We start from the raw sequence: 108,405 nt of genomic DNA on the forward strand, positions 1-108,405 counted from the left end.
GGAGCTGGATGCCGAGCAGCGTCGGCGCGAAGGCTGAGGCATAGAATTCCCCCGCCAACGGGGACGCGCATGAAATATCTCCTATGGCTGCTCAAGGCAGCCATTTTTTTTACCCTCTTCGCTTTCGCGCTGAACAATCAGCACGACGCCACCGTCTACTTCTTCTTCGGCACTTCATGGCGGGCTCCGCTGGTGCTGGTAGTGCTCGCCGCCTTTGCCGGCGGGCTGGTGGTCGGCGCACTCGGCATGCTGCCGGGGTGGTGGAAGCACCGCAGCGCGGCCGCCCAGCTGCCTGGCCCCGCCGCACCTGCCGCCGCCACAGGCGCCGCGTCTGCCCTCCCGACTTCCACCGCCGATCTGCCCGCCGTACGCCAACATGGACTTTGATTTCAGCTGGCTGCTGCTTGGCCTGCCGCTCGCCTTCATCCTGGGTTGGCTTGCTTCCCGTTTCGACCTTCGTCAGCTGCGCATCGAGAACCTCCAGGCGCCCAAGGCCTACTTTCGGGGTCTCAACTTCCTCCTGAACGAGCAGCAGGACCAAGCCATCGACGCCTTCATCGAGGCCGTGCAGAACGACCCCGACACGCAGGAACTGCATTTCGCGCTCGGAAACCTGTTTCGCCGCCGCGGCGAATACCAGCGTGCCGTGCGCGTGCACGAGCACTTGCTCGGCCGGGGCGACCTGACCCGCGCCGACCGCGACCGGGCGCAGCACGCGCTGGCGCAGGACTTCCTGCGCGCCGGCCTGCTCGACCGCGCCGAGGCCGCCCTCCAGAAACTCGAAGGCACTCGCTATGAAAACGAGGCCCGGCTGGCGCTGCTTGCCATCTACGAGCGCTCGCGCGAGTGGACACAGGCCGCTGCCGTCGCGCACAAGCTCGACGAGGCCGAGCAGGCCAGCTACCGCGTGCGCCGTGCGCACCACCTGTGCGAACAGGCCGCCGAGCAGGTGGCTGCCGGGGATACCCAGGCGGCGGCCCAGCTGCTGGAGCAGGCAGTGGCGCTGGCGCCGCAAGCGCCGCGGCCGGCCATCGACACCGCCGCACTGCAGCTGCGCAACGGCGATTCGGCCGGGGCCTACAACACGCTTGCCGCCCTGTGCGAGACCGCGCCGCTGGCGCTGCCGCTCTACGCCACGATGCTTCAGCAGGCGGCAGTCGCGTCGCAGCGTGGTGGCGAGGCACTGCTCATCCTGCAGCGCCGCTATGCAGAGTCGCCTTCCATCGACGTCCTCGAAGCCATCATGGGGCTGGGCGGCACCCCGGTGCTGCCGGACCAAACGGCGGCAGAGTTCCCGCTCCTCCCGGAGCCGCGCGACGGCTACATCGTCCACCTGAACCACCAACCCTCACTGGTTGCGGCCGCGCGCTGGCTGGCAGGTGAGCGCTTCGCAAACGAGCAGTACCACCCGCCCGTGCAGCGGGCGCTCGACCAAGCTACGCGGCCGCTGATGCGCTATCGCTGCGCCGCCTGCGGCTTCGAGGCGCACCAGCATTTTTGGCATTGCCCCGGCTGCCAGGCCTGGGACAGCTACCCACCGCGGCGCGTGGAAGAGCTCTGAAAATCCCTCAAATTGTCGCAACGTCAACACCGTTCGCGATCTTCTCGTTCAAATCCACGCCGCATGCATTCCGCATGCGGCGAGACGCGAAGGTGCGTCTCTTTCACAATTGACAGGGAAATTTCAAGAATGCTGAAGAAGATTCTGGCCATCATGGCCATGCTGTTTGCCGCTGCCTCGTGGGCGGCCGTCGATGCCAACAAAGCCAGCGATGCCGAGCTCGATGCCATCCGGGGCGTCGGTCCTTCGCTCTCAAAGCGCATCATCGACGAGCGAAAGAAGGGTGGTGACTTTAAGGACTGGCCCGACCTCATGAGCCGGGTCAAGGGCGTCAAGGAAAAGGCTGCCTCCAAGCTATCGGCAGAGGGCCTGACGGTGAACGGCAAAGGCTTCGGCGGCACGGCGCCGGCAGCCAAGGTCGCGAAGGCCGAGTCCAAGAGGGAAAAGGCTGAACCGAAGCCCTGATCGCTCTTTCATGCGGCCAGACCGCATCGACCTTGGTAAAGCCGCCGCCCCTGGGCGGCTTTTTTGCGAGGCATTCAAATACGGGTCACAAGGCGCCGTCAGGGGAAAGCCCCCAAGCGGTGGCCTGATATTTGCACGTATGCTCCCGACGCCATTTCCCTATCTGCACGTTCTGGAGAGCCCATGATTCACAAGTTCGGCATCGCCCTCGCCGGCCTCGCTCTTGGCGCGGCGACCTTCGCACAAACCAAGTGGGACCTGCCCACCGCCTACCCTGCGACCAACTTCCACACCGAAAACATCACGCAGTTCGTGAGCGACGTCGACAAGGCGACCGGCGGCAAGCTCAAGATCACCGTTCATGCGAACGCGGCGCTGTTCAAGGCGCCCGAGATCAAGCGTGCGGTGCAGGGCGGGCAAGCACAAATGGGCGAGATCCTGCTGGTCAACTATCAAAATGAATGGCAGATCTTCGGCACCGACGGCATCCCTTTCCTCGCCGACAGCTATGACGCCGCGTGGAAGCTTTACCAAGCCCAGAAGCCGGCGCTGGAGAAAAAGCTGGGCGAGCAGGGGATCATGCTGCTCTATGCCGTGGCCTGGCCGCCGCAGGGCATCTACGTCAAGAAGGAGATCGCGTCGGCCGCCGACCTCAAGGGCGTGAAGTGGCGCGCGTACAGCCCGGCCACCGCACGCATCGGCGAGCTGGTCGGCGCGCAGCCGGTCACGGTGCAACAGGCCGAGCTGTCGCAAGCCATGGCCACCGGCGTGATCGAGTCCTATATGTCCTCCGGCTCGACCGGTTACGACACCAAGACCTACGAGTACATCAAGAACTTCTACGACACCCAGGCCTGGTTGCCCAAGAATGCGGTCCTGGTGAACAAGAAGGCCTTCGACGCGCTCGACAAGGCCACCCAGGACGGACTGTTGAAGGCCGGCGCCGAGGCCGAGAAGCGCGGCTGGGAAGTGTCGAAGAAGAAGAACGTCGAGTACCTGGAGCTGCTCAAGAAGAACGGCATGACGATCCATCCGCCCTCGGCGCAACTCAAGACCGACATGAAAAAGGTGGGCGACACCATGACCAAGGAATGGCTGGAGAAGGCCGGCCCCGAAGGCCAAGCCGTGGTCGACGCCTACAGGAAGATGTAGTCGCGCGTGATCCGGATGCGCAAGACGCTCGATTTCCTCTACGACAGCGCCGCCGCCCTGGCGGCGCTTTTCATGATCGGGCTCCTGGTCGCGGTGCTGCTGTCCATCGTCGGGCGGCAATTGCACTTCAACATCCCGGGACTCGACGCCTACGCCGGCTACCTGATGGCAGGTGCCGGTTTCCTGGCGCTGGCCCACACGCTCAGGCGCGGCGAGCACATCCGGGTCACGCTCGTGCTCGGCAGGCTGCGCGATGGACCGCGCCGCTGGCTGGAGCGCTGGGCAACGGGCGTGGCAGCGTTGCTGGCCGCGCTTTTCGCCTTCTACAGCGTACGTCTCGCGTGGCAATCGCACACCTACAACGACATCTCCACGGGCAATGACGCAACACCGCTGTGGCTTCCGCAGCTGAGCATGGCCGTCGGCGCGCTGGTGTTCGCGATTGCTGCAGTCGACGAGTTCCTGATCGAATGGCGCGGCCGGCCGATCAAACCTGCCACTGCCGAGGCGCTTCGCCATGAATGACATCGCCGTCGCCGGGCTGCTGATCGCCACGCTCTTCCTCATTCTCGGAAGCGGCGTGTGGATCGGGCTGACGCTCTCGGGCGTCGCATGGATCGGCATGCAGCTCTTCTCTGCCCGTCCCGCAGGCGACGCCATGGCCGTGACCATCTGGGGTTCGGCCTCGGGCTGGACGCTCACCGCACTGCCGCTCTTCCTCTGGATGGGCGAGGTGCTCTTTCGCACCCGTTTGTCGCAGGACATGTTCAAGGGCCTGGCTCCGTGGATGCAACGCCTGCCGGGCCGGCTGCTGCACACCAACGTGGCGGGCTGCGCCGTGTTCGCCGCAGTCTCCGGTTCGAGCGCCGCCACCTGTGCAACCATCGGCAAGATGACACTGCCGGAACTCAAGCGGCGCGGCTACCCGGACGACATGGTGATCGGCACCCTGGCAGGCGCCGGGACGCTGGGCCTGCTCATCCCGCCCTCCATCATCATGATCGTCTACGGCGTGAGCGCAGACGTGTCGATCGCCAAGCTCTTCATCGCTGGCGTGGTGCCCGGGATCCTGCTGGCGGTGCTGTTCTCGGGCTACATCGCCGTGTGGGCGCTGATGAATCCGCAGCGCGTGCCGCCACCTGATCCGCCGATGTCCTTTGCACAGAAGCTGCGCGCGTCGCTGAGTCTGATCCCGGTCGCGCTGCTGATCCTCGCGGTGCTGGGCTCGATTTATGCAGGCATTGCCACTGCCACGGAGGCGGCCGCCGTCGGCGTCGTCGGGGCCTTGGTGATATCGGCGGTGCAGGGCTCGCTCAATTGGCAGACTTTCAGGGACTCGCTGCTGGGCGCTACGCGCCTGTACTGCATGATGGCGCTGATCCTCGCCGGCGCTGCCTTCCTCACGCTCGCCATGGGGTACATCGGCCTGCCGCGCCATCTCGCCGAATGGATCGGCTCGCTCGGGCTGTCGAAGTTTCAGCTCGTGATGATGCTGGCAGTGTTCTACATCGTGCTCGGCTGCTTTCTCGACGGCATCTCGATGGTCGTGCTGACCATGGGCGTTGTCATGCCGACGGTGCTTGCTGCAGGCATCGATCCGCTCTGGTTCGGAATCTTCATCGTGCTGGTGGTCGAGCTGGCGCAGATCACTCCGCCGGTGGGCTTCAACCTCTTCGTGTTGCAGGGGATGACGGGCAAGGACCTGCTCTACATCGCACGCGTGACCCTGCCGATGTTCGTGCTGATGGTGGTCGCGGTGCTGATCGTTTATTTCGCTCCCGACCTGGTCACCTGGCTGCCGCGGCAGATGGCGCCCTGAATGCATCGATAGCGACCCGCATGCTGCTGCACGTCATCGCCATCTGCGCAGGCGCCTCAGTCGGTGCGCTTTGCCGTTGGGGGCTCAACGTCGGGCTCGGCGCAGGCTCGCTGCCCTGGGGCACGCTCGCATCCAACCTGATCGGCGGCTACCTGATCGGCATCGCGGTCGCGCTGTTCCAGGCACTGCCGCAGCTCGATCCCGCCTGGCGCCTGCTGCTCATCACTGGCTTCCTCGGCGGCCTCACCACCTTCTCCAGCTTCTCTGCCGAAGTCGTCGCGATGCTGATGAACGAGCGCGTTGGGCTCGCGCTGGGCACCGCGGCGCTGCACGTCGGCGGTTCGCTCCTTCTTACCTGGCTCGGCATCCGCACGGTGCAGCAATTCAGCGCCTGATCGAAGGGGCTTGCGCAAGGGGCGGTCGATAGAATCGAACGCGATGCCCCTTGTCCTCCTCGTCGCACTTCCCTTCATCGCCAGTGTGATCGCGGCCCTGCTGCCTTCGAACGCACGCAACAGGGAATCGACGCTCGCAGGACTGGTGGCGCTGGGCTGCGCGGTGCAAGTGGCGTGGTTCTTTCCCCGTCTCGCTGCCGGCGACGTGATCCGCGAGGAGATCCGCTGGATTCCCGCGCTGGGCCTCGACCTCGTGTTCCGCATGGATGGCTTCGCCTGGCTGTTCTGCATGCTCGTGCTCGGGATCGGCGCGCTGGTGGTGCTGTACGCGCGCTACTACATGTCGCCTTCCGACCCGGTGCCGCGCTTCTTCTCCTTCTTTCTCGCCTTCATGGGCTCGATGGTCGGCGTGGTGCTCTCGGGCAACCTGATCCAGATGGTGCTGTTCTGGGAGCTCACCAGCCTGTTCTCCTTCCTGCTGATCGGCTACTGGCACCATCGTCGCGACGCACGGCGCGGTGCCCGAATGGCGCTCACGGTCACCGGTGCAGGCGGCCTGTGCCTGCTGGCCGGCGTGCTGGTGCTCGGCCGGATCGCCGGCAGTTACGAGCTCGATGCAGTGCTGGCCTCGGGCGAGCAGATCCGCGCCAGCAGGCTCTACCCCCTGGTGCTGGTGCTGGTCCTGCTCGGTGCCTTCACCAAGAGTGCGCAATTCCCTTTCCACTTCTGGCTGCCGCGCGCAATGGCGGCACCCACCCCGGTGTCGGCGTACCTGCACTCGGCCACCATGGTGAAGCTCGGCGTGTTCCTGATGGCGCGCCTGTGGCCGGTCCTCTCCGGCACCGAAATCTGGTTCTGGCTGGTGGGCGGCGCCGGCGCCGCCACCCTCCTGCTCGGCGGCTACGTGGCCATGTTCCAGCGCGACCTGAAGGCGCTGCTCGCCTACTCGACCATCTCGCACCTCGGGCTCATCACACTGCTGCTCGGGCTCAACAGCCCGCTCGCCGCGGTCGCTGCCGTCTTCCACGTGATGAACCATGCGACCTTCAAGGCCTCGCTCTTCATGGCGGCGGGCATCATCGATCACGAGAGCGGCACACGCGACATCCGCAAACTCAGCGGCCTTCTGAAGCTCATGCCCATGACCGGCACCCTGGCCATCATTGCCAGCGCTTCGATGGCGGGCGTGCCCCTGCTCAACGGCTTCCTTTCGAAGGAAATGTTCTTCGCCGAGACCGTCTTCATTCAGGCGACGCCATGGATCAACCGGAGCCTGCCGGTGATCGCCACGCTGGCCGGCGTCTTCAGCGTGGCCTATTCGGCCCGCTTCGTGTTCGACGTTTTCTTCGGCCCGCTTCCCGGACCCGAGGTGCCGAAGCAGCCGCACGAGCCGCCGCACTGGATGCGCGTGCCGACCGAGTTGCTGGTGCTGATCTGCCTGGTGGTGGGCGTGGCGCCGGCCTGGTCGGTGGGGGCGTTCCTGGCGACCGCCGCGGCGCCGGTGGTCGGCGGCACGTTGCCCGAATACAGCCTGGCGGTGTGGCACGGCTTCAACCTGCCGCTCGCGATGAGTTTCGTCGCACTGGTCGGCGGCGCCGGGCTCTACCTGCTGCAGCGGCGTGGCCGCGCGCGCGGGGCGCTCGAACGCACTCCGCTGCTGCACCACCTCGACGGCCAGCGCATCTTCGTGAACCTGATGGCCCGCCTGAGCGAAGCGGGCCGGCGCAGCCGCCGCGTGCTGGGCACGCGGCGCATGCAGATGCAATTGCTGCTGCTGGTCGTGGTGGCGGTGGCCGGAGCCGGTGCCTCGCTGTGGCTCGCGCCTGCAACCCGCGGGACACGCGAGCTGCTGCCCTTCTCGCCGATGTTCGCCATGACCTGGGTGATCGGCTGCACCTGTGCGGTGGCAGCTGCTTGGCAGGCCAAATTTCATCGCCTGGCCTCGTTGATGCTGGCCTCGGGTGCAGGGCTGGTGTGCTGCACCACTTACATCTGGTTCTCGGCGCCCGACCTTGCGCTGACGCAGTTGGTGGTCGAGACCGTGACGATGGTGCTGATCCTGCTCGGCCTGCGTTGGCTGCCAATGCGAACCGCCCAGCCGCAGCCGATGCGCGCGCGCCTCAGGCCGTGGGGCCGGCGCGGGCGCGACCTGCTGGTGGCTGCGGCCGCCGGTGCCGGCATGGCGGTGCTCGCGTGGACCATGATGACCCGCCGCTTCCCGCAGAGCATCTCGCCCTTCTTCCTGGATCACGCGCTGTCCCAGGGCGGCGGCACCAACGTGGTCAACGTGATGCTGGTCGACTTCCGCGGCTTCGACACGTTCGGCGAGATCACGGTGCTCGGCATCGTGGCGCTGACGGTGTATGCGCTGCTGCGGCGCTTCCGCCCCGCGCCAGAATCCATGGCCCTGCCCGCACAGCAGCGGGCCCAGCCCGACGACGGAAGCAGCGACCTGCTGAACCCGCGCCGCGCGCCTGACGCGGCCATCGGCTACCTGATGGTTCCGGCTGTGCTGGTGCGCTTCCTGCTGCCGCTCGCGGCGCTGGTGTCGGTCTACTTCTTCATGCGCGGGCACAACCAGCCCGGCGGCGGATTCGTCGCCGGACTGGTGATGTCGGTGGCGCTCCTGCTCCAGTTCATCGTCTCGGGCGCTGAATGGGTGGAGGAGCACCTGCGCATTTATCCGCGGCGCTGGATCGCCCTCGGCTTGCTGCTGGCACTGGCCACCGGCTCGGGCGCGCTGCTTTTCGGCTATCCCTTTCTCACCACGCATACCGCGCACCTTCACCTGCCCTTGCTGGGCGAGGTGCACGTGCCGAGTGCCCTGTTCTTCGACATCGGCGTGTTCGCGCTTGTGCTCGGCGCGACGATGCTGATCCTCACGGCGCTTGCCCACCAATCCATCCGGAGCCATCGCTGGGCCGAGGAACAAGGCGAGAAGGAAGCCGAGCGTGCCGCCCTCCAGGCGAAAGGCGCTGCATCCTGATGGAAGCCGTGCTCGCCATCGCCATCGGCGTCCTCACCGGATCGGGTGTGTACCTGCTGCTGCGGCCACGCACCTTCCAGGTGATCATGGGCCTGACGCTGATCTCCTACGCGGTCAACCTCTTCATCTTCAGCATGGGCCGCGTCAAGGTCGACAGCGAGCCGGTGCTGATCCCCGGGGTCGCCGCTACCTTGGCCAACACCGCCGATCCGATGCCGCAAGCCCTGGTGCTGACCGCCATCGTGATCGGCTTTGCGATGACAGCACTGTTCCTGGTCGTGCTGCTGGCTTCGCGCGGGCTCAGTGGCACCGACCACGTGGACGGTGAGGAAAGGAAGGAGCTGGCGGAATGACGGGCCTCGTCTCCTTTCTCGACCGCCTGCTCGAGTTCAGCATGCCGCACCTCGTCGCGGCGCCGATCCTCCTGCCACTCCTCACGGCCGCGCTGATGCTCCTGATGGGCGAGGAGCGCCGCCGCATCAAGTCCTTCCTGAGCGTGGTCTCGGGCCTGCTGGGCCTTTTGGCCGCGCTGGCGCTGCTGCGCTGGGTCAACGCCGCCGACACCGGTGACGGCCCCGGCTCGATTGGTGTGTACCTGCCCGGCAACTGGCGTGCGCCCTTCGGCATCGTGCTGGTGGCCGACCGGCTCTCGACCATGATGGTCGCGCTCACTGGCGTGATCGCCTTCTGCGCCTCGATCTATTCCACCTCGCGCTGGGACCGCGCGGGCGTGCATTTCCATCCGTTGCTGCAGCTGCAGCTCATGGGCCTCAACGGCGCCTTCCTCACCGGCGACCTGTTCAACCTCTTCGTCTTCTTCGAAGTCATGCTGGCCGCCTCCTACGGCCTGCTGCTGCACGGCTCGGGGCGGCTGCGCGTGCAGGCCGGCCTGCACTACGTTGCCATCAACCTCGCGGCATCGTCGCTGTTCCTGGTCGGCGCCGCTCTGCTCTACGGAGTGACAGGTACCCTCAACATGGCGGACCTGGGCCTGCGCATCGCGCAGCTGGCACCGGCCGATCGCGGGCTGGTGCACGCGGCCGCGGCCATCCTGGCGACCGCCTTCTTCGCCAAGGCCGGCGCCTGGCCGCTCAACTTCTGGCTGGTGCCGGCCTACAGCGCCGCGGTGTCGCCGGTAGGCGCGGTGTTCGCGCTCCTCACCAAGCTGGGCATCTACACCTTGCTGCGGCTGTGGAGCTTGCTCTTCGCGCCCGACGCCGGCAGCTCGGCGCTGTTCGGCCAGGGAGCGCTGGTCGCGATCGGGCTGGCCACGCTGTTCTGTGGCGCGCTCGGGATCGTCGGCACACAGCGCCTTTCCAACCTCGCGGGCTTCAGCGTGCTCGTCTCCGCGGGTACGCTGCTGGCCGCCGTCGGGCTGGGCCAACAGTCCGTGTGGGCCGGCGCGCTCTACTACCTGCTGAGTTCCACGCTTGCGGTCAGCGCCTTCTTTCTCCTGATCGACATGATCGAGCGCTGGCGCAACGCCGGCCTGAGCATCGCACCGCACGAGGCGCCCGGCGGCGCTCCCTTTCTTGCGGAAGACCTGCGCCACATGGAAGACGTCAACCTCGACGACGAGGCGCAGGCGCTCTACGGCAGAGCCTTCCCCGCCGGCATCGCTTTCCTCGGACTCAGCTTCCTCGCCTGTACGCTGCTGCTGGCCGGTCTGCCGCCGCTGTCCGGCTTCGTCGGCAAGTTCGCGATGCTCTCGGGCCTGCTGAGCGAGGCGCGCGACCTCACGCCGGCCGACTCGGCCTTCACCGCGCTGCTGCTCGCCTCCGGTTTTCTGACGCTGATCGCGCTGAGCCGCACCGGCATCCGTCATTTCTGGACCCAGCCGCACCAGACCCTGCCCGCGCTGCGCGCGCTCGAGGTGCTCCCGGTGGCGGCGCTGCTGGCCGCGTGCCTGGCCCTTACGCTGATGGCCGAGCCCGTGATCCAGCACGCCAGCGCCACGGCCCAGGGCCTGCGCCACCCCGACGCCTATCGGGAAGCCGTGTTCGGCGCGCGCCAACGGCCTGGGCCGACCACCTCCAAGGAAGGCACCGCACCATGATCAAGCGATGGCTGCCCTCGCCGCTGCTGTCGCTGGCGCTCTTCGTCGTCTGGCTGTTGCTGAACCAGTCGCTGCATGCGGCGACCTTGCTGCTCGCGGCCCTGCTCGCGATCGTGGTCCCGCTGCTGACGCAGAGCCTGCGGCCGGCCCGCGTGAAGATGCGCAAGCCCTTGCTCGCGCTGAGGCTGGGCGGCGTGGTGGCCTACGACCTGGTGCTTTCAGCGTTCACGGTCGCCCGCCTGCTCCTCACCCGCCGCGGCAGCGAGATGTCTCCGCGCTTCGTGCGCGTACCACTCGCCATGCGAGATGCCAACGCGCTCGCCACCCTGGCCATGATCCTCTGCCTCACGCCCGGCACCGCCTGGGGTGAGATCGCGCTGGACCGTTCGACCCTGCTGATCCACGTCTTCGACGAGGACGACGCCGCAGCGTTCATCGACATGATCAAGACCCGCTACGAGCGTCCACTGATGGAGATCTTCGAATCGTGACTCCGGTACTTTTCTGGGCCCTCAAGCTGGCGCTTCTGCTGCTCGCCGTGGCCATGCTCTGCGCGGTGGCGCGACTGCTCATCGGCCCTACTGCGCAGGACCGCGTCATGGCGCTGGATTGCCTCTATATCAACGGCATGCTGATGATGCTGGTGCTGGGCATCGTCTACGCCAGCAATGTGTACTTCGAGGCCGCGATGCTCATCGCGCTCTTCGGCTTTGTCGGTTCCACAGCGCTGGCCAAGTTCCTGCTGCGCGGCGAGGTGATCGAATGAGCGATCTTGTTGCGGGGCCGCTCCCGCTGTGGGCCGAGATCTTGACCGCGGTGTTTGCCGTCGCCGGCGCAGCTTTCGCAGCCATCGGCTCATTCGGTCTGGTGCGGCTGCCCACCTTCTTCAGGCGCATCCACGCGCCCACGCTGGGCTCGACGCTGGGCACCTGGTGCATCACGCTGGCCACCACCGTCTACTTTTCGGTGCAAGGGGCACAGCTCTTCCTGCATGCTGCGCTCATCGCTTTCTTCGTCGCGCTGAGCGCCCCGGTCACGACCATCTTCCTGATGCGCGCTGCGTTGTTCCGCGAGCGCCAGAAGAGAGGCGACGTGCCGCCCGGGCAAGGTTGAGGCTGATGTTCAAAGCCCTGCAAACCACTTGAAGGCGGCAACCAGAATTCCTCCGATCAGCGCAAAGACGATCAGTCGCCCCCAACCGACGGCTTCGGGGTCCAACTCCTCGTAAGGCGGCGTGACCTTGTCGAGGCTGGTGTCGGTTTTTTCGCGGGCCCAATCGTGGAAGTTGTCGCGGTCCGTATTCATGTAATACATTTTAACTACATGTAAACAAATAATGCGGACGTCGGCGTTTATTTTGCAGCGGCGTTGTCTTAAGCGACACACGGCTATACAAGATTTCGCTTTCGACTTACCGCTGCTTCACAGAGGCGGCGCACGATCAAGGCACTTTGTTCCACCACAAGGAGCTCGCATGAAGAAGATCACTTTCGCACTTGGCGCCGCCGCGTTGCTCTCGCTCGGCGCCCTGGCCACCGCACCGGCCCAGGCGCATGACGGCCGATACGGTTACGACAACCGGGTGATGGTCGTGCCGGCGCCGCCTCCGCCGCCACGGGTGTACTACGCGCCCCCGCCGCGCCACTACGGCTACGACGAGCGCCGCTATCACCGCGAACGCGGATGGGGTGACCGCGACCGCGACGGCGTACCGAACCGCTACGACCGCGATCGGGATGGCGACGGCGTGCCCAACTACTACGACCGCCGGCCGAACAACCCCTACCGGTACTGAGCGCCACGGGAGGCCCTTGCCTGCGCGAGCCCTCCCGCCTGGCAGCAGCGGGCGACGGCCGCCATGGCTGCGGATCTCGGCAGGAGATGTGGACAGCGTCCATTCTCTTTGCTAAGGTTTGTTTGTGTACGCCATCCACAAACCGGAGATGCCATTGCTGCCCATCCACCAGATCGCCGTGATCCGCGGCAACAAACCATGAGCCGCACGACCGCGCCGGAGGCGAACGGCAGCGTCGCGCTAGGCGAAGCGGGTCCAGTGGGCCAGAAGCACATCGAAGGACGTCGCCGCTGGCTGGCGCTGATGGTCCTCTGCCTGGGCGTCCTCATGATCGTGCTCGACACCACCATCGTGAACGTCGCCCTGCCCTCGATCCGCACCGACCTCGGCTTCAACGAGACCTCGCTGGTCTGGGTCGTCAACGCGTACATGCTGACCTTCGGTGGCTTCCTGCTGCTGGGTGGCCGGCTGGGCGACCTGTTCGGGCACCGGCGGCTGTTCCTCGCCGGCATCACTTTGTTCACGCTGGCTTCATTGGCCTGCGGCCTGTCGAACTCGCAGGCCCTGCTGATCGCGTCGCGCGCCGTCCAGGGCCTGGGCGGTGCCGTCGTCTCGGCCGTGGCGCTCTCGCTGATCATGAACCTGTTCACCGAGCCGGCCGAACGCGCCAAGGCGATGGGCGTCTACGGGTTTGTGTGCGCGGGTGGCGGCAGCATCGGCGTGCTCCTCGGCGGCTTGCTGACGCACGCGCTGAGCTGGCACTGGATCTTCCTGGTCAACCTGCCGATCGGCGTCGCCGTCTACGCGCTGTGCCTGGCGCTGCTCCCGCACCTGCCAGGCCATGCGGCTGGCGAGCGGCTCGACGTCGGCGGCGCGCTGACGGTCACCCTTTCGCTGATGCTGGCGGTCTACGCGATCGTCAACGGCAACGAGGCCGGCTGGACTTCCAGGCAGACGCTCGGCCTGCTCGGTCTCGCGGCGCTGCTGCTGGCTGCCTTCATCGCCACCGAGGCGCGCGTGCGCCACCCCCTGATGCCGCTGCGCCTGTTCGGGCTGCGCAACGTCGCAGTCGCCAACGTGATGGGCGTGCTCTGGGCCGCCGCGATGTTCGCCTGGTTCTTCATCTCGGCGCTCTACCTGCAACTCCTGCTGGGCTACAGCCCGATGCAGGTGGGCCTCGCCTTCCTGCCGGCCAACCTGATCATGGCCGCCTTCTCGCTCGGCCTGTCGGCCAAACTGGTGATGCGCTTCGGCAACCGAGGGCCGCTGGCTTTCGGGCTGCTGCTGGCAGCGGCGGGACTGCTGCTCTTTGCCGGCGCGCCGGTAGAAGGCAGTTTTCTGCTGCACGTGATGCCCGGCATGACATTGCTCGGCCTGGGCGCCGGGATCGCGCTCAATCCCATGCTGCTGGTCGCGATGAGCGACGTTGCGCCCAGCGAATCGGGCCTGGCGTCCGGCATCGTCAACACCGCGTTCATGATGGGCGGCGCCCTGGGCCTGGCCGTGCTGGCGAGCCTCGCGTCGGCGCGCACCGAGGCCATGGCGGCCACGGGCGCGGGAGCGCTGCCTGCCCTGGTGGGCGGCTACCAAACGGCCTTCGTGGTCGGCGCCGCGTTCGCCGTTTTAGCGGCGTTGCTGGGTGCGCTGCTGCTGCGCGCCGGCTCGCAGGCCACGGGAAACGCAGGCGATCGGCCGGCGGAAGCGGGGCGCATGAGCTGAGCGCAGGCGACGGATCATGTAACCGCCGCGACGCTGGAACTTCGCCTACAGAATTCGACGACTGCGCCGCCCACCATGAATGAGCCATGAAACATCCTCCGCTCAAACTCACCATCGACGAGGTGGCACCGGGCTCCTTCGTCTGGACACTGCTGCAGACCGACGACGGCGGCACGCCGCAGAAGGTCCTGAAAGCCGCCGAAGACGCTTACGACACCTACGAAGCGGCGCTCGCCGCCGGCACGCGCGCCATGGACACGGAACTGCGCCGCAATGCTGCCGCCGAAGAGCGCAGCAGCAAACGCACTGCGGCAGCCAGCAGCTAGACGTTTCTGCCCTAGGCCAGGTGCGTCTTCAAGGGCACGGCGGGGTCCGAGGCCACCGCCGGGTCCGGGCTGCGTCCGGCTTCCAGCAGCTTGCGGCTCATCATGTGGTCGACCGGCGCGTTGACCGATTCCACGCATCGCAACACGCCATCCACGTAGTGCAGCAGCGAGAAGGCCGCCGCGTTCGCGCCCGGACGGCGCACCATGCTTGCACCGGTCGTGCCCTCGGCCGGCACCAGCCCGGCCATCTGCAGGCGCAGGCTCCCCTGGTCGGACCAGAACCACGGCACGGCGTCATGGGGGCGCGCCGCGCCAGTCAGCGTCGCCACCGCTGTGCGCGCCTGGTCGTTGGCGTTCTGCACCGACTCGAGCCGCAATGCCTGGCCGGCGCGCCGGTCCGGGAAGCGCGTGCAGTCACCCACCGCCAGCACGGCCTCGTCGCTGGTCTGCATGTACGCATCGACCACGATGCCGTCGGCGCATTCCAGGCCCGCGGCCTGTGCCAGCGCGGTCTCGGGCACGGCACCGATGCCCACCATCAGCAGGTCCACCGGGAGCGACTCGCCGTCGGCCTCGATGGCCGCGAGGCGCTGCCCGTCGGTGTGCCAGGCACCGGTCTTCGCGCCGATGCGTATGTCCATACCGGCGGCACGTTGCGTCGCCAGCACATGCTCGGACAGCGCAGGCGAAACCGCCCGGCTCAGCAGGCGCGGCGCGCTTTCCAGCACGGTCACGTGCTTGCCCAGGGCCAGCGCCGTGGCGGCGACCTCCAGTCCGATGAAGCCGCCGCCGAGCACCATCACCCGCTGCGCTGTCCCGAGCATCGAGCGTAGCTGCGCTGCCTCGTCAGCCGCGCGCAGCAGCGCCACGTTCGACAGCCCCGCCAGCGCCGGCAGCCGGCGCGCGCGCGTGCCGGTGGCGAGCACCAGCCGCTCCCAGCCCAGCACCGCGCCGGAGCGCAAGGTGACGGTGTGCGCCGCACGGTCGATCGCCAGCGCCGGATCGCCCAGGTGAAGGGTGATGCCCGCTTCGGCATACCAGGCTTCGGCACGGTGCAGCTGCGGCACCTCCTCGGAGCTCTTGAGGAAGGTCTTGGACAGCGGGGGGCGGTGGTAGGGAATGCAGTCCTCCTCGCACACCAGGTGCACGCGGGCGCCCTGCCCGGCCTCGGCGAGGCCGGCGCACAGCTGCGCGGCGGCATGGCCGCCGCCGATGATCACGATGTCTTGGCTTGAACTCATGGATGGTCTCTCGTTGCTGAGGGCCGCTCGCCCTGATTTCAGCCCGCGCACCGGCAGGGCACGGATGCGGCATCGGGCCGGCATGCGGATTGTCCTTCACCGCCCTCACCCTCTCGTCTCCGGACGAACGCAAGCTACCGCAGGTGCCCGAGGACTACACCGGCTGTTCCTCGCAAGACTGCGCGGCATCGACACGGTGCAGCGCTGGCCCAAGGCGTGTCCCCCCAGGACGTCAGCATTGACTGATGCGACGCCGCGGCTCATAACCTCACGATGGACCTGCACCACCCCCTGTTCCAGAGCCTGCTGCTGCCGCTGCTGGTCGCGTTCACGGTGACCGGCATGCTGCGCGGCGCGCTGGGCGGCGTGCAGGGTCGGCGCTGGGCTGTGGCGGGCGTGGCCGTGGCGATCGTCGGCGCGGCCGTGTGGCTGCTCGGCTGGCGGTTGCCGCCCGGCGCGCTCACCGAACGGCTTCCCTGGATCTACGCCGCCGCGGCACTGGTGGGGCTGGTGCTCGAGGCCTTGCATGCCAGCCGGCGCACCGAATGGCTGGCCGCCGGCATCCTGTGGGCGCTGGCCCTCGCGACCCTGGCCGCCAAGCCGCTGCCGCTCATGATCGGCCTCTGGCTGCTCGGCCTGGCCGTGATCCGCGCTGTGCTGCGCGAGCATGCGGCCCGCGCCGACGCGGCCGCAGTGCTGGTAGTCGCCAGCCTCGGCCTGGCTGCCGTTGCCATGCGCTCGGGCTCGGCCCTGCTCTTCGAGTCGAGCTTGGCCTTGGCCGCTGCAGTGGCGGGCGGCGCCCTGTGGCTCTGGCCCTTCGTGCGGCTTGCCTTCGGCGCGAGCGGCGCCATCGTCGCGGTGCTGGCCTGGCTGGCGCTGTGGGTGGCCACCGCGCTGCTGACCGACGCCAGGCCGCTGCCGCTCGGGTTGCTGGCCGGCGCCTTCACGTCCGGCCCGATGGTGCGGTGGACGCGCCGGCACCTGCGACGCACGGCCCTACCGGCCACCGCAACGGCCACAGCAAGTGCCAGGAGCGCCGGCCCAAGCGCCACGGCGCGGACCTGGGTCGAACCGCTGATCGTGGCTGCCGTCGCGCTCATCTGGGTGGCGGCCGCGCTCGCGCTGACGTACGCGGAAGCCGCTGGCGCCCCAGCCGGTACCATGGACGACCCCTACTACAAGCCCAGGTGGTGAATGCCCGTACCCTGCGCCCGTTCCTGATGCGAGCCCCGCCAACGCTGCCCGGCATCGATAGGCTGTGGCCTCTGTGCCTCGACATCGTGCGTCATCGCCGCGGCGTGGGTCCCCCGCCGCCACCTGATCCGCAGCAATCCTTCACCTGGCATCCGTCGCGCGGCTTCGCGCTTCGAGAAGATGCGTGGGACGCGGAAGCCATCGAGCTCTTCGCGCTGCTCAAGCCGGTGCTCGATCGGCCGTCCAACGGCCCTGCATGGGTGATCGGCCAACTGGGCCAGAGCCTTGACGGCTGCATCGCCACGCACGAAGGCGATTCCAACTTCGTCAACGGCCCCGAGGTGCTGGTCCATCTCCACCGGCTGCGGGCGCTTTGCGACGCCGTGATCGTCGGAGCGGGCACGGCAACCATCGACAACCCTCAACTGACCACGCGCCGCGTGGCGGGCGAACACCCGGTGCGTGTGCTGATCGACCCTTCGCTGCAACTGCCGCCGACGCTGCGCGTGCTCTCGGAACGGCAGGCGCCGACGCTGCTGGTCTGCGATGCACAACGAGCCGCGGAGGCGGCGCGGCGCGTGGGGGCCGAGCAGGTGCTGGGGGTGCCCGGCCTGATGAAGAACCCTGGCGGCCCGCCCGACCTGCGCGCGCTGCTGGGCGCGTTGCAGCAGCGCGGCCTGCACGTGCTCTTCGTCGAAGGCGGCGGCGTCACCGTCTCGCGCTTCATCGCGCAGGGATGCATGGACCGGCTGCACCTCAGCGTCGCGCCGGTGCTGATCGGCGGTGGGCGGCCGGGGCTTTCGCTGCCGGGCATTGCGGCGATGCGCGATTGCCCGCGGCCTGCAGCCCGCGTGTTCCGCATGGGGGCGGACGTGTTGTGGGATCTGGATTTGCGGGGCGCCCCCTGACAGCGAAGAGCGCGGCTATCGGATCGCCAGGCTCCCTTCGTGGCTCAGAACGGTGAACAGGCCTCCGCCCACGTACTGCAGCTCGATGGCGTCGGGCGCAGCGCCGCTGATGGAGCCGCCCGTGCCCAGAAGGGTCGAGGTGGTGGAGGTGTAGAGCCGCCCGCCCATCACAGTCACCACCAGCTTGCTGCCATCCTTGGTTTGTCCCGAGGCTGGCCTCGTCGGCCGACGGCAGCAGGCTGGTGGCGGCAGACAGCTATGGCCTGATTTACACCTCGAGCGACAGCGGCGAGAACTGGACAGGGCACGCCTCCGATCAAGATTGGCTGTCGTTGGCTTCATCAGCGGACGGCAGCAAGCTGGTGGCCGTGGCCTCCAACGCTGTCTATGCCTCGATCGACGGCGGTGCGAACTGGACCGCGCGCGAACTCGTTCGAGGTTCGTTTGCGGCGGTCCGAAGTGAAATGGTGGGTGCTTCTCATAACGGACCGTTGACGGCCGCTGGGCCGGCCGCAACAGCGCGGCGCAGCCTGCGGTGCGCCGAAGTGTTCATTGGAAGGTTGGGCTGCCCTCGTGCGTCAGCACGGTGAAGATGCCCTCGCCGACGTACTGCAACTCGATGGCGTCGGACGCAGTGCCGCTGATCGAACCCTCGGCTCCTGGCGAGGTGGTGGCGATGGAGGTGTAGATCCGGCCGCCGTACACCACGGCGACCATCTTGCCCCCGTCGTTCGACGAGGCCGCGCCATACCAATCGCGGGTGGCTTCCTGCGGCGTCCAGTTCACGCCGCTATCGGACGAGGTATAGACCTGGCCCGCATTGGCGACCGCCACGAGCTTGCTGCCATCGGCAGAGGAGGCGACCGACGCCCAATCTCGACTGGGTCTGTGCGGTGACCAACTCATGCCGCTGTCCGTCGATGTGTAGAGCTGGCCGGTCCATTGCAGCGCCACGAGCTTGCTCCCGTCCGCCGACGAGGCCGCCGCCCACCAAGGTCCGACGGGCCCCCCGCGCGGAATCCAGCTCTCGCCGCTGTCTGTCGACGTATAGACCTGGCCGCCGCGCTCCAGGGCAACAAGCTTGCTGCCATCCGACGAGGAAGCGACAAAGTACCAGTTCCGCTTGGAGTCGCGGGGCGTCCAGTTCACGCCGCTGTCCGTCGATGTGTAGATCTGGCCTCCGGCCACCGCAGCCACCAGCCTGCTGCCGTCGGCCGACGAAGCCACCCAAAACCAATTGCGGGCGGATTCGCGCGCGGTCCAGTGCTCTCCGCTGTCGGCGGAGGTATAGATCTGATAGTTGTATGCCACCGCAACCAGCTTGCTGCCATCGGCCGACGAGGCGATACCGATCCAGTTTCGATCCATGTCGGCAGCGCGCTCGGTCCAATTCACTCCGGCGTCGCTCGAGGTGTAGATGTGGCCGTTGTCTGCCGTCGCAACCAGCTTGCTGCCGTCGTCCGAAGAGGCCACCGCGCTCCAATTTCGGTCGGACTCGCGCGGCGTCCAACGCGCACCGGCCATTCCGCCGAGCGTCTTCGTTTCGATCGCCTGCCCCGCGTTCTGCGCAATCGCCCAGCCGCCGGCACCCGCTCCGCGAACTTTCACCACGTCGCCGATGGCAGGGTTGGCCGGCAAGGTGACGACGACCGGAGCCGCTTCGTTGCGTGCGACGTAGCCGGTATTGGCCTCGGCCTGCACCGTCGCACCGGTGACATCGACCCAGGGAAAGGTACCCGCGGGCACGCCGTTGCAGACGTATTCCGTCACGCTGACTTCGCCCGCATCGAGCACGTTGTTGGCGTTGCTGTCCAGCCCCCGGTCGACCCTGCTGCCGCCGTAGGCGCAGTTCGCACCCGCGGCTTCGCTGACGGTGCTTACCAGCGTGGTCGATGGATTCGCCACGGGGGTGCCGGACGTGTTGGGTGGTTCGGTGTACGTGCCACTACCGGGCGGCTCGGCGTTCGTCCCCCCGCCGGTATTTGTGGCCGCAGCCCCAAGGGCGGCCAAGGCAGCGGCTCCGCTCGCATCGCCCCCGCCGCCTCCCCCGCAGGCGCTCAGTGCCAGGGACAGCAGCAGGGTCGAAATGAAAGGACGAAGGGTTCGCATGATTTGATCCTGAGGAGAAAATGGAGGCTGCGGCCGCGCGGCTTATTGCGTCGTCAGGCTGCCTTGGTGGCTCAGCACGGCAAACACACCGTCGCCGGCATATCGCAGGTCGATGGAATCGGACGAGGTGCCACTGATCGAGCCTCCGGTGCCCAGGGTGGTCGATGCTTCGGACATGTAGATCTGCAAGCCGTCCGCAATGGCCACCATCCTGCTGGCGTCGGCCGAGGCAGCCACCCCATACCAATTTCGGGCGGCGTCGCGCGCTGTCCAGGTCACGCCGCTGTCGATCGAGGTGTAGATCTGGTCGCCGTACGCCACCGCAGCCAGCTTGCTGCCATCTCCGGAGGAGGCCACCGACATCCAGTTTCGGTCGGACTCGCGCACGGCCCAACTCACGCCGCTGTCGGTGGACGTGTAGATCTGGCCGCCATTGACGGCCGCGACCAGCTTGCTGCCGTCCACCGAAGAAGACACCGATATCCAGAGCTGGTCGGACTGACGCGCCGTCCAACTGAAACCGCTGTCGATGGATGTGTAGATTCGGCCATACTGCACCGCCGCGATCAGCTTGCTACCGTTTGCGGACGAGGCCACGGAAACCCATCGCCGACTGGACTCCCGCGCCGTCCAGCTGACCCCGCTGTCGGACGAGGTGTAGAGCTGCCCGCTCTGCACTGCCGCGACCAGCTTGCTGCCGTCGGCGGACGAGGCCACGGAAACCATCGCCGATCGGACTCCCGCGCTGTCCAGCTGACGCCGCTGTCCGTCGAGGTGTAGATCCGACCGGAATTGCTGTCCAGTGCAACAAGCTTGGTGCCGTCGGCCGAGGAGGCGATGGACTCCCATCCTCGACTGGACTCATGCGCCGTCCAGCTGGCGCCATTGTTGGTCGATGTATAGATCTCACCGTCGTACACCGACGCAGCCAGCTTGCTGCCGTCGGCCGAGAAGACCACGCGACGCCGGTCGTAAGGGGCTCCGCCCTGCGGATCGCCCGTTGTCCAGGGCAGATTGGAGTCGCGCAGGGTCCAGTTGACCCCGGCCGTCCAACCCAGGCTCTTCGTGTCCACCGCCTGCGCGGGGTTCTGCGCGAGCTTCCAGCCGCCCAAGCCGGCACCGCGGACGCGCACCACGACGCCGATGGCCGGATTGGCGGGCAGTGTCAGCACGACCTGCGCCGTTGCGTTCCGGGCGATGTAGCACGTATTGGGCTGTGCCTGCACCGCCGCGCCGGTGACCTCGACCTGGGGGCCTCCGGCGCAGTTGCAGATGTAGCTCGTGGCGCTGACTTCGCCCGCGTCCAGCACGCCGTTGCCGTTGCCGTCCCACCCTGACATCACCTTGCTGCCGCCAGCGCAGTTCGCACCTGCGGCGTCGCTGACAACGCTCGCCAGCGAGTTCGATTCGCTCGCGACCTTGCGGCCATCCGTGCTGTTGCACACATAGCCCGTGCTGCTGATCTCGGCCGCTTCGAGCATCCGGTTGCCATTGCCGTCCATGCCCACGTGGATCGCCTTGCCGGCGGCCGCGCAGTTCTCACCGCGGGGTTCGTCGAGCATTTGCACCAGCGTGCCGGAGAGGCCGGCAGCGCCCTGGCACAGGTACTGGGTGCTGCCGACCTCACTCGCCGAAAGCTGGCCATTGCCATCGCTGTCCAGCCCCGCGTCGATCCGTACACCGCCGCCGCCGCAGTGAACGCCGGACTCCTCGGCGCTCACCGTCACCAGCGTCTTGAGGCTGACAGTGGCCGGTCCGCTGGAGTCCGCGATTGGTTCGACGATGCCCGGCTCGGAGACGCTTGGTTCGGCGATGAGCGGTTCGGCGGTGATTGGGCCAGCGGTACCTGCCCCCGTGCCCGTGTGTGCACCCGCAGCCGTGATCGCGGCCAGGGCGGCCCATTCGCTTCCATGGCTACCACCGCCACCGCAGGCGCTCAGCAGCAAGGACAGCATCAGGCTCTGGATAAGGGGGTAAGAAGTTCGCATGACTCGATCCTGAAAATGGCGCGCGGCACCTCGGCCTGGCTACCCACCACTTCCAGGCCCTCTCCCTTGCAGGGAAGTCCAGTCGAGGCAACGGCGATTCTTGTGACTCCGAGTCGCTTTGCTTTAATTTCGACAGAAAAAGCGAGAATCCCGGGACCGAAGACTCGGGCAAACGGCAAGGTTTCGCACCGGCCCAAGCTACGGGCGGGAGATGAGCCGGTGTTGCCTTGGCGCGTTGAGGCGCGCGCTCAGGCCGGCAGCATCAGCAGGTCCACATGCCCCACGCGAAGGCAACTGCGTGGGGATGACGCGCGGCGTTGCATCTGCCATGCCTGAACAAGCGCGTGCGCACTCGGCCCCTGTTCCAGCGCAGCGCTGCCCACGCCGTCGATCATGGCCTCCAGCATGGGCAATCCCTCGATGCGCCAATCGCTACACGCCTGCGTCACACCGTAGCCCATCGCAGCCATGCGAGCTGCCGCCAGTGCCGGGGCTTCGCCGCCGAGCGCCGGGCCGAAGCCTTTGTCACGCCGCTGGTGCGCCGCAAACAGCTGGTGGACGGCTTCGTCCTCCTCGATCACAGGCTCCCAGCGCACGCGCCCATCGACACTGAGCGCAAAGAACGCCGCCGCGTTCGCCTTTCGAACGCGCTCGAACAGCGCGTCGAGCCAGGATGCGGATACCAAGTCCAGCAGCGCAGCGGCAGTGACGAGCTGCGCCTGCGCGAAGGGCACGGCGTCCAGCGCGCTTGCGAGATCGGCGCGGCGCCATCGCACCTCTGCATTCCAATCCGGCCCCTCGACGTGAAGGGACTGGTCATCGCTGCGCAAGTGCAGGCTCTGCGCGCGCGACCACGCCGCGAAGACGCCAGGCAGTGCTGCCAGGAGCCGCGGATCGTGGTCGACCAGCAGCCAGCGCTGCGCACCGCCCAGGCTCGGCGCCAGCGCACGCAGATTGGCGCCGGTGCCGCAGGCGAGGTCCAGAACGTCCAACACCTGGCCATTGCCGCGCATCCGGGTCGCCATGCCGCGCAGGTCCAGCGCCGCAGCCGATTCGGCGCGCGCCGCAAGATCGAAGGGCTCGCGCAGCGCCAGCCAGTCGGCGCTGAAGCCTGTCATGGCCGAGCCGCCGACCGCCTGAACCCCGCCAGCGCAGAGGCGAAGCGTGCGCTACTTTGCGCCCAGTTCGGCAAGTGGCCGCGAGCGGCGCGAGCACCGGCGCCAAGCTGCGCACGCCAGGCCGCATCGTCCATCAGCCTCTGCAGCGCGGCGCGCAATTCGACGACATTGCCGGGCGCCACGAGCAGGCCCGCCGCCTCCGGCACGGTATCGGGGATGGCTCCCGCGCGCGTGCTGATCACCGGCAGCCCATGCGCCAGCGCCTCGGCCAGCGCCATGCCGTAGCCCTCGTGGAATGAAGACAGCACGAAGGCATCCGCCTTGTCGTAGAGCGTGCGCAGGCCCGCCTCGTCCTGCTCGCCATGCAGCAGCACGCGTTCGCGCAGGCCGCGCGCGTCGATCGCTTGTGTGAGCGCGGAAGCGCAGGCGGGGTCCATCGCGAGACTGCCGGCGCAATGCAGCACCCAGGCACGGTCTTTTAATCCCGCCAATGCTTCGATCAGCAGCGCGTGGCCTTTGCGTGGCGTCACCGTTGCGACGCACAGCAGCGACAAGGCGTCGCCTCCCGAACCCGTGGCCAGCGGCGCCGGTTCGGTGCCCGGCTCGACGACGATGATGCGCGTCGTCTCGACATCGAAGTCCGCCAGCGCCCGTGCGGTGGACCGGCTGGTCACGATCACGCCGCGCGCATGGGCGAGCGCACGCCGCTCGCTGTCGAAAAGCGCCTGCCGCCGGGAGGCATCCAGCCCCGTTTCGAGCGCCAGAGGATGGTGAACCAGCGCAATCCAATCCAGCCGCTGCGCATGCGCCTGCGCAAGCTCGGGCAGGACCCCATAGGCCAGACCGTCGACGATCACGAGCGCACCGTCCGCCAGACCCTCGACGACGCCTGCGGCCCGCGCCAGCGCGGCTGCAGCCGGCGCCGGATAGCCTTCGCCCAGCGACAGCACTTCGACGGCCCAATACCGCGCACGCAAGCCTTCGACGATGTGCCGGTCGTAGGTGTAGCCACCGGTTCGGGTGCCGAGTTCGCCAGGCACCAGGAAGCTGCAACGGCTTTCACCCGTCAAAGCGCCGCCTCGTAGGCCGCCCAGGCCACATGCGATTCGTTGAGACGCACGCGCATGCCTGCCAATCCGCTCGCATGCGGGCCGAGCTCGCCGGCCGCGATGCGAGCGGCCACGCGATCGAATATCACGCGGGCCATGAACTCGGTGGTCGTGTTGCGCCCCTCGAAGGCCGGGTCCTCGTCGAGGTTGCGCAGGTTGAGTTCCGCCAGCACGCTTCGCAGCACCTCGGTGGCTCGCGCAATGTCGACCACCATGCCGTCGGCATCGAGTTCGGCGCGGCGCAATTCCACATCCACCACGTAGGTCGCGCCGTGCAGGCGCTGTGCCGGCCCGAACGCCGCACCGCGAAAGCTGTGGGCAATCATGAAATGGTCGCGGACGTTGACGCTGTACATGGCTTCCTTGCGATGGAGTGAAGGGGTTCAGGAATAGTCGATGCGATGGCACAAGGTCTGTGGCGCCCCGGCGGCCAGGCGCTGCAGCACCGCCGGCAGTTCCTCGAAAGGCGCCGCATCGGTCAATAGCGCATCGAGCGCCGGATCGCGCAGCAGCGCCAGCGCCAGCGCCAGTCGGCGGCCATGGCTCCAGCGCGCCCGCTGCGGCAGCGAAACATGGCCGACCTGCGAGCTCCGGAGCGTCAGCCGCCGCGAGTGAAAGGCCTCGCCCAGCGGCAGCGTGACGGCCTGCCGGCCGTACCAGCTCATCTCGAGCACCGTGGCTTCGAAGGCGGCGAGCCGCAGCGCAGTGGCGAGCCCCTCGGCGTTGCCGCTGGCATGGATGACGAGGTCCGCATCGGGACGGGCGTGCTGCGGGCTGGCGAAGTCGACGCCCAGCCGCTCGGCCACCGCACGGCGCTCGGGGTTGGTGTCGACGACCTCGACCTCGCAACCGGGCATGCGGCCGGCCAGCCATGCCGCGAGCAGCCCCACCACGCCCGCGCCCACGACCGAGATGCGATCCCCGACGCGTGGCGCCGCATCCCACAGCGCGTTGACGGCCGTCTCCATGTTGGCCGCCAGCACGGCGCGCGCAGGCGGCAGGCCTTCGGGCAGCGGGTGCACTGCCTCGGCCGGCACCACGTAGCGGGTCTGGTGCGGATAGAGGCAGAAGACCGTGCGCCCGAGCAGCGCCTGCGGCCCCTGCTCGACCACGCCCACGCTGGCATACCCGTACTTGAGCGGCGCGGGGAAACTGCCCTCCTGGAAAGGCGCGCGCATTCGCTCGTGCTCGCTCTCGGGCACCTCGCCGCGAAACACCAGCAGCTCGGTCCCGCGGCTGATGCCGCTGTGCAACGCGCGCACCAGCACGTCGCCCGGCCCGGGCGTGGCCAGCGTGGCCTGCCGCAAGCCGGCACGGCCCGGCGCCTCGACCCAGCAGGCCCAGGACTCGCCAGGGGCGACGCGAGAGTGAATTGCTGGCATGCTCCTTCGATGACCGCTTGTGGTGTCCGGAACCGATCTTAAGACCATGCTCGCGCGATCCCCCGATGCAACTGCGCCCCGCGCGGCACGGCTTGCAGCACTGCGCCGCGACGCCTGGCGCGAAGCCCTGCCCTGCTTCCTGCTGCTGGCGGCGCTGGCGGGCTGGCTGGGGCGCCTTGGCGAGTTCGGGATCTGGTTCCAGCTCAGATCGCTGGCCGTGTTCGCCGCAGCCTTCGCGCTGGTGCTCGCAAGCCTTGCCACGCACGCGCCGAACACGCGCTTCGGGGCCGCCAACCGGGTGACGCTGGCGCGCCTGGCGATGGTCGCGCTGCTCGCCGCGGTGATCGGCGAGCCGGCCGACGATGCCGTGGCCTGGTGCAGCATCGGGGTCGCCGCCAGCGCGGCGCTGCTCGACGCGCTCGACGGCCCGCTGGCGCGCCACGGCGGCCTGGCCAGCGACTTCGGCGCCCGCTTCGACATGGAAACCGACGCGCTGCTGGTACTGGTGCTTTCGCTGCTGGTCGTGCTTTTCGGCAAGGCCGGCCCCTGGATCGTGGCGGCCGGACTGATGCGCTATTTCTTCGTCATGGCCGCGCGGCCCTGGCCCTGGCTGGCACGCGCCCTGCCATCGAGCGGGCGCCGCAAGACCGTGTGCGTGGTGCAGATCACCAGCCTCATCGTGTGCCTCGGCCCCGTCGTCGCGCCGCCCTGGAGCAACGCCCTCGCAGCCGCGAGCCTCGTCCTGCTGGCGGCCTCTTTCGCGATCGACATCGCCTGGCTGCTGCGGCATCGAGACATTCCACCGGAGACTGCGACATGAAAGCTCCCGCTGTCCGCCCGTTGTGCGCAGCCTTCCTGCTGACACTTGCCGCGGCATCCGCCAACGCGGAGCCGGCGCGCTACGAACTCGACCCCGAGCACCTCACGGTTGGTTTTCTGGTCGACCACATCGGCTACGCCAAGGTGCTGGGCATGTTCCGGGCCGCGCGCGGCAGCTACAGCTTCGACGAAGCCACCGCTGCCCTCAGCCAGGTGCGCATCGAGATCGACACCCAAAGCGTGTTCAGCAACTACGCCAAGCGGGACCAGCATCTGAAAAGCGCCGACTTCCTCAACAGCGCCGAGTTTCCGCGCATGGTGTTCACCGCGGCCAATGCCAGGCGCACCGGCGAGCGCAGCTTCGAGATCGCAGGCCAGCTCGAGCTGCTGGGCCGCACACAGCCGCTCACGCTCAGCGCCACCTGGAACAAGAGCGGCCCCTCGCCGATCGACAAGAACTACATCATGGGAGTCTCGGCGCGCGGCAGCTTCAAGCGAAGCGCCCATGGGATGCGCTACGGTGTCGACAACGGCTGGGTCGGCGACGAGGTGGCGCTGATCATCGAGTTCGAGGCCAGGCGCAAATGACTGCCATGCGCCGGTCCCCGACGCGGCCTGCGGGCCCTGTGGGCTGGCTGGCACGTTTCGGCTTTCCGCTGCTGCTGCTGAATGTGCTGCTGACACTGGAAAACCACGGCCCCGGCCTGTGGCCGCGCCCCGCGCTGCGGCTGTCCTTCGAGCTGGTGGTGGCGCTGCTGGCGCTCGTAGCGTGGGTCGCCTGGCGCGGCCGGTCGGGTGCCGGCGCGCTGCGCTTACTGGCGGCCGCGAGCAGCTTCTGGATCGTTGCGCGCTACCTCGATGTCACCGTATCGGCCGTGTTCGGCCGACAGCTCAACCTCTATTGGGACGGCCGCCATGCGCTGGAGGTGCTGCGCATGGGCGAATTCTCGGCGTGGCAGATCGGCCTGGGCGCGCTGGGCGTGCTGGCCGTGCCGCTGCTGCTGTATGCGCTGGCGCTGTACTGCTGGCGCAGCATCGCGCAGGCCCTCGCCTCGCCAGGATCGCGACCGGCGATCGGGCTGGCGGGCCTGGTGCTTTGCGCCTGCTTCGCGGCGCAAGGCGTCGGCGGGCGCAACACCCGCTGGTTCTTCTCCATGCCGGTCGCGCCGATCCTCGCCCACCAAGCCGGGGTGCTCGCGGGCCAGCTGCTGCCAGGGCAGGCGAGCGCGCGGCTCTTGGCGAGCCCCGACTTCGAGCACAGCGGCCTTGGTGGCCTGCACGGCGCGGACGTGCTGCTGCTCTTCGCAGAGTCCCACGGCGTTGCCACGCTGGACGATCCGCGGCAGGCCGCCGCCCTCGCGCCGCAACGCGCGGCCTTCGCGCAGGCGCTCGCCGCAGGGGGACTGCAGGTGGTGTCGGCGCGTGTGCGGTCGCCCACCTACGGCGGCGCTTCGTGGCTGGCCCATGCCGAGCTGCTGAGCGGCGTCGATATGCAGGACCCCGGCGCCTACGAGCTGCTGCTGGCCACGCAACGCCCGACGCTGGTGCGCCACTTCCAGGCCCACGGCTGGCGCACCGTGAACTGGATGCCCGGCCTGCAGCGGCCCTGGCCCGAGGGCCGCTTCTACGGCTTCGATCGCTATGGCGATGCCGAGCGCATCGGCTACCGCGGGCCCGCCTTTGGCTATTGGCGCATTCCCGATCAAGCCTCGATGGCGCTGTTGCATGCGCAGGAGCTTGCCGCCCCGGTCGAGCACCGCGGCCCGCGCTTCATCGTCTTTCCCACGCTTGCGAGCCATGCGCCCTTCGGGCCGCTGGCGCCCTATGTGACGGACTGGGACAAGCTCACGGGCCATGAGGCGTACACGCCGGCCGACGTCGCGCAATCATTGGCCGCACCGATCTCGTGGCAAGCACCCGTGCCGGCATATCTCGCATCGCTGGCCTACACCTTCCAGTGGCTGGGCGACTATCTCGAACACCGCGCACCGCGGCGGCTGCTCACCATCGTCATCGGCGACCATCAGCCGCTGGCCAGCGTGAGCGGTACGGGTGCCTCATGGGACGTGCCGGTCCACATCATCAGCGCCGATGCAGGGTTGCTCAGGAGCTTCGAGGCCCACGGCTTCAGGCCGGGCCTGCTGCCGGCCCCGGGGCCGGCGCCCATTCGCATGCATGCGCTGACGCCGATGCTGCTCTCGATCTTCGACGGCAGCCAAACCGGCGCGCCGGGCGCGGCCGAATGAAGCCGATCGTGCCGGGCTGTTCCGCGCAATAGTTCACATCCGCATGGCGCGTGCTCTGATACCTTTTCGGCCATGCGCATCCTCCTCCTTCTTGTCAGCATCGCCGTCCCTGCCACAGCCTGGTGGCTGGGCTCCTTCACCGGGCTCCTGATCGCGATCGGCGCCTGCTTCGTGCTCGCCGCCGCCAGCTTCGCTTTCTCCAGGGCTGCCAAGGAGGCCCGCGAGTCGAAGCAGATGCAGCGCGCCTTCGGGCGCAGCACCACCTTCCTCGCCGGCCTGCGCAAGCGCTGAGATCAGCCGGCGGCTGCCGCCTTGGCCACGGCGACCTCGGTCTCGCGCGGGAGCGTCACGTTGTTCTTCACCGCCAGGATCTCCGCCATCACGCTGACCGCGATCTCCGGCGGCGTCTTGCTGCCGATGTAGATGCCGATCGGGCCGCGCAGGCGCGCAAGCGAAGCCTCGGTCTGGTCGAAGTGCTCCATCATGCGTTCGCGCCGCGCCTGCGCATTGCGTCGCGAGCCGATCGCGCCCACGTAGAAGGCCTCGGTCTGCAACGCTTCGAGCAAGGCGAGATCGTCGAGCTTGGGGTCGTGCGTGAGCGCCACCACGCAGCTGCGGCGGTCGGGCTTGAAGGCGAGCACGGCGTCGTCGGGCATCTCGGTGCTGATGGCGACGCCGGGCGTGGACCACGCCGTGCGGTACTCGGCGCGCGGGTCGCACAGCGTCACCGCGAAGCCGCTGAACTTCGCCATGGTCGACAGGTACTCGGCCAGCTGGCCGGCGCCGATCAGCAGCATGCGGTACTCGGGCCCGAAGGTGTTGACCAGTTCCCTGTCGTTGACCACGAGCTCGGCGGGCGCGCTCGCCTCGGCGAGCCGCACGGCGCCGTCGGCCAGCGAAACGCTTCGCTGCATCAGCCGGCCCTGCTCCAGTTGCTCCACCAGCGCGGCCAGCGAGGCGGCGTCGGGGTCGTACTCGAGCAGCAGCTCCAGCGTGCCGCCGCAGGGCAGGCCGAAGCGGTGCGCCTCGTCGGCCGTGATGCCGTACTTGACGAGCGCCGGCGGGCCCGAAGGCATTTCGCCCGAAGGACCATGGGCGCGGCTGTAGCGCGCGATCAGGTCGTCCTCGATACAGCCGCCCGAGACCGAACCGACCACCGCGCCGTCCTCCGCCAGCGCCATGATCGAGCCGATCGGCCGCGGTGAGGAACCCCAGGTGCGCACCACGGTCGTGAGCAGCGCACGGCGGCCCGCGAGCCGCCAGTCGCGCAGCGTGCGCAGAACCATCACGTCGAGGTTTTCCATGTTTGCGTTCCGCTGCGTTACTCGCCCGGCGTCTCGCCGGCGTTCCCGCCGGGCGTGCCGTCCTTCTTGCCGAAGCCCATCTTGCGCATCAGGCCTGCCATCGCGCCGGTCTTCTCGGATGGTTCTCCCGCCTGCGCCTCGGTGTTCTCGACAGCGGGCGGCGGCCCGTAGCGCGCCTGCATCTCGGCCTCGAATCGCTTGAAGAAGTCGTCGGCCGTCGACTTGGCAGCGCCATCGATCAGGCGCTGGCCCAGTTGCGCAATCTTGCCGCCCACCTGCGCCTGCACCGTGTAATCGAGCTCGCAGGCCGGCGCCTGCGCATCGGCCGCCGGCTTGAGCGAGACAGTGGAAGATCCCTTGGCGAAGCCCGCCACGCCGCCCTGCCCCTCGAAGGAGAGCTTGTAGCTGTCGGGCGGCGTGATGTCGGCCAGCCTGACCTTGCCGTTGAACTTGGCCGACACGGGGCCGATCTTGACCGCGAGCGCGACCGTGTATTCGTTGTCGCCCGCAGGCTCGAACTTGTCGCAGCCGGGAATGCACTTCTTCAGCGTCTCGGGATCGTTGAGCGCCTCCCAGGCTTGCTGCTGCGTGATCGGGAGCCGGCGGTTGCCGAGCATTTCCATGGTGGATTTCCTTGTCTTGCGTTAACGGCCGCAGCGCATCAGCGCTGCGAGGCTGGAGGCCAATTGCTCCAATGCGTTGAGATTGTGGACCGCGAGCATCGCGTCCGCATGGCGGTGCAGTACCGCGGCCCCGCGCGCCAGCGGAGCATAGCCTTCGTAGCGCAGCAACGGGTTGAGCCACAGCACACGCCGCGAATGGCGCTTGAGCCACAGCAGCTCACGTTCCAGCATCTCGGGCTCGCCGGTGTCCAGGCCGTCGCTGATCACCAGCACGAGGGTGCGGCGGCCGGTCAACCGGCGCGCGTGGTACCGGTGCAGCTCTGCCAGCGACGAGCCCAGGCGGGTGCCGCCGGCGAAATCGGCGATGGCAGCGCCGGCGGCGCCCAGCATGGCGTCGGTGTCGGCGATGCGGAAGGCGGGCGTCAGGTCGGTCAGCTGGGTGCCGAAGGCGAACACGTCGCGGCGGCCGGCGCGGCGCGTCGCCGCATGCAGGAAGGCCAGCAGCAGGCGCGCATAGCGCTCCATCGAGCCAGAGACGTCGATCAGCACCAGCAAAGGCAGCGGCTGCGTGCGCCGCGCGAGCCGCGGCAGGCGAAGCATCTCGCCGCCGGTGCGGCCGGCTTCATGCCAGACGCCCGGCCAGTTCATGCGCGAATGGGCACCGGCGTTGGCGGCCGCATGCAGGCGGCGCGCGGCAATGGTGGGCACCGGCAGCGCGACATCGCGCGCCAAACGTTCGACCAGCCGGTACTCGGCGGCACCCAACGCGTTGAAGTCGGCGTGGTGCATGCGCTGGCGGTCGCTGGCGGTCATGGCCGCATCGAAATCCACCTCGCGCTCGGTCTGCGCGGGCTGCACCTTTTCGCGCGGCGCGGCAAGCGCCTCGCGCACCCGCGGCCGGCGCTTGGAGGGCTCGGCTTTTCCTTCGGCGCTCGGCAGCATTTGTGCGAGCAGCTTGGCGGCGAGCTCGGGGTCGCGGAACCACGCATCGAAGAGCTCGCGGAAGACCTCGCGGTCCTGCTCGCGGCTGATCATCACGGCCTCCATTGCGGCGGCGAGGTCGGGCCGGCTCTGCACGCCGACGAGCATCGCGGCCTCGGCCGCAAGCGCGATGCGGGCCGAATCGGTTCGTACGCCGGCACGCCGCAATGCACGGCCGAAGCCGGCCATGTTGTCGGCCAGCTTGCCTCGGCGGGCGTCACCGAGTTGCTGCATTCATGTACCCGCCCCAGGCGCTTTCAACAAATCCGTGGCGAGCTCGTGCGTCAACGCCGCCACGTCATCCCGTTGCTTGAAGAGGATGCCGGCGGTGTCGACCACGACCTCGGGGTCGAGGGCCAGCGTGTCGAGCGCGACCAGGGCCCGCGCCCATTCCACGCTTTCGGCGATACCGGGCGCGCGCTGGAACGCATTCGCGAAGGGCGCGCTGCGCAGCCCCGCGACGAAGGCCGCGACCTGCTCCGACAAGCGCTCGCTGGCGTCGGGCACCTGCGCGCGCACGATCGAGAGCTCGCGCTCGCGATCGGGGTAGTCCAGCCAGTGGTAGAGGCAACGGCGCTTGACCGCGTCGTTGAGCTCGCGTGTGCGGTTGCTGGTGAGCAGCGTGACCGGCGGCACCAGCGCGCGCACCGTGCCCAGTTCGGGAATGCTGACCTGGTATTCGCCGAGGTATTCGAGGAGGAAGGCCTCGAAGGGTTCGTCGGCGCGATCGACCTCGTCGATCAGCAGCACGGCGCCCGGCGCCGGCGCTTGCAGGGCCTGCAGGAGCGGCCGGCGGATCAGGTAGTGCGGCTGGTAGACCTCGGCCTCGACATCACGCGCCGCGCCGTGCGCCTCGGCCGCGCGCATGTGGAGCAGCTGCGCCGCGTAGTTCCACTCGTAGAGGGCCTCGCGCTGCTCCAGCCCGTCGTAGCACTGCAAGCGCAGCAGCTCGCGCTGCAGCGCGCTCGACAGCGCCTTGGCCAGCTCGGTCTTGCCCACCCCGGGCTCGCCCTCCAGCAGCAGCGGGCGCTGCAGCTTGAGCGCTAGAAACACTGCCGTCGCCAGCCGCCGGTCGGCGTAGTAGCCCGCCCGTTCCAGGCCGGCGATGACGGAGTCGATGGTCGGGAAAGTCATTCTTGAACGCAGAGGACGCGGAAGTTCCGCAGAAGCCGCAAAAGATACACGCCCAGCGCTGGTGTCTCTTTCGTGCCCTTCGCAAACCCTTCGCGTCCGTCGCGCCGGGTTCCCGAATTCAGCCCAGCGCCTTGCGCACCGCCCGCTGCGTCAACACGCTGATCAGGTTGGCACGGTAGGCGGCCGTCGCATGCAGGTCGCTGTTGAGCTCGCTCGCATCGATCTTCACGCCGGCCGCGGCCTCGGGCGTGAAGCTCTTGCTCAGTGCCTCTTCGAGCCCCTTGTGCCGGAACACGCCATTGCCCGCACCGGTGACGGCCACGCGCACGCCACCATCGCCCTGCGTCACGAAGATGCCGACCAGCGGGAAGTTGGAGGCCTTCTGGCGCAGCTTCTCGTAGGCGGCGCGCTTCGGGATCGGGAAGCGGACTGCGGTGATGAGCTCGCCCTCTTCCAGCGCGGTCGCGAACAGGCCCTGGAAGAAGTCGTCGGCCGCGACCTCGCGCTTGGTGGTGATGACGGTGGCGCCCGAGCCCAGCACCGCGCTCGGGTAGCAGGCCGAGGGATCGTTGTTGGCCAGCGAGCCGCCGATGGTGCCCATGGCGCGGACCTGGCGGTCGCCGATGTGGTCGGCCAGCCAGGCCAGGGCCGGGAAGGCGGCCTTGATCTCGGCGTTGGCGCCGACGTCGAGGTGGCGCGTCATGGCGCCGATCACGAAGGCATTGCCTTCCTTCTTGACGCCGGCCAGTTCCTTAATGCCGCCGAGGTCGACCAGCTGCTCGGGCGCCGCGAGGCGCAGCTTCATCGAGGCCAGGAGGGTCTGGCCGCCGGCCAGCAGCTTGCCGCCGGCTGCGGCCAGCCTGGCCGCATCCGCCACGGTGGCGGGACGTTCTAGGGTAAAGGCATACATGTTCGGTTTCCTCCTGTTCAGGGCGCCGGGCGCCCCTGGGTGCTGGCGGTCAAGGGCGCTTGCTGCGGTTCCTGTGTCGGGCTCACGCTGCCCTTCTGGATGGCCTCCCACACGCGGTGCGGCGACGCGGGCATGTCGAAGTCCTTCACGCCGAGCGGCGCCAGCGCGTCGAGCACCGCGTTGATCAGCGCCGGCGGCGATCCGATGGCGCCGGCCTCGCCGCAGCCCTTGGTGCCCAGCGGGTTGTGCGTGCAGGGCGTGCAGGTGGTGTCGAGCTTGAACATCGGGAAATCGTGGGCACGCGGCATCGCGTAGTCCATGAAGCTGCCGGTCAGCAGCTGGCCGCTCTCCTTGTCGTAGACGCAGTTCTCCATCAGCGCCTGGCCCAGCCCCTGCACGATGCCGCCGTGCACCTGGCCCTCGACGATCAACGGGTTGATGATGGTGCCGAAGTCGTCTACCGCCGTGAAGCGGTCGACCTTCACCTCGCCCGTCTCCTTGTCCACCTCCACTTCGCAGACGTAGGTGCCGCCTGGGAAGGTGAAGTTGGTGGGGTCGTAGAAGGCGGTCTCGTCCAGCCCCGGCTCCAGCTTGTCGAGCGGGTAGTTGTGCGGCACGTAGGCCGTGAGCGCCACCTGGCCGAACGGGATCTTCTTGTCGGTGCCCTTGATGGTGAACTCGCCGTTGGCGAACTCCACGTCGGCATCGCTGGCCTCCATCAGGTGGGCGGCGATCTTCTTGGCCTTGGTCTCGATCTTGTCGAGCGCCTTCATGATCGCCGCGCCACCGACCGAGATCGAGCGCGAGCCGTAGGTGCCCATGCCGAAGGGCACGCGCCCCGTGTCGCCATGCACCACGTCCACGTTCTCGACCGGAATGCCCAGGCGCGCCGCAACCACTTGCGCAAAGGTCGTCTCGTGGCCCTGGCCATGGCTGTGCGAGCCGGTGAAGACGGTCACGCTGCCGGTGGGGTGCACGCGGATCTCGCCGCACTCGAACAGGCCGGCGCGCGCGCCCAGCGCACCCGCGATGTTGGATGGCGCGATGCCGCAAGCCTCGATGTAGCTCGAGTAGCCGATGCCGCGCAGCTTGCCCCTGGCCTCGCTCGCCTTCTTGCGCTCCGCGAAGCCAGCCACCTCGGCCAGTTCCTTCGCCTTGTCCATCGAGGCGTGGAAGTCGCCCGTGTCGTATTGCAATGCGACGGGCGTCTGGTAGGGGAACTCGGTGATGAAGTTGCGCTTGCGGATCTCATCCTGCCCCAGCTTCATTTCCCAGGCGCAGCGCGACACCAGGCGCTCCAGCAGGTAGGTCGCCTCGGGCCGGCCGGCGCCGCGGTAGGCATCGACCGGCGCGGTGTTGGTGAACCAGGCATCGACCTCCACGTAGATCTGCGGCGTGGTGTACTGGCCCGCCAGCAGCGTGGCATAGAGGATGGTCGGCACGGCGGTCGAGAAGGTCGACAGGTACGCGCCCAGGTTGGCGTCGGTGTGCACGCGCAGGGCGAGGAACTTGCCGTCCTTGTCCATGGCCATTTCGGCATGGCTCACGTGGTCGCGGCCATGGGCGTCCGACAGGAAGCACTCGGAGCGCTCGGCGTTCCATTTGATGCTGCGGTTGAGTTGCTTCGCGGCCCAGGTCAGCGCCACGTCCTCGGCGTAGAGGAAGATCTTGGAGCCGAAGCCACCGCCCACATCGGGCGCGATCACCCTCACCTTGTGCTCGGGCAGACCGAGCACGAAGGCGGTCATCAACAGCCGCTCGACGTGCGGGTTCTGGTTGGCCACGTAGAGCGTGTACTCGTCGTTGGCGCGGTTGTAGCTGCCGATGGCGACCCGCGGCTCGATCGGGTTGGGCACCAGCCGGTTGTTGACGAGGTCCAGCTTGGTCACGTGCGCCGCATTGGCGAAGGCCTCGTCGACCTTCTCCTTGTCGCCCAGCGTCCACTTGTAGCACTGGTTGTCGGGCGCTGCGTCATGAAGGCTGACGCCACCGGCCTTCTTCGCGGCGTCGGCCACGCTCACCAGCGCGGGCAGCACCTCGTAGTCGACCTCGATGGCCTCGGCGGCGTTCTTCGCCTGCTCCACCGTGTCGGCCACCACCATGGCCACGTGATCGCCTACGTAGCGCACCTTGCCGATGGCGAGGATGGGATGCGGCGGCTCCTTCATGGGCGTGCCGTCGGGGTTGTTGATGAGCCAGCCGCAGGGCAGCCCGCCCATCTTGCCGTCGATGTCCTTGCCGCTGAAGATCCCGACCACGCCGGGCATCTTCGAGGCCGCCGTGGTGTCGATGGACTTGATTGCCGCATGCGCATGCGGCGAGCGCAGGAACACGGCGTGGGACTGGTTGGCCAGGTTCACGTCGTCGGTGTACTGGCCGGCACCGGTGAGGAAGCGGTAGTCTTCCTTGCGCCTGAGTGCCTCGCCGATGTGCGGCAGCTTTGCGAAGTCGGGTGCGCCCATGATGGTGCTCCTTACGCCGTGGCCGAGGTCCGGGCCGGCGCCGCCGCCATGGCCTCCCCGCCCATCTGCACGGCCTTGACGATGTTCTGGTAGCCGGTACAGCGGCACAGGTTGCCGTCCAGCAGTTCGCGGATCTCGCTCTCGCTGGACTTGGGGTGGTGGGTGCACAGGTCGATGGCGCTCATCACCATGCCCGGGGTGCAGAAGCCGCACTGCAGGCCGTGGCACTCCTTGAAGGCCGCCTGCATCGGATGCAGCGTGCCGTCGGGCTGCGCAATGCCCTCGATGGTGGTGATCTCGGTACCGGCCACCTGTGCCACCAGCACGTTGCATGACTTGACCGCCCGGCCATCGACCAGGATCGTGCAGGCGCCGCACTGCGCGGTGTCGCAGCCGACGTGGGTGCCCGTGAGGTTGAGGCGCTCGCGGATCGCTTGCACGAGGAACGTGTTGGGGGGTGCATCGACCGTGACCGCGCGGCCGTTGACCGTGAATGAAACCTGCATGTGGCTCTCTCCGTTTTTGGTGATGGCTGGGGCAAACAGGATGTTGGACGCGGGGCAGGTCCACCACCCTAGGCAAAACCCTAGGCGCTTGCGGCTTGCCCTTGAAATTCTCAAAATGAAACAACCCACCTTTCAAAAGTCCCTTGGCAGCCCTTCACCATGCGTCGCCGGCGACGCCTCCTGACACGATGAGTACCCCTTTCATCCCGCTGCCTGAGCGCTCGCTGACCATTGCGCAGGCGCGGCGCGAATGGATCGAAGGTGAAGCGACAGGCCCAGCCGGCGCCCGCATCGAGCCCTGGCTGCTGCGCTCCTGGCAGCGGTGCCTTGCGGCAGGCCATCGGCCTCAGCATCGGGTGAGCTTCGATCCGGTCACGCGACAGTCGATCCGCGGGGTGGCGGAGCGCAACGGAGCCCTGCTCGCCGCCGCACGGCCGGTGATGGCGCGGCTCTCGCGCGCCATCGCCGACACGCGCTACTTCGCCATCCTGACCGACGCCGACGGCATCGTGGTCGAGGTCGGCCCCCTGCCCGGCGGCAGCGACGCCGCCGCTCGCCATGCACGCGACATCGCGCGGGTGGGCGTCGACCTGTCGGAGCGCGCGGTCGGCACCACCGCCATCGGCGCGGCGCTGGCCGAGCGCGAGTCCGTGTGGCTGCATCGCGGCGAGCACTTCTTCGAGGACACCGGTGTCTACAGCTGCGCGGGTGCGCCGCTGTTCGGCCCCCAAGGGGAGTGCATCGGCATGCTGGACCTGACCGGGGTGCAGGTGGCCGAGCGGCCCGAGCTGCGGCATCTGGCGGTCCAGTCGGCGCACAGCATCGAGAACGCGATGGTGCACAACCATCCGTGCGCACTGAGGCTTCGTCTGGACTGGCCGGGCTATGGCGCCGGGCCGGGCAGCGAAGGCCTTCTCTGCATCGACGAGGACGGCCGCGTCACGGCCAGCAATACGGCGGCGCGCCAGATGCTGCACCGGCCGCCGGGCGCGCAGCCCGCGCCGCACTGCAGCGAGCTGTTTGCGCTGCCGCCGCAGATGCTGTTCGACGCGGCACGCCGCGGCGATGCAGTGCTGGAGGTGCCGCTGTGGTCCGGCCTGCGGGTGCAGGCAAGGCCGCAGCTTGCCGATGGCGCTCAGCCACCGCCAGTGACCGGCGCCGAGCGCCCGCGACGCCTGCGTGATGTGGAGACGGCGCTGATCCGCCGCGCCGTCGACGACGCACGGGGCAACGTGGCAGAGGCAGCGCAGGCGCTGGGCATCAGCCGGGCCACCGTTTACCGCAAGCTGGGCCGCACGAAGGGCCCCGTCGGCCGAGACTGACTCCGTCGACCGAAATCCCCGCGCAAGCAAGGCCACGCCGGCCCTTCCAGAATCAAGCCATGAACACAAGCTACGCAAGCGTCGAGCCCTCGCGCGACGAGGTCGACGGTCTCTCCGGTTCCACGCTCGTCGAGTTCGGCGCGCCGTGGTGCGGGATCTGCAAGGCCGCACAGCCCTTGATCGCCGAGGCGCTGGCCGGCGCGCAGCCGCTGCGCCACTTGAAGATCGAGGACGGCAGCGGCCGGCCGCTGGGCCGTTCCTTCGGCATCAAGCTCTGGCCTACGCTGATCTTTTTGCGCGATGGGCGGGAAGTGGGGCGGCTGGTGCGGCCTACCCGTGTGGATGCGATCTCGGACGAGCTCGCCCGCCTCGCGCAGCCTGCCTAGGGTGCGGCTTTCCCTCCGTTCGAGCGGGCGGAGGTGAGGTGTCGGAGTGTCGGCGGTTCAGCCCGCCTTCCTCGCCTTCTCGTACACCCGCGGCTGCGTCAGCACCTCGTGGCGCAGCGCGTCCTCCAGCTCTGACTCGGTCATGAGCTTGCGCCTCAGCACCACCTCGCGCACATTGGTCCCGTTCGCGTAAGCCTCGGCCGCGACCTCGGTCGCCTCCTTGTAGCCGATGATGGGGTTGAGCGCGGTGACCAGCGCGATCGAGCGCTCGATGCTCTCGCGCAGCCGGTCCGGGTTGGCGGTGATGCCCGCCACGCACAGGTCGGCCAGCGTCGTGCAGCCGTTGGTCAGGTGCTTGAAGCTGCGGAACAACGCGCTGGCGATGATCGGCTCGAAGGCGTTGAGCTGCAGCTGTCCGCCCTCGGCCGCGAAGGTCACGGTGAGGTCGTTGCCGAATACTTCGAAGCAGATCTGGTTCACCACTTCCGGGATCACCGGATTGACCTTGCCCGGCATGATCGACGAGCCGGCCTGCATCGGCGGCAGGTTGATCTCGCCGAAGCCCGAGCGCGGCCCGCTCGAGAGCAGCCGCAGGTCGTTGCAGGTCTTCGACAGCTTGACGGCAATGCGCTTCAGCACGCCCGACAGCTGCACGAAGGCACCGCAGTCCTGCGTCGCCTCGATCAGGTTGGGCGCGGTGGAAAGGTCCAGCCCCGTGATCGTGCGCAGCGCCGCCAGGGCCTTGCCCGCGTACTCCGGATGGGCGGTGATGCCGGTGCCGATCGCGGTGGCCCCGAGGTTGATTTCGCGGATCAGCGCCGAGGCCTCGGTCAGGCGCGCGATGTCCTCCTCCAGCATCACCGCATAGGTCGAGAACTCCTGGCCCAGGGTCATCGGCACCGCGTCCTGCAGCTGGGTGCGGCCGATCTTGAGCAGGTGCGCGAACTCCGTGGCCTTGGCGGCGAAGGCGTCCCGCAAATGCGCCATCGCCGCGAGCAGACGCTCGATCGCGAAGCAGGTCGCAACGCGGATCGCCGTCGGGTACACGTCGTTGGTGCTCTGCGCCATGTTCACGTGCTCGTTGGGGTGCAGGTACTGGTACTCGCCGCGCTGGTGCCCGAGGATTTCCAGTGCCCGGTTGCACACCACCTCGTTGGCGTTCATGTTGGTGGAGGTGCCTGCGCCGCCCTGGATCACGTCGACCACGAACTGGTCGTGCAGCGCGCCGTGGCGGATCTCCTCGCAGGCCGCCACGATCGCGTCGCGCAGCTCGGGAGGCAGCAGGCCCAGCCCGGCGTTGGCCTGCGCCGCCGCTTCCTTGACGGAGGCCAGCGCGATCACCAGTTCGGGGAAGGCCGAGATGGTCGTGCCCGAGATCCGGAAGTTCTCCTTGGCACGCAGCGTGTGCACGCCGTAATAGGCGTCGGCGGGTACCTCGCGGTCACCCAGCAGATCGTGTTCGATGCGGGACTTGCTCATGCTTGCTTTCCTCGTTGGTGCGGCTCGGTCGATCGCGAGCCTGACATGAGTGTGCGCCCAAGGCGCTTCGCCGCAAAGCCTGGCACGAAGCCAGCCCGTTTCGGCCGCGCCCTGTCACAAACGGGTGCCGCCGTGCGTCTTAAGTGCATGGAGGGCCGCATGGGGTGGCGCTCCGTATCTGTTTCCAAGGAACATCTCATGGCACACGCCGCACGCATTCCCTTCTTCCAGCTCGCCCCCAAGGCTTTCCAGTCGCTGCTCACCCTCTCCGGCGCAGTCCGGAAGGATCTGCTGGGCCATCGCTTGTACGACCTCGTGCTGCTGCGCGTGTCGCAGATCAACGGCTGCGCCTATTGCATGGACATGCACTGGCGCGACCTGGTCAAGCAGGACGTCGACGTACGCCACCTCAACGCACTGGCCGGCTGGCGCGAGGCGCCCTTCTTCACCGAGCGCGAGCGCGCGGCGCTGGCCTGGGCCGAGATCGTCACCGCCATCCCGAATCGCGAACCGAGCGACGAGGAGTTCGCCAAGCTGAAGGTGCAGTTCTCGGACGAGGAGATCGCGGAGCTCGGGTTCACTATCGCGGTGATCAATGCGTGGAACCTGCTCAACGTGAGCTTCCGCAACCCAGTCCCCGAAAAGGCCTGACGAGTTCGTCGCGCCCGGTATGGTCTGCCTGTCCGCCGAGCAGCGCAGCGGCAGGCGGATCAGGGCCGCGCGTGTTTGAGGTTCTTTGTTTTTCATCCGAGGCTCCTACCCCGGCAACGCCACGACTACAGCCGCCTCATCGACCGTGGCCAGCACGCGCTGCCGCGCACGCAGGCCCGATCCGCCCGGCGCAAAGCCGACGAGTTGCAGCCCGCCCTCCAGCGCCATCGCGATCTCGTCGCCGTCCTCGCCGCGCGCCACGCTCTGCACCGTACCGCCGAGCAGGTTGCCCTTCGTCTTGTGTGGCATGGCGGCGCGGTCGATGCGCACCGCCGTCGCCTTGCACAGCGCGATCGCTTCCATGCCCTCGGCCAAGCCCAAAAGCTCCGCGCTTTCCTGCGTGATCCGCGCGGCCATGCGCTGCACGCCGCCGAGCAACAGCGCCACGCGGACGATGCGACCGGTGGATTCGATCGACTGCACGGTCGCCGGCAGCTGGTTGCGCATGCTGGTGCGAATGGCCAGCCGCGCAACGGCCGATCCCGCGCCGGCCGCCCCGGCACGCGATTGCACGTCGCGACGCGCCCGCGCCAGCGCGTCGGCCAGCTCGAGCAATTGCCTGCCATGCGCCGTGAGCGAGGCTCCCCCGCCGCCCGTGCCGCCCACCGCCCGCTCCACCAGCGGCACGCCGGCCAGGTTGGTGAGCGTCGCGACCGCCTGCCACGCGGCCTTGTAGCTCACCGCCGCCTCGCGCGCTGCCTGCGAGATGCTGCCGGTGCGGCCGATGCCGCGCAGGATGTCGATGCGCTTGTCGCTCATGCCGTGGCCGAGCGCGTCGCCGAAGCGGGGAGATGCCATGCGCGGCATTGTGCCGCCGGCCCTTACACTAGCGCTATTCCTCGGATGAATAGCGAAGATGAAATTCACCCCCCTGCTTTCGCGTTCCCTCCCCGCCCTGCTCGCACTGGCCGCATCGCTGGCGGTCCACGCGGCCGAGGTCCAGGTGGCCGTGGCCGCCAACTTTGCCGGCCCCATGAAGGTGCTGGCCGTCGATTTCGAGAAGGCGACCGGCCACGTAGCCGTGCTCTCTTCGGGCTCGACGGGCAAGTTCCACGCACAGATCCGGAGCGGCGCGCCCTTCGATGTCTTCCTGGCAGCCGACGACGAGACGCCGGCCAGGCTCGACCAGGAAGGCGCCACGGTGCCGGGCAGCCGCTTCACCTACGCGACAGGCCAGCTGGTGCTGTGGTCCGCTCGGCCCGATCTGGTGGACGCCAAGGGGGAGGTGCTCAAGCGCGGGCAGTTCGCGCACCTTGCGCTCGCCGCGCCCAAGCTCGCGCCCTATGGCGCAGCTGCTGTCGAGACGATGAAGCGCCTGGACGTGCTTGCCCAGTTGGAGCCGAAGTTCGTGCAGGGCGAGAGCATCGGCCAGACCTTCGGCTTCGTTTCCAGCGGCAACGCGGAGCTCGGCTTCGTCGCGCTGTCGCAGGTGTGGGAGAACGGCAAGCTCAAGCGCGGCTCCGCCTGGGTGGTGCCGGCCGAGCTGCACAACCCGATCCGGCAAGACGCAGTGCTGCTCACGCGCGGCAAGGACAACGCAGCCGCTGCCGCGCTCATGGCCTTTCTCAAGTCCGACGCGGCCAAGGCGGTGATCCGATCCTTCGGCTACGACGTCTAGAACGCCTTTCGCACATGCCCACCGCTGCCGACCTGGGCGCCATCGTCCTCACGCTCGAGCTGGCGGCGCTCACCACGATGATCCTGCTGTTGCTGGGCACGCCGCTGGCCTGGTGGCTGGCGCGCACGCGCTCGGCCTGGAAAGGCCCGGTCGGGGCGCTGGTGGCCCTGCCGCTGGTGCTGCCACCCACCGTGCTGGGTTTCTACTTCCTGGTGACGATGGGGCCGAACGGGCCGATCGGTGCCTTCACCCAATGGCTGGGAATCGGCCTGCTCCCCTTCAGCTTCGCCGGGCTGGTGATCGGCTCGGTGCTGTATTCGATGCCCTTCGTGGTGCAGCCGATCCAGAACGCCTTCGAGGCCATGGGCAGCGAGCCGCTGGAGGCGGCGGCGACACTGCGGGCGTCGCCGCTCGACCGCTTCTTCAGCATCGCCCTGCCGCTGGCGCGGCCCGGCTATCTCACGGCCGTGGTCATGGGCTTCGCCCACACGGTGGGCGAGTTCGGCGTGGTGCTGATGATCGGCGGCAACATCCCCGAAAAGACGCGCGTGGTGTCGGTGCAGATCTACGACCACGTCGAAGCGCTGGAGTACGCGCAGGCGCACTGGCTGTCCGGCGGCCTGGTGCTGTTCTCCTTCGTCGTGCTGCTGGCGCTCTACGCGCTCAATCCCACGGGGCGGCGGCGATGAGCGGCGCGGCGGCGGGCATCGGCGTGCAGGCGCGCCTGAAGGTCGACCACGCAAACTTCTCGCTCGAGGTCGCGCTGGCGCTGCCGGGCCGCGGCGTGAGCGCGCTCTTCGGCCCCTCGGGCTGCGGCAAGACCACTTGCCTGCGCGCCATCGCAGGACTGCAGCCGACAGCCCCCGGCTCGCTCGTGAAGATCAATGGCGAGGTCTGGCAGGACGACACGGCATTCGTGCCGACGCATCGGCGCGCGCTGGGCTACGTGTTCCAGGAGACACGCCTCTTCGCGCACCTCGACGTGCGGCGCAATCTCGAATACGGCATGAAGCGGGTCGCCGCAGCGCAGCGCCGGGTTCCGCTCGCGCAGGCCGTGGAGCTGCTGGGCATCGGCCCTCTGCTGGCGCGCCGGCCCGACACGCTCTCCGGAGGCGAGCGCCAGCGCGTGGGCATCGCGCGCGCGCTGGCCACCAGCCCGCGGCTGCTGCTCATGGACGAGCCCCTGGCCTCGCTCGACTTGCAGCGCAGGCGCGAGATCCTGCCCTACCTCGAGCGGCTGCATGCCGAGCTCGACATCCCCGTCATCTACGTGAGCCACGCACCGGACGAGGTTGCGCGGTTGGCCGATCACCTGGTCCTGATGGAAGCCGGGCGCGTGGTCGCCAGCGGCCCGGCACAGGCGCTGATGACGCGGCTCGATCTGCCGCTCGCCCATGGCGACGCCGCGGCGGCGCTGGTCGAGGCCAGCGTCACGGGTTTCGATGCGGCCTTCGGCCTGACGCAGCTCGCGTTCGCCGGCGGCACGCTTTGGCTGCCGCACGGCGGCGCACGCCTCGGCCAGGCCGTGCGGGTGCGCATCCAGGCGCGCGACGTGAGCCTCACGCTCACGCCCCAAGCCGACACCAGCGTGCTCAACATCCTGCCTGCGACGGTGACCGATCTCGTGGAGGACGGCCCCGCGCAGGTCATGGTGGGGCTGGATGCGGGCGGCGCTCGTCTGCTGGCGCGCATTACCCGCAAGTCGGCCGTGCTGCTGCGCCTGTGCGCGGGCACGGCCGTGCATGCGCAAGTCAAGGGCGTCGCGATCGTGGAGTAACGGCGCCGTCGATCAGGCGCCGACCGGCACCTTGTCCAGGAACCCGGTCACGGAGCGCAGCTTGCCGGATTCGAGCTGGACGAAGTCCGTGCCCTCGACCAGATCCTCGGCCCCACTCGGGCCCAGCGTCCACGAAAAGCGCAGGTGCTCGCCGTGCGCATCCGCCTGTCCCTTGAGCTTGAAGCGGAAACCCGGGTAGCGCTGGTGCACGCCGCCCACCAACGCGCTGATCTGCGCGTGGCCGCTGCCCTGCATCAGCGGGTCGACGTAGCGCGCGTCGGGGCTCCAGTAAGATTCGAGCAGCTTCAGGCGGCGCTCGGCATCGGTCTCGTTCCAGACGGCGATGTAGTGTTCGGCGATGCGCGCGGCATCGGGTGCGGCGGTGTTCATGGTGCGATCCTTTCGTCTTCAGGGCCCGCAACGGCGCGGGGTGAACGAATGGTCGCCGCAGGGGCGCCGCCGGTCGATGACGTGGGAGGTCATGGGCGACTGCCGCCGCCCCTGCTGTGCCTTACTGCGGCACCGGCGCCTTCGAGCGCGGCAATGACCAGCCGAGGTTCATTCCCGCCGCGGCAATCAGGATGGCGGCCGCGCCGACGAACTGCATCGGATGCAGCCGATGGCCGAAGACCAGGAAATCGACGCCGATCGCGACGATGGGAAAGATGAAGGACAGCGCGGCCGTCAGGTGCGTCGGCAGCTTCTGTATCGCCCCGTAGAGCAGCACGTACACCAGGCCGGTGTACACCACGCCCATCGCCACCAGCGCGGTCCAGCTTCCCGCGTCGGAGGGCAGGTCGGAGAGCTTGGCGAACGGCATGAACACCAGGATGCCGACGCACAGCTGGATCAGCGCGATCAGGTGCGGCGGAGCGGCCCTGAGCTTCTTGGTGATGATCGCCGCGATCGCATAGAGGAAGGCGGCGCCGAGTGCCATCAGCACGCCCGCCACATAGCCGGTGCCGCCGTAAGGCGCGTCGGTGCGGGCCTGCGCGATCAACAGCACGCCACCGAAGGCGATGCTCAGCCACGTCACCTTGGTCGCGGTCAGCCGCTCGGAGCAGAACACGGCCCCCAGCGCCACCAGCATGAAGGGCTGGGTGTTGTAGACCGCGGTGGCGATGGAGATCGATGCGCGGGAGAAGGCAGCGAAGATCAGCACCCAGTTGAGCACCAGGGCGACACCCCCCAGCGCCGCGATCCCGATCAGGCGCAGGCTGAGCGTGCCGCGCAGCATGCCCAGTGCCGCGCAGACGACCAGCAGCGTGGCCGCGCCGAAGACGCAACGCCAGAAGAGGAGATCGACGATGGCCTGCCCCGATTGCACGACGGCCCAGCCGATCGTGCCCGAGATGACCATGGCCGCGCTCATCTCGAGCGTGCCGCGCGTATTGCTGTTCATGAGGCAGCGAGCGTGCCACGGGATGGCGCCGCTGACCATGTGCCACGAAAGTTCCTGTGCGAGGTCGAAGAGGAGCTCCGTCCGCGTATACCTCTGCCCGTCCCTGCCCGGCGAGGCTGCGCACGGCGCACTACCATGCAGGGCAGTTCTTGAACGGAGCAGGTCATGAGGATCGCGGTGATGGGTGCGGGCGCGGTGGGTTGCTATTACGGCGGCATGCTGGCGCGCGCTGGGCACTCCGTGGTGCTGATCGGGCGGGCGCAGCATGTGGAGGCGATCCGCCGCGACGGGCTGCTGCTGGACACGCAGTCCTTCCAGGCGCGCGTGCCGCTGGAAGCCAGCACCGAGGTCGACGCAGTGCGCGATGCCGGGCTCGTCCTCTTCTGCGTGAAGTCCACCGACACCGAGAGCGCCGCCGCGGCGATGCGGCCGCACCTGGCGCCCGATGCGCTGGTGCTCACGCTCCAGAACGGCGTCGACAACGCGACCCGCCTGCAGGCCGCGCTGGCGCAGGAGGTCGCGGCCACGGTGGTCTACGTGGCCACCGAGATGGCCGGGCCGGGCCACGTCAAGCACCATGGGCGTGGCGAGCTGGTCATTGCGCCCTCCGCCAGGAGCGCCGAAATCGCCCGGCTGCTGATCGCCGCCGGCGTGCCCACGCAGGTTTCCGACAACGTGACCGGCGCCCTGTGGGCCAAGCTGATCCTCAACTGCGCCTACAACGCCGTCTCGGCGATCACGCAATTGCCCTACGGCCGCGTCTCGAAAGGCGAAGGCGTGCAGGGGGTGATGGCCGACGTGGTGCGCGAGTGCCTGGCGGTGGCCGAAGCCGGCGGCGTGACGGTCCCCGGCGACACCTGGGCCGCGGTGCAGCGCATCGCCGAGACCATGCCCTCGCAGTTCTCCTCCACCGCGCAGGACCTGGCGCGCGGCAAGCGCAGCGAGATCGACCACCTCAACGGCTACGTGCTGCGCCAGGGCGAGGCACTGGGCGTTGCGACGCCTGTCAATCGCGTGCTGCACACGCTGGTCAAGCTGCTCGAAACGCGCGCGGCGGCGTCGAGCTGACGGCGCCCGCGCCGCCGGGCTCGGATTTTTCCTTCATCGAGGCGGGCCCTCGTCCGCCTGGAACGCGAAGGCTGCGCGCGCAGCGTCGAGGCGCCGAGGAGCACCCTACATGAGCGCCATGCCGACACCGCCACCCCTGCACCGCCTCGCGCTGCGCGACCCCGACGGCGCATTCCGGGTCGTGATCGAGGCCAACCAAGGATCGCGCAACAAGCTCAAGTACGACACGGAACACGCGATGATGGAGCTTCACCTCGTGCTGCCGCTCGGCGTGTCCTTTCCGTACGATTTCGGCTTTCTCCCCAGCACGCTCGGCGCCGACGGCGACCCCCTCGACGCACTGGTGCTGATGGACGAATCAGTGCCGCCCGGCACGGTCGTGCCCTGCCGCCTGGTGGGCGTGATCGAGGCCGAGCAGACGAAGAAGGGAAAGACCGAGCGCAACGACCGCTTCCTCCTGGTCGCGACCTCCTCGCACCGCTTCCGGCACTGCAAGGACCTGCCCGACGTCGCGACCGATGTGCTGGACGAGGTCGAGCACTTCTTCGAGTTCTACAACAAGCAGAAAGGCGTGGAGTTCCGGCCGGTCGGCCGCCACGGCAGGCGAAAGGCCGAGGCGCTGCTCAAGGCGGGCGAGCGCGAGGCCGAGTGACCGAAGCCGCTCAGGCCGGCGCACCGCTCGGCGTCGGCGCCGTCGTGCGTCGCGGCTCTTTCGCGCGGTAGCGCTCCATCGCCAGTCCGTCGGTGCGGATGTCCGGCCGGCGCCCCATCAGCTGGTCGGCGACCAGCTTGCCGGAGCCGCAGGCCATGGTCCAGCCCAGCGTGCCGTGGCCCGTGTTGAGGAACAGATTGGCGAACGGCGTGGGCCCCACGATCGGGGTGCTGTCGGGCGTCATCGGCCGCAGCCCGGTCCAGAAGCTGGCGCGCGGCAGGTCGCCGCCGGGGAACAGCTCGCCGACCACCCGCTCCAGCGTCGCGCGGCGTTGCGGGTTCAGGCGCAGGTCGAAGCCGGCCAGCTCGGCCATGCCGCCGACGCGGATGCGATCGTCGAAGCGCGTGATCGCGATCTTGAAGGTTTCGTCGAGCACGGTGGACTGCGGTGCCAGCGCCGGGTCGACCAGCGGCACCGTCAGCGAATAGCCCTTGACCGGGTAGACCGGGATGTCCAGCCCCAGCGGCGCGATCAGGTCGCGCGAATAACTGCCGAAGGCGAGCACATAGCGGTCAGCCTTCAGCACCTCGGCCTTCGGCCCGGCCAGCCGCACGCCGGCAATGCGCCCGCCTTCGGTGAGCAGGCTTTCGACGGCCTCGTTGAAGCGGAAGGCGACGCCCAGCCCGCGCGCCACCTCGGCCAGGCCGCGGGTGAACAGGTGGCAGTCGCCGGTCTCGTCGTTCGGCAGGCGCAGGCCGCCGGCCAGTTGTTGCGCGCTGCGCGCCAGCGCGGGCTCGACCGCGGCAAGCTGGTGGCGGTCGAGCAGCTCGAAGGGCACGCCGCATTCCCGCAGCACCGCGACGTCGCGCTGCACCGCGTCGAGCTGCGCCTGCGTGCGAAAGAGCTGCAGCGTGCCTTGCGTGCGGTGCTCGTAGTGCACGCCGGTCTGCGCGCGCAGCTCGCGGAGGCAGTCGCGGCTGTACTCGGCCACGCGCATCATGCGTTCCTTGTTGGTCGCGTAGCGCTCGGGCGAGCAGTTCTTGAGCATGGCGGCCATCCAGCGCAGCTGGAACAGGCTGCCGTCGGGCCGGATCGACAGCGGCGCGTGCTTCTGGAACATCCACTTGAGCGCCTTCAAGGGAATGCCCGGCGCCGCCCAGGGCGTGGAGTAGCCGGGCGAGACCTGGCCGGCATTGGCGAAGCTGGTTTCCTCCGCGGGGCCGCGCTGGCGATCGACCAGCGTCACCTCGGCACCGGCGCGCGCCAGGTAGTAGGCCGTCGTGACACCGATCACCCCGCCGCCCAGAACAATCACTTTCATGGCAAGCCCCCAGATCTGAAGAGAGAAGCAGAGGTTATTCATCCTCCTGCCATAAACTTCACTCAAATTCCGCTGCTGGCCAGTGCTTCTTGCTGTGGAGACAGGTCCCGGTGGCTTCCAGGAGTGAAATGACCGAGCTCGACCGCATCGACCGCAGGATCCTCGAGATCCTGCAACGCCAGGGCCGCATCCCGATGACCGAGCTCGCGCAGCAGATCGGGCTGTCGACCTCGCCCTGTACCGAGCGTGTGCGGCGCATGGAACGTGAAGGCGTGATCACCGGCTACTACGCGCGCATCGACCCGCAGGCGGTCGGCAAGACGCTGCTGGTGTTCGTCGAGATCACCCTCTCCTCCAAGTCGGCCGACGTCTTCGACAAGGTGCGTACCGAGCTGCTGCACGTGCCCGAGGTGATGGAATGCCACCTGGTCTCGGGGGGCTTCGACTACCTGGTGAAGGCGCGCCTGCGCGCGATGAGCGACTACCGGCGGCTGCTGGGCGACCTGCTGAAGAAGCTGCCGGTCACAGCCGAATCGAACAGCTATGTGGTGATGGAAGAGGTGAAGGAGAGCTTGTATCTGCCGCTGGACCGTTGAGGCAGCCTTTCAGCTCGGCAGTTCGTCCAGCACGTCGATGACCTGCCCGCGAGCATTGGCTACGGACTGCCCGCATTCGGAAAGAACAGCTGCTCGCCGCCGATCTTGTAGCTCGCGATGGTCGATTGCCCTGCCGGCGAGATCACCCAGTCGACGAACTTCTGCGCGCCGGCACTGTCGAGCTGCGGAAACTTCGAGGGGCTCACCACCATCACGCCGTACTGGTTGAAGAGCCGCTTGTCGCCTTCTACCAGCACCGCGAGCTCGGCACGGTTCTTGAAGCTGAGCCACGTGCCGCGGTCAGCCAGCACATAGGCGCCAGCGGCGGCCGCCATGTTGAGCGCCGGGCCCATGCCGCAACCGCATTCCTTGTAGCCCGCACCCTTTCGTTCGTTGGGCAAGGGCTGGCCCGCGGCGCCCAGCCCGGTCTGCATCCACAGGCGGCGCTCGGCGGCATCGGTGCCGCTCTTGTCGCCACGGGACACGAAGGCAGCGTTGGCCGCGGCCACCTTCTTCAGCGCCGCGGCGATGTCCTTGCCCTTCGCGGCGGCCGGGTCGCTCTTCGGCCCGACGAGCACGAAGTCGTTGTACATGACGGCGTAGCGCTTCTCGGCGAAGCCTTCAGCCACGAACTTCTCCTCGGCTGCGGTGTCGTGCACGAAGAGCACGTCGGCATCGCCGCGCTTGGCCATGTCGATGGCCTGGCCGGTGCCCACCGCCACCACCTTCACGTCGACGCCGCTGGCCTGCTTGAACGCCGGCAGCAGGTGCGCGAACAAGCCCGACTGCTCGGTCGAGGTGGTGGATGCCATAGTGATCGTCTCGGCCTGCGCCGCGAAGCTGCCCCCCGCAAGGGCGAGGGCCACGGCCAGGGACTTGAATGTTTTCATACCAGTTCTCCTTTTACGAACAAGCGTGCTGCCTCGGGCAGCGGCCCATGGAAGAAATCGTCGACCGGCAGGTCGGCCAGCACCCGCCCCTGCTCCAGGTAGATCACCCGGCTCGCCAGCCGCTTGACCTGGCCCAGGTTGTGGCTTGCGAATACCAGGGTGCGGCCCTGCGCGGCTTCGGCGATCAGGGTCTCGACCTCGCGCTTGGCCGTCGGGTCCAGGCTCGCGGTCGGCTCGTCGAGCAGCAGCACCGACGGCTTCAACGCCCACGCGCGCGCGAGCGCCAGGCGCTGCTGCTGCCCGCCTGACAGCGTGCGCGCGTTGCGCCCGGCGACGCTTGCCAGGCCGACCCGCTCCAACGCCACCCTGGTCTCGGCCTGCGCGCTGCGCCACGGTACGCCACGAAGCCAGAGCGCCAGGGCGACGTTGTTGTGGACGCTCATGCGCAGCATGTGCGGCCGCTGGAACAGCATGGCCTGCGCGCGCAGCGGCACACCGCTGACGAAGGTGCCGGACGCGTGCGGCACCAGGCCGTGCAGCACGCGCAGCAGCGTGCTCTTTCCGCTGCCGTTGGCGCCGATCAGGGCGACGCGCTCGCCCGCCTGGATAGACAGCGTGACGCCGGCCAATGCCGGCACGCGGCCGTAGCGCACGTCGATGGTGTGCAGGGTGAAAAATGGAATGGCCGCCGGCACAGGCGCGTGCGGCTCCGCGTCATCGCGCGCGGCCACCACGCGCAGGCGAGGGCGAACGCTCATGCCGCGACCTCCACCCGCCGCGGCCCTGCCGCATCGGCTGCGCCGCCATCGACACGCTCGCGCCAGCCGCGCAGCGCGCTGATGGCGAGGTTGAGCAACAGCACCACGCCCAGCAGCACCAGGCCCAAGGCCAGCGCGAGCGGCAGGTCGCCCTTGCTGGTCTCGAGCGCGATGGCGGTGGTCATGACGCGCGTGAAGCCGTCGATGTTGCCCCCGACGATCATCACCGCGCCAACCTCCGACACGGCGCGGCCGAAGGCGGCGATCAGCACGGTGACCAGCGCGTAGCGCTCGTCCCACACCAGCAACAGCGCCCGCACCAGGCCACGCGCACCGAGCGAGCGCAACTGCTCGCCGTGCGCGCGGTCCGCGTCCTCGATGGATTGGCGCGTGAGGGCCGTGACCACCGGCAGTACCAGCAGCGCCTGCGCCAGCACCATGGCCTGGAACGAGAACAGCCAGCCCAGGAAACCCAGCGGCCCCGAGCGCGACAGCAACAAATAGATCACCAGCCCGACCACCACCGACGGCAGCGCCAGCAGCGTGTTGAGCAACGTGAGCAGCAGCCCGCGCCCCGCGAATCGTGCAACGGCGAGCCAGGCACCGAGCAGCAGGCCGAACCCGCACGCCAGGGCGCAGGCCGTGGCGCTGACCGCCAATGAACGCCCGACGATGGCGAGCAGCACGGGATCGCCGGCAACCAGCAGGTGCCAGGCGGCGATGGCGCTGTCGGTGAAGGTGTTCATCGGGGCGGGTGGCGCAATCCAGGAAGTATCGGCAAGGTCGGCGCCCAACATATGCAAGCACGTGCATAGGTGGCCAGCCCACTCTGCATAATCCTCCGCGGCATCCCCCTTGTCCTCCAACTGTCGTGCAGCAGATCGAACTCTTCTACGCCATTGCCCCGCGCCGCAGCGGACGCACGCTGATCCGCAATCCGCTGATGGAGCTGCTGCACGCGGTCCGCGAACACGGCTCCATCTCGGCAGCGGCGCGGGCGCTGGGCCTGTCGTACCGGCATGTCTGGGGCGAACTCAAGCGCTGGGAGCAGGCCCTGGGCCATCCGCTGGTCAGCGGCGAGCAGGGCCGCTCGGCGCAGCTCTCGGAGTTCGGCGACAAGCTGCTGTGGGCCGAGCGTCAGGCGCAGGCGCGGCTGGCGCCTCAGATCGAGGCCCTGCATGCCGATCTCGAGCGCGCGTTCGCCATGGCCTTCGACGATGGCTTGCACGTGCTCAGGCTGCATGCGAGCCACGACGATGCGCTGGTGCTGCTGCGTGCGCACGCGGCGGAGCGCGCACGGCTGCAGCTGGACATTCGCTTCACCGGCAGCGTGGATGCGATCAGCGCCCTCAACCAGGGGCGTTGCGTGATGGCGGGCTTCCACACGCTCGAGCGGCCGCCGGCCGGCTCGCTCGCGCAGCGCACCTACAAGCCGCTCCTCAAGCCCGGGCTGCACAAGCTGATCGGCTTCGCGCGCCGTACGCAGGGACTGATCGTCGCACCCGGCAACCCATTGGACCTGCGCAATATCGGCGACGTTGCGCGGCGGCGTGCGCGCTATGTCAACCGCGCCCTCGGCACCGGCACACGGGTGCTGTTGGACGAGTTGCTCGCGCAGGAAGGGCTCGGCGCGGACGCCATCGAGGGTTATGCGCGCGACGAGCCCTCGCACATGGCCGTCGCTCATGCCGTGGCATCAGGGCAGGCCGACGCGGGTCTGGGCATCGAATCGGCCGCGCGGGGAGCGAAGCTCGGCTTCGTGCCGCTGGTGCACGAGCGCTACCACCTGGCCTGCCTCAAGTCGGCACTCGATCAGCCGGCCATCGAGGCCTTGCTCGTGCTGCTGCGCAGCGCCGCCTGGCAGCACCAGCTCGGCACGTTGGCGGGCTACGAGAGCGCCGGCAGCGGCGAGGTGCAGTCACTGAGCGCGCTGCTGCCGTGGTGGCGCTTCAAGGGGCCGAAACGGTAATGCGCGCCGCCGCTGGGGAACGCGAATTCGTCACTCGAGCTTGCGGTCCTCGCGCTTGGCGTCGGCCATCGCCTCGGGCTCCAGTTCCTCGGCCGAGCGGTTGAGGTGGATGAACACGCCCCACCCCGCCAGCAGCAGCGCGACGGAGCACACCATGCCTGCCGCATAGAGCAACTGCGCCGGATCGCCATGGGCCCTGAAGGTCGCCACCAGCCCTTCCACCGCCAGCGCGACCACGATGACCACCATGAAGCGCGACAGGAAACGGCGCACGCGGGTGGGCGCGCTGATGTGCGCGTCCCGCACCACTTCCTCCTCCATGATGGTCTGCGCCACCTGCAGAGCGACCACCGCCGCAGCCAGCAGCCCCACCGCCTCGATGATCGACTCCGCGGCCGCGCGGTCGAAACCCTCCGCCAGCGCTGACCAGCCAATGCGCGCCGACACCGCGATCAGCATCAGCGCTGCGCAGGCGAAGAGCAGGGCCATGAAGGCATGAATGCCGGAGAACAGACGCAGCAGCCATCTCATTCGCAGTCTCCGATCGTGGTGGGATGCAGCAGTGTCGCGTTCTTCGCATCGGGCGAATGTCAGCGGGCGCCCTTTGGTTGAGCGCAGGAACTAGTTTCGAAGACGCGCCGCCAGGCGCTGCACCCCCGCCGCCCACCGGTTCGGCTTCTCGTCCATCCACTGCTGGGCGAGCTCGGAGGATGCAGGGTCTGTCACGCGGGTCACCGCCTGCTGCGCGCGTGGCGCGAGGGCGCGAAGCTGCTCGCGCGGCACCCCGGCCAGGCAGGGCACCACCCGTGTCCTCGGCGCTGCGCCGTTGCTGCCCAGCGCATCGGCAAGGACTTCGGCGGCAGCGACGGCGGCTGCTCCGTCGTCGGCATCGACAAAGCTCGCGACCAGCGCCATGTCGATGGCCTGGGCGACCACGGTGGCATCGGCAGAGCGCGCGCATTCCGCCAGGAAGTCCTGCGCGGCATCGTTGTCGAGTGCACCTTCGTCCCAGGCGCCCGACAGGGCCGGCAAGGCCAGCATCCACGCGAGGCCGGCGACGCAGGCGCGATACGACATGTTCATGCGGCGAATTCTCCGTCAGGGCCGAGGCCGGTCGCCACGCCGAGCCGCCGTGCCAGGTTCGCCGCGTCGTAGGGCGCATGCACCTTGACGTCGTTGTCGAAGTAGCAGTACACATCGCGCCGGGCGCGGCGCGGCGCGGCGCGGGTCGAAGCCCTGCGTGCGTCCTTCACCTGGCGGCCGTGGCGCCATGCATCGATGCGCGCGGCCCACTGGTCCAGCGCGGCATCGTCGTAGCCGCTGGCATAGAGCTCCTTGTCGCCATGCAGCCGCAGGTAGACGAAATCGGCCGTCAGGTCCTCGATCAGCGGCCAGCGGCCGGCCGTGTCCGCGACCACGAGTGCGATGCCGTGCTGGCGCAATTGGGCAATGAAGGCCGCGTCGACGAAGCTCGGATGACGCACTTCCACCGCATGCCGCAGCGGCCGCTTCGCGGAACGCTCGAGCCAGCTCCGGCCCTCGAGCCGCTCGTCATGCTCGCGCGCGAGGGCCAGGGCCGCACGCGTGTCGCGCGGCAGCAGCGTGAAGAAGTCTTCGATCCGCTCCGGGTCGTAAGCCATCGAAGGCGGCAGCTGCCACAGGAACGGTCCCAGCTTCGCGCGCAGTGCCAGCACCCCCGATGCCAGGAAGTTGGCGAGCGCGGGGCGCACGTCCTTCAGCCGCAGCATGTGCGTGATGTAGCGCGAGCCCTTGACCGCGAAGACGAAGCCATCGGGCGTTTCGTCGTGCCAGGCGAGGTAAGACTCGGGCCGTTGCAGCGAATAGAAGGAACCGTTCAGCTCGATGGTCGGCAGCATGCGCGAGGCGAAGGCCAGTTCCCGGCGCTGTGGCAAGCCCTTCGGATAGAACTTGCCGCGCCAGGGCGCGTAGCGCCAGCCTGAGATGCCGACGCGGGTGTCGCCGGGTGTTCCAGCCATGGTTCGTCGCCCCGAAAGAGGCCTTCGCTCGCGGGCCGTGCGGAATGCCGTGCCTCGGCGCGCGATTCTCTGCGGTGGCACGGCCCCGCCGTGAAGGACAAGGCCGCGCCGCCGCGCACGCTAAGCCGGCTTGTCGGCGCGCGCGCCCAGCCCCAGGTAGGTGTCGATGATGCGGCGGTCGTGCAAGAGCTCCGAGGCCGCGCCCTGCAGCGCGACCGCGCCCATTTCCAGCACATAGGCGCGGTCCGCGACCTGCAGCGCGGCGCGCGCGTTCTGCTCGACCAGCAGCACCGAGACCCCGTGCTTGCGCAGCGAGGACACCACCTGCAGCACTTCGCGCACGATGAGCGGGGCCAGCCCCAGCGACGGTTCGTCGAGCATCAGCAGGCGTGGGCGCGCCATCAGCGCGCGACCGATCGCCAGCATCTGCCGCTCGCCGCCGGAGAGCGTGGAGGCCAGCTGCGCGCGGCGCTCGGCCAGGCGCGGGAAGATGGCGAAGACCTCGTCCATCCGCTGGCGCTGGTCGCGCTCGCCGCGCCACCAGCGCGAGAAGCCTCCCAGCAGCAGGTTGTCCTCGACCGGCATCTCGCCGAACAGCTCGCGCTTCTCGGGCACGAGCCCGACGCCGCGCGCCACCATGGCCTCGACGCTGACCCGAGCCATGGGCTCGCCGCCGAGCAGCACCCGTCCGCGCGAAGGCAGCAGACCCATGGCTGCGCACAGCAGCGTGGTCTTTCCGGCGCCGTTGGGGCCGATCACGGTGACGATCTCGCCGGCGTCCACGCGCAGGTCGATGTGGTGGACCGCCTCGACGGGGCCGTAGGAGACGCAGAAGTCTTCGAGTTGAAGCAGGGGCGAGGCGCTCGCTGACGCACTCACGCCTCGGACCGGCACGCCGGCCTTTTCTGGAACGGGCGGGTGCGTCATGCCACTTGCTCCGCGCGACCTTCGCTCGGGGGCTCTTCCACGCCGCCAAGATACGCATCCAGCACCTTCGGATCGCCCTGCACCTCCGCCGGCGTTCCACGCGCAATGACGGCGCCGAACTCCAGCACCGTGACGCGGTCGGCCAGGTTCATCACGAACTCCATGTCATGTTCCACCACCAGGATGCCGAGGCCCTCGGTGCGCAGCTGGTCGAGCAGCGTCGCGAGTGCGCGCTTTTCCAGGTGGCGCAATCCGGCTGCCGGCTCGTCCAGCAGCAGCACCGCGGGATGGCCTGCCAGGGCGCGCGCGATCTCGACCACGCGCTGCTGGCCGAGCGCGAGCGAGCCCGCCGGCACCTCTGCGAACTCGCCAAGGCCGCAGCGCTCGATCTGCTGGCGTGCCTGCGCGAGCAGCGCCGCCTCCTCGGCCCGATCGAGCCGCAGCATCGAGGCGATCCAGCCGCGCTTGCCGCGGCGGTGCGCTCCCAGCGCGACGTTCTCGATCACGCGGCGCTGGCCCAGCAGCCGCACATGCTGGAAGGTGCGGCCCAGGCCCAGCGCCGCGAAGGCGCGCGAAGGCTGGCCCGTCATGGGGCGGTCCATCAGCCGCACCTCGCCTTCGGTGGGGTCGTCCACGCCCGAGATCATGTTGAAGAAGGTGCTCTTGCCGGCGCCGTTGGGCCCGATCAGCGCATGGATCTCGCCGGCCTTCACGTCGAGACTGACGGTGTCGTTGGCCACCAGGCCGCCGAAGCGCTTGGTGACGGCCTTGGCCTCGAGCACGACCTGGCCGCGCGGCGGCAATGCGGCCCCGGGCAGCGTCATCGCCCGGCGCGGCGGACGCACTGCCGCCGGTTTGAGGAAGCGCCCTGCGAAACGCGCCAGCGTCGGCCACAGCCCGTCGGCGAAGCGTTGCAGCACCACCAGCATCAACAGGCCGAACACGATCACTTCGAAGTTTCCGCTCGATCCGAGCAGCTGCGGCAGGATGTCCTGCAGCTGCTCCTTCAGCAGCGTGATCAGCGCCGCACCGAGCACCGCGCCCCACAGGTGGCCGGCACCGCCCACGACCGCCATGAACAGGTACTCGATGCCGATGTTCAGGTTGAATGGCGTCGGGTTGATGAAGCGCTGCAGGTGCGCATAGAGCCAGCCCGACACCGCTGCGAGCAGCGCCGCCAGCACGAAGACCTTGATGCGGTAGCGGCCCGTGTCCACGCCCATCGACTCGGCCATTACGCGCCCGCCCTTGAGCGCGCGGATGGCACGCCCCTCGCGCGAATCCAGCAGGTTGTGCAGCGCCCACAGCGCCAGCAGCAGCACGCCCCAGATGACGAGGCCCAGCGAGCGCGGCGAGGCGAAGGAGACGCCCCCGACCTCGATCGCCGGAACGCCCGCCACGCCCGTGTGGCCGCCGAGGAACTCGAGATTGCCGAACAGGAAATAGAAGCTCAGACCCCACGCGATGGTGCACAGCGGCAAGTAGTGGCCCGACAGGCGCAGCGTGATCGCGCCCAGGCCCCAGGCGATGACGAAGGTCACCACGATGCCGAACAGCAGCCCGATCCAAGGGAGCAGCGCCGGGCTGATGCCGCCCATTGCCGAGGCGGCCATCGGCGAGGTGCAGATCCATGCGGTCGCGTAGGCGCCGGTGCCGACGAACGCGGCCTGCCCGAAGGAGGTCATGCCGCCAACGCCGGTCAGCATGACCAGGCCGGCCGCCACGAGTGCGTAGAGACCGATGTAGCTGAGGACCGTGACCGAGAAGTCGGGCAGGAAGCGCCAGGCGGCTGCCAGCGCGATGATGAAGGCCAGTGTCAGGTGGCGGCGGGTCATGGGGAAGCCTTCCGGGGGCTGGTCTGTCTTGCTCCTGTTTGTCTTGCGGGGGTGAGGTGGGGGCAACGGGTTTTCTGTTTGTACGTTGCTGTTGTTTTGGGGCGGGAGCCGGCCTCACACCAACTGCAACGCCAGAACAAAGGCCCGGAGCCCCCACCCCAGCCCTCCCCCAAGGCGGGAGGGAGCAAATCGGAAACCAGCACGCTCATTCCTCATCCTCCACATGCCGACTGCTAAGCGAACGCCACCAAAGCACCGGAATGATCAGCGTAAAAACGAACACCTCCTTGAACGCACTGGCCCAGAACGAAGAGAAGGTCTCGAGCTGCCCCACGATCAGCGCGCCCACCAGGGCCAGCGGGTAGCTGGCCAGCCCGCCGACGATTGCCGCCACGAAGCCTTTCAGGCCGATCAGGAAGCCGGTGTCGTAATAGATGGTGGTGATCGGCGCAATCAGCAGCCCCGAGACCGCGCCGATCGCCGCCGCCAGGGCGAAGCTCAGGTCCCCTGAAAGCCCCGTCGGAATGCCCATCAGCCGCGCGCCGACGCGGTTGATCGCGGTCGCCCGCAGCGCCTTGCCGACGATCGAGCGCTCGAAGAACAGGAACATCAGCACCACCAGCGCCGCTGTGACCGCCACGACCACCAGGGACTGGCCGGTGACGGCGACGCCGCCCAGGTCCAGCCGCATTTCGGAAAAAGCAGGCGTGCGTGAGCCCTCGGCACCGAAGAAGAGCAGCCCCAGGCCGACCAGCACGCCGTGCAGCGCCACCGACACGATCAGCAGCGTGAGCACGGTCGCATCGGCCAGCGGCCGGTAGGCCAGTCGGTACAGCAGTGGGCCGAGCGGCACGATCACGGCGAGCGCCGCAAGTGTCTGCATGACCAGCGACTCGGGGCGCAGCAGCAGCACCAGCGCGCAGGCCACGAGCGGCAGCGCCACGCACCAGGCGAGCGTCGAGGCCCAGTCGACCACCGCGCCGCGCTTCCAGCGCCACAGCTCCACCACGAGTGCCGCCGCCGCCAGCACGAGCAGCAGCCACAGCGTGGCCGGCACCCGGCCGGCCTGCAGCGCCACCACCGACAGCGCACTGAAGGCCACGAATTCCCCTTGCGGGATGAAGATGACGCGGGTCACGGAGAACACCAGCACCAGCGCCAGCGCCATGAGCCCGTAGATCGCCCCGTTCACGATACCGTCCTGCCCCAGGATCAGGGCGATTTGCAAATCCATGCAGCTTCTCCGGCGCGGGCCGCTTTCAGTTAGGAATACTCAACTCGATGCCTCACTGCGCTCGCGTCCCACCACCCCGCGGCCGGCGAAGCCAGGCCCGTTGGTGAAACACCGCGGAACCGGCTTTGCCGGGCCGCTGGTGTTGCCCCCGGTAGGGGGTGGGCGGCTACACGAAGTGAGCCAACCTGGGGGCGAGCCTTATTCTTGCGGTTGGTACTTCCAGGCGCCGTTCTCGATCTTGACCATCACGCGCGCGCGCTGGTCCAGGCCCAAATGGTCGGTGGGCGACATGGTGAAGATGCCATGCGCGCCGGGGACGTTCTTCACCTCTTCGAGCGCATCGCGCAGCGCGGCGCGGAACGCCGGCGTGCCGGGCTGGGCCTTCTTCAGCGCGACCGGAATGGCGGCATTCATGATCAGGCCGGCATCCCAGGCGTGGCCACCGAAGGTCGACACGCTGCCCTTGCCATTGGCGGCCTCGTAGGCGTTGACGTAGGCCAGCGCCGATTTCTTGAGCGGATGCGAATCGGGCAGCTGCGACGCCACCAGCATCGGGCCCGAGGGCAGCAGCGTGCCCTCGACATCCTTGCCGCCGACGCGCAGGAAGTCGGAATTGGCGACGCCGTGGGTCTGGTAGACCTTGCCGGCGTAGCCGCGCTCCTTCAGCGACTTCTGCGGCAGCGCGGCCGGGGTGCCGGAGCCGGCGATCAGCACGGCGTCGGGCTTGGCGGAGATGAGCTTGAGCGTCTGGCCGGTGACCGAGGTGTCGCTTCGGGCATAACGCTCATTGGCCACGACCTTGAGCTTCTTCAGCTCGGCAGCCTTGGTGAATTCCTGGAACCAGCCTTCGCCATAGGCGTCGGAGAAGCCGATGAAGCCGACCGTCTTCACGCCGTTGGCGGCCATGTGCTCGGCGATCGCCAGCGACATCATGATGTCGTTCTGCGGCGTCTTGAAGACCCACTTGCGCTTGGCGTCCATGGGCTCGACGATGCGCGCCGAGGCCGCCATCGAGATCATCGGTACCTTCTCTTCGGCCACCACGTCGATCATGGCCAGCGAATTGGGCGTCACGGTCGAGCCGAGCACGATGTCGACCTTGTTCTCGCTGATCAGCTTGCGCGTGTTCGACACCGCAGCCGTGGTGTCGGAAGCGTCGTCGAGCACGATGTAGTTGATCTTCTGCCCGCCGATGGTCTTGGGCATCAGCGCAATGGTGTTCTTTTCGGGAATGCCGAGGGAAGCGGCCGGCCCGGTCGCCGACAGGGTCACTCCGACGTTGATGTCGGCGTGCGCGGCGAAGGCCATGGCGCACAGCAGTGCCACGCCGAGGCGGGTGAAAGAACTCATGAACGGTCTCCGGTAGTTGAAAAATCGCGCGCGCTCAGCGTTCGTCGAAGGACAGCCGCACGCGCTCGGTCAGGGGGTGTGCCTGGCAGGTGAGGATAAAGCCACCCGCCACCTCATTCTTGTCGAGCGCGAAGTTGCGCTCCATCCGCACTTCCCCTTCCAGGAGCTTGGCGCGGCAGGTGCCGCAGACGCCCGAAGTGCAGGAGTACGGCACTTCCAGGCCGGCGGAGGACGCCGCGTCGAGGATGCTGGGCTGGCCGAGGGTGTACGGGATCTCGCGGGCGATCCCGTCGCGCACGATGGTGATGCGCGCAGTCTCGGCATCGCCCGGCTGCGGTGTGTGCACCACGGCGCCCACCGCACCCGTTGGCGACTGCGCGAGGCCGAAGCGCTCGATGTGGATGCGCTCCTCGGGCACGCCCGCCTCCAGCAGCGCGGCCTCGGCCTCGTCGTTCATCTGGAAGGGACCGCAGACGTAGACGTGGTCGATGCTGCCGGGCGGCACCAGGCCCTGCAGGAACTCGGCGATCTTCTCGCGATTCATCAGGCCCGCATTGATGGGCACGTCGGTATGCTCGTCGGAAAACACGAGCTGCAGCGACAGGCGCGTCATGTAGCGGTTCTTCAGGTCCTCGATTTCTTCCTTGAACATCGTGGACCGCAGCTGCCGGTTGCCGTAGATGAGCGTGAAGCGCGAATGCGGCTCGCGCGCCAGCACCGTCTTCATGATCGAGAGGATGGGCGTGATGCCGCTGCCGCCGGCGATGCCCACGTGGTGGCGCTGCGCCCCGGGCTCGATCGGCACGAAGAAGCGGCCCTGCGGCGCCATCACCTGCAGCGTGTCGCCGGGCTTGAGGCTGCTGTTGATCCAGTTCGAGAACTGGCCCTGCTGCACCTTGCGCACGCCCACGCGCAGCTCGCCGTCGTCGACACCGGCGCAAATCGAATAGGAGCGGCGCAGGTCCTGGCCGTCGATCTCCTTGCGCAGCGTGAGGTACTGGCCCTGGGTGAAGCCGAACACGCCGCGCAGTTCCTCGGGTACGTCGAAGGAAACGATCACCGCCTCGGCGGTGTCGGGCTCGATGCTGCGCACGCGCAGCGGGTGGAAGATGACGCTCATGGTTCAGAGGGGTTTGAAGTGCTCGAACGGTTCGCGGCAATCGAGGCAGCGGTAGAGCGACTTGCAGGCCGTGGAGCCGAAGGCCGACAGCCGCTCGGTGTGGGCACTGCCGCATCGGGGGCAGGCGACCGGCGCGGCCGGCGGACGGCGCACCAGGCGGATCGGCACCGCGCCACCATGCAAGCCCGCCGCGCCCGGTGGCGCGATGCCGTACTCGCGCAGCTTGCGCTTGCCTTCGGCGCTGATCCAGTCGGTGGTCCATGCCGGGGCGCGGCGCAGCGTCACGCGGGCGGGGCCCAGCCCGGCGGCGTCGATGGCATCGAGCACGCTGCGCTCGATCACCTCGGTGGCGGGGCAGCCGGAATAGGTGGGCGTCAGCACGATCTCCAACCCCTCCCCGTGCGGCAGGACCTCGCGCACGATGCCCAGGTCGCAAACCGACAGTGCCGGCACCTCGGGGTCGAGCACGGTGCCCAGCACCTCCCAGGCGCGCGCCACGCGGGTCTCGTTCGCTGCGGGAAGGCGCAACGCATCCATCACCACACCCCGCCCGGATAGGCGCGCTGCAGATGCTGCATCTCGGCCAGGATGTAGCCCATGTGTTCGCTGTGCACGCCGCGCTTGCCGGTGCTCAGGAAGGCCGACTCGGCCGGGATCGACAGCGTGGCCTCCTCGAGCACCGGACCCATCTCTGCGAACCACGCCTCGCGCAGCTCGGACCAGGCCGGCCCGAGGCCGCTGGCACGCGCCTCTTCGTCGATGGCGTCGGACGCGAAGAGCTCGGGCACATAGCGCCACAGGTGGGCCAGCGCGGCCTCCATGCGCGCATGCGATTCGCCGGTACCGTCGCCCAGGCGCACGACCCAGTCGGCCGAATGCTGCTGGTGGTAGCGCGCCTCCTTGACGGCCTTGCAGGCGATGGCGGCCACCTCGGCATCGCTCGACGCCTCGAGTTTTTCCCACAGCAGCTTGAGCAGCGTGGCGACCATCGCGTTGCGCAGCACGCTGAAGGCGAAGTCGCCGCGCGGCAGCTCGACCAGCGTGGCGTTGAAATAGTCGCGCTCGTCGCGCAGGAAGGCGAGCTGGTCCTCGTCGTGCGCGCGGCCCTCGATCTCGCCGGCGCGCGTGAGGAGTGCGCGCGCCTGGCCGACGAGGTCGAGCGCCATGTTGGTGATGGCGATGTCCTCTTCGAGGATCGGCGCGTGGCCGCACCATTCACCCAGGCGCTGCGCCAGGATCAGGCAGGTATCGCCGATGCGCAGCAGGTATTGCACGGCGGGGCTGCGGTCGAGTTCGATGGATGCTTGCATGGCTCGCTTCCGCTCACATGTGGTCGACCGACTTCGGCAAGGCGTAGAAGGTCGGGTGGCGGTAGACCTTGTCTTCCGCCGGGTCGAAGAACATGTCCTTGTCGCCGGGATCGCTCGCCACGATCTGGTCGGAGCGCACCACCCAGACGCTGACGCCTTCCTGCCGCCGCGTATAGACGTCGCGGGCCATCTGCAGCGCCATCTTCGGGTCGGGCGCGTGCAGGCTGCCGCAGTGCTTGTGATCCAGCCCGGCCTTGCTGCGCACGAACACTTCCCACAGCGGCCATTCATGTTCGATGCTCGTGTCGCTCATGCTGCTTCCTTCAGATGATGTTGCTTGCGCGCATGGGCCAGCGCGGCATCGCGCACCCAGGCGCCTTCTTCCCAGGCCTTCACGCGGGCCCCGAGCCGCTCGCGGTTGCAAGGGCCGTCGCCGCCGATCACCCGCCAGAATTCGGCCCAGTCGATCGGCCCATGGTCGTGCGCCTGGCGTTCCTCGTTCCACTTCAGCTCAGGGTCGGGCAGGGTCACGCCCAATACCTTGGCCTGCTCGACCGCGGCATCGATGAACTTCTGGCGCAGCTCGTCGTTGGTGAAGCGCTTGATGCCCCATCGCATCGACTGCGCACTGTTGGGCGACTGGTCGTCGGGCGGGCCGAACATCATGATCGAGGGCCACCACCAGCGGTTCACCGCGTCCTGCACCATCGCCTTCTGCGCCTCGGTGCCGTGCTGCATCATGGTCAGCAGCGCCTCGTAGCCCTGGCGCTGATGAAAGCTTTCCTCGCGGCAGATGCGGATCATGGCGCGCGCATAGGGTGCGTAGGAGCAGCGGCAGATCGGCACCTGGTTCATGATCGCCGCGCCATCGACCAGCCAGCCGATGGTGCCCATGTCGGCCCAGGTCAGCGTGGGGTAGTTGAAGATCGAGCTGTACTTGGCCTTGCCGCTGTGCAGTGCATCGAGCATCTGGTCGCGGCTGGTGCCCAGGGTCTCAGCCGCGGCGTACAGGTAGAGGCCGTGCCCGCCCTCGTCCTGCACCTTGGCCAGCAGGATCGCCTTGCGCTTCAGCGTGGGCGCGCGGCTGATCCAGTTGCCCTCGGGCAGCATGCCCACGATCTCGGAATGCGCATGTTGGCTGATCTGGCGCACCAGCGTCTTGCGGTAGTGCTCGGGCATCCAGTCCTTGGCCTCGACGAAGCCGCCCGCATCGATGCGCTCGTCGAAGCGCTGCTCCAGGCGCATCTCCTCGGCCGAGCGCACGGCCTTGGGGCCGTCCTTGTCCTTGCCCATGGTGTCCATTGCTTGGGTGTACATGGCGTGTCCTTTCAGGCGGTCTCAGGTCTTAAGGCGCTCGTCGACCACGCGCCGGGCCTTGCCGGTCAGCGTGCGTTCGAGCGATTCGGGGGGCTGCACCAGCACCGTGGTCGAGATGCCGACCATGGTCTTCACGCGCTGCTGCACCCATTGCGCGATCTGGTCGCACTCGGTACCCGAGAGGCCGGCGGCGGCCTGCTGCAGTTCGCAACGCACCTCGACGTGGTCCAGGTGGCCTTCGCGGCCGACCTTGATCAGGTACTGGCCCGAGAGCTTCTCGTGTGCCAGCACGATCTCCTCGATCTGCGTGGGGAAGACGTTGACGCCGCGGATGATCAGCATGTCGTCGCTGCGCCCGACGATCTTGCCCATGCGGCGGAAGCTGCGCGAGGTGGGCGGCAGGAGGCGGGTGAGGTCGCGCGTGCGGTAGCGCACGATCGGCAGCGCCTCCTTGGTGAGCGAGGTGAAGACGAGCTCGCCCTCCTCGCCGTCGGGCAGCACCTCGCCGGTCTCGGGGTCGATGATCTCAGGGTAGAAATGGTCTTCCCACACGACCGGGCCGTCCTTGCTTTCGATGCACTCGCTCGCCACGCCGGGGCCCATGACTTCCGACAGGCCGTAGATGTCGACCGCGTCCATGCCTCCCTTATGCTCGATCTCGCGCCGCATGGCCTCGGTCCAGGGTTCGGCGCCGAAGATGCCGACCTTGAGCGAGTTCTCGCGCGCATCCAGCCCCTGGCGCTGGAACTCCTCGATGATCACCTGCATGTAGCTGGGCGTGACCATGATGATGTCGGGGCGGAAGTCGCGGATCAGCTGCACCTGCTTCTCGGTCTGGCCGCCCGACATCGGGATGACGGTGCAGCCGGCGCGCTCGGCACCGTAGTGCGCGCCCAGGCCGCCGGTGAAGAGGCCGTAGCCGTAGGCCACGTGCACGATGTCGCCGGCCCGCCCGCCCGCGGCGCGTATGGAGCGCGCCACGAGGTTCGCCCAGTGCTCGATGTCCTGCAGGGTGTATCCCACGACGGTCGGCTTGCCGGTGGTGCCCGAGGAGGCATGGATGCGCGCCACCTGCTCGCGCGGCACGGCGAACATGCCGAAGGGATAGTTGTCGCGCAGGTCCTTCTTGACGGTGAAGGGGAACTTGGCGATGTCGCTCAGCTGGGTCAAGTCGCCGGGGTGTACGCCGCGGGCATCGAAGGCCTGGCGGTAGTGGGGCACCTTGTCGTAGGCGCGCTGCAGCGTGGCCTTGAGGCGTTGCAGCTGCAGCGCGGCGATCTCGTCGCGGCTCGCGGTTTCGATGGCTTCGAGATCACCGGGCGAAGGGTGTCGGACGGGCATGGATGTCTCCTCAAATCCTGGGGGCGGTTGCGTTCACGCCGGTGCGACCGGCTTGCCCTTCAAAGTGTAGGAACGTCCTCGGAACACCGCGACCCGCTCGCCGCGCTGGTTCAGCACCTCCGTGTCGTAGACGCCCGTGCGGCCGGTCTTCGAGACCTCGACGCAGCGCGCGACCAGCCGATCCCCCTCGCGCGCCGGCGCCACGAAGTCGATGCCGAAGCCCGACGCGACGGTCACCTCGTTGTAGGAGTTGCAGGCATAGGCAAAGGCCGAATCGGCCAGCGCCGAGATGAAGCCGCCGTGGCAGATGTCATGGCCGTTGAGCATGTCTTCGCGCACGGTCATGGTGACATCGGCGCGGCCGGGCGCGATGGCCTCGATTTCCATGCCGAGGCCGCGCACGGCGCGGTCCCGGGCGAACATGGCATCGCGCACGCGTTCCGCGGTGTGCTGGGCGTGGGTGTCGCTCATCGATGTGGCCTTCTCAGCGATCGTCGAACTGCGGCAGGCGCTTGGCGCGGAAGGCCTCCACGCCTTCGCGGTAGTCGCCGGCGGCACCAAGATCGCGCTGCAGTGCGGCCTCGCGCGCCAGCGCGGCGGGCAGGTCCAGGGCCTGGGCATCGGCCAGTGCCTTGCGCGTGGCGACCAGCGCGCGCACCGGCATCGCGGCCAGGCGATGCGCCAGCGACTCGACGGTGAGGCTGAGCTCGTCGTCCTCCACGCATTTCCAGATCAGGCCCATCTGTGCCGCCTCGGCCGCCGGAAGCTTGTCACCGAGCAAGGCCAGGCCCATCGCACGCGCCTGTCCGACCAGCCGCGGCAGCAGCCAGGTGCCACCGGTGTCGGGCACCAGCCCGATCTTGGTGAAGGCCTGGATGAAGCTGGCGGAGCGGCCGGCGACCACCAGGTCGCAGGCCAGCGCAAGGTTCGCGCCCGCACCGGCCGCGACGCCATGCACTTCGGCGATGACCGGCACCGGCATCGAGCGGATGCGCAGTACGAGCGGCGCGTAGAGCGACTCGATGACTTGGCCCAGGTCCTTGGGCGTGGCGCCGGGGGTGAAGTCCGGCGCCACCATCGGGTCGGACAGGTCCTGGCCGGCACAGAAGGCGCGCCCCGCGCCGCCCAGCACCACACAGCGCACCGCAGGATCACCCGCCGCTTCGTCGAGTGCAGCCATGAGCGCGGCATGCAGCTGCGAAGTGAAGCTGTTGAGCGCCTCGGGCCGGTTGAGCTGGAGCGTGCGCACGGCGCCCGATTGAGTGCTACGTACCAAGGGTTCGTTCATCGTGGTGCTGCTGGTGGGGTTGACGATCGGCCGAAGGAAGTGTCTCGAATAATTGACCGACCGTTCGGTTGATTATAGGATCCGCGATTTTGCCCTTGCAAGCTTTCGCCTTCGGTACTAACCCTGAAGGCTAGCGTGCGTCGACTTTTTTTCCAACCGAGAGGGAGCAGATCTCATGCCTTGTTATGCGCTCGAAGGCGTGGTGCCGGTGGTCGACCCCGGCGCTTACGTACACCCCACCGCCGTGCTGATCGGCGACGTGATCGTGGGCCCGGGCTGCTACGTCGGACCTTGTGCCAGCCTGCGCGGCGACTTCGGGCGCATCGTGCTGGAGCGCGGCGCGAACGTGCAGGACAACTGCGTGATCCACGGCTTTCCCGACCAGGACACGGTAGTCGAGCAAGACGGCCACATCGGCCACGGCGCAGTGCTGCACAGCTGTGTCGTGCGGCGCGACGCGCTGGTCGGCATGAATGCGGTGGTGATGGACGAGGCCGAGATCGGCGAATCGGCTTTCGTCGCGGCCTGCGCGTTCGTGCCGGCCGGCATGAAGGTGCCGGCGCGCAGCTTGGTGGCCGGCGTGCCGGCGCGCGTGCGGCGCGAGCTCGGCGAGGAGGAGATCGCCTGGAAACAGGAAGGTACGCGGACCTACCAGGACCTCACCCGGCGCTGCCTCGCAAGCCTGGTCGAAGTACAGCCGCTGGCCGCGGCCGAGCAGGACCGGCCGCGCCTTCAATCGCCTGACGTGCGCCCCCTGATCGCTACGCGGCGCGGCTGAGCCTTCAGGGGCTTCCTACTCGCCTCGACGCAGCTTGCGCGCACCGGCGATCGCGCGCTCGCCCTTGGGCGACAGCGCAGGCGGCAGCTCCACTGCGCGAACACCGCCGAAGAACAGGTCGGCAACCATGTGGCCAATGGCCTCGTGGTCGAGCTCGCGGCCGGGTTTCATCCAGGTGAACATCCAGTTGATCATGCCGAAGAGCAGCATCGCCATGGGCTTGCCGAGCTTGCTCGCGGGGGCCTCGCCGCGCACCTCCGCGATGGTGCGGGCAAAGGCGGCGACCACGCGTCGCTCGACGCCGATGATGCGCTCTTGATCCTCCTCGCGCAGGAAGCGCACGTCCTCGGTCAGCACGCGCTGGGCGTTCTGCGCCATCGCGTATTCGGCCACGAAGCTGCGGATCAGCGCGTTCAGGCGCGCCTCGGGCGTCGCGTGTTCGCGCAGCACCTCTTCCACCACGGCCTCGAGGCGCTGGACGTGCTCCTCGGCAATGCGTACGGCAAGGTCGTGCTTGTCGCGCACGTAGTGGTAGAGCGTCGCCTTGGAGACGCCGCAAGCCGCGGCCACCTCGTTCATCGACGTGCCCGCGTAGCCGCGCTGCGCGAACAACTGCGCCGCATTCGAAAGAATCATTTCTCGCTGGCCGTCGTAGCCAGCCGGGTCACGCACGCGAGCCATCCGGCAGCGCCCTTTCCGTCGATGTTGTGCCGCGCCGATGATGGCACGCCGTCAAAGCGCGCAGGTCCTGAACCCGAAGAATCCGTCGTCCCGCTCCGGCCAGGCGAAGCCGCGGTGCTTGGGCGACCGCAGGCGCGCGCGGGTGGCGGCTGAAGCGCCGCGCAGCACGCGCGCCGTGCCGAAGGCGGGCTGCGGATCGAACTCGCTGCCCGCGCTCCAAGGGTCGGCGCGGAAATCCGGCCAGGGCTGCAGGGTGCCCGCGGTCCACTCGTGCACGTCGGCCCACCGGAAGCCGTGCCGCACCGCCGTGTGGGCAGCGATCTCCCATTCGACCTCGGTCGCGAGCCGGCGTCCGGCCCAGCGTGCCCAGGCATCGGCCTCCCACCAGCTCACATGCACCGCGCTCTGGTTGCCCGCCGCGCGCATGGGCCGGCCGAAGCGCTGCTGCAACACCGAGCCGCCGCTGCCGCGCCGCGCGGCACCGATCTGCTCCACATGGCGCGGGCCCCGTCGTCCCTCGGCTTGTGCAGCGAGCCAGGCCAGCCCGCCCGGCAGCCACAGCTCTTCGCGGTCGTACCCGCCGTCGTCGACGAACTCCACGTACTGGCTCCAGGTGATGGGCTGTGCATCGATCTCGAACTCGGGTATCTCCAGCGTGCGCTGACCGCGCTCCTGCGCGAAAGCGAAGCCGGGCTCGTCGACGCCGAGCGTCCAGGCCGTGGCCGGCATCAGCAGCGGCGCATGTTCCACCGGCGCCGGCCAGGCCTCGATGCCCAGCGGCAGGCCGAGGGTCTGCGCCATCACCACCAGTTGCTCGCCGCGCAGGTCTTCATGGAACAGCGCCAGCCGGTAAAAGTAAAGGCCGGCATCGGTCTCGACCGCATGCTCCAGCAGTTCGAGCGTGCTCTCCAGTGTCTCGAGCAGGTAGGCCTTGGTCAGCGAGAGGTTGGGCAGATCCGGCGACCAGCGCGCCTTGGCTTCGATCTGCGCCGGGTTCCACCAGGCATCCGCCTGAGGCTCGATGGCGGCGAGCCGCGTGGGCCGCACCGGGCAGTCGGCGCCGAAGGCGCGCTGCGTGTTGCGCGCTATCCACCATTCGGAAAACCAGCCGATGTGGCCGGCGAGCCAGAGCGGTGGATCGATGCCCTCCTGCCGCGGCACTGCCAGGGCCTCGGAGCCCAGCGCCTGCTCGTAAAGCGACAGCAGGTGCAGCGTGTGGTTGCGCGCGTCGATCAGCGCCAGCGAGAGCAGTTCGCGGCCTGCGCGCCGCATCTCGGGCGAGTCGATGGCGTGGGGACGCTGACCGGAGCTGCCGAAAGGCGGTCGTGACGGCGGACTCGAAGGCATGGGCCATTATGGCCACCGCCTTCGCGCAACGCGGGAGCACTTCGCAGGGAAAACCCGCCGAGGGCGCCGGGCGGGCGTTCTGCGCGGCGAGTTAACATTCCGGGCTTTGCGCCGACCCTACCCGACAGGCGCGGAAACCATCCCAAAGAGACATACCTTGTCCGTATTCCTCAAGTTCGCGCTGGCCATGGACTGGATCAGCGCCCAGCTCGGCAAGCTGGCGGCGTGGGCCGTGCTCGCCGCCTCCGTGATCTCCGCCGGCAACGCCTTTGTGCGCTACGGCCTGGACTTCAGCTCCAACGCGTGGCTTGAGATCCAGTGGTATCTGTTCGCCGCGACCGTGATGCTCGGCGCGCCGCTGGTGCTGAAGCTCAACGAGCATGTGCGGGTGGACATCATCTACGGCAAGCTCAAGCGCAACGGCCCGGTCTACGTCGATCTGTTCGGACTGCTGTTCTTCCTGTTGCCCGTGATGGGCCTGCTGTTCTGGCTCACTCTCCCCTTCTTCCTCGGCATGCTGAGGAGCGGCGAGATGTCCGGCAACATCGGTGGCCTGATCCGCTGGCCGGCCGCGCTGATGATGCCGGTCGGCTTCGGCGCCGTATTCCTGCAAGGCGTGGCCGAGGTGATCAAGCGCGTCGCCTATCTGCGCGGCCTGATCGAGATGGATACGCACTACGAGAAGCCGGTGCAGTAAGCACCACCCCCACACGCGCCGCTTCCCAGGACAAGAAAAATGCAGATGGAAAATTTCGCCCCGGTCATGTTTGCGGGGCTGGTGGTGATCATGCTGATCGGCTTCCCGGTGGCGTTCTCGCTGTCGGCGCTCGGCCTCCTCAGCGGCTTCATCGCGATCGAGATGGGCTGGTTTCCGCCGGGCTTCATGGCCAACCTGCCGCTCAACGTATTCGGCATCCTGTCGAACGAAACGCTGCTGGCCATTCCCTTCTTCACGCTGATGGGCGCCGTGCTCGAGAAGTGCGGCCTGGCCGAAGACATGCTCGACTCCATGGGCCAGCTCTTCGGCCCGGTGCGCGGCGGCCTGGGCTACTCGGTGATCATCGTGGGCTTCATCCTCGGTGCGATCACCGGCACCGTGGCCGGCCAGGTGATCGCGATGGCGATGATCTCGCTGCCGGTGATGATGCGCTACGGCTACAACATGCGTTACTCCACGGGCGTGCTGGCGGCCTCGGGCACCATCACGCAGCTGGTGCCGCCCTCGCTGGTGCTGATCGTGATGGCGGACCAGCTCGGCACCGACGTGGGCCAGATGTACAAGGGTGCCTGGGGCCCGTCGATCCTGCAGGTGCTGATCTTCGCGATCTACACCTTCCTGGTCTCGCGCATCCGGCCCAGCTACGTGCCGGGCGTGCCGGCCTCCGCGCGCACGCTGCAGGGCTGGGCCCTGTGGGCCAAGTGCCTGCGCGGGATCATCCCGTCGGCCATCCTGATCTTCGCGGTGCTGGGCTCGATGGGCGGCCTGCCGTTCATGGACCACGCGATCGCGACGCCGACCGAGGCCGGCGCAATGGGCGCGGTGGGCTCCCTGCTCCTGGCCGCCATCCACCGGCGGCTGAACTGGCCGATGCTCAAGGACGCGATGAACGGCACCATGCGGCTCACCGCGATGGTGGTCTTCATCCTGATCGGCTCGCGCGTGTTCTCGCTGGTGTTCCAGGGCGTGGACGGCGCCAAGTGGATCGAGCACATGCTCTCGGGCCTCCCGGGCGGGCAGATCGGCTTCCTGATCGCGGTCAACGTCTTCGTCTTCTTCCTGGCCTTCTTCCTCGACTTCTTCGAGATCGCCTTCATCATCCTGCCGATGCTGGGGCCAGTGGCGGCCAAGCTGGGCATCGACATGGTGTGGTTCGGCGTGCTGCTGTGCGTGAACATGCAGACCTCGTTCATGCACCCGCCCTTCGGCTTTGCGCTGTTCTACCTGCGCGGCATCGCCGACACGCTGTTCAAGAACGGCGCGCTGCCGCGCAAGGTCGACTCGCGCGACATCTACCTGGGTGCCATCCCCTGGGTCGGGCTGCAGCTGCTGCTGGTGGGCATCGTCATTTTCTTTCCGCAGACAGTCACCGTGTTCCTCGACAAGAAGGTCGTGGTCGACGTCGACAAGGTCCAGCTGGAGATGCCCGCGGACCTGCAGGGCCCCGGCAGCGGCGGCATCAACATGGACGACCCGTTCGGCAACAGGAAGTCCGGTGAGCCCGACGCGCTGCCGATGCCCGAGCCCGAACCCGAGGCGCCCGCCCCGGCGCCCGGGGCCGGGACCGGGACCGATAACAAGCAGTGAACCCCGCCGAGCGCGATACGGCCGGACCGCTCGAAAGCCCCGCCTACCCGCCCCTGGTGCGGATCCTGGCCGTGGTGCTGATCGTCGACCTGCTGGCCTTCGGTCTGTGGAGCCTGCCTGCGCTGCGCAGCGCCGTGTGGTCGACACCGAGCCTGCTGCTGTTCGGAGGCGCCACGGCCTGCATCGCGTGGGTCGGCTACTGGATCGTCTACAGCCGCACGCGGCTCGAAGGCGATGTGCTGACGCAGACCTGGATCTGGAACCGGCGAGCGGACGCGGCGAAGGTCACGCAGCTCAAGCTGGTGCATTGGCGTTGGGTGGACCGCATCGTCGCGCCGCGGCTGCTGGTGCGGCAGGGCCCGGCGGTTACCTGGTTCCACTCCGCCGATGCGCGGCTTTTGACGCGCTTTGCCGAACGCGTGGCCGAGCGGCTGCCTCTGGACAGAGCCACGTCTTCAGCGCAACGACCTGGCTGAGGCAATGTTGCACCGGGCAAAAAAAACCCCGCCGTGACCGGCGGGGCTTGTTGCTTCAGGATCAGGAAGCGAAGGTCCCGATTACAGCTTCTGCTGCTGCATGAAGCGATCGAAGGTGCCTTCGGTGAAGCGGAACCAGGCGTTCTGATCGGCCAGGAACTTGGCCCAGTCGCCGTAGATCTTCTTCCACTCCGGGTTGGTGTTGTTCAGATCAGCGTAGATCTGCTGTGACGACTTGAAGGCGGCGTTCATCACGTCCTGCGTGAAAGGCTTGAGCACGGTGCCCGAGCCGACCAGCTGCTTCAGTGCCACCGGGTTGCGCGCGTCGTACTTCGCCGTCATGGTGATGTTGGCATGTGCGGCCGCCGCTTCGACGATGGCCTTGTACTCGGCGGACAGGCCTTCCCACGCCTTCGTGTTGATGTAGAAGTCGAGCTGCGGACCGCCTTCCCACCAGCCGGGGTAGTAGTAGAACTTCGCGACCTTGTTGAAGCCGAGCTTCTGGTCGTCGTAAGGGCCGACCCACTCGAGTGCATCGAGCGTGCCCTTCTCGAGTGCGGGGTACAGGTCGGCACCGGGGATCGACTGCGGGATGACGCCGAAGGGCTCGAGCACCTTGCCCGCGAAGGGATTGGTGCGGAACTTCAGGCCCTTCAGGTCCGCGACCGACTTGATCTCCTTGCGGAACCAGCCGCCCATCTGCGCGCCCGTGTTGCCGCCGGGCAGGTTGAAGATGTTGTACTTGGCGTAGAAGGCACGCATCAGCTTGAGACCGTTGCCTTCGTACATCCAGGCGTTCATCTGGCGCGTGTTCATGCCGAAGGGCACTGCGCAGCCAAGGCAGAAGGTCGGGTCCTTGCCGTAGAAGTAATAGGGTGCGGTATGCGCCATTTCGACGGAGGCGTTCTGCACGCCGTCGACCACACCGAAGGCCGGCATGAGCTCGCCGCCGGCATGCACCGAGATCTGGAACTTGCCGCTGGTTGCGTCGCTCACCTGCTTGGCGAACACCTCGGCCGTCCCGTAGATTGTGTCCAGCGACTTGGGAAAGCTCGAGGCCAGGCGCCAGCGCACTGCCGCCTGCGCGTGGACTGCGGGCGCGATGCCGGCAGCGAGGACGCCGGCGATGCCTGCGTTTTTGATAAGGGAACGACGATCCATTTGAGGTTGACTCCGAGTGCTTGGAAAAAACAAGAACGCGGCTCGTGGCCGCGTTGCCGACTTTGCTGTCGAGGCAGCAAGATTGTAAAAAGTGCTTACATGACCCCGGGGCGGGTTTTCCCTGCGGGCTCGCTCGCGCCAAAGCGCTCGCGAATCGACCGCTCGATGCCCGGCGCATCGAGCCCGATGCTCGACAGCAGCTTGGCAGGATCGCCATGCTCGATGAATCGGTCGGGCAGGCCCAGCTGCAGCACGGGCCGCAGCACATCGGCCGCCTGCAGCGCCTCGATGACCGCACTGCCCGCGCCACCCATCACGGCGCCTTCTTCGAGGGTGACGATGCAGTCGTGGGTGGCCACGGTCTCCAGCAGCAGCTCGACGTCGAGCGGCTTGACCCAGCGCATGTTGAGCACCGTGGCATCGAGTGCCTCGGCAGCCTTGAGCGCCGGATACAGCAAGGTGCCGAAGACCACGATCGCAATGCGCCGGCCCGAGCGGCGCAGTTCGCCCTTGCCGAAGGGCAGCGCGTCGAGCCCCGCCGGTGCCGCCACGCCGGCGCCGGCGCCCCGCGGGTAGCGCACCGCTACCGGATGGTCCTGGCCGAAGGCGCTGGAAAGCAGCTGCCGGCACTCGGCTTCATCCGCCGGACAGGCCAGGCTCATGTTGGGAATGCAGCGGATGAAGGGGATGTCGTAGGCGCCCGCATGGGTGGCGCCATCGGCGCCGACCAGGCCTGCGCGGTCGAGCGCGAACACGACCGGAAGGTTCTGGATCGCCACGTCGTGGATCATCTGGTCGTACGCGCGCTGCAGGAAAGTCGAGTAGATCGCGACCACCGGCTTGAGTCCTTCGCACGCCAGGCCGGCGGCGAAGGTGACGGCGTGCTGCTCGGCAATGCCGACGTCGTAGTAGCGCTCCGGGAAGCGCTGCGCGAACTCGACCAGCCCCGAGCCCTCGCGCATCGCGGGCGTGATGCCGACCAGCCGGCTGTCCTGCGCCGCCATGTCGCACAGCCACTGGCCGAAGACCTGCGTGAAGGTCTGCTTGGGCGCCGTGGCGGGCTTGACCAGGCCAATGGCCGGATCGAACTTGGTGGGCCCGTGGTAGGCCACCGGGTCGGCTTCTGCCAGCTTGTAGCCCTGGCCCTTCTTCGTGACCACGTGCAGGAACTGGGGCCCGTGCAGGTGCTTGAGGTTCTCGAGGGTCGGCACCAGCGAGTCGAGGTCGTGGCCGTCGATCGGGCCCACGTAGTTGAAGCCGAACTGTTCGAAGAGCGTCGCCGGCACCACCATGCCCTTGGCATGCTGCTCCAGGCGCTTGGCCAGCTCGAACAGCGGCGGCGCGGCGCGCAGCACGCTCTTGCCCACGTTCTTGGCCGCGGCGTAGAAATTGCCGCTCATCAGCTGCGCGAGGTAGCGGTTGAGGGCGCCCACCGGCGGGCTGATCGACATGTCGTTGTCGTTGAGGATGACGAGCAGCTTGCAGTCGTACACGCCCGCGTTGTTGAGCGCCTCGAAGGCCATGCCGGCGGTCATCGCGCCGTCGCCGATGATCGCGACCGCGTGCCGGTCTTCGCCCTTCTGCTTGGCCGCCAGCGCCATGCCCAGCGCGGCCGAAATGCTGGTCGAGGAATGCGCGGTGCCGAAGGTGTCGTACTCGCTTTCGCTGCGCTGCGGGAAGCCGGAAATGCCGCCGAGCTGGCGCAGGCTGGGCATGCGCTCGCGCCGTCCGGTGAGGATCTTGTGCGGATAGGTCTGGTGGCCCACGTCCCACACCAGCCGGTCGTGCGGCGTGTTGAACACGTGGTGCAGCGCCACCGTGAGCTCGACCGTACCGAGGTTCGAGCTCAAGTGCCCGCCGGTGCGCGAGACGTTGTCGAGCACGCAGCTGCGCACCTCGTCGGCCAGCTGCTTGAGCTGCGCGCGATCGAAGTGCCGCAAGGCGGAGGGGTCGTGGAGAGTGGGAAGCAGCGGGGCCATGGGGTTTGTCGTTGTCTATCTATCGCGGTCCACGACCATGTAGGCCAGCGCACGCAATGCACCAGTATCGGCCAGCCGGCTGCGGTCGAGAGCCCGCAGCGCGTCGACCAGCAGCTCGCGCGCCTGCGCACGCGCGCCGTCGAGGCCGAGCAGCGAGACGTAGGTCGGTTTGTCGCTCGCTGCGTCCTTGCCCGCGGTCTTGCCCAGGGTCTGCGAGTCGGCCGTGACATCGAGGATGTCGTCCACCACCTGAAAGGCCAGGCCGATCGCGGCGCCGTAGGCACGCAGTGCATCGAGCGCCTCGGCATCGATGGTGCCGCACGCAGCGCCCATTTCGACGCTGCCCTGCAGCAGGGCGCCGGTCTTCAGGCGATGCATCTCGCGCAGCTGCGCCTCGTCGAGCGCGAGTCCGACGCTGGCCAGGTCGATCGCCTGGCCGCCGGCCATGCCCTGGCTGCCGGCTGCGCGCGCCAGCAGGCGGCAGAGCCGGGCCTGCACCTCGGGTGCGACGCCTTCGCTTTCGGGCGTGAGCAGCTCGAAGGCCAAGGCCTGCAGGGCATCGCCCGCGAGCAGCGCGTCGGCCTCGCCGAACTTCACATGCACCGTCGGCTTGCCGCGGCGCAGCACGTCGTTGTCCATGCACGGCAGGTCATCGTGCACCAGCGAATAGGCATGGATCAGCTCGGCAGCGCAGGCGGCACGCAGCGCCGCCTCGGCGTGGCCACCGACCGACTCGCTGGCGGCGAAGACCAGCAAGGGCCGCAGCCGCTTGCCGCCGTCGAGCACGGCGTAGCGCATTGCATCGCCCAGCAGCACCGGCGCATCGACGCCGACCCAGCGCGACAGTGCGGCTTCGACGCGCGCAAGCAGCGGTTCGCTCCAGGCTGCAAGGCGCCGCGAGTCCCAGCGCATGGCATCCGTCGGTGTCGAACTACCTTCGGCTGCAGTGCCAGCGCGATCGGGCGGCCGGACGGCGCTCATTCCCCAGCCCAGGCCTTGAGGCCGTTCGCGTCAAGCACCTTGATCTGATCTTCGACAGCCTGCAGCTTGTCGCGGCAGAAGGCCAGCAGTGCCGCGCCTCGCTGGTAGCTGACGAGCAACTGGTCGAGCGGGAGCTGCCCCGATTCGAGCTCGGCCACCAGCTGCTCGAGTTCCTGAAGGCCGGCCTCGTAGCTCGCGGGCAGCGCGCCGGTGTCGGGAGCGGCGGGTGAAGAAGCAGGCGGGGAGGAAGCGGACACCTTGGGCATGCGGGGGTGGGAATGAAACGGGGCATTTTAGGACGGGGGGCACCATGGCACGCCTCGCAGGCCCATCTGCCCCGCCTCCAAAGCCCTTCGCATCGAGGGCAAAGCAGCAGCACGCCTATTTTTCCCGGGGTACAATCCCCCGCTCTCGCGCCGGCGCCCGCCGGCGATTTTCTTGGGGCCATCCGCGCTTCAGCGGCCGCTCTTTCGTTCTTTCCTCCCTGTGGGGAGCTTGGTCAGGTCATCCATGTCTGATTTAAGTCTTCAACTGCAGCAGGCTTCCAGCCAACTCCCGGTTTCCGCGTACTTCGACGAGGCGCTCTATGCCAGCGAGCTGCAAAGCCTTTTTGCCGGCGGTCCGCGCTATGTCGGCCACCGCCTCGCAGTGCCCGAACAAGGCAACTACCACGCACTGCCGCAGGAGCAGCAGGGCCGCGCGCTGGTGCATACGCCCAAGGGCGTCGAGCTGATCTCCAACGTATGCCGGCATCGCCAGGCGCTGATCCTGCAGGGCCGCGGCGCGCTCGATCCGCTGGCCGGCGGCGGCAACATCGTGTGCCCTCTGCACCGCTGGACCTACGCCGCCGCCGACCCGCGCACCACCGGCAAGCTGATCGCCGCGCCGCATTTCGCGCAGGACCCGTGCCTTGACTTGCACAACTACCCGCTGACCGAATGGAATGGTCTGCTGTTCGAGCAAGACCCGCAAGGCGGGCGCGACGTCGCTGCCGACCTGGCCCGGCTCGGTCCGCGCGCGGACCTCGACTTCGAGGGCTATGCGCTGGACCGCGTTGAGCTGCACGAGTGCAACTACAACTGGAAGACCTTCATCGAGGTCTACCTCGAGGACTACCACGTCGGGCCCTTCCATCCCGGTCTCGGCAGCTTCGTCACCTGCGAGGACCTGCGCTGGGAATTCGGCCACCACCACTCGGTGCAGACGGTGGGCGTCGCCAACCGCCTGGGCCGCGCCGGCAGCCCGGTCTACCAGAAGTGGCAGGAGCAGCTGCTGAAGTACCGCGAAGGCAAGCCGCCGAAGTACGGTGCGATCTGGCTCACCTACTACCCCCACGTCATGATCGAGTGGTACCCGCACGTGCTCACCGTCTCGACGCTGCATCCCATGGGACCGCAGAAGACGCTCAACATGGTCGAGTTCTTCTATCCTGAGGAGATCGTCGCCTTCGAGCGCGAATTCGTCGAAGCGCAGCAGGCCGCCTACATGGAAACCTGCGTCGAGGACGACGAGATCGCCGAGCGCATGGACGCCGGCCGCCGCGCGCTGATGCTGCGCGGCGTCGACGAGAGCGGCCCCTATCAAAGCCCGATGGAAGACGGAATGCAGCAGTTCCACGAGTGGTACCGCCGCGAGATGAAGTTCTAGGGGAATGCAAGCCCTCTGGATGGTGCTGGCAGCGCTGATCTTCGCCACCATGGGCGTGTGCGTGAAGTTCGCCTCGGCCTGGTTCACGAGCGCCGAGCTGGTGCTTTACCGCGGCCTGATCGGCATGCTGTTCCTGTGGGCGCTGGCGCGCCAGCGCGGCATCACGCTTGCCACGCCCTACCCCGGCATGCACGCCTGGCGCAGCCTGATCGGCGTGTTCTCGATGGGCGCCTGGTTCTACGCCATCGCCCACCTGCCGCTGGCAACCGCCATGACGCTCAACTACATGAGCAGCGTCTGGATCGCGGCCTTCCTGGTCGGCGGGGCGCTGCTCGCCTGGGTGCCGGTGCCCGGCCGCGACGGGCGCGTGCCCCGGCCGCCGCTGCAGGGTCCGCTGGTGCTGACCGTGCTGGCCGGCTTCGGTGGCGTGGTGTTGATGCTCAGGCCCAGCGTCGGCGACAGCCAGGGTTTCGCGGGGTTGGTCGGCTTGCTGTCCGGCCTGACTGCCGCCTTCGCCTACATGCAGGTGGTCGCGCTTTCGCGCGTGGGCGAGCCCGAGTCGCGCACGGTGTTCTATTTTGCGGTCGGCTCTGCGGTGGCCGGCGGTCTCGTCACGTTGCTGGGCAGCTTTACGCCGTGGGAGCAATGGACCTGGGCGCACGCGGCATGGCTGCTGCCCGTCGGCGTGCTCGCCGCCCTGGGGCAGCTGTGCATGACACGCGCCTACGCCAGCGCCAAGACACAAAGCGGCACGCTCGTCGTGGCCAACCTGCAATATTCGGGCATTGTCTTTGCGGCCGTCTACAGTGTGCTTCTGTTCGGCGATCGCATCGACGCGGCCGGCTGGGCCGGCATGGCGCTGATCGTCGGCAGCGGCATCGCGGCCACCGTGCTGCGCGAGCGCTCGCTGCCCAAGGCACCCGCCGAAGAACATTGAGCAAGGAAGGACCGCCATGTACCAGACCCTGATTTCCGTCGACCAGCTCATGGACCTGCAGCGCAGCGGTGCGCCGCAGATGGTGTTCGACTGCAGCTTCGACCTGATGAAACCCGAGGCCGGCCCCGCGCAGTACCGGGCGGCTCACATCCCCGGAGCGATCTACGTCAACCTCGACACCGACCTGAGCGCCAGGCATGGCGTGCCGGGCGCCAATGGAGAGGTCGTGGTGACGCAGGCCGACGAAGGCCCGCCGGCATCGGGCGGGCGGCATCCGCTGCCCAGCCGCGAGAAGTTTGCAGCCTGGCTTTGCAGCATCGGCTTTGCGAACAACATGCAGGCCGTGGTCTACGACCGCAACGGCGCCAACTACTGCGGCCGGCTCTGGTGGATGCTGAAGTGGCTGGGCCACGAGGCCGTGGCAGTGCTCGACGGCGGCCTGCAGGCCTGGCAGGCGGCGGGCGGCCAGACCAGCGAAGGCGAGGAACCGGCGCGCTTCCAGTCGAACTTCGTCCCCGGCGACCCTCTTGTGGCGCTGGTCGACACGCGCACGGTCGCCGCGCGGCTCGAGAAGGCAGACCAGACGCTGATCGACGCGCGCGCCGCCGCGCGTTACCGCGGCGAGGTGGAACCTCTCGACCCGATCGCCGGTCACATTCCCGGGGCCCTGAACCGGCCGTTCACCGAGAACCTCGGCCCCGAGGGCAAGTTCAAGCCGGCCGCCCAGCTGCGCGCCGAGTTCGAAGCGCTGTTGCAGGGCCGCGACCCCGCCACCGTCGTCCACCACTGCGGCAGCGGCGTGAGCGCCGTGCCGAACGTGCTCGCCATGCAGATTGCCGGGATGGGACCGAGTGCGCTCTATGCCGGCAGCTGGAGCGAATGGAGCAATACGCCGGGACTGCCGACACGGCAAGGTGCCAAGGCATGAATCTTCAACGCCTTTTCTGGACTTTCGCGTTCACGGGCCTGGTCGCGGCAGCCCCGTTGGCGGCCATGGCGCAGGCGCGTGCGCATGTTCACGGCCAGCTCAAGCTCGACATCGCGATCGAGGGCCCGACCGTCGTGATCGAGATGGAATCACCGCTCGAGAACTTCGTCGGCTTCGAGCATGCCCCCAAGACCGAGGCCGAGAAGAAGATCGCCGGCGACGTCGTTGCGCAGCTGCGCGCGGCCGATCAGCTGTTCAAGATCGACCCCGCCGCCAACTGCAAGCTCGGTCCGGTGACGCTCCGTTCGGCGGCCCTGGGCCTGGGCAAGGCCGAGACCGGCGCGAGCGAGGGCCATGCGGATCTCGATGGCACGATCGCCTTCAACTGCACCAAGGCGACGGAGACAAAGTTCATCGAGCTTGCGCTGTTCAGCGCCTTCACCGGCCTGCGGCAGATCGACGTGCAGCTCGTCTCGCCCGATGGCCAGTTCAAGCGCACGCTCAAACGGCCTGCCACGCGTCTGACGTGGGGCGGCAAGTAACGCTGCGGTGAGCGCCGTCCTTTCCGCCGAAGCGCTGCGCTTCGCCTGGCCCGGCGCTTCCGGCCCCTGCATCGACATCGAACGGCTCGACATCGAGGCCGGCGAGGCCGTCTTCCTGCACGGACCCAGCGGCTGCGGAAAGAGCACGCTGCTGTCGCTGCTGGCCGGTGTGCTGGTCGCAGATGGGGGCCGCGTGACGCTCCTCGGCCAAGACTGGGCCGCACTCTCGGGCGCTGCGCGCGACCGCTCGCGGGTCGCGCATGTGGGCTACATCTTCCAGCAGTTCAACCTGCTGCCTTACCTGAGCGTGCTCGACAACGTGCTGCTGCCCTGCCGCTTCTCGGCGCGCCGCCGCGAGCAAGCCGCGCGTGAGGGTGGCGCGCGCACACAGGCCGTGCAACTGCTCGAAGCCATGGGCCTGCCGCACGCCCTGTGGAAGCGTCAGGCGATGCAGCTGTCGGTCGGCCAGCAGCAGCGCGTGGCGGCAGCACGCGCGCTCATCGGGCACCCCGAGGTCGTGATCGCCGACGAGCCCACCTCGGCCCTCGACGAGGACCGGCGCGAGGCCTTCCTCGACGTCCTGGTCGAAGCCTGCCGCGCGAACCGCAGCGCGCTGGTGTTCGTGAGCCATGACCAGCGCATCGCGGCGCGCTTCGGCCGGCATCTGCTCTTGCCCGAAATCAACCGCGCCGCGGAGCTTGCGCCGCCATGAGGACGCTCATCGCCATCGCGTGGAGCAGCGCCTGGAACCGCCGCTTCACGCTCGCGCTCACGGTTCTGTCGATCGCGCTTTCAACCTTCCTGCTGCTGGGCGTCGAGCGCATCCGCACCGAGCTGCGCGACAACTTCTCCGCGTCGGTCTCGGGCACCGACCTGATCGTGGGCGCTCGCACCGGCTCTTCGCAATTGCTGTTGTACTCGGTGTTCCGCATCGGCACCGCCACCAGCAACATGCAGTGGCAGAGCGTGCAGGCGCTGGCTGCGCACCCAGGCGTGAGCTGGGTGGTGCCGCTGTCGCTGGGCGATTCCCACCGCGGCTTCGCGGTGCTCGCGACATCGCCAGACTACTTCCAGCATTTCCGCTACGGCAATCGCCAGCCGCTGCGGCTGCGCGAGGGCAAACCTTTTGCTGAACTCTTCGACACGGTGATCGGCGCCGAGGTGGCGGATCGGCTGGGCTACCACGTCGGCCAGCACATCACCCTGGCGCACGGGAGCGGCGAGCTCAACGTGGCAGAGCACGCCGACAAGCCCTTCGTCGTGGCGGGCGTGCTCGCGCGCACCGGCACGCCGGTCGATCGCACGGTCCATATCGGCCTGGAAGCAATGGAGGCCTTGCACCTCGAATGGCGCGGCGGCGCGCCCCTGCCCGGCGTGCGCATCCCGGCCGAGCAAGTGCGCAAGTTCGATCTCACGCCCAAGACCGTGACCGCTGCGCTGGTCGGACTCAAGAACCGCGCCGCGGTGTTCTCGGTGCAGCGCTGGGTCTCGACCTACCAGCCCGAGGCGCTGATGGCCATCCTGCCAGGCGTCGCGCTGGACGAACTGTGGAGCGTGATCGGCGTCGGCGAGAACGCGCTGCTGCTGATGTCCGCGCTCGTCGCGCTGGTCAGCCTTGCAGGACTGGTGTCGGTGGTGATGGCCGGGCTGAACGAGCGCCGCCGCGAGCTCGCAGTGCTGCGTGCGGTGGGCGCGAGCTTGCGCCATGTGCTGGCGCTGCTGGCGCTCGAAGGCGCGATCGTCACGCTGCTGGGCGTGGCGCTCGGCTTCGTGGCGGCGGCGCTGGGCATTGCCCTGCTTTCGCCATGGCTGCAGGCGCACTTCGGGCTGGCACTCTCGCTGTCCGAACCTACACTTCGAGAATGGGCCCTGCTCGCCGCGCTGCTGGCCGCGGGCTGGCTGGCCAGCCTGCTGCCGGGCGTGCGCGCCTACCGTCTCTCGCTCGCCGACGGCCTCTCTCCAAGGACCTGAACATGATGAAGAAGACATTGCTTCCCCTGCTCCTGGCGCTGTGCGCCGCGACCGTCACGGCCTTCGCTGCCGACCCCGCGCCGCAGGCGACCTCGCCCACGAATCCCTTGGGCGGCAAGGACGCAGCCGCCAAGCCAGCGCCGGGCCAGCCGCGGCTGATCGCCTGGGAAGAACTGGTCCCCAAGGACTGGGACCCGATGAAGGAGTTCAAGGACATGGACCTGAGCAAGTTCGAGGACGGCGATCCGCGCGCCAACGAGCTGCTGATGAAGATGCAGGAAGCTTCGAACAACGCACCCACCAACGCGGCAATGAACGGCGTGGACATCAAGCTGCCGGGTTTCATCGTGCCCCTGGAAGAGAACAAGGGCGAAGTCACGGAGTTCCTGCTGGTGCCCTACTTCGGCGCCTGCATCCACACGCCGCCGCCGCCTGCCAACCAGATCGTGCATGTGCGCCCGCGCAACGGCGCGAAGTTCCGGGCGATGGACACGGTATGGATCACCGGCAAGCTCCAGACCTTGCGCAACGACTCGATGATGGGCGTGAGCGGGTACCACGTGACGGCGGACACCGTCACCAAGTACACCAGCGGGGCGAAGTAGCGGACAGTTGCGGGGCCCGCGCCTATGATGAACGCAGCGTTGCCCTGCCAGCGGCAGCGTCCCCCGTCTCATAACCCAAGGAGCGCTTCATGTCCAATCACGTCTACAAACTCCTCGAACTCACCGGCTCCTCGCCCACGAGCAGCGACGATGCCGTGCAGTGTGCGATTGCCAAGGCCAGCGAGTCGGTGCGCAACATCCAGTGGTTCGAGGTCACCGAGACCCGGGGCCACGTGCAGGACGGCAAGATCGCGCATTGGCAGGTCACGCTGAAAGTGGGCTTCACGCTCGAGGGCTGAAAAAAGCCGCTGCCGACCTTGTCAATCCGGCGCCTGCATGACGCGATCGAATTCCTCGTCGGCCGGCACGTTGTCGGCGTCGAGCTCGCTGGCGTCACTCAGGTCGATGCCGGTTTCCGAAATCTCGTCGGACAGCTCGGTTTCGTCGTCCAGAGCTTCGTCTGCGGACAGCTCGTCGTCCTCTGACTCTTCTTCGGCGGGATCGTCGATGGGATCGACGGAACGCAACGGTGCATCGGCGCGGTTCATGTTCGGCTCCTAAGCTGTGATGGCTCGCGTTGGCGAGGCCCAAGTGTGAGCCTCCTCGCCCGACTTGGGTAGCCCGAGTTTGCAACCGGCCGAACGGGCGCCGTGTCGGAGAGAACCGCTTCCACGCCCTTTCAGTGACTGTGTCCGTGTTCCTCGTGGGATGGCTCGGCATGCTCATGGGCATGCCCGTGCTCGCCATGGGCCAGGCGGCTGACGCCCATCACCAGCAGGAGGCCTGCCGCAAGCCAGGCGACCTGCCATGCAGTCTCGCGTGCGCTCAGCCGCCTCTGCAGTTGCGGGATGAGGTCGGCCAGCGCCACGTAGACAAAACTGCTGGAAGCGAGCACCAGGAAGTAAGGCAGCAGGGCATGAAGCTGATCAACGAGCCACCAGCCGGCAAATCCACCCAGCGCGGTCATGGTGCCGGCAAGCGACACCTTGACCAGCGCCGCCTTCGCATCGGGCGAGCTCTGGCGCAGCACGACCAGATCTCCGATGTGGTGCGGCACTTCGTGCGCCAGCACCGCGAGCGCCGCAACCAATCCGAGGCGAAGGTCGGCGATGAAGGCCGAGGCGATCAGGATGCCGTCGCCGAAGCAATGCACGCTGTCGCCCGTGAGCACGGCCCACCCGCCACCCTTGCGCGCAGGCTGGTGGCCGTGTGAATGCGCGTGCCCGTGCGCGTGCGCGTGCCCGTGTTCGTGGTGTGCCTCGTCGCCATGATGGTGCTCATGGCCGTGGTGCCAGAGTTCGGCCTTGTCGAGCAGGAAGAACAGCACCAGCCCACCGAGCAATACGCCGAACAGCAGGCTTGGTTCGATACGGCTCTCGAAGGCCTCGGGCAGCAGATGCATGAAGGCGGTCGCGAGCAATGCGCCGGCCGCCAGGCTCAGCAGGTGCTGCGGATCGACGCCGCCGCCCCGGCGCACGCCCACGCGCAACAGCAGCGCGGCGACCCAGACACTTCCGATGCCGGCGACCAGGGTCGCGGCGATGATGACGAACAGGTTCATGTCGGCTTCACGAGAAAAACAAAAGCCGCCCATCGGACGGCTTTCAGCAGAAAGCGGAGCACCTCAGTCGACGCCGTGGGTCTTGAACCACGCGAGGGCGCGCTCCCAACCGTCCTCGGCCGCAGCTGCAACGTAGCTCGGCCGGTAGTCGGCATGGAAGGCGTGGCCCGCTTCGGGGTACACGACGAACTGGGAGGCCTTGGCCGCCGGCGAACCGGTGGCCAGAGCCGCTTTCATCTTATCAACGGTGTCAAGGGGGATGCCCTGGTCCTTGCCGCCATAGAGGCCGAGCACCGGGGCCTTCAGTTCGGCGACCAGATCGATCGGGTGCTTCGGCGTCAGCGGGCCGGGCTGGCCAACCAGGCGGCCGTACCAGGCGACTCCCGCCTTGACCTTGCCGGTGGCCGCGTAGAGCCAGACGATGCGCCCGCCCCAGCAGAAGCCAGTGATGGCGGCCTCGCCGGCGTCGCCACCGTTCGCCGCGGCGTACTTCAGGGCGCCGTCGAGGTCGGCCAGGACCTGTGCGTCGGACACCTTGCTGACGACTTCGGCCTGCAGCTTCGGGATGTCGGTGTAGCTGCGCGGATTACCCTGGCGCGCATAGAGCTCGGGCGCTATGGCGAAGTAGCCGGCCTTCGCGAGACGCCTGCAGGTATCGGCGATGTACTCGTGCACGCCGAAGATCTCCTGCACCACCAGCACCACGGGCAGGTCTGTCTTGCCGGCGGGCGCGGCGGCATAGGCCGGCACCTCGAAGCCGTTCACGCTGTACTTGACGGGGCCGGCCTTCAGGCCGTCGGCGGGGGTGTTGATCGCGGTCTGCGCCGCGATGGGCAGCGTGGCCGCCGCATAGCCGACACCGATGGCAGCCTTGAGGGCGGTACGCCGCGTGGCGCCTTGCTCAGTGCTCTCGCCCGGTCGAAGCGAATCGAAGTCGGCTTGCAGATCGGAACCAGTCCGGCAATGGGGCATGAGTGCGAACTCCTTGAAGAAAAGACATCCAGCCACGCAAGCGCGCGCAGGCGAAGGCCGCACTGTAGGCGATCAGGCGTGAACTTGCTGTGACTGTGAAACCCCGTCGTAGGCCCGTCGCGCCAGCGCGGAGGCCAGCACCCTCGCCGGATCGACCAGCCGCAGCCCGGCGACGGCAGCCGAGCCTTGCAGCCCCAACGGGATCTCCGTGCAGCCCATGACGATGGGCACCGGGCCATGACGGTCCGCCAGCTGCAGTGCGACCCGGCTGAAGCAATGCGCCGCCAGACGCAAGTCGCCGGCCTTCACGCCATCGTAGATGCCGCGCATCAGCAGCCCGCGCTCTTCGGCCAGCGGCAGGTGGCAGGCCAGTCCCGCATCGGCGAGCGCTTGCTCGTAGAGGCCGACGCGGTAGGTGCCCTCGGTCGCCATCAGTGCCGTGCCGCGCACGCCTTCGGCTGCCAACCGGGCCGAGACCTCGCGCGCCACATGCAACACCTCGATGTGTGGGAAACGCTCCTGCAGCTTGGCATGCCAGGCGTGGGCCGTGTTGCAGGCGATCGCCACGGCGCGGCTGCCCAGTGCGGCCAGCCGCCCCAGCGCCTGCAGCATGGGCTCCAGCGGCTGGTGGGCGCCGAGCGCGTTCGACTCGAGCGCGCCGCTGCGGTCGGGCACCGGCACCTGCGCCAGCCAATGCTCGGGAAAGCCCTGATCGCGCACTGGCTCGCCACGGTCACGCATGACCCGTGTACAGGCTTCGACGAAGAGGCGCACGAAGTCGGCGCCGGCGGCCGGCCCCATGCCGCCGAGAATGCCGACCGTCTGCGGCTTCAGCATCGCGGCCTCTTTGCTCGACCTGGGCTTGCCGCTCAGGTCGCCGGTTTGTCGCTGGGCGACTTGATGTTCTCGCGCAGCTGCGGGCTCATCGGAAGGTTCAGGGGCACGTTCTTCGGCGGGATCGGCTGCAGGAACCACTTGGTGTACATCTTCTCGAACTCGCCGCTCTTCATCAGGCCGATGAAGGTGTCGTCCACCAGCTTCTTGAAAGCGGTGTCGTCCTTGGCCAGCATGCAGGCATAGGGCTCGACCTGCAGCGCCTCGCCCACGACCTCGAACTCCGCAGGGTTCTTGGCATTGGCCATGAGCCCGAAGAGCAGGATGTCGTCCATGGCGAAGGCAACGGCGCGGCCGCTCTCGACCAGCAGGAATGCGTCGGCATGGTCCTTGGCGAGCACGAGGTCCATGTCGAGGTTCTTCTCGGCGTTGTACTTGCGCATGACCAGCGCGTTGGTGGTGCCGGTGGTGCTCGTGACCGTCTTCTTCGCCAGGTCGGCGTAGTCCTTGATGTTGGACGACTTCTTGACCAGCAGGCGCGTGCCTGTGTAGAAGTGGTTGACGGCGAAGCTCACGTCCTTGGCGCGCGCGCTGTTGTTCGTGGTGGAACCGCATTCGAGATCGATGGTGCCGTTGCTCAGCAGCGGGATGCGGTTCTGCGAGGTCACGGCCATCATCGCCACCTCGAGGTTGGGCTTGTTGAGCTTCTTCTTGACCGCCTCGACCACCGCATTGGACAGCTCGACCGAGAATCCGATCGGCTTGCCCCCGTCCAGATAGCTGAAGGGCACGGAGGACTCGCGGTAGGCGAGCGTGATCTTGCCGGAGGCGGCGATCTTCGCCAGGGTGTCGGCAGCCTGCGCGCCCGTCGCAACAGCGGCGAGCGCCACGGCAGCCATCAGTACGGAAATTTTCATGCGAGCCCTTTCGGTCGAATTGGAATGTGTTGCGGAGTGTAGGAATGATTTGAGCCGCAGTCACAATTCCTTTTGCGGGCATGCCCATGATCAAAAGTTATGGGCTGCTTCTTTGGGGCATGAGCTTTGGCTATGGGCTGCGGCGGTTTTGGCATTTCACGCGCGCGCAGCCACCGCCTAGAGTCGGCGCATTCATCAACGCGACAGGAAGATGCGTCATGCATGTGGGTGTGCTGGGCGCCGGCATCGTGGGCCTGAGCACGGCCTGGCAGTTGAGCCGGCGCGGCTTTCAGGTGAGCGTGGTCGACCGTGCGGCGCCCGGGTCCGGCGCCAGCGGTGGCAATGGCGCACAGCTGAGCTATTCGTACGTGCAGCCGCTGGCGGATCCTTCCATCTGGAAGCAACTGCCCAAGTTGCTGTTCTCGCCCTCCTCCCCGCTCAAGCTGCGGCCCCAGCTGGATCCGCTGCAGTGGCGTTGGGGCCTCGCCTTTCTCGCGGCGTGCAACGCGCGCACCTCACACCAGACCACGGCCCGGCTCCTCGCACTGGCGGCAGAGAGCCGCGTGGCCTTCGAAGCGATGCTCAGCGAGCTCAGGCCCGACTGCGATTTCTCCAGCACCGGCAAGCTGGTTCTGTATGCGAGCGCCGCCTCGCTGGACGGCGCCCGCCGGCAGCTCGAGCTCCAGCGCACGATGGGCAGCGAGCAGCGGCTGCTCACGCCGGACGAAAGCATCGCGATCGAGCCGGCGCTTGCGGCGTACCGCGGCCAGATGGCCGGCGCCATCCACACGCCCAGCGAATGTGCCGCCGACTGCCTCAAGCTCTGCATTGCGCTTGAACATGCGTTGCGGGCGCGCGGCGTGCGCTTCCTGCTCGATTGCGAGGTGCAGGGCTTCGACCGGCGTGATGGCCGAGTGGCTGCGGTGCGGACCAGCGCCGGAGACGTGGAGGCCGACGCCTTCGTCATGGCCCTGGGCACCGCTTCGCACCGGCTGGGTCGCCAGCTCGGCGCCTATTTGCCGGTCTATCCGCTCAAGGGCTACAGCATCACGGTCGATGTGGATGGCGCACCTGGCACCGCGCCGCACGTCAGCGTGACCGACAGCGCGCGCAAGGTGGTGTTCGCGCGCATCGGCTCGCGCCTGCGTGTGGCCGGGATGGCCGAGCTGGTGGGGCACGATGCCAGCATCCCGGCCACACGCATCGAGACCCTGGCCGCCGCGACGCGCGCCGTGTTCCCGCAGGCCGGCCGCATGGAGGCGCTCCATCCCTGGACCGGCATGCGCCCGGCCACGCCGACGGGCGTTCCGATCATCGGGCACGTGGCCGGCGCGCCGTCGAACGTGGTGTTCAATACCGGCCACGGCGCGCTGGGTTTCACGCTGGCCTTCGGATCGGCAGAACGCGTGGCGCGGCAATTGGCCGCCTAGGCCATCGCTTCGATCGCATCGCGCATGCAGCGCGTGATGGCGCGAACCGCCACCGAATCGGGCCGTTCGGCAAATCGCAAGGCACGGATCGGCACCGGAATGCGCGGCTCCAGCGCCAGCACATCCACCTTGTCGCGATCGGCCGAGCCGGCCGTGCAGCCGTCGACCAGGGCCACGCCGAGCCCGTGATGCGCCATGGCCAGCGCGGCATGGTAGGTCTGCACCGTGACGACGGCCTCCTGAAAGCCCACGCCGGCCTGCCTGCATGCCTGGCTCAGGCTGGTGCCTACGGGGTCGCGGCTGTCGAGCCCGACCACCGGCACCTTGACCAGATCGTGCAGCGCCGCCGAGCCGTTGCGCACCAGCGCGCGCGGCAGCATTCCCTTGGGTGCGATGCACACCATGCGACTGTCGGCCAGCGCCTCCTGCGTGAGCGAGGGATGCACCGCGGGACTGAAGGCAAAGCCCACGTCGGCCTCTTGCCGCAGCAAGGCCGACATGATCTGCGGCGAATGCAGCGACTCCACGGTGACGGCGATTCCCGCATGCTTCTGCCGGAACGCCTTGAGCGCGCGCGGCAGCACTTCATAGCTCAGCGCCAGCACCGTGAGGATGCGCAGCTCGCCGGCGTCGCTGCCCGTGCGCAGGTGGGCCGCCAGCCGTTGCACTTCATCGAGCTGCTCGAACAGCCGCTCGATATGCGGATACAGCGCCTGCGCCTCGGTCGTCGGGGTGAGCCGCCCTTTGGCGCGCTGGAACAGCGGAAAGCCCAGCTGGAGCTCCGCGTGCTGCAGCGTGCGGCTGACCGCCGGCTGGGTGATGTTGATGAGCCTGGCCGCCGCGCTCACGCTGCCGGTGAGCATGATGGCGTTGAAAACCTCGATGTGGCGCAGGCGCATCGACGGGCTACTTGCCGACCTTGCCGCGCGAGATGTCCATCACCATCCGCGTCGCCAGGTAGAGCCGCGGCTCGATGGAGTCGACCAGTACGTACTCGGCATCGGCCGAGTGCGCGCCGAAGCCCTGCAAACCGAAGCGTTCGACCACAGGGGCCTTGGTCTGCAGCGCGGCAAAGGCTGCGTCGGTGCCGCCGCCGGCCACCTTGTCGTCCGCGCCCAGGTCGCGACCTAACTCCTTGTAGATCGCCTGCGCGTGAAAGGCGAGCGCGCGCGAGGCGTCGGTGGCCTCCAGCGGCGGGCGACGGCGCTCGAACTTCATCTCGACCTTGGCCTCGGGGATCAGCTGCTTCTTCACGCGCTCCTGCACCTGCTTCTCGATGCGGTCGTAGTCGCTGACCTTGAGCACCCGAACGTCGGCTCCGGCGCTGGCCGAGGCCGGGATCACGTTCCGGTTGGTCCCCGCTTTCGCAATGGTCCAGTTCATCTTGAGCCCCGTCGCCGGGTCGGACAAGTCGCGCATCTGCAGGATCTGGTGCGAGAGCTCGTACAGCGCGTTCACGCCCAGCTCCGGCGCCGAGCCCGCATGCGAGGCCTTGCCGTTGACATGGAGCGACACCGAGGCGATGCCTGCTGTGGCGAGCGAGAGCTTGTCTTCCTTGACCGAGGCGCCTTCGTACGACATCACCGCGTCGTGCTCCGCGCCGAGCCGGCTGATGAGCGCGCGCGAGCCGGGCGAACTGATTTCCTCGTCGCCGTTGATCAGCACCGTGAGGGTGCCGTATTCCTTGAAGTCGAGCGCCTTCAGCAATGCGACTGCATGCAGGATCACGGCCACGCCCTGCTTGTCGTCGGCAATGCCGAGGCCGTAGGCCTTGTCGCCCTCGACACGGAAGGGCTGCTTGTTCAGCATGCCGATCTGATAGACCGTGTCCATGTGGGCAATCAGCATGATCTTCTTGCTGCCGGTCCCCTTGAAGGTGGCGCGCACTGCCTTGCCGATCTTCTCGGGCGTGTCCTCCATGCGGTAGGCCTCCGCGGTCGTGTCGACCATCTCGACCTGCCCGCCCAGCGCCTTGAGACGCTCGCCGATCAGGTTGGCGATCTTGTCCAGGCCTTCGAGGTCGCGGCTGCCCGATTCGATGGAAACCAGCTGCTTCAAGGTATCGAGCAAAGCGGGCTTTTCCTTGGCGGCCAGCGCAGCAATGCGATCGTCGGGCGCGGCCGAGGCGATGCCGAGCGAGGCGGCGCAGACAGCGCCGAGCACGAAAGTGCGGAGGGAATGCGAGAGCTTCATCTTTCTTGTCTTCCTTTGGGTTGTGGCTTTTCTTCCTGCCTGCTGCGTTCAGTGGGCCTTGTCCCAGTTCGGGCCAAAGCCGATCTCGGCCAGGAGCGGGGCCTTGAGTTCCGCCACGCCGGCCATCAGGCGCGGGATCTCGACGCGGACCCAGTCGACCTCGTCCTCGGGCACCTCGAACACCAGTTCGTCGTGCACCTGCATGATCATCTTGGTACGACGCTGTTCGGCGTCGAGCACCTCCTGCACCTTGACCATGCTGAGCTTGATGAGGTCGGCCGCCGTGCCCTGCATCGGCGCGTTGATGGCAGCGCGCTCGGCCGCACCTCGACGAGGCCCGTTGGGCGACCTGATTTCCGGCAGGTAGAGTCGCCGGCCGAAAACGGTTTCGACGTATCCCGTTTCCCTGGCTGAAGCCTTGGTCTCGTCCATGTAGAGCTTCACACCCGGATAGCGGGCGAAGTAGCGGTCGATGTAGGAGGCTGCGGCCTTGGTGTCGATGCCCAGGTTGCGCGCCAGGCCAAAGCTGCTCATGCCGTAGATCAACCCGAAGTTGATCACCTTGGCATAGCGGCGCTGCTCGCTCGACACCTGGTCGACCGCCAGGCCGAAGACCTCGGCCGCGGTCGCGCGGTGCACGTCGATCCCCTCGGTGAATGCGCGCAGCAGCGACGCATCGCCGCTGATGTGGGCCATGATGCGCAGCTCGATCTGCGAATAGTCGGAGCTCGCGATCACGCTGCCCGCCGGCGCCACGAAGGCCTCGCGCACGCGGCGGCCTTCAGGGGTACGGATCGGGATGTTCTGGAGGTTCGGGTCGTTGCTGGACAGGCGCCCCGTCACCGCCACCGCCTGTGCGTAGTGCGTGTGCACGCGGCCCGAGCGCGGATGCGCCAGCTGGCCCAGCTTGTCGGTGTACGTGCCCTTGAGCTTGGACAAGCCGCGGTGCTCGAGGATCTTGGCCGGCAGCGGGAAGTCTTCGGCCAGCTTCTCCAGCACCTCCTCGTCGGTGCTCGGCGCGCCGCTCGGCGTTTTCTTGATGACCGGCAGTCCCAGCTTGGTGAAGAAGACCTCGCCGATCTGCTTCGGCGAACCCAGGTTGAAAGGCTGGCCGGCGAGTTCGTAGGCCTCCTGCTCCAAGGCCATGATGCGCTTGCCCAGGTCATTGCTCTGGGCCGCCAGCATGGGCGCGTCGATCAGCACGCCGTTGCGCTCGACGCGGTAGAGCGCCTCGCTGGAAGCCATCTCCAGCTCGTAGATGAAGCGCAGCTTGTCGTCGGCCTGCAGCCTGGGCCACAGCGCGAGGTGCACGTCCAGCGTCTGGTCGGAGTCCTCGCAGGAATACTCGGCGGCCTTTTCGATCGACACCTGGCTGAACGGGATCTGGTGCGCGCCCTTGCCGCACAGGTCTTCGTAGTCGATGCCGCTGCGGCCCAGGTGGCGCTCGGCCAGGCTGGCCAGTCCGTGCGGTTTGTGCACTTCCAGTACATAGCTCTGCAGCATGGTGTCGTGCGCGTAGCCCTGCACCTCGATGCCATGGTTGGCGAACACGTGGCGGTCGTACTTGACGTGCTGGCCCAGCTTCTTCTTCGTGCCGTCTTCCAGCCAGGGCTTGAGCTTCGCGAGCACCTCGTCGCGCGGCAACTGCGCCGGCGCGTCGCCGTAATTGTGTGCCATGGGGATGTAGGCCGCCTCGCCGGGCTTGACGCTGAAGCTGATGCCCACGATCTCGGCGTAGATCTCGTCGAGCGACGTCGTCTCGGTGTCCAGCGCGACCAGCTCGGCGGCCTCGACCTTGGCCAGCCAGCTGTCGAAGAGCGCCCAGTCGAGGACCGTGTCGTAGACCAGGTTGCTGGCCTTGGCGGCGGCGTCGGCGGCTGGCTCCTCGAGCAGGCCGGTGCCGCCCTCGGGCCCGTGCTTCGCCTTGTTCTCCTCGAGGAGCTCGGGCGGGACTTCGTGCGCCTGCAGGGTCTTTACCAGGCTCTTGAAGCCGTACCTGTCATAGAAGCTCTTGAGTGCGTCGACCTGTTGCGCGCCGATGGCGATGCCATCGAGCGCGGGCAGCCCGGGCACATGCCCGTCGAGCTCGCAATCGGTACGGATGGTCACCAGGCGCTTGCCCTGCGGCAGCCAGTCGAGGGCCTTGCGCAGGTTCTCGCCGGCCTGCCCCTTGACCTCGCCGGCGCGCGCGATGAGCGCATCGAGCGAGCCGTACTCCAGCAGCCACTTGGCGGCCGTCTTCGGGCCCACCTTCTCCACGCCGGGGACGTTGTCGACGCTGTCGCCGACCAGCGTCTGGTAGTCGACCATGAGGCGGGGCGGCACGCCGAACTCGGCCGTGACGCCGGCCACGTCCCGCTTCTTCCCGTTCATGGTGTCGATGATGGTGATGTGCTCGTCGACGAGCTGGCTCAGGTCCTTGTCGCCGCTGGAGACGATCACCTCGACGCCCTGGTTCGCCGCGGTGCGCGCGAGTGTGCCGATCACGTCGTCGGCCTCGATGTCGGGCACGCACAGCACCGGCCAACCCAGCAGCTTGACGACTTCATGAATGGGCTCGACCTGGCTGCGCAGTTCGTCGGGCATGGCAGAGCGGTTGGCCTTGTACTGCGGATACCACGCATCCCGGAAGGTCTTGCCGGGCGCGTCGAAAACGCAGGCGGCGTAGTCGGCCCGGACCTCGCGGCGCAGCACCTGCAGCATGTTGATCATGCCGCGGATGGCGCCGGTCGCCGGGCTGGTGGGGTCGCCCGGCACCGCGCGCAGGTCGGGCATTGCGTGGAAGGCACGGTAGAGGTAGCTCGAACCATCCACGAGCAGCAATGTTTTCTTGTCGGTCATCGGAGCATTTTGCCGCGCCGCGTCAAGGCGCCTTTGCAACGGCAACGGTAGCGTCCTGCTGACGCGGCCCAGGGGAGTGCCGCCTACAATCCGACCATGCCCTCCACTCCTCTTCTGCTTGCCCGCGCCGCCCTGGTGGCCGCACTGGCCGCTGCCGCACCGCTGGCCGCCGTTCATGCCCAGAGCGCCCCGCCCCCCGCCGAGGTGCAGGCTGCGCCCGAGTCGCCGAACCGCAACCAGAAGATCGAGTACATCCACGTCGAGGATTCCGGCGCGCGGGTCGACGAGGTGCGCTACGGCGGCCAGACCCAGAGCATCACGGTTCAGCCCAAGGCGAACGTGCCTTCGTACGAGGTGCTGCCCAACAACAGCGGGCGCGACCGCCAGGGGCCGACCGAGACCAGCGGCGGAAACGGCAACGGCGCGCGGGTCTGGAACGTGCTCAAGTTCTGAGCGCGGGCGGCCGTGGCGGTCTTCACCGAAGTCGGGTTCGACGAAGCCGATGCGCTGGTCCAGCGCCTCGGCCTGGGTCCGCTCAGCGCCCTGCGGGGCATCGAGGGCGGCATCGAGAACACCAACTATTTCGCCAGCACCGCGTCGGGCGAATTCGTCCTGACGCTGTTCGAGCGACTGGGGCCGCAGCAACTGCCCTACTACCTCTGCTTGATGAAGCACCTGGCCTCCCGTGGCATCCCGGTGCCCGAGCCGGTTGCCGATCCGGCGATCGAGCCGCCGGGCGGACACGCCCTGTCCATTCCGGCGAATGCGCCCTGCGAATTCCTGCACCAGGTCGCGGGCAAGCCGGCGGCGCTGGTGCAGCGGCTCGCAGGCAAGAGCGAGCTTGCCCCGACCGCCGCACATTGCGCCGAGTTGGGCCGGCTCCTGGCGCGCATGCACCAGGCCGCAAGCGACTTCCCCCGCATCCAGCCCAACCTGCGTGGCCTGGCCTGGTGGAACGACACAGCGCCGGTGGTGCTCCCGTACCTCGAGGCACCGCAAGCCACGCTGCTGAAGCGTGAACTGGCCTACCAGAACCACACCGCCGAATCGTCGACTTACGCGGCGCTCCCGCGCGGGCCGGTACACGCCGATCTGTTCCGCGACAACGCAATGTTCGCCACCGAAGGTGACTCGCCGCATCTGACCGGCGTGTTCGACTTCTACTTCGCCGGCACCGACACCTGGCTGTTCGACCTGGCGGTATGCCTCAACGACTGGGCGATCGACCTTCCCACCGGCCGGCACGACCCGGTCCGCGCCGACGCGCTGCTGGCCGCATACGCCACCGTGCGGCCGCTGACAGGTGCCGAGCGAGCCCTGCTGCCCGCGATGCTGCGCGCCGCGGCCCTGCGCTTCTGGATCTCAAGGCTGTGGGATTTCCACCTGCCGCGTGAAGCGAGCATGCTCAAGGCCCATGACCCGACCCACTTCGAGCGCGTGCTGCGCGAACGCTCGCGCGCGCCTGCCGACCTCTTTTCTTCTTGCACCGCGCTCGGCGAGCCGCAGGCCGCCTGAGCCCCTGCATCTCCATCCATGAAACTGAACCTTGTGCCGGCACGCACCGGCGCCGAATGGGTCCGCGCCGGGCTCAAGACCTTCTGGCGCCAGCCGCTGGCCTTCATTTCGCTCTTCTTCCTGTTCATGGCTTCCATCTCGATCGCGTCGCAGCTGCCGCTGATCGGCAGCGTGCTGGCGCCGATCCTGCTGCCCTTCATGACGCTGGGGCTGATGGTCGCCACCTCGGTCGCCTACGCCAATGACCGGCAGAAGCCGGCCGCGCCGGCCATGTTCACCGCGGCTGCCGAAGCCGTGCGCAGCGAGTGGCGGCCGATGATCGTGCTGGGTCTGATCTCGGCAGCCTATTTCGTCCTCGCAGTGGGCGCCTCGGCCCTGCTGGACGGGGGGCAGCTGGCGCGTGCCTACCTGCTCGACGAGACCCTCGCGCCCGAGGTAATCGCCAGCAGCGACTTCCAGACCGCGCGCATGTTCGTCATGGTGCTCAACCTGCCGCTCTCGCTGGCCATGTGGCATGCACCGGCGCTGGTGCATTGGCATCACGTGGAACCCGTGAAGAGCCTGTTCTTCAGCCTGGTCGCGTTGTTCCGGAATTTCGGCGCCTACGCGATGTTCTGCCTCTCCTGGTTCGGCGTGTTCCTCATCGCCGGCATCGCCATCGGGCTGATGGCAACGGTGCTGGTCGGTGTCGGCGCCATCGGCATGGGCAGCGGCGCCTCGGCCATCGGCAGCGCGCTGATGATCGGCAGTGCGCTGGTGCTGGCGGCCATGTCGCTGAGCTCGACGTGGTTCACCTTCAGGGACAGCTTTCGGGCCGACTGATACGGAGACGGGGACCGGACCCGGAAGACGCGAAGTTTCGCCGTAACCTTCGCGTCCTTCGCGTCCTTCGGGTAGGGAGGTCCGCCTTATTGGACCGGCGTCAGCTTCGCCACCGACAGCGCCAGCCACTTGATGCCGTGGCGCGGAAAGTTGATCTGCGCACGCGCATCGTCGCCGGTGCCCTCCAGCGAGAGCACGGTGCCCTCGCCGAACTTGTTGTGGAACACCTGCATGCCCGAGCGCAAGCCATGCGAAGGCGCGGCCTTCTGTGGCGGCACCGGCGGGTTGGCGAAGCTTTCCTTGCTGCCGTAGCCGGCGCCACGGGTGCTCGCGTAGCCGCCACCGTAGCCGAACGCCGAGGGCGTGAAGCCCTGGTTCTTCGGCGTCAGCCACTTGAGCGCCGTCTCGGGCAGCTCGTCGAAGAAGCGGCTCTTGAGGTTGTAGCGGGTCTGGCCGTGCAGCATGCGCGTCTGCGAGTGGCTCAGATAAAGGCGCTTTCGCGCGCGCGTGATGGCCACATACATCAGCCTGCGCTCCTCCTCCAGGCTTTCGTGGTCCGACAGTGAGTTCTCGTGCGGAAAGAGGCCCTCCTCCATGCCGGTGATGAACACGCAGTCGAACTCCAGACCCTTGGCCGCGTGCACGGTCATCAGCTGTACTGCGTCCTGCCCGGCCTGCGCCTGGTTGTCCCCCGATTCCAGCGCGGCGTGGGTCAGGAAGGCGGCCAGCGGGCTCATGGTTTCGCCGGTCTCGGCGTCCGGCGCCAGCGGCTCGTCGGTGAGCGGCAGGTTCGGATCGAGTCCCTGGCTGGCCGGCGACTGGCGCAGCTCGTCCACGGGCATCGCCACCGCATCGCGGCCGAAGCCCTCCTGCGTGACGAAGCTCTCCGCAGCGTTGACCAGCTCCTCCAGGTTCTCGATGCGGTCCGCGCCTTCTCGCTCGCTGCGGTAGTGCTCGATCAGCCCACTGTGCTGCAGCACCAGCTCGATGATCTCGCGCAACGACAGGCCCTGGGTCTGCTCGCGCAACACGTCGATCTTGGCCACGAAGGCCGACAGGTTGGCGCCGGCCTTGCCGCCGACGGCAGCGACCGCATCGTGCAACGATCGACCCGCGGCACGGGCGGCGTCCTGCAACTGCTCGATGCTGCGCGCGCCGATGCCGCGCGGCGGAAAGTTGACGATGCGCAGGAAGCTGGTGTCGTCGTCCTTGTTCTCCAGCAGCCGCAGGTAGGCAAGCGCATGCTTGATCTCGGCCCGCTCGAAGAAGCGCAGCCCACCGTATACCCGGTAGGGCACGGCGGCATTGAAGAGCGCGGTCTCGATCACGCGGCTCTGCGCGTTGCTGCGGTAGAGCACCGCCATTTCCTTGCGCTCGATGCCCTCGCGCACCAGCTGGCGCATTTCCTCCACCATCCACTGCGCCTCGGCGAAGTCGCTGGTGGATTCGTAGACGCGCACCGGCTCGCCGGGGCCCTGGTCGGTGCGCAGGTTCTTGCCGAGCCGCTTCTTGTTGTGGCTGATGAGCGCGTTGGCCGAATCGAGGATGTTGCTGTAGCTGCGGTAGTTCTGTTCCAGCTTGATCTGGTGCGTGACCTCGAACGCCTGCACGAAGTCGGCCATGTTGCCCACCCGCGCGCCCCGGAAGGCGTAGATGCTCTGGTCGTCGTCGCCGACTGCCAGGACGCTGTTGTCTCCAGGGACGAAGCGGCCTTCCACCGTCTGGCCGGCCAGCATCTTGATCCAGGCGTACTGCAAGCGGTTGGTGTCCTGGAACTCGTCGATGAGGATGTGGCGAAAGCGCCGCTGGTAGTGCTCGCGCACCGGATCGTTGTCGCGCAGCAGTTCGTAGCTGCGCAGCATCAGCTCGCCGAAGTCGACCACGCCTTCGCGCTGGCACTGCTCTTCGTAGAGCTGGTAGAGCTCGACCTTCTTGCGGTCGTCCTCACTGCGGGTCTCGACGTCGCGCGGCCGCAGGCCGTCTTCCTTGGCGCCGGCGATGAACCACTGGGTCTGCTTGGCCGGGAAGCGCTCTTCGTCGACGTTGAACTGCTTCATCAGCCGCTTGATGGCCGAGAGCTGATCCTGGGTGTCGAGGATCTGGAAGGTGGAGGGCAGCCCGGCCAGCTTCCAGTGCGCGCGCAGGAAGCGGTTGCACAGGCCGTGGAAGGTGCCGATCCACATGCCGCGCACGTTGACCGGCAGCATGGCGGTGAGCCGCGCCATCATTTCCTTCGCCGCCTTGTTGGTGAAGGTGACGGCCAGGATGCCGCCCGGCGAGACCTGGCCCGTTTGCAGCAGCCAGGCGATGCGGGTAGTCAGGACGCGCGTCTTGCCGGAGCCGGCACCGGCCAGGATCAGGGCATTGCCGGCGGGCAGCGTGACGGCGGCGAGCTGCTCGGGGTTGAGGTTTTGCAACAAAGGGGAGGCGGGCGCGGGCGTGTCGAACAGCATGGCGCATTGTAGGAACCGTGGTCCCGTAGAAAACAGCACATGTTCACCAGCGCCTGTGGGACCGCAATGGAACTGTTACCGGCGCGCCGTGACGCAGTCGGTACAGGATCACGTATTTGTAGCAAGCGCCGTCCTGGATGACTCGACACGCCCGCCGATTCTGCGGGTCGGGGACAGACGTCGAGGCTCTCCCGAATTGTTACCTTGTCTACCACCCTCTTTCGGAGTTCGAACTATGCAACCGAGCGGCAAGACTCAAGTGCGCTTCTTCCAGGCAAACAGAGAGGGCTCAAATAAGTATGTCGGACCGGCGAACGCCCGCACGGTTGAACAACTGGGCTTGAAGGAAAAAGGCGAGGCCCGCATCGGATTCAAGGTTGAGGGCACGGTCATCTTCGCGAAAGAACGGCCAGGACCCAGAGCGCCCGGAGCATTCAACCATGGATTGGGAAGCGTCCTCGGCCGCTCCAAGAACCGCAAACTCGCAGCGGGCGCCGCCCTGAAGCGTCTTGAAATGAAAGTCAAAGAGCTTCCGGCCGATCAAAGAACCACCCATGTGATCGTCCGACTGAACGATGTGCGCACCCAGTTGACGAAGTGGGGCACTGTGGCCGCGCAAGACCTTCAATTGCTGTTTGACAGCATCGCCGACGCGAAGACGACTGCCGCCGCCAATAAAGCGAAACGACACTTCGATGCAAATGTCAAGGATGCCGCCGTTGCGTTGTCCTCCCCGCAAGGCCGGTTATCAATCCTGCAAGCAGGAGGCCGAAACGTAGTCCCCCCATTCACCCAGACCAGCATTCGTGAATTTCTGACCTTCGTCAAGAATACGGCCGCTTTCGATCTGAGCATTGCCGGCATAGATCCACTTGCTTACAAGCAGGCCATTGCATTCGCCAAGAACTGGACGCAAGCCTTGCCGAAGCAAGCGCTCGGTAAGCCGGAGGACCGGTATCTCATCGACAGGCTGGCAAAAATGGTGCTGGAAGGATGTGGGTCACCCCCAGATGTTGCGCCACAAGTCCCTCCTCAATTCTCTTTCATCGATGACAGAACACTACAGCGCATTGGCGATGGTGCGCTCTTTGTGCGGGACGACACTGCCAAATTCGGCATAGGGGGATTTGGCTCGATAAGCGCCTACAAATGCGGCGCGGAGAGCATCGTGGTCAAGGAACTGATACAGGATGAACCCGATCCGAATTTGTCGCCAGAACAGAATGCGGAGGTCCGGAACGCGATGGTCCAGAAGGCGCTTGACGAAGTTCGAGTACACACTCAGGCCAGTCAAGGTGCAGACCATGTCGTGGGTATCCATGGCACCGTACGCACCGATGAACGCGTATTGCTCATTCTTGAACACGCGCCAAACGGCGAAAGCGGCACGGTCAGGACCAACCTCGACGAGGCGGTCAAGCGAGGCGACCTGGACCCTCAGGAATCCTACGGGGCCAAGATGCTCATGTTCGTGGACATGGTCAAGGGCGCGGACCAAGTGCATGGCAACGGCGTGATGCACCTGGACTTGAAACCCGAGAACTACTTTGTCGATGAAAAAGGCCGGATGAAGCTCGGCGATTTCGGTACTTCCCACGGAGTACTTGGTACCTTCGGACAACCAGGGATCGCATCGATCGACTACACGGCGCCTGAGATCAATTTGCCGCAGAAGGAAGGGCCGATCGCCCACATGAGCGATACCTGGTCATTGGGAGTCATGCTGTACGAGATGTTCTCGCCTCGCAAGGAGGATGAGAAGTTTGCCGCCACTGCATTGCGCCCGTTCCCTTATGTGAGCCCCTTCAAGGGACGAAACAGCATCGACGAATTCGTCAAAAAGGATGCGGCTGGGCGTTATAAACAACTGCTTCTGAAGCCGCTCGGGTCAAATTATCAATTGCACCGGCTCATCATGGAGATGCTCGATCCAGATCCCTTGAAACGCCCGTCGCTGGAGGCTGTGCTCGAACATCCGCTGATTGCGCGCTATTCGAACCCGATGAACGACGGAGAAAGAGCAGTCGTGGCGGGTGCGCGCCGGACAATCCTTGCGTATGCCCGGCCGGCCGAGAGCTGAGGCAATCGCGGGCGGCGTCGCATAGGGGGCTCATCAGCCCTCTTGTATGGCTGGTATTCCGAACCAGCCAGCACCCGCGCCATTGCACGACTAGAATCACTCACCGGGCCCAAGTTTCTTGCGCCCGGTTTTTTGCGCGCGTTTCGTTTGTAGGAACGCACCCAAAAGCCGGCCAGACCAAGCGCTCTTTCGTTCTTCAACGACCTCTCAGGAGCTTGGTTTCATGCAGATCTTCGACTACGACAACATCCTCCTCCTGCCGCGCAAATGCGTGGTGGAAAGCCGTTCGGAGTGCGACGCCAGCGTCACGCTGGGCGGCCGCAGCTTCCGCATCCCGACGGTGCCTGCCAACATGAAGACGGTGGTCGACGAAACCATCTGCACCTGGCTGGCGAAGAACGGCTACTTCTACGTGATGCACCGCTTCGACCTTGACAACGCGCAGTTCGTGAAGGACATGCACGCCAGGGGCGTCTTCGCCTCCATCTCGCTGGGCGTCAAGAAGCCGGACTACGAGACGGTGGACCGCCTGGCCGCAGAGGGCCTGGCGCCCGAGTACATCACCATCGACATCGCGCACGGCCATGCCGACACGGTGAAGAACATGATCGCCTACCTCAAGAAGAAGCTGCCCAAGTCCTTCGTGATCGCGGGCAACGTGGGCACGCCCGAGGCGGTGATCGACCTCGAAAACTGGGGCGCCGATGCGACCAAGGTCGGCATCGGCCCGGGCAAGGTGTGCATCACGAAGCTCAAGACCGGGTTCGGCACCGGCGGCTGGCAGCTGTCGGCGCTCAAGTGGTGTGCACGGGTGGCGACCAAGCCGATCATTGCCGACGGCGGTATCCGCGACCACGGCGATATTGCCAAGAGCATCCGCTTCGGTGCGTCGATGGTCATGATCGGTTCGCTGTTCGCCGGCCACGAGGAGTCGCCGGGCAGGACGGTGGAAGTCGACGGCACGCTCTTCAAGGAGTACTACGGCTCCGCCAGCGACTTCAACAAGGGCGAGTACAAGCACGTCGAGGGCAAGCGCATTCTCGAGCCGATCAAGGGCAAGCTGGCCGACACGCTGGTCGAGATGGAGCAGGACATCCAGAGCTCCATCAGCTATGCGGGCGGGCGCAAGCTCATGGATATCCGCAAGGTCAACTACGTCACGCTGGGCGGTGACAACGCGGGCGAACACCTGCTGATGTAAGACGCCGGTCGCGCCGGGGCTTCTTGATTCTGGTTAAAATTCGCGCTGCGTTGGGGGGGTAGCTCAGCTGGGAGAGCGCCGCGTTCGCAATGCGGAGGTCGTGAGTTCGATCCTCATCCTCTCCACCAACCCATTCGAAGGCCTCGGCATCCGCCGGGGCTTTTGTTTTTGAAGGTAGCTCAGGCGTCCAGCGTCAAATGCTGGCCATGCAACGCCGCAGCGGCGGACGACGCAAGGAAGCCGATGGTCTGGGCCGCCACTGCCGTCGAGACCCAGCTCTCGGGCTTGGCGCCGGGCATGGCCTGGCGGTTGGCCGGCGTGTCCAGCGTGCTGGGGGCGATGCTGTTCACGATGATCCCATGCGGCGCCAGTTCGGCGGCCGAGGCCTCGACGAGGCGCTGCAGCGCGCTCTTCGACGCGATGTAGGCCGCCATGGCCGCAGTGCCGCGCGCCGCGCCCTTGGCCGTGACGGCGATCACGCTGCCCGACTTGCGCTCGATCATCGAGGGCACCAGCGCCTGCGAGACTGCGATGAAGGACCAGGCGTTCAGATTCATCATGCGATCCCAGGCCGCGCGGCTCATCGCGTGCACCTCTTCGCCCATCTCGAAGCCACCGGCGATATGCACCAGCGCATCCACATGCTTGAAGGTTGCGAGGATGTGGCCGGCGGCATCTGCCATGCTCTCCACGGACGTGACGTCAGCCTCGAGCAACAGGTGCTGCGAGTTGTCAAGGCCCGGAAACACGTTGACGATGTGTTCCATGCGGTGGTCGAGCAAAGCAATGCGGGCACCGCTGTCGAGGAAGTGCTGCACGACCGCGCGGCCAAGCGCGCCGGCGGCGCCTGTCACCACGACGTGGCGGGACGTGTTGGGGTCTATCATTTTGCGGCTCCTTGTTCGGGCAGGCATCGTAACGCCGCGATCACGCAGGAAACGTGCATCATTGCCAATTCCTCTCCCTTCCCACTCCCCCTTCCCCTTCATTGCACCCGGAGACCATCATGAAAGAAGTAGTAGTTGTCAGCGGCGTTCGCACGGCGATCGGAACCTTCGGCGGCGCGCTCAAGGACGTGCCGCCCACGCGCCTCGCCGCGCTGGTGACGCAGGAAGCGCTCGCGCGCGCCAAGGTCGACGGCAAGGATGTGGGCCATGTGGTCTTCGGCCACGTGGTCAACACCGAACCACGTGACATGTACATGGCCCGGGTGGCCGCGATCGAGGGCGGCTGCGCGCAGGAAACGCCGGCGCTCACCGTGAATCGCCTCTGCGGCTCTGGCTTGCAGGCGATCGTGAGCGCAGCGCAAAGCATTCAGCTCGGCGATGCGAAGGTGGCCGTGGGCGGCGGCGCCGAGAGCATGAGCCGCGCCCCGCTGTCTTCGCTCACCGCGCGCTGGGGCGTGCGCATGGGCGACATGAAGCTCGTGGACATGATGATCGGCGCGCTGCACGACCCCTTCGAGAACATCCACATGGGCGTTACGGCCGAGAACATCGCCAAAAAGTGGAACATCAGCCGCGAGACGCAGGACCAGACTGCGCTGACCAGCCACCAGCGCGCACAGAAGGCGATCGAGGGCGGCTACTTCAAGAGCCAGATCGTCCCGGTCCCGCTGCAGAGCCGCAAAGGTCCGGCGCAATTCGACACCGATGAGCACGTGCGCTTCGACGCCAAGATGGAAGACATGGCCAAGCTCAAGCCCGCCTTCCTGAAGGAGAACGGTACGGTGACGGCAGGCAATGCCTCCGGCATCAACGACGCGGCAGCGGCCGTGGTGTTGATGGAAAAGGAAGAGGCGGCGCGCCGCGGCCTGAAGCCGATGGCGCGCATCGTGGCCTACGCCTTCGCCGGCGTCGATCCGAACTACATGGGCATCGGGCCGGTGCCTGCCTCGCGCAAGGCGCTGGAGAAGGCGGGACTCAAGGCGTCGGACATGGATGTGATCGAGGCCAACGAGGCCTTCGCCGCGCAGGCCTGCGCAGTTGCGCAAGACCTGGGGCTCGACGCTGCCAAGGTGAACCCCAACGGCTCCGGCATCTCGCTCGGTCATCCGATCGGCGCCACTGGCGCACTGATCACAGTCAAGGCGCTGTACGAGCTGGAGCGCATCCAAGGCCGCTACGCACTGGTGACCATGTGCATCGGTGGCGGCCAAGGCATCGCCTGCATTTTTGAGCGCACCTGAGCTGGGGCCAGAAACATTCTGGCTATAATCGTTGGATTGCCTGAATGACAGCAATGTCGATCAGGGGCTCTTAGCTCAGTTGGTAGAGCAGCGGACTCTTAATCCGTAGGTCGAGTGTTCGAGTCACTCAGGGCCCACCAAAATTACCGCGCCAACGCTGAAAAGCCCGCCATCGAGAAGATGGCGGGCTTTTTCTTTGGGGACGGTTGCTGGCGGCGGCCTCGTTTGCAGGGCAGGCGCAGGTCCGCCTTGGGGGTGGGCCAGCCCATGGCAAAAAAAAACGCGGGCGCTGCGCCCGCGTTTTCCGTCCAGCCGCAAGCAGACTCAAACTGCCATGATCGACACAGCCTTGGTGTTGAGATAGGCCTCCATCGCCTCGGGGCCGCCTTCGGAACCGTAGCCCGAGTCCTTGACGCCGCCGAAGGGCATTTCCGGCGAAGGTGCAGCCGGCTGGTTGATCCACAGCATGCCTACCTGGACCTCCTGCGACAGCAGGTGCGCGTTCTTGATCGAGCGCGTGAAGGCATAGCCCGCCAGGCCGAAGGGCAAGCGGTTCGCCTCGGCGATGGCTTCCTCCAGCGTGTCGAAGCCGCGGATCGCGGCGACCGGGCCGAATGGTTCGTTGTTGAACACGTCGGCTTCGAGCGGCACGTCGGTCAGCACGGTCGGGGCGAAGAAGTTGCCGACCGAGCCGATACGCTCGCCACCGGTCGCGACTTTCGCGCCCTTGCTGCGTGCATCGTCCAGGACCTGGGCCATCGCCGTGAGACGGCGCGCATTGGCCAGCGGCCCGATCGTCGTGCCCTCGGCCAGGCCGTCGCCCAGCTTGAGCCCTTCGGCATGCTTGACCAGCGCTTGCGCGAACTCGGCCTTGATGCTGTTGTGCACCAGGAAGCGCGTCGGGGAAATGCACACCTGCCCGGCGTTGCGGAACTTGGCGCCTCCGGAGGCCTTGACGGCCAGGGCGACGTCGGCATCGTCGGCGACGATCACGGGTGCATGCCCGCCCAGCTCCATCGTGGCGCGCTTCATGTGCTGGCCGGCCAGCGCTGCGAGCTGCTTGCCCACGGGGGTGGAGCCAGTGAAGGTGACTTTGCGGATGATCGGATGCGCGATCAGGTAGCTGGAGATCTCCGCGGGGTTGCCGAACACGAGGCCCACGGTGCCGGGCGGCACGCCGGCATCGACGAAGGCTTGCAGCAGGGCCGCGGGAGCGGCCGGCGTCTCCTCGGGGGCCTTCGCCAGGAAGGAGCAACCAGTGGCCAGGGCAGCACCCAGCTTGCGCACGACCTGATTGATCGGGAAGTTCCACGGCGTGAAGGCGGCCACGGGGCCGACCGGCTCCTTGATGACCAACTGCTGCGCCGCCAGGTTGCGCGAGGGCACGATGCGCCCGTAGACGCGGCGGCCTTCGTCGGCGAACCATTCGATGATGTCGGCGCCTGCCAGCACCTCGACGCGTGCCTCGGCGAAAGGCTTGCCCTGCTCCAGTGTCAGCAGGCGGGCGATCTCGGGAGCGCGCTCGCGCAGCAGGGCGGCGGCCTTCCGCATGGTGGCGGCGCGCTCGTTGGCGGGGATCTTGCGCCAGGCCTGGAACCCGCGCTGCGCGGCCTCCAGCGCACGGTCCAGATCGGCAATGCCGGCGTGCGCGACCTTGCCGATGGGCTTGCCGGTGGCCGGGTTGATGACGTCCAGGGTCTTGCCGCTCGCGGCGTCGCACCATTCGCCATTGATCAGCAGGCGGGTGTCAACGTAGCTCGATGTGCTCATGTCGGTCCTTGGGTTCTTTCAGGGGGAGGTTGATGCCGGATTCGGACGGGAGCGGGCGCGGGGCCGTCCCGTGCACCATTGTCGCCGAGCGCAGCGGCTCACTCTCGCGGGTGCGTCAAAACCCCCTCGCTCCCGAGACTCCACGTGGAGAGTCGGGGCTTCGAAAACGCAAAAAAGCCCGCCTTGGGAGAGGCGGGCTTTTGCAGGAAGATCGAAGCTTCAGCGGCTCGGCTTGAAGGCGCGGCGCTGACCCTCGCGCGGCGCAAAGGCCTTGGCGCCGCCGTGCGCGCCGCCGTTGCCGCGCGGGGCACTGGCGCCGGCACCGGCGCGCGGCGCGCTGTCGCCCCAGCCGGGCTTGCGGCCATAGGCACCAGCCTCGTCACGGCCCCTTCCCTGCGCCTGACCCGGAGCCTGGAAGCCGCGCGAAGGCGCGTGGCCGCGGGCCGGGCCGCGGTCGTTGAACCCGCTGGCATTCGCATAGCCGCCGCGCGGGCTGCCGAACTTGCGGTCGCGCGAATGGTGCTCGCGGTTCTCGCGGCCGCGGTTGCCGAAGTCGCCCTGCGGACGGCCCTGCGGAAAGCGCTGCTGCGGCTCCAGGCCGGGGATCGCCTCGGCGACGAACGGCTGACGGCTGTAGGCTTCGATGTCGAAGATCTTGCGGCGGTCGCGGAACTCGGCAAAGGTCACGGCCAGGCCATCGCGTCCGGCACGGCCAGTGCGGCCGATGCGGTGCGTATAGTCCTCGGCCTTCATCGGCAGGCCGAAGTTGAAGACATGGGTGATGGTCGGCACGTCGATGCCGCGCGCGGCCACGTCGGTGGCCACCAGGATCTGCACTTGACCCTGGCGCAGCGCCATCAGCCGGCGGTTGCGCAGGCCCTGGCTCAGCGCGCCATGCAAGGCCACGGCGCTGAAGCCGTCCTGCTGCAGATCGGCGGCGAGGCCGTCGCATTCGACCTGCGTGCTGCAGAAGACGATGGCCTGATTGATGCTGGTGTCGCGCAGCCAATGATCGAGCAGCTTGCGCTTGTGCTGTGCGTTGTCGGACCAGAACAGCACCTGCTTGATGTTGGCGTGCTTTTCCTGCGGGGTGTCGATGGTCACGCGCTGCGGCTCGCGCATCACGCGCTGGGCCAGTTGCTGGATGCGCGGCGCGAAAGTGGCGCTGAACATCATGGTCTGCTGGCGCTCGATAGTGAGCTGGTTGATCTCGGCCAGGTCGTCGGCAAAGCCGAGGTCGAGCATGCGGTCGGCCTCGTCGACCACCAGGAACTTGACCTGGTCGAGCTTGATCTGCATCGAGCGCTGCAGATCGAGCAGCCGGCCGGGCGTGGCGACCACGAGGTCGGCGTTCTGCAGGCGGGCGATCTGCAACTGGTACGGCATGCCGCCGACCACGTTGGCGATGCGCAGGCCACGGCAGTGCTTCACCAGGTCGATGGCGTCATGCGCCACCTGCTGGGCCAACTCGCGCGTGGGGCACAGCACCAGTGCGCCGGGAGTGGCGGCTTTGAAGTGGCGGGGGTTGGTCGGGTCCTTGCGCTTGCTCTTCTTGGGCAGCGCTTCGCCACGGGCGGCGGCCTCGGCAGTTTGGCGCTCGTGTTCGGCCTTGGCAGCGGCGGCGGCTTCGGCTTGGCGCTGCAGGAGGGTGTGCAATACGGGCAGCAGGAAGGCCGCAGTCTTGCCGCTGCCCGTCTGGCTCGAGACCATCAAATCGACGAAGCGGGCAGCGCCGTCGGCCGCGCCGATGGCGCCCATGGCGCGGGGGATCGCCTGCGCCTGCACGGCGGTGGGCTGAGTGAAGCCGAGGTCCTCGACGGCGGCGATCAATTCGCTCGCCAAGCCCATCTGCACGAAACCGTTGGGTTGCGTCGGCTCGGCAGGTGCGACGGCGTCGAGTGCCTCGAGCACTTCGGAAGCCTCGGTCTGGGGAATGGAAGGCGATCCGCCGCGAACAGCAGCGAAATCATCGGATTGCACAGGCGCGAACTCGCCCTGCGCTTCAAAAGCGTCGGTCATTAAAAAATCCAAGTGCGGACACCGCCGTGAGCGGCACCCCGTCGGGTGGCGAAAACATCAACCATCCAACGACATTTCAGCCTGTGCTTTCGCCTGGGCTGCGGCCCATTCATGTGGGCGCGGTGTGCAAGATAGGGAGATGCAAGAAGCGCTCCGAGCCCCTTGTTCAAGGACTGCCCGAAAGCGAAGCCGTCGATTATCGCATGGCTTCGGGGTTTTTACTTAATCCTGCAGGCGCAGGAAGGTATCTCGGTAGTGCGCCAGCTCGTCGATCGACTCGTGCACGTCGGCGAGTGCTGTATGAGCCTGCTGCTTCTTGAAGGCGTTGTAGGCGGCCGGCTTCCAGCGCTTCGCGAGCTCCTTGAGCGTGCTGACGTCCAGGTTGCGATAGTGGAAATACGCCTCCAGCCTTGGCATGAACTTGACCAGGAAGCGGCGGTCCTGGCCGATGGTGTTGCCGCACATCGGCGAGCCGTGTTTCGGGATGTAGCGCGCGACGAACTCGAGCAGCTGCAGCTCGGCGGCCGCCTCGTCCAGCGTGGAAGCCTTGACCTTGTCGATCAGCCCGCTGCGGCCGTGTGTGCCCTTGTTCCAGGAGTCCATGCCGTCGAGCACCACGTCGCTCTGATGGATCACAAGCACCGGGCCTTCGATGCGGGGAGTAAGGTCCGGGCCGGTCACGACCACGGCGATCTCGAGCAGGCGCTCTTTCTCGGGGTCCAGACCGCTCATCTCGCAGTCCAGCCAGACGAGGTTCTGGTCGCTCTTCTTGAGGGGGGTGGCGGCCGCGGCTGCGGTCGTGGCGGTGGAATCGGGCATCGGCCGATTGTCGTCGATGGCCTTGAGCCCGAATGGGCATGCCTGCGGGCTAAACTCGCTGCGCCATGGTTGCTCCCCTGCCCGCTTCGCTGCTGCTCACACTCGCCTTCGCGCTCGCGGTGGTCGCCGGCCTGATCGTGAAATTCTGGCTCGCCACACGGCAGATTCGCCATGTGGCGCGCCACCGCGACGCGGTGCCGCGCGCCTTCGCGCAGGCCATCAGCCTTGGGGCGCACCAGAAGGCGGCCGACTACACGATCGCCAAGACCCGCTTCGGCCTGCTCGAGATGGTCTGGAGTGCGATGGTGCTGCTTGCCTGGACCTTGTTGGGCGGGCTCAACCTGCTCAACGAGCTGCTGCTCGACGCGCTGGGCGGCGGCATGTGGCAACAGCTCGCGCTGCTCGGCGCCTTCGCGCTGATCGGCGGGCTGCTCGAACTGCCCTTCACCTTGTGGCAGACCTTCCAGCTGGAGGAA

The 108,405-nt window shown here is 67.7% G+C and carries 112 protein-coding genes and 2 tRNA genes (2 of these 114 only partly in view); 55 read left to right on the top strand and 59 right to left on the bottom strand.

Going from position 1 to position 108,405, the window contains the following annotated elements; genetic code table 11:
* The 14 genes from E5CHR_RS23210 to mnhG all read left to right on the top strand — a co-directional run.
* Positions 1 to 37: the end of an integration host factor subunit beta gene (locus E5CHR_RS23210; RefSeq protein ID WP_162582021.1), read on the top strand. 284 nt of this gene lie to the left of the window's left edge; 37 of the gene's 321 nt are visible here — the last part of the coding sequence; its start codon lies off the left edge, out of view; its stop codon occupies positions 35 to 37.
* 32 nt (positions 38 to 69) lie between these two features.
* The gene (locus tag E5CHR_RS23215; RefSeq protein ID WP_162582022.1) at positions 70 to 387 is read left to right on the top strand and encodes a LapA family protein; all 318 of its coding nucleotides are present in this window, start codon (positions 70 to 72) and stop codon (positions 385 to 387) included.
* Positions 377 to 1,561, top strand: a complete 1,185-nt coding sequence (lapB, locus tag E5CHR_RS23220) for a lipopolysaccharide assembly protein LapB (protein ID WP_162582023.1) — start codon at positions 377 to 379, stop codon at positions 1,559 to 1,561. Before E5CHR_RS23215 ends, lapB begins: the two co-directional genes overlap by 11 nt.
* Positions 1,562 to 1,690: 129 nt before the next feature.
* Positions 1,691 to 2,026, top strand: coding sequence for a ComEA family DNA-binding protein (locus tag E5CHR_RS23225; RefSeq protein WP_162582024.1), 336 nt, complete (start codon positions 1,691 to 1,693; stop codon positions 2,024 to 2,026).
* Positions 2,027 to 2,209: 183 nt separating this feature from the next.
* Complete coding sequence (locus E5CHR_RS23230) at positions 2,210 to 3,178, top strand: TRAP transporter substrate-binding protein (RefSeq protein WP_162582025.1); 969 nt, start codon at positions 2,210 to 2,212, stop codon at positions 3,176 to 3,178.
* Positions 3,179 to 3,193: 15 nt separating this feature from the next.
* Entirely contained in the window at positions 3,194 to 3,703 is a 510-nt protein-coding gene (locus E5CHR_RS23235) for a TRAP transporter small permease (RefSeq protein ID WP_162583860.1), read from the top strand.
* A complete protein-coding gene (locus tag E5CHR_RS23240) occupies positions 3,696 to 4,997 on the top strand; it encodes a TRAP transporter large permease (protein WP_162582026.1) in 1,302 nt (433 codons plus the stop codon). Before E5CHR_RS23235 ends, E5CHR_RS23240 begins: the two co-directional genes overlap by 8 nt.
* A 20-nt stretch (positions 4,998 to 5,017) precedes the next feature.
* A complete protein-coding gene (crcB, locus tag E5CHR_RS23245) occupies positions 5,018 to 5,392 on the top strand; it encodes a fluoride efflux transporter CrcB (protein ID WP_174255736.1) in 375 nt (124 codons plus the stop codon).
* Between the two features lie 43 nt (positions 5,393 to 5,435).
* Entirely contained in the window at positions 5,436 to 8,378 is a 2,943-nt protein-coding gene (locus tag E5CHR_RS23250; RefSeq protein WP_162582027.1) for a monovalent cation/H+ antiporter subunit A, read from the top strand.
* Positions 8,378 to 8,731 carry a Na+/H+ antiporter subunit C gene (locus tag E5CHR_RS23255; RefSeq protein WP_162582028.1) on the top strand — a complete coding sequence of 118 codons (354 nt, stop codon included), beginning with the start codon at positions 8,378 to 8,380 and terminating at the stop codon, positions 8,729 to 8,731. The genes E5CHR_RS23250 and E5CHR_RS23255 overlap by 1 nt, the downstream gene beginning before the upstream one ends.
* Positions 8,728 to 10,434, top strand: a complete 1,707-nt coding sequence (locus tag E5CHR_RS23260; protein WP_162582029.1) for a monovalent cation/H+ antiporter subunit D — start codon at positions 8,728 to 8,730, stop codon at positions 10,432 to 10,434. The genes E5CHR_RS23255 and E5CHR_RS23260 overlap by 4 nt, the downstream gene beginning before the upstream one ends.
* Positions 10,434 to 10,925 (top strand): Na+/H+ antiporter subunit E, encoded by a 492-nt coding sequence (locus E5CHR_RS23265; protein ID WP_162583862.1) that lies wholly within the window; start codon positions 10,434 to 10,436, stop codon positions 10,923 to 10,925. Before E5CHR_RS23260 ends, E5CHR_RS23265 begins: the two co-directional genes overlap by 1 nt.
* A complete protein-coding gene (locus E5CHR_RS23270; protein WP_162582030.1) occupies positions 10,922 to 11,200 on the top strand; it encodes a K+/H+ antiporter subunit F in 279 nt (92 codons plus the stop codon). The genes E5CHR_RS23265 and E5CHR_RS23270 overlap by 4 nt, the downstream gene beginning before the upstream one ends.
* Entirely contained in the window at positions 11,197 to 11,547 is a 351-nt protein-coding gene (mnhG, locus tag E5CHR_RS23275; RefSeq protein ID WP_162582031.1) for a monovalent cation/H(+) antiporter subunit G, read from the top strand. Before E5CHR_RS23270 ends, mnhG begins: the two co-directional genes overlap by 4 nt.
* Positions 11,548 to 11,556: 9 nt before the next feature.
* Here the strand turns inward: mnhG and E5CHR_RS23280 are convergent, their stop codons facing one another.
* Positions 11,557 to 11,739: a hypothetical protein gene (locus E5CHR_RS23280; RefSeq protein WP_162582032.1), complete on the bottom strand. Its 183-nt coding sequence runs from the start codon at positions 11,737 to 11,739 to the stop codon at positions 11,557 to 11,559.
* 169 nt (positions 11,740 to 11,908) lie between these two features.
* Here E5CHR_RS23280 and E5CHR_RS23285 point away from each other — a divergent pair, with 169 nt between their 5' ends.
* From E5CHR_RS23285 to E5CHR_RS23295, 3 genes are all read left to right on the top strand, one after another.
* Positions 11,909 to 12,229, top strand: coding sequence for a thrombospondin type 3 repeat-containing protein (locus E5CHR_RS23285; protein WP_162582033.1), 321 nt, complete (start codon positions 11,909 to 11,911; stop codon positions 12,227 to 12,229).
* Between the two features lie 303 nt (positions 12,230 to 12,532).
* On the top strand, positions 12,533 to 13,948 hold the full coding sequence (locus tag E5CHR_RS23290; protein ID WP_232062317.1) for a DHA2 family efflux MFS transporter permease subunit: 1,416 nt from the start codon (positions 12,533 to 12,535) through the stop codon (positions 13,946 to 13,948).
* An 86-nt stretch (positions 13,949 to 14,034) separates the two neighbouring features.
* The gene (locus E5CHR_RS23295) at positions 14,035 to 14,274 is read left to right on the top strand and encodes a hypothetical protein (protein WP_162582035.1); all 240 of its coding nucleotides are present in this window, start codon (positions 14,035 to 14,037) and stop codon (positions 14,272 to 14,274) included.
* An 11-nt stretch (positions 14,275 to 14,285) separates the two neighbouring features.
* Here E5CHR_RS23295 and E5CHR_RS23300 read toward each other — a convergent pair whose 3' ends face one another.
* Positions 14,286 to 15,515, bottom strand: coding sequence for an NAD(P)/FAD-dependent oxidoreductase (locus tag E5CHR_RS23300; protein WP_162582036.1), 1,230 nt, complete (start codon positions 15,513 to 15,515; stop codon positions 14,286 to 14,288).
* Between the two features lie 273 nt (positions 15,516 to 15,788).
* Between E5CHR_RS23300 and E5CHR_RS23305 the strand changes: the two genes are divergently transcribed.
* On the top strand, positions 15,789 to 16,709 hold the full coding sequence (locus tag E5CHR_RS23305) for a hypothetical protein (RefSeq protein WP_162582037.1): 921 nt from the start codon (positions 15,789 to 15,791) through the stop codon (positions 16,707 to 16,709).
* Positions 16,706 to 17,617: a RibD family protein gene (locus tag E5CHR_RS23310; RefSeq protein WP_162582038.1), complete on the top strand. Its 912-nt coding sequence runs from the start codon at positions 16,706 to 16,708 to the stop codon at positions 17,615 to 17,617. Before E5CHR_RS23305 ends, E5CHR_RS23310 begins: the two co-directional genes overlap by 4 nt.
* A gap of 15 nt (positions 17,618 to 17,632) precedes the next feature.
* On the opposite strand, the gene E5CHR_RS23315 is transcribed toward E5CHR_RS23310, so the two are convergent.
* The 8 genes from E5CHR_RS23315 to E5CHR_RS23350 all read right to left on the bottom strand — a co-directional run bounded on the left by E5CHR_RS23315 (position 17,633) and on the right by E5CHR_RS23350 (position 25,323).
* Positions 17,633 to 17,797 (bottom strand): hypothetical protein, encoded by a 165-nt coding sequence (locus tag E5CHR_RS23315; protein WP_162582039.1) that lies wholly within the window; start codon positions 17,795 to 17,797, stop codon positions 17,633 to 17,635.
* A 369-nt stretch (positions 17,798 to 18,166) separates the two neighbouring features.
* Positions 18,167 to 19,726, bottom strand: a complete 1,560-nt coding sequence (locus E5CHR_RS23320) for a WD40/YVTN/BNR-like repeat-containing protein (protein ID WP_162582040.1) — start codon at positions 19,724 to 19,726, stop codon at positions 18,167 to 18,169.
* Positions 19,727 to 19,768: 42 nt separating this feature from the next.
* On the bottom strand, positions 19,769 to 20,323 hold the full coding sequence (locus E5CHR_RS23325) for a WD40/YVTN/BNR-like repeat-containing protein (RefSeq protein WP_162582041.1): 555 nt from the start codon (positions 20,321 to 20,323) through the stop codon (positions 19,769 to 19,771).
* Entirely contained in the window at positions 20,293 to 21,714 is a 1,422-nt protein-coding gene (locus E5CHR_RS23330; protein ID WP_162582042.1) for a WD40/YVTN/BNR-like repeat-containing protein, read from the bottom strand. The genes E5CHR_RS23325 and E5CHR_RS23330 overlap by 31 nt, the downstream gene beginning before the upstream one ends.
* A gap of 248 nt (positions 21,715 to 21,962) precedes the next feature.
* The gene (locus E5CHR_RS23335) at positions 21,963 to 22,832 is read right to left on the bottom strand and encodes a class I SAM-dependent methyltransferase (RefSeq protein WP_162582043.1); all 870 of its coding nucleotides are present in this window, start codon (positions 22,830 to 22,832) and stop codon (positions 21,963 to 21,965) included.
* Positions 22,829 to 23,902 carry a glycosyltransferase family 4 protein gene (locus E5CHR_RS23340; protein WP_162582044.1) on the bottom strand — a complete coding sequence of 358 codons (1,074 nt, stop codon included), beginning with the start codon at positions 23,900 to 23,902 and terminating at the stop codon, positions 22,829 to 22,831. The genes E5CHR_RS23335 and E5CHR_RS23340 overlap by 4 nt, the downstream gene beginning before the upstream one ends.
* A complete protein-coding gene (locus tag E5CHR_RS23345; protein ID WP_162582045.1) occupies positions 23,899 to 24,297 on the bottom strand; it encodes a 6-pyruvoyl trahydropterin synthase family protein in 399 nt (132 codons plus the stop codon). The genes E5CHR_RS23340 and E5CHR_RS23345 overlap by 4 nt, the downstream gene beginning before the upstream one ends.
* A 27-nt stretch (positions 24,298 to 24,324) precedes the next feature.
* Entirely contained in the window at positions 24,325 to 25,323 is a 999-nt protein-coding gene (locus tag E5CHR_RS23350; RefSeq protein ID WP_162582046.1) for a zinc-dependent alcohol dehydrogenase, read from the bottom strand.
* Between the two features lie 46 nt (positions 25,324 to 25,369).
* On the opposite strand from E5CHR_RS23350, the gene E5CHR_RS23355 reads away from it, so the two are divergent.
* The 4 genes from E5CHR_RS23355 to E5CHR_RS23370 all read left to right on the top strand — a co-directional run bounded on the left by E5CHR_RS23355 (position 25,370) and on the right by E5CHR_RS23370 (position 28,679).
* A complete protein-coding gene (locus E5CHR_RS23355) occupies positions 25,370 to 26,143 on the top strand; it encodes a CDP-alcohol phosphatidyltransferase family protein (RefSeq protein WP_162582047.1) in 774 nt (257 codons plus the stop codon).
* A complete protein-coding gene (locus E5CHR_RS23360; RefSeq protein WP_162582048.1) occupies positions 26,140 to 26,730 on the top strand; it encodes a YceI family protein in 591 nt (196 codons plus the stop codon). Before E5CHR_RS23355 ends, E5CHR_RS23360 begins: the two co-directional genes overlap by 4 nt.
* Positions 26,727 to 28,388, top strand: coding sequence for a hypothetical protein (locus E5CHR_RS23365; RefSeq protein WP_162582049.1), 1,662 nt, complete (start codon positions 26,727 to 26,729; stop codon positions 28,386 to 28,388). The genes E5CHR_RS23360 and E5CHR_RS23365 overlap by 4 nt, the downstream gene beginning before the upstream one ends.
* A 72-nt stretch (positions 28,389 to 28,460) precedes the next feature.
* On the top strand, positions 28,461 to 28,679 hold the full coding sequence (locus E5CHR_RS23370) for a hypothetical protein (protein WP_162582050.1): 219 nt from the start codon (positions 28,461 to 28,463) through the stop codon (positions 28,677 to 28,679).
* 2 nt (positions 28,680 to 28,681) lie between these two features.
* On the opposite strand, the gene E5CHR_RS23375 is transcribed toward E5CHR_RS23370, so the two are convergent.
* From E5CHR_RS23375 to E5CHR_RS23405, 7 genes are all read right to left on the bottom strand, one after another.
* Positions 28,682 to 29,692 carry an XdhC family protein gene (locus E5CHR_RS23375; protein WP_162582051.1) on the bottom strand — a complete coding sequence of 337 codons (1,011 nt, stop codon included), beginning with the start codon at positions 29,690 to 29,692 and terminating at the stop codon, positions 28,682 to 28,684.
* Positions 29,693 to 29,709: 17 nt separating this feature from the next.
* Positions 29,710 to 30,315, bottom strand: a complete 606-nt coding sequence (locus E5CHR_RS23380) for a CoxG family protein (protein ID WP_162582052.1) — start codon at positions 30,313 to 30,315, stop codon at positions 29,710 to 29,712.
* Positions 30,316 to 30,336: 21 nt separating this feature from the next.
* A complete protein-coding gene (locus E5CHR_RS23385) occupies positions 30,337 to 31,530 on the bottom strand; it encodes a vWA domain-containing protein (RefSeq protein ID WP_162582053.1) in 1,194 nt (397 codons plus the stop codon).
* Entirely contained in the window at positions 31,531 to 32,430 is a 900-nt protein-coding gene (locus E5CHR_RS23390; protein WP_162582054.1) for an AAA family ATPase, read from the bottom strand. It lies immediately after the preceding gene.
* Between the two features lie 118 nt (positions 32,431 to 32,548).
* Positions 32,549 to 33,340, bottom strand: coding sequence for an FAD binding domain-containing protein (locus E5CHR_RS23395; protein ID WP_162582055.1), 792 nt, complete (start codon positions 33,338 to 33,340; stop codon positions 32,549 to 32,551).
* Positions 33,341 to 33,357: 17 nt separating this feature from the next.
* Positions 33,358 to 35,802: a xanthine dehydrogenase family protein molybdopterin-binding subunit gene (locus E5CHR_RS23400; protein WP_162582056.1), complete on the bottom strand. Its 2,445-nt coding sequence runs from the start codon at positions 35,800 to 35,802 to the stop codon at positions 33,358 to 33,360.
* Between the two features lie 11 nt (positions 35,803 to 35,813).
* Positions 35,814 to 36,308, bottom strand: coding sequence for a (2Fe-2S)-binding protein (locus tag E5CHR_RS23405; RefSeq protein ID WP_162582057.1), 495 nt, complete (start codon positions 36,306 to 36,308; stop codon positions 35,814 to 35,816).
* 188 nt (positions 36,309 to 36,496) lie between these two features.
* Here E5CHR_RS23405 and E5CHR_RS23410 point away from each other — a divergent pair, with 188 nt between their 5' ends.
* Both E5CHR_RS23410 and E5CHR_RS23415 read left to right on the top strand, forming a co-directional pair.
* The gene (locus tag E5CHR_RS23410) at positions 36,497 to 37,630 is read left to right on the top strand and encodes a helix-turn-helix domain-containing protein (RefSeq protein WP_162582058.1); all 1,134 of its coding nucleotides are present in this window, start codon (positions 36,497 to 36,499) and stop codon (positions 37,628 to 37,630) included.
* A 59-nt stretch (positions 37,631 to 37,689) separates the two neighbouring features.
* Entirely contained in the window at positions 37,690 to 38,016 is a 327-nt protein-coding gene (locus tag E5CHR_RS23415; protein ID WP_162582059.1) for a thioredoxin family protein, read from the top strand.
* 57 nt (positions 38,017 to 38,073) lie between these two features.
* Here the strand turns inward: E5CHR_RS23415 and aspA are convergent, their stop codons facing one another.
* Positions 38,074 to 39,495, bottom strand: coding sequence for an aspartate ammonia-lyase (aspA, locus tag E5CHR_RS23420; RefSeq protein ID WP_162582060.1), 1,422 nt, complete (start codon positions 39,493 to 39,495; stop codon positions 38,074 to 38,076).
* Between the two features lie 198 nt (positions 39,496 to 39,693).
* On the opposite strand from aspA, the gene E5CHR_RS23425 reads away from it, so the two are divergent.
* The gene (locus E5CHR_RS23425) at positions 39,694 to 40,146 is read left to right on the top strand and encodes a carboxymuconolactone decarboxylase family protein (protein WP_162582061.1); all 453 of its coding nucleotides are present in this window, start codon (positions 39,694 to 39,696) and stop codon (positions 40,144 to 40,146) included.
* A 105-nt stretch (positions 40,147 to 40,251) separates the two neighbouring features.
* Here the strand turns inward: E5CHR_RS23425 and E5CHR_RS23430 are convergent, their stop codons facing one another.
* Positions 40,252 to 41,004, bottom strand: a complete 753-nt coding sequence (locus E5CHR_RS23430) for a TOBE domain-containing protein (RefSeq protein ID WP_162582062.1) — start codon at positions 41,002 to 41,004, stop codon at positions 40,252 to 40,254.
* Between the two features lie 58 nt (positions 41,005 to 41,062).
* Here E5CHR_RS23430 and modA point away from each other — a divergent pair, with 58 nt between their 5' ends.
* From modA to modC, 3 genes are read left to right on the top strand one after another with little or no spacing between them, the layout of a single operon-like run.
* Entirely contained in the window at positions 41,063 to 41,824 is a 762-nt protein-coding gene (gene modA, locus E5CHR_RS23435; RefSeq protein ID WP_162582063.1) for a molybdate ABC transporter substrate-binding protein, read from the top strand.
* Between the two features lie 14 nt (positions 41,825 to 41,838).
* The gene (modB, locus tag E5CHR_RS23440) at positions 41,839 to 42,513 is read left to right on the top strand and encodes a molybdate ABC transporter permease subunit (RefSeq protein ID WP_162582064.1); all 675 of its coding nucleotides are present in this window, start codon (positions 41,839 to 41,841) and stop codon (positions 42,511 to 42,513) included.
* Positions 42,510 to 43,601, top strand: coding sequence for a molybdenum ABC transporter ATP-binding protein (gene modC, locus E5CHR_RS23445; RefSeq protein WP_162582065.1), 1,092 nt, complete (start codon positions 42,510 to 42,512; stop codon positions 43,599 to 43,601). The genes modB and modC overlap by 4 nt, the downstream gene beginning before the upstream one ends.
* A gap of 12 nt (positions 43,602 to 43,613) precedes the next feature.
* Here modC and E5CHR_RS23450 read toward each other — a convergent pair whose 3' ends face one another.
* The gene (locus tag E5CHR_RS23450; protein WP_162582066.1) at positions 43,614 to 43,991 is read right to left on the bottom strand and encodes a nuclear transport factor 2 family protein; all 378 of its coding nucleotides are present in this window, start codon (positions 43,989 to 43,991) and stop codon (positions 43,614 to 43,616) included.
* 121 nt (positions 43,992 to 44,112) lie between these two features.
* Positions 44,113 to 45,003 (bottom strand): DMT family transporter, encoded by an 891-nt coding sequence (locus E5CHR_RS23455; protein WP_162582067.1) that lies wholly within the window; start codon positions 45,001 to 45,003, stop codon positions 44,113 to 44,115.
* A gap of 165 nt (positions 45,004 to 45,168) precedes the next feature.
* On the opposite strand from E5CHR_RS23455, the gene E5CHR_RS23460 reads away from it, so the two are divergent.
* Entirely contained in the window at positions 45,169 to 46,071 is a 903-nt protein-coding gene (locus tag E5CHR_RS23460) for a ketopantoate reductase family protein (RefSeq protein ID WP_162582068.1), read from the top strand.
* A gap of 109 nt (positions 46,072 to 46,180) precedes the next feature.
* On the top strand, positions 46,181 to 46,723 hold the full coding sequence (locus tag E5CHR_RS23465; protein ID WP_162582069.1) for an inorganic diphosphatase: 543 nt from the start codon (positions 46,181 to 46,183) through the stop codon (positions 46,721 to 46,723).
* Positions 46,724 to 46,733: 10 nt separating this feature from the next.
* On the opposite strand, the gene E5CHR_RS23470 is transcribed toward E5CHR_RS23465, so the two are convergent.
* Positions 46,734 to 48,044 carry a D-amino acid dehydrogenase gene (locus tag E5CHR_RS23470; RefSeq protein ID WP_162582070.1) on the bottom strand — a complete coding sequence of 437 codons (1,311 nt, stop codon included), beginning with the start codon at positions 48,042 to 48,044 and terminating at the stop codon, positions 46,734 to 46,736.
* Between the two features lie 128 nt (positions 48,045 to 48,172).
* On the opposite strand from E5CHR_RS23470, the gene E5CHR_RS23475 reads away from it, so the two are divergent.
* Positions 48,173 to 48,640: a winged helix-turn-helix transcriptional regulator gene (locus E5CHR_RS23475; RefSeq protein WP_162582071.1), complete on the top strand. Its 468-nt coding sequence runs from the start codon at positions 48,173 to 48,175 to the stop codon at positions 48,638 to 48,640.
* Between the two features lie 59 nt (positions 48,641 to 48,699).
* On the opposite strand, the gene E5CHR_RS23480 is transcribed toward E5CHR_RS23475, so the two are convergent.
* From E5CHR_RS23480 to E5CHR_RS23490, 3 genes are read right to left on the bottom strand one after another with little or no spacing between them, the layout of a single operon-like run.
* Positions 48,700 to 49,530, bottom strand: coding sequence for a substrate-binding domain-containing protein (locus tag E5CHR_RS23480; RefSeq protein ID WP_162582072.1), 831 nt, complete (start codon positions 49,528 to 49,530; stop codon positions 48,700 to 48,702).
* Positions 49,527 to 50,288, bottom strand: a complete 762-nt coding sequence (locus tag E5CHR_RS23485; protein WP_162582073.1) for an ABC transporter ATP-binding protein — start codon at positions 50,286 to 50,288, stop codon at positions 49,527 to 49,529. The genes E5CHR_RS23480 and E5CHR_RS23485 overlap by 4 nt, the downstream gene beginning before the upstream one ends.
* The gene (locus tag E5CHR_RS23490) at positions 50,285 to 51,034 is read right to left on the bottom strand and encodes an ABC transporter permease (RefSeq protein ID WP_162582074.1); all 750 of its coding nucleotides are present in this window, start codon (positions 51,032 to 51,034) and stop codon (positions 50,285 to 50,287) included. Before E5CHR_RS23490 ends, E5CHR_RS23485 begins: the two co-directional genes overlap by 4 nt.
* A 125-nt stretch (positions 51,035 to 51,159) precedes the next feature.
* Here E5CHR_RS23490 and E5CHR_RS23495 point away from each other — a divergent pair, with 125 nt between their 5' ends.
* Positions 51,160 to 52,257, top strand: coding sequence for a substrate-binding domain-containing protein (locus E5CHR_RS23495; protein ID WP_162582075.1), 1,098 nt, complete (start codon positions 51,160 to 51,162; stop codon positions 52,255 to 52,257).
* 30 nt (positions 52,258 to 52,287) lie between these two features.
* On the opposite strand, the gene E5CHR_RS23500 is transcribed toward E5CHR_RS23495, so the two are convergent.
* From E5CHR_RS23500 to E5CHR_RS23570, 15 genes are all read right to left on the bottom strand, one after another.
* Positions 52,288 to 52,788 carry a hypothetical protein gene (locus tag E5CHR_RS23500; RefSeq protein WP_162582076.1) on the bottom strand — a complete coding sequence of 167 codons (501 nt, stop codon included), beginning with the start codon at positions 52,786 to 52,788 and terminating at the stop codon, positions 52,288 to 52,290.
* A 90-nt stretch (positions 52,789 to 52,878) separates the two neighbouring features.
* Complete coding sequence (locus tag E5CHR_RS23505; RefSeq protein WP_162582077.1) at positions 52,879 to 53,340, bottom strand: DUF4259 domain-containing protein; 462 nt, start codon at positions 53,338 to 53,340, stop codon at positions 52,879 to 52,881.
* Positions 53,337 to 54,254 (bottom strand): DUF72 domain-containing protein, encoded by a 918-nt coding sequence (locus E5CHR_RS23510; protein WP_162582078.1) that lies wholly within the window; start codon positions 54,252 to 54,254, stop codon positions 53,337 to 53,339. The genes E5CHR_RS23505 and E5CHR_RS23510 overlap by 4 nt, the downstream gene beginning before the upstream one ends.
* A 120-nt stretch (positions 54,255 to 54,374) precedes the next feature.
* Positions 54,375 to 55,181, bottom strand: coding sequence for an ABC transporter ATP-binding protein (locus E5CHR_RS23515; protein WP_162582079.1), 807 nt, complete (start codon positions 55,179 to 55,181; stop codon positions 54,375 to 54,377).
* Positions 55,178 to 57,016, bottom strand: a complete 1,839-nt coding sequence (locus E5CHR_RS23520) for a branched-chain amino acid ABC transporter ATP-binding protein/permease (RefSeq protein ID WP_162582080.1) — start codon at positions 57,014 to 57,016, stop codon at positions 55,178 to 55,180. Before E5CHR_RS23520 ends, E5CHR_RS23515 begins: the two co-directional genes overlap by 4 nt.
* A gap of 205 nt (positions 57,017 to 57,221) precedes the next feature.
* Complete coding sequence (locus tag E5CHR_RS23525) at positions 57,222 to 58,250, bottom strand: branched-chain amino acid ABC transporter permease (RefSeq protein WP_162582081.1); 1,029 nt, start codon at positions 58,248 to 58,250, stop codon at positions 57,222 to 57,224.
* Positions 58,251 to 58,448: 198 nt separating this feature from the next.
* Entirely contained in the window at positions 58,449 to 59,600 is a 1,152-nt protein-coding gene (locus E5CHR_RS23530; protein WP_162582082.1) for an ABC transporter substrate-binding protein, read from the bottom strand.
* 34 nt (positions 59,601 to 59,634) lie between these two features.
* Positions 59,635 to 60,720: a 1,2-phenylacetyl-CoA epoxidase subunit PaaE gene (paaE, locus tag E5CHR_RS23535; protein ID WP_162582083.1), complete on the bottom strand. Its 1,086-nt coding sequence runs from the start codon at positions 60,718 to 60,720 to the stop codon at positions 59,635 to 59,637.
* Positions 60,721 to 60,723: 3 nt separating this feature from the next.
* Positions 60,724 to 61,257 (bottom strand): 1,2-phenylacetyl-CoA epoxidase subunit PaaD, encoded by a 534-nt coding sequence (gene paaD, locus E5CHR_RS23540; protein ID WP_162582084.1) that lies wholly within the window; start codon positions 61,255 to 61,257, stop codon positions 60,724 to 60,726.
* A complete protein-coding gene (paaC, locus tag E5CHR_RS23545) occupies positions 61,257 to 62,030 on the bottom strand; it encodes a 1,2-phenylacetyl-CoA epoxidase subunit PaaC (RefSeq protein ID WP_162582085.1) in 774 nt (257 codons plus the stop codon). The genes paaD and paaC overlap by 1 nt, the downstream gene beginning before the upstream one ends.
* A gap of 13 nt (positions 62,031 to 62,043) precedes the next feature.
* A complete protein-coding gene (gene paaB, locus E5CHR_RS23550; RefSeq protein ID WP_162582086.1) occupies positions 62,044 to 62,343 on the bottom strand; it encodes a 1,2-phenylacetyl-CoA epoxidase subunit PaaB in 300 nt (99 codons plus the stop codon).
* Entirely contained in the window at positions 62,340 to 63,347 is a 1,008-nt protein-coding gene (gene paaA / locus E5CHR_RS23555) for a 1,2-phenylacetyl-CoA epoxidase subunit PaaA (RefSeq protein WP_162582087.1), read from the bottom strand. The genes paaB and paaA overlap by 4 nt, the downstream gene beginning before the upstream one ends.
* 21 nt (positions 63,348 to 63,368) lie before the next feature.
* Complete coding sequence (gene paaK / locus E5CHR_RS23560) at positions 63,369 to 64,688, bottom strand: phenylacetate--CoA ligase PaaK (protein ID WP_162582088.1); 1,320 nt, start codon at positions 64,686 to 64,688, stop codon at positions 63,369 to 63,371.
* 33 nt (positions 64,689 to 64,721) lie between these two features.
* The gene (gene paaI, locus E5CHR_RS23565; protein ID WP_162582089.1) at positions 64,722 to 65,159 is read right to left on the bottom strand and encodes a hydroxyphenylacetyl-CoA thioesterase PaaI; all 438 of its coding nucleotides are present in this window, start codon (positions 65,157 to 65,159) and stop codon (positions 64,722 to 64,724) included.
* Positions 65,160 to 65,172: 13 nt separating this feature from the next.
* Positions 65,173 to 65,976, bottom strand: a complete 804-nt coding sequence (locus tag E5CHR_RS23570) for an enoyl-CoA hydratase-related protein (RefSeq protein WP_162582090.1) — start codon at positions 65,974 to 65,976, stop codon at positions 65,173 to 65,175.
* A gap of 175 nt (positions 65,977 to 66,151) precedes the next feature.
* Here E5CHR_RS23570 and paaY point away from each other — a divergent pair, with 175 nt between their 5' ends.
* Positions 66,152 to 66,754 (top strand): phenylacetic acid degradation protein PaaY, encoded by a 603-nt coding sequence (paaY, locus tag E5CHR_RS23575; protein ID WP_162582091.1) that lies wholly within the window; start codon positions 66,152 to 66,154, stop codon positions 66,752 to 66,754.
* 15 nt (positions 66,755 to 66,769) lie between these two features.
* On the opposite strand, the gene E5CHR_RS23580 is transcribed toward paaY, so the two are convergent.
* A complete protein-coding gene (locus E5CHR_RS23580) occupies positions 66,770 to 67,435 on the bottom strand; it encodes a TetR/AcrR family transcriptional regulator (protein ID WP_162582092.1) in 666 nt (221 codons plus the stop codon).
* A gap of 51 nt (positions 67,436 to 67,486) precedes the next feature.
* Positions 67,487 to 68,782 carry an SUMF1/EgtB/PvdO family nonheme iron enzyme gene (locus E5CHR_RS23585; RefSeq protein ID WP_162582093.1) on the bottom strand — a complete coding sequence of 432 codons (1,296 nt, stop codon included), beginning with the start codon at positions 68,780 to 68,782 and terminating at the stop codon, positions 67,487 to 67,489.
* A 157-nt stretch (positions 68,783 to 68,939) separates the two neighbouring features.
* Between E5CHR_RS23585 and E5CHR_RS23590 the strand changes: the two genes are divergently transcribed.
* The 3 genes from E5CHR_RS23590 to E5CHR_RS23600 are packed head-to-tail and all read left to right on the top strand — an operon-like array spanning position 68,940 to position 71,563.
* On the top strand, positions 68,940 to 69,479 hold the full coding sequence (locus tag E5CHR_RS23590; RefSeq protein ID WP_162582094.1) for a TRAP transporter small permease subunit: 540 nt from the start codon (positions 68,940 to 68,942) through the stop codon (positions 69,477 to 69,479).
* Between the two features lie 39 nt (positions 69,480 to 69,518).
* Entirely contained in the window at positions 69,519 to 71,087 is a 1,569-nt protein-coding gene (locus tag E5CHR_RS23595) for a TRAP transporter large permease (protein ID WP_162582095.1), read from the top strand.
* Complete coding sequence (locus E5CHR_RS23600) at positions 71,084 to 71,563, top strand: hypothetical protein (RefSeq protein WP_162582096.1); 480 nt, start codon at positions 71,084 to 71,086, stop codon at positions 71,561 to 71,563. The genes E5CHR_RS23595 and E5CHR_RS23600 overlap by 4 nt, the downstream gene beginning before the upstream one ends.
* Before the next feature lie 81 nt (positions 71,564 to 71,644).
* Here the strand turns inward: E5CHR_RS23600 and E5CHR_RS23605 are convergent, their stop codons facing one another.
* The 4 genes from E5CHR_RS23605 to xseB all read right to left on the bottom strand — a co-directional run bounded on the left by E5CHR_RS23605 (position 71,645) and on the right by xseB (position 75,950).
* Positions 71,645 to 72,724 (bottom strand): TRAP transporter substrate-binding protein, encoded by a 1,080-nt coding sequence (locus E5CHR_RS23605; protein WP_162582097.1) that lies wholly within the window; start codon positions 72,722 to 72,724, stop codon positions 71,645 to 71,647.
* Between the two features lie 95 nt (positions 72,725 to 72,819).
* Positions 72,820 to 74,703 (bottom strand): 1-deoxy-D-xylulose-5-phosphate synthase, encoded by a 1,884-nt coding sequence (gene dxs / locus E5CHR_RS23610; RefSeq protein ID WP_162582098.1) that lies wholly within the window; start codon positions 74,701 to 74,703, stop codon positions 72,820 to 72,822.
* A gap of 15 nt (positions 74,704 to 74,718) precedes the next feature.
* Positions 74,719 to 75,615 carry a polyprenyl synthetase family protein gene (locus E5CHR_RS23615; protein WP_162582099.1) on the bottom strand — a complete coding sequence of 299 codons (897 nt, stop codon included), beginning with the start codon at positions 75,613 to 75,615 and terminating at the stop codon, positions 74,719 to 74,721.
* Positions 75,616 to 75,680: 65 nt separating this feature from the next.
* Complete coding sequence (xseB, locus tag E5CHR_RS23620) at positions 75,681 to 75,950, bottom strand: exodeoxyribonuclease VII small subunit (protein ID WP_162582100.1); 270 nt, start codon at positions 75,948 to 75,950, stop codon at positions 75,681 to 75,683.
* 244 nt (positions 75,951 to 76,194) lie between these two features.
* On the opposite strand from xseB, the gene E5CHR_RS23625 reads away from it, so the two are divergent.
* The 8 genes from E5CHR_RS23625 to E5CHR_RS23660 all read left to right on the top strand — a co-directional run bounded on the left by E5CHR_RS23625 (position 76,195) and on the right by E5CHR_RS23660 (position 82,613).
* Complete coding sequence (locus E5CHR_RS23625) at positions 76,195 to 77,331, top strand: aromatic ring-hydroxylating oxygenase subunit alpha (protein WP_162582101.1); 1,137 nt, start codon at positions 76,195 to 76,197, stop codon at positions 77,329 to 77,331.
* 4 nt (positions 77,332 to 77,335) lie between these two features.
* A complete protein-coding gene (locus tag E5CHR_RS23630; RefSeq protein ID WP_174255738.1) occupies positions 77,336 to 78,268 on the top strand; it encodes a DMT family transporter in 933 nt (310 codons plus the stop codon).
* Between the two features lie 16 nt (positions 78,269 to 78,284).
* Positions 78,285 to 79,196: a sulfurtransferase gene (locus tag E5CHR_RS23635; protein WP_162582102.1), complete on the top strand. Its 912-nt coding sequence runs from the start codon at positions 78,285 to 78,287 to the stop codon at positions 79,194 to 79,196.
* Positions 79,193 to 79,738 carry a DUF2796 domain-containing protein gene (locus E5CHR_RS23640; protein WP_162582103.1) on the top strand — a complete coding sequence of 182 codons (546 nt, stop codon included), beginning with the start codon at positions 79,193 to 79,195 and terminating at the stop codon, positions 79,736 to 79,738. Before E5CHR_RS23635 ends, E5CHR_RS23640 begins: the two co-directional genes overlap by 4 nt.
* A 7-nt stretch (positions 79,739 to 79,745) precedes the next feature.
* Positions 79,746 to 80,450 carry an ABC transporter ATP-binding protein gene (locus E5CHR_RS23645; RefSeq protein WP_162582104.1) on the top strand — a complete coding sequence of 235 codons (705 nt, stop codon included), beginning with the start codon at positions 79,746 to 79,748 and terminating at the stop codon, positions 80,448 to 80,450.
* Positions 80,447 to 81,709 (top strand): ABC transporter permease, encoded by a 1,263-nt coding sequence (locus tag E5CHR_RS23650; protein ID WP_162582105.1) that lies wholly within the window; start codon positions 80,447 to 80,449, stop codon positions 81,707 to 81,709. Before E5CHR_RS23645 ends, E5CHR_RS23650 begins: the two co-directional genes overlap by 4 nt.
* A gap of 5 nt (positions 81,710 to 81,714) precedes the next feature.
* Positions 81,715 to 82,314 (top strand): DUF3299 domain-containing protein, encoded by a 600-nt coding sequence (locus E5CHR_RS23655; protein ID WP_443083124.1) that lies wholly within the window; start codon positions 81,715 to 81,717, stop codon positions 82,312 to 82,314.
* Between the two features lie 89 nt (positions 82,315 to 82,403).
* A complete protein-coding gene (locus E5CHR_RS23660; protein WP_162582107.1) occupies positions 82,404 to 82,613 on the top strand; it encodes a dodecin in 210 nt (69 codons plus the stop codon).
* Positions 82,614 to 82,634: 21 nt separating this feature from the next.
* On the opposite strand, the gene E5CHR_RS23665 is transcribed toward E5CHR_RS23660, so the two are convergent.
* The 5 genes from E5CHR_RS23665 to E5CHR_RS23685 all read right to left on the bottom strand — a co-directional run bounded on the left by E5CHR_RS23665 (position 82,635) and on the right by E5CHR_RS23685 (position 86,598).
* On the bottom strand, positions 82,635 to 82,862 hold the full coding sequence (locus tag E5CHR_RS23665; protein WP_232062173.1) for a hypothetical protein: 228 nt from the start codon (positions 82,860 to 82,862) through the stop codon (positions 82,635 to 82,637).
* 131 nt (positions 82,863 to 82,993) lie between these two features.
* Positions 82,994 to 83,875 carry a ZIP family metal transporter gene (locus tag E5CHR_RS23670; protein WP_162582108.1) on the bottom strand — a complete coding sequence of 294 codons (882 nt, stop codon included), beginning with the start codon at positions 83,873 to 83,875 and terminating at the stop codon, positions 82,994 to 82,996.
* Between the two features lie 63 nt (positions 83,876 to 83,938).
* Complete coding sequence (locus E5CHR_RS23675) at positions 83,939 to 84,847, bottom strand: dienelactone hydrolase family protein (RefSeq protein ID WP_162582109.1); 909 nt, start codon at positions 84,845 to 84,847, stop codon at positions 83,939 to 83,941.
* A 72-nt stretch (positions 84,848 to 84,919) separates the two neighbouring features.
* A complete protein-coding gene (locus E5CHR_RS23680; RefSeq protein WP_162582110.1) occupies positions 84,920 to 85,684 on the bottom strand; it encodes an aspartate/glutamate racemase family protein in 765 nt (254 codons plus the stop codon).
* A gap of 32 nt (positions 85,685 to 85,716) precedes the next feature.
* Positions 85,717 to 86,598, bottom strand: a complete 882-nt coding sequence (locus E5CHR_RS23685; protein ID WP_162582111.1) for a transporter substrate-binding domain-containing protein — start codon at positions 86,596 to 86,598, stop codon at positions 85,717 to 85,719.
* Between the two features lie 218 nt (positions 86,599 to 86,816).
* Between E5CHR_RS23685 and E5CHR_RS23690 the strand changes: the two genes are divergently transcribed.
* Complete coding sequence (locus E5CHR_RS23690; RefSeq protein WP_162582112.1) at positions 86,817 to 88,028, top strand: D-amino acid dehydrogenase; 1,212 nt, start codon at positions 86,817 to 86,819, stop codon at positions 88,026 to 88,028.
* On the opposite strand, the gene E5CHR_RS23695 is transcribed toward E5CHR_RS23690, so the two are convergent.
* The 3 genes from E5CHR_RS23695 to polA are packed head-to-tail and all read right to left on the bottom strand — an operon-like array spanning position 88,025 to position 93,062.
* Entirely contained in the window at positions 88,025 to 88,927 is a 903-nt protein-coding gene (locus tag E5CHR_RS23695) for a LysR family transcriptional regulator (RefSeq protein ID WP_162582113.1), read from the bottom strand. The genes E5CHR_RS23690 and E5CHR_RS23695 overlap by 4 nt on opposite strands.
* A 7-nt stretch (positions 88,928 to 88,934) precedes the next feature.
* Positions 88,935 to 90,221, bottom strand: a complete 1,287-nt coding sequence (locus E5CHR_RS23700) for a M20/M25/M40 family metallo-hydrolase (RefSeq protein WP_162582114.1) — start codon at positions 90,219 to 90,221, stop codon at positions 88,935 to 88,937.
* A 48-nt stretch (positions 90,222 to 90,269) separates the two neighbouring features.
* Positions 90,270 to 93,062: a DNA polymerase I gene (polA, locus tag E5CHR_RS23705; protein ID WP_162582115.1), complete on the bottom strand. Its 2,793-nt coding sequence runs from the start codon at positions 93,060 to 93,062 to the stop codon at positions 90,270 to 90,272.
* A gap of 96 nt (positions 93,063 to 93,158) precedes the next feature.
* On the opposite strand from polA, the gene E5CHR_RS23710 reads away from it, so the two are divergent.
* Genes E5CHR_RS23710 through E5CHR_RS23720 form a run of 3 tightly spaced genes read left to right on the top strand, consistent with a single transcriptional unit; the run spans position 93,159 to position 95,399 of the window.
* The gene (locus E5CHR_RS23710) at positions 93,159 to 93,515 is read left to right on the top strand and encodes a hypothetical protein (RefSeq protein WP_162582116.1); all 357 of its coding nucleotides are present in this window, start codon (positions 93,159 to 93,161) and stop codon (positions 93,513 to 93,515) included.
* Between the two features lie 12 nt (positions 93,516 to 93,527).
* The gene (locus E5CHR_RS23715) at positions 93,528 to 94,577 is read left to right on the top strand and encodes a homoserine kinase (protein WP_162582117.1); all 1,050 of its coding nucleotides are present in this window, start codon (positions 93,528 to 93,530) and stop codon (positions 94,575 to 94,577) included.
* 18 nt (positions 94,578 to 94,595) lie between these two features.
* Positions 94,596 to 95,399, top strand: coding sequence for a BPSS1780 family membrane protein (locus E5CHR_RS23720; RefSeq protein ID WP_162582118.1), 804 nt, complete (start codon positions 94,596 to 94,598; stop codon positions 95,397 to 95,399).
* A gap of 86 nt (positions 95,400 to 95,485) precedes the next feature.
* Here the strand turns inward: E5CHR_RS23720 and E5CHR_RS23725 are convergent, their stop codons facing one another.
* The gene (locus E5CHR_RS23725; RefSeq protein ID WP_162582119.1) at positions 95,486 to 97,852 is read right to left on the bottom strand and encodes a UvrD-helicase domain-containing protein; all 2,367 of its coding nucleotides are present in this window, start codon (positions 97,850 to 97,852) and stop codon (positions 95,486 to 95,488) included.
* A gap of 235 nt (positions 97,853 to 98,087) precedes the next feature.
* Here E5CHR_RS23725 and E5CHR_RS23730 point away from each other — a divergent pair, with 235 nt between their 5' ends.
* From E5CHR_RS23730 to E5CHR_RS23740, 3 genes are all read left to right on the top strand, one after another.
* A complete protein-coding gene (locus tag E5CHR_RS23730) occupies positions 98,088 to 99,932 on the top strand; it encodes a protein kinase domain-containing protein (protein ID WP_162582120.1) in 1,845 nt (614 codons plus the stop codon).
* A 223-nt stretch (positions 99,933 to 100,155) separates the two neighbouring features.
* On the top strand, positions 100,156 to 101,133 hold the full coding sequence (locus tag E5CHR_RS23735; protein ID WP_162582121.1) for a GMP reductase: 978 nt from the start codon (positions 100,156 to 100,158) through the stop codon (positions 101,131 to 101,133).
* A 52-nt stretch (positions 101,134 to 101,185) separates the two neighbouring features.
* Positions 101,186 to 101,261, top strand: a tRNA-Ala gene (locus E5CHR_RS23740).
* 51 nt (positions 101,262 to 101,312) lie between these two features.
* On the opposite strand, the gene E5CHR_RS23745 is transcribed toward E5CHR_RS23740, so the two are convergent.
* Positions 101,313 to 102,020, bottom strand: coding sequence for an SDR family NAD(P)-dependent oxidoreductase (locus E5CHR_RS23745; RefSeq protein WP_162582122.1), 708 nt, complete (start codon positions 102,018 to 102,020; stop codon positions 101,313 to 101,315).
* A 116-nt stretch (positions 102,021 to 102,136) separates the two neighbouring features.
* Here E5CHR_RS23745 and bktB point away from each other — a divergent pair, with 116 nt between their 5' ends.
* Positions 102,137 to 103,321, top strand: coding sequence for a beta-ketothiolase BktB (gene bktB / locus E5CHR_RS23750; RefSeq protein WP_162583865.1), 1,185 nt, complete (start codon positions 102,137 to 102,139; stop codon positions 103,319 to 103,321).
* A gap of 64 nt (positions 103,322 to 103,385) precedes the next feature.
* Positions 103,386 to 103,461 (top strand) — tRNA-Lys (locus E5CHR_RS23755).
* A gap of 184 nt (positions 103,462 to 103,645) precedes the next feature.
* Here the strand turns inward: E5CHR_RS23755 and E5CHR_RS23760 are convergent.
* The 3 genes from E5CHR_RS23760 to orn all read right to left on the bottom strand — a co-directional run bounded on the left by E5CHR_RS23760 (position 103,646) and on the right by orn (position 107,929).
* Positions 103,646 to 105,091 carry an NAD-dependent succinate-semialdehyde dehydrogenase gene (locus tag E5CHR_RS23760; protein ID WP_162582123.1) on the bottom strand — a complete coding sequence of 482 codons (1,446 nt, stop codon included), beginning with the start codon at positions 105,089 to 105,091 and terminating at the stop codon, positions 103,646 to 103,648.
* A gap of 219 nt (positions 105,092 to 105,310) precedes the next feature.
* Positions 105,311 to 107,110: a DEAD/DEAH box helicase gene (locus E5CHR_RS23765; RefSeq protein WP_162582124.1), complete on the bottom strand. Its 1,800-nt coding sequence runs from the start codon at positions 107,108 to 107,110 to the stop codon at positions 105,311 to 105,313.
* Positions 107,111 to 107,332: 222 nt separating this feature from the next.
* Positions 107,333 to 107,929 (bottom strand): oligoribonuclease, encoded by a 597-nt coding sequence (orn, locus tag E5CHR_RS23770; RefSeq protein WP_162582125.1) that lies wholly within the window; start codon positions 107,927 to 107,929, stop codon positions 107,333 to 107,335.
* Between the two features lie 65 nt (positions 107,930 to 107,994).
* Between orn and E5CHR_RS23775 the strand changes: the two genes are divergently transcribed.
* Positions 107,995 to 108,405, top strand: partial view of a M48 family metallopeptidase gene (locus E5CHR_RS23775; RefSeq protein ID WP_232062174.1) — the beginning only. Its footprint extends 858 nt past the window's final position; the window shows 411 of its 1,269 coding nt (coding positions 1–411); it begins with the start codon at positions 107,995 to 107,997; its stop codon lies beyond the right edge, outside the window.

Origin of the sequence: Variovorax sp. PBS-H4, from assembly GCF_901827205.1 — a bacterium.
Lineage (GTDB): Bacteria > Pseudomonadota > Gammaproteobacteria > Burkholderiales > Burkholderiaceae_C > Variovorax.

What these genes read in the sequence shown, in the direction of transcription:
- E5CHR_RS23215 (WP_162582022.1), top strand. Translation starts at nt 70, where the DNA reads ATGAAATATCTCCTATGGCTGCTCAAGGCAGCCATTTTTTTTACCCTC.
- lapB (WP_162582023.1), top strand. Translation starts at nt 377, where the DNA reads ATGGACTTTGATTTCAGCTGGCTGCTGCTTGGCCTGCCGCTCGCCTTC.
- E5CHR_RS23225 (WP_162582024.1), top strand. Translation starts at nt 1,691, where the DNA reads ATGCTGAAGAAGATTCTGGCCATCATGGCCATGCTGTTTGCCGCTGCC.
- E5CHR_RS23230 (WP_162582025.1), top strand. Translation starts at nt 2,210, where the DNA reads ATGATTCACAAGTTCGGCATCGCCCTCGCCGGCCTCGCTCTTGGCGCG.
- E5CHR_RS23235 (WP_162583860.1), top strand. Translation starts at nt 3,194, where the DNA reads ATGCGCAAGACGCTCGATTTCCTCTACGACAGCGCCGCCGCCCTGGCG.
- E5CHR_RS23240 (WP_162582026.1), top strand. Translation starts at nt 3,696, where the DNA reads ATGAATGACATCGCCGTCGCCGGGCTGCTGATCGCCACGCTCTTCCTC.
- crcB (WP_174255736.1), top strand. Translation starts at nt 5,018, where the DNA reads ATGCTGCTGCACGTCATCGCCATCTGCGCAGGCGCCTCAGTCGGTGCG.
- E5CHR_RS23250 (WP_162582027.1), top strand. Translation starts at nt 5,436, where the DNA reads ATGCCCCTTGTCCTCCTCGTCGCACTTCCCTTCATCGCCAGTGTGATC.
- E5CHR_RS23255 (WP_162582028.1), top strand. Translation starts at nt 8,378, where the DNA reads ATGGAAGCCGTGCTCGCCATCGCCATCGGCGTCCTCACCGGATCGGGT.
- E5CHR_RS23260 (WP_162582029.1), top strand. Translation starts at nt 8,728, where the DNA reads ATGACGGGCCTCGTCTCCTTTCTCGACCGCCTGCTCGAGTTCAGCATG.
- mnhG (WP_162582031.1), top strand. Translation starts at nt 11,197, where the DNA reads ATGAGCGATCTTGTTGCGGGGCCGCTCCCGCTGTGGGCCGAGATCTTG.
- E5CHR_RS23280 (WP_162582032.1), bottom strand. Translation starts at nt 11,739, where the DNA reads ATGAATACGGACCGCGACAACTTCCACGATTGGGCCCGCGAAAAAACC.
- E5CHR_RS23285 (WP_162582033.1), top strand. Translation starts at nt 11,909, where the DNA reads ATGAAGAAGATCACTTTCGCACTTGGCGCCGCCGCGTTGCTCTCGCTC.
- E5CHR_RS23290 (WP_232062317.1), top strand. Translation starts at nt 12,533, where the DNA reads ATGGTCCTCTGCCTGGGCGTCCTCATGATCGTGCTCGACACCACCATC.
- E5CHR_RS23295 (WP_162582035.1), top strand. Translation starts at nt 14,035, where the DNA reads ATGAAACATCCTCCGCTCAAACTCACCATCGACGAGGTGGCACCGGGC.
- E5CHR_RS23300 (WP_162582036.1), bottom strand. Translation starts at nt 15,515, where the DNA reads ATGAGTTCAAGCCAAGACATCGTGATCATCGGCGGCGGCCATGCCGCC.
- E5CHR_RS23305 (WP_162582037.1), top strand. Translation starts at nt 15,789, where the DNA reads ATGGACCTGCACCACCCCCTGTTCCAGAGCCTGCTGCTGCCGCTGCTG.
- E5CHR_RS23320 (WP_162582040.1), bottom strand. Translation starts at nt 19,726, where the DNA reads ATGCGAACCCTTCGTCCTTTCATTTCGACCCTGCTGCTGTCCCTGGCA.
- E5CHR_RS23330 (WP_162582042.1), bottom strand. Translation starts at nt 21,714, where the DNA reads ATGCGAACTTCTTACCCCCTTATCCAGAGCCTGATGCTGTCCTTGCTG.
- E5CHR_RS23335 (WP_162582043.1), bottom strand. Translation starts at nt 22,832, where the DNA reads ATGACAGGCTTCAGCGCCGACTGGCTGGCGCTGCGCGAGCCCTTCGAT.
- E5CHR_RS23345 (WP_162582045.1), bottom strand. Translation starts at nt 24,297, where the DNA reads ATGTACAGCGTCAACGTCCGCGACCATTTCATGATTGCCCACAGCTTT.
- E5CHR_RS23350 (WP_162582046.1), bottom strand. Translation starts at nt 25,323, where the DNA reads ATGCCAGCAATTCACTCTCGCGTCGCCCCTGGCGAGTCCTGGGCCTGC.
- E5CHR_RS23355 (WP_162582047.1), top strand. Translation starts at nt 25,370, where the DNA reads ATGCTCGCGCGATCCCCCGATGCAACTGCGCCCCGCGCGGCACGGCTT.
- E5CHR_RS23360 (WP_162582048.1), top strand. Translation starts at nt 26,140, where the DNA reads ATGAAAGCTCCCGCTGTCCGCCCGTTGTGCGCAGCCTTCCTGCTGACA.
- E5CHR_RS23365 (WP_162582049.1), top strand. Translation starts at nt 26,727, where the DNA reads ATGACTGCCATGCGCCGGTCCCCGACGCGGCCTGCGGGCCCTGTGGGC.
- E5CHR_RS23370 (WP_162582050.1), top strand. Translation starts at nt 28,461, where the DNA reads ATGCGCATCCTCCTCCTTCTTGTCAGCATCGCCGTCCCTGCCACAGCC.
- E5CHR_RS23375 (WP_162582051.1), bottom strand. Translation starts at nt 29,692, where the DNA reads ATGGAAAACCTCGACGTGATGGTTCTGCGCACGCTGCGCGACTGGCGG.
- E5CHR_RS23380 (WP_162582052.1), bottom strand. Translation starts at nt 30,315, where the DNA reads ATGGAAATGCTCGGCAACCGCCGGCTCCCGATCACGCAGCAGCAAGCC.
- E5CHR_RS23385 (WP_162582053.1), bottom strand. Translation starts at nt 31,530, where the DNA reads ATGCAGCAACTCGGTGACGCCCGCCGAGGCAAGCTGGCCGACAACATG.
- E5CHR_RS23390 (WP_162582054.1), bottom strand. Translation starts at nt 32,430, where the DNA reads ATGACTTTCCCGACCATCGACTCCGTCATCGCCGGCCTGGAACGGGCG.
- E5CHR_RS23395 (WP_162582055.1), bottom strand. Translation starts at nt 33,340, where the DNA reads ATGTATGCCTTTACCCTAGAACGTCCCGCCACCGTGGCGGATGCGGCC.
- E5CHR_RS23400 (WP_162582056.1), bottom strand. Translation starts at nt 35,802, where the DNA reads ATGGGCGCACCCGACTTCGCAAAGCTGCCGCACATCGGCGAGGCACTC.
- E5CHR_RS23405 (WP_162582057.1), bottom strand. Translation starts at nt 36,308, where the DNA reads ATGCAGGTTTCATTCACGGTCAACGGCCGCGCGGTCACGGTCGATGCA.
- E5CHR_RS23410 (WP_162582058.1), top strand. Translation starts at nt 36,497, where the DNA reads ATGAGTACCCCTTTCATCCCGCTGCCTGAGCGCTCGCTGACCATTGCG.
- E5CHR_RS23415 (WP_162582059.1), top strand. Translation starts at nt 37,690, where the DNA reads ATGAACACAAGCTACGCAAGCGTCGAGCCCTCGCGCGACGAGGTCGAC.
- aspA (WP_162582060.1), bottom strand. Translation starts at nt 39,495, where the DNA reads ATGAGCAAGTCCCGCATCGAACACGATCTGCTGGGTGACCGCGAGGTA.
- E5CHR_RS23425 (WP_162582061.1), top strand. Translation starts at nt 39,694, where the DNA reads ATGGCACACGCCGCACGCATTCCCTTCTTCCAGCTCGCCCCCAAGGCT.
- E5CHR_RS23430 (WP_162582062.1), bottom strand. Translation starts at nt 41,004, where the DNA reads ATGGCATCTCCCCGCTTCGGCGACGCGCTCGGCCACGGCATGAGCGAC.
- modA (WP_162582063.1), top strand. Translation starts at nt 41,063, where the DNA reads ATGAAATTCACCCCCCTGCTTTCGCGTTCCCTCCCCGCCCTGCTCGCA.
- modB (WP_162582064.1), top strand. Translation starts at nt 41,839, where the DNA reads ATGCCCACCGCTGCCGACCTGGGCGCCATCGTCCTCACGCTCGAGCTG.
- modC (WP_162582065.1), top strand. Translation starts at nt 42,510, where the DNA reads ATGAGCGGCGCGGCGGCGGGCATCGGCGTGCAGGCGCGCCTGAAGGTC.
- E5CHR_RS23450 (WP_162582066.1), bottom strand. Translation starts at nt 43,991, where the DNA reads ATGAACACCGCCGCACCCGATGCCGCGCGCATCGCCGAACACTACATC.
- E5CHR_RS23455 (WP_162582067.1), bottom strand. Translation starts at nt 45,003, where the DNA reads ATGAACAGCAATACGCGCGGCACGCTCGAGATGAGCGCGGCCATGGTC.
- E5CHR_RS23460 (WP_162582068.1), top strand. Translation starts at nt 45,169, where the DNA reads ATGAGGATCGCGGTGATGGGTGCGGGCGCGGTGGGTTGCTATTACGGC.
- E5CHR_RS23465 (WP_162582069.1), top strand. Translation starts at nt 46,181, where the DNA reads ATGAGCGCCATGCCGACACCGCCACCCCTGCACCGCCTCGCGCTGCGC.
- E5CHR_RS23470 (WP_162582070.1), bottom strand. Translation starts at nt 48,044, where the DNA reads ATGAAAGTGATTGTTCTGGGCGGCGGGGTGATCGGTGTCACGACGGCC.
- E5CHR_RS23475 (WP_162582071.1), top strand. Translation starts at nt 48,173, where the DNA reads ATGACCGAGCTCGACCGCATCGACCGCAGGATCCTCGAGATCCTGCAA.
- E5CHR_RS23480 (WP_162582072.1), bottom strand. Translation starts at nt 49,530, where the DNA reads ATGAAAACATTCAAGTCCCTGGCCGTGGCCCTCGCCCTTGCGGGGGGC.
- E5CHR_RS23485 (WP_162582073.1), bottom strand. Translation starts at nt 50,288, where the DNA reads ATGAGCGTTCGCCCTCGCCTGCGCGTGGTGGCCGCGCGCGATGACGCG.
- E5CHR_RS23490 (WP_162582074.1), bottom strand. Translation starts at nt 51,034, where the DNA reads ATGAACACCTTCACCGACAGCGCCATCGCCGCCTGGCACCTGCTGGTT.
- E5CHR_RS23500 (WP_162582076.1), bottom strand. Translation starts at nt 52,788, where the DNA reads ATGAGATGGCTGCTGCGTCTGTTCTCCGGCATTCATGCCTTCATGGCC.
- E5CHR_RS23505 (WP_162582077.1), bottom strand. Translation starts at nt 53,340, where the DNA reads ATGAACATGTCGTATCGCGCCTGCGTCGCCGGCCTCGCGTGGATGCTG.
- E5CHR_RS23510 (WP_162582078.1), bottom strand. Translation starts at nt 54,254, where the DNA reads ATGGCTGGAACACCCGGCGACACCCGCGTCGGCATCTCAGGCTGGCGC.
- E5CHR_RS23515 (WP_162582079.1), bottom strand. Translation starts at nt 55,181, where the DNA reads ATGACGCACCCGCCCGTTCCAGAAAAGGCCGGCGTGCCGGTCCGAGGC.
- E5CHR_RS23520 (WP_162582080.1), bottom strand. Translation starts at nt 57,016, where the DNA reads ATGACCCGCCGCCACCTGACACTGGCCTTCATCATCGCGCTGGCAGCC.
- E5CHR_RS23525 (WP_162582081.1), bottom strand. Translation starts at nt 58,250, where the DNA reads ATGGATTTGCAAATCGCCCTGATCCTGGGGCAGGACGGTATCGTGAAC.
- E5CHR_RS23530 (WP_162582082.1), bottom strand. Translation starts at nt 59,600, where the DNA reads ATGAGTTCTTTCACCCGCCTCGGCGTGGCACTGCTGTGCGCCATGGCC.
- paaE (WP_162582083.1), bottom strand. Translation starts at nt 60,720, where the DNA reads ATGAGCGTCATCTTCCACCCGCTGCGCGTGCGCAGCATCGAGCCCGAC.
- paaD (WP_162582084.1), bottom strand. Translation starts at nt 61,257, where the DNA reads ATGGATGCGTTGCGCCTTCCCGCAGCGAACGAGACCCGCGTGGCGCGC.
- paaC (WP_162582085.1), bottom strand. Translation starts at nt 62,030, where the DNA reads ATGCAAGCATCCATCGAACTCGACCGCAGCCCCGCCGTGCAATACCTG.
- paaB (WP_162582086.1), bottom strand. Translation starts at nt 62,343, where the DNA reads ATGAGCGACACGAGCATCGAACATGAATGGCCGCTGTGGGAAGTGTTC.
- paaA (WP_162582087.1), bottom strand. Translation starts at nt 63,347, where the DNA reads ATGTACACCCAAGCAATGGACACCATGGGCAAGGACAAGGACGGCCCC.
- paaK (WP_162582088.1), bottom strand. Translation starts at nt 64,688, where the DNA reads ATGCCCGTCCGACACCCTTCGCCCGGTGATCTCGAAGCCATCGAAACC.
- paaI (WP_162582089.1), bottom strand. Translation starts at nt 65,159, where the DNA reads ATGAGCGACACCCACGCCCAGCACACCGCGGAACGCGTGCGCGATGCC.
- E5CHR_RS23570 (WP_162582090.1), bottom strand. Translation starts at nt 65,976, where the DNA reads ATGAACGAACCCTTGGTACGTAGCACTCAATCGGGCGCCGTGCGCACG.
- paaY (WP_162582091.1), top strand. Translation starts at nt 66,152, where the DNA reads ATGCCTTGTTATGCGCTCGAAGGCGTGGTGCCGGTGGTCGACCCCGGC.
- E5CHR_RS23580 (WP_162582092.1), bottom strand. Translation starts at nt 67,435, where the DNA reads ATGGCTCGCGTGCGTGACCCGGCTGGCTACGACGGCCAGCGAGAAATG.
- E5CHR_RS23585 (WP_162582093.1), bottom strand. Translation starts at nt 68,782, where the DNA reads ATGCCTTCGAGTCCGCCGTCACGACCGCCTTTCGGCAGCTCCGGTCAG.
- E5CHR_RS23595 (WP_162582095.1), top strand. Translation starts at nt 69,519, where the DNA reads ATGCAGATGGAAAATTTCGCCCCGGTCATGTTTGCGGGGCTGGTGGTG.
- E5CHR_RS23605 (WP_162582097.1), bottom strand. Translation starts at nt 72,724, where the DNA reads ATGGATCGTCGTTCCCTTATCAAAAACGCAGGCATCGCCGGCGTCCTC.
- dxs (WP_162582098.1), bottom strand. Translation starts at nt 74,703, where the DNA reads ATGGCCCCGCTGCTTCCCACTCTCCACGACCCCTCCGCCTTGCGGCAC.
- E5CHR_RS23615 (WP_162582099.1), bottom strand. Translation starts at nt 75,615, where the DNA reads ATGCGCTGGGACTCGCGGCGCCTTGCAGCCTGGAGCGAACCGCTGCTT.
- xseB (WP_162582100.1), bottom strand. Translation starts at nt 75,950, where the DNA reads ATGCCCAAGGTGTCCGCTTCCTCCCCGCCTGCTTCTTCACCCGCCGCT.
- E5CHR_RS23625 (WP_162582101.1), top strand. Translation starts at nt 76,195, where the DNA reads ATGTCTGATTTAAGTCTTCAACTGCAGCAGGCTTCCAGCCAACTCCCG.
- E5CHR_RS23630 (WP_174255738.1), top strand. Translation starts at nt 77,336, where the DNA reads ATGCAAGCCCTCTGGATGGTGCTGGCAGCGCTGATCTTCGCCACCATG.
- E5CHR_RS23635 (WP_162582102.1), top strand. Translation starts at nt 78,285, where the DNA reads ATGTACCAGACCCTGATTTCCGTCGACCAGCTCATGGACCTGCAGCGC.
- E5CHR_RS23640 (WP_162582103.1), top strand. Translation starts at nt 79,193, where the DNA reads ATGAATCTTCAACGCCTTTTCTGGACTTTCGCGTTCACGGGCCTGGTC.
- E5CHR_RS23650 (WP_162582105.1), top strand. Translation starts at nt 80,447, where the DNA reads ATGAGGACGCTCATCGCCATCGCGTGGAGCAGCGCCTGGAACCGCCGC.
- E5CHR_RS23655 (WP_443083124.1), top strand. Translation starts at nt 81,715, where the DNA reads ATGAAGAAGACATTGCTTCCCCTGCTCCTGGCGCTGTGCGCCGCGACC.
- E5CHR_RS23660 (WP_162582107.1), top strand. Translation starts at nt 82,404, where the DNA reads ATGTCCAATCACGTCTACAAACTCCTCGAACTCACCGGCTCCTCGCCC.
- E5CHR_RS23665 (WP_232062173.1), bottom strand. Translation starts at nt 82,862, where the DNA reads ATGAACCGCGCCGATGCACCGTTGCGTTCCGTCGATCCCATCGACGAT.
- E5CHR_RS23670 (WP_162582108.1), bottom strand. Translation starts at nt 83,875, where the DNA reads ATGAACCTGTTCGTCATCATCGCCGCGACCCTGGTCGCCGGCATCGGA.
- E5CHR_RS23675 (WP_162582109.1), bottom strand. Translation starts at nt 84,847, where the DNA reads ATGCCCCATTGCCGGACTGGTTCCGATCTGCAAGCCGACTTCGATTCG.
- E5CHR_RS23680 (WP_162582110.1), bottom strand. Translation starts at nt 85,684, where the DNA reads ATGCTGAAGCCGCAGACGGTCGGCATTCTCGGCGGCATGGGGCCGGCC.
- E5CHR_RS23685 (WP_162582111.1), bottom strand. Translation starts at nt 86,598, where the DNA reads ATGAAAATTTCCGTACTGATGGCTGCCGTGGCGCTCGCCGCTGTTGCG.
- E5CHR_RS23690 (WP_162582112.1), top strand. Translation starts at nt 86,817, where the DNA reads ATGCATGTGGGTGTGCTGGGCGCCGGCATCGTGGGCCTGAGCACGGCC.
- E5CHR_RS23695 (WP_162582113.1), bottom strand. Translation starts at nt 88,927, where the DNA reads ATGCGCCTGCGCCACATCGAGGTTTTCAACGCCATCATGCTCACCGGC.
- E5CHR_RS23700 (WP_162582114.1), bottom strand. Translation starts at nt 90,221, where the DNA reads ATGAAGCTCTCGCATTCCCTCCGCACTTTCGTGCTCGGCGCTGTCTGC.
- polA (WP_162582115.1), bottom strand. Translation starts at nt 93,062, where the DNA reads ATGACCGACAAGAAAACATTGCTGCTCGTGGATGGTTCGAGCTACCTC.
- E5CHR_RS23710 (WP_162582116.1), top strand. Translation starts at nt 93,159, where the DNA reads ATGCCCTCCACTCCTCTTCTGCTTGCCCGCGCCGCCCTGGTGGCCGCA.
- E5CHR_RS23720 (WP_162582118.1), top strand. Translation starts at nt 94,596, where the DNA reads ATGAAACTGAACCTTGTGCCGGCACGCACCGGCGCCGAATGGGTCCGC.
- E5CHR_RS23725 (WP_162582119.1), bottom strand. Translation starts at nt 97,852, where the DNA reads ATGCTGTTCGACACGCCCGCGCCCGCCTCCCCTTTGTTGCAAAACCTC.
- E5CHR_RS23730 (WP_162582120.1), top strand. Translation starts at nt 98,088, where the DNA reads ATGCAACCGAGCGGCAAGACTCAAGTGCGCTTCTTCCAGGCAAACAGA.
- E5CHR_RS23735 (WP_162582121.1), top strand. Translation starts at nt 100,156, where the DNA reads ATGCAGATCTTCGACTACGACAACATCCTCCTCCTGCCGCGCAAATGC.
- E5CHR_RS23745 (WP_162582122.1), bottom strand. Translation starts at nt 102,020, where the DNA reads ATGATAGACCCCAACACGTCCCGCCACGTCGTGGTGACAGGCGCCGCC.
- E5CHR_RS23760 (WP_162582123.1), bottom strand. Translation starts at nt 105,091, where the DNA reads ATGAGCACATCGAGCTACGTTGACACCCGCCTGCTGATCAATGGCGAA.
- E5CHR_RS23765 (WP_162582124.1), bottom strand. Translation starts at nt 107,110, where the DNA reads ATGACCGACGCTTTTGAAGCGCAGGGCGAGTTCGCGCCTGTGCAATCC.
- orn (WP_162582125.1), bottom strand. Translation starts at nt 107,929, where the DNA reads ATGCCCGATTCCACCGCCACGACCGCAGCCGCGGCCGCCACCCCCCTC.